135 protein-coding genes, 2 tRNA genes, 1 pseudogene and 5 other annotated features (1 of these 143 cut by a window edge) are annotated in these 106,439 nt (G+C 30.1%); of the genes and pseudogenes, 124 read left to right on the top strand and 14 right to left on the bottom strand.

All coding sequences use genetic code 11. The annotated features are described in order from the left end of the window. The first annotated feature begins 252 nt into the window (after positions 1-252). From ABID14_RS01995 to ABID14_RS01960, 8 genes are all read left to right on the top strand, one after another. On the top strand, positions 253-801 hold the full coding sequence (locus ABID14_RS01995; RefSeq protein ID WP_354366773.1) for a cysteine hydrolase family protein: 549 nt from the start codon (positions 253-255) through the stop codon (positions 799-801). A gap of 33 nt (positions 802-834) precedes the next feature. Further along, the gene (locus tag ABID14_RS01990; RefSeq protein ID WP_354366772.1) at positions 835-1,419 is read left to right on the top strand and encodes a hypothetical protein; all 585 of its coding nucleotides are present in this window, start codon (positions 835-837) and stop codon (positions 1,417-1,419) included. A gap of 160 nt (positions 1,420-1,579) precedes the next feature. Further along, positions 1,580-2,884 (top strand): aspartate kinase, encoded by a 1,305-nt coding sequence (locus ABID14_RS01985; protein WP_354366771.1) that lies wholly within the window; start codon positions 1,580-1,582, stop codon positions 2,882-2,884. An 11-nt stretch (positions 2,885-2,895) separates the two neighbouring features. Further along, positions 2,896-3,870 (top strand): aspartate-semialdehyde dehydrogenase, encoded by a 975-nt coding sequence (locus ABID14_RS01980; RefSeq protein ID WP_354366770.1) that lies wholly within the window; start codon positions 2,896-2,898, stop codon positions 3,868-3,870. Positions 3,871-3,875: 5 nt separating this feature from the next. Beyond that, positions 3,876-5,078: a homoserine dehydrogenase gene (locus ABID14_RS01975; RefSeq protein WP_354366769.1), complete on the top strand. Its 1,203-nt coding sequence runs from the start codon at positions 3,876-3,878 to the stop codon at positions 5,076-5,078. Positions 5,079-5,080: 2 nt separating this feature from the next. Beyond that, complete coding sequence (thrC, locus tag ABID14_RS01970; protein WP_354366768.1) at positions 5,081-6,550, top strand: threonine synthase; 1,470 nt, start codon at positions 5,081-5,083, stop codon at positions 6,548-6,550. Then, positions 6,540-7,418: a homoserine kinase gene (gene thrB / locus ABID14_RS01965; RefSeq protein ID WP_354366767.1), complete on the top strand. Its 879-nt coding sequence runs from the start codon at positions 6,540-6,542 to the stop codon at positions 7,416-7,418. The genes thrC and thrB overlap by 11 nt, the downstream gene beginning before the upstream one ends. A 65-nt stretch (positions 7,419-7,483) precedes the next feature. Further along, positions 7,484-7,570: transfer RNA gene (locus tag ABID14_RS01960), tRNA-Leu, on the top strand. Here ABID14_RS01960 and ABID14_RS01955 read toward each other — a convergent pair. From ABID14_RS01955 to lexA, 3 genes are all read right to left on the bottom strand, one after another. Then, on the bottom strand, positions 7,549-9,057 hold the full coding sequence (locus ABID14_RS01955; protein WP_354366766.1) for a recombinase family protein: 1,509 nt from the start codon (positions 9,055-9,057) through the stop codon (positions 7,549-7,551). The genes ABID14_RS01960 and ABID14_RS01955 overlap by 22 nt on opposite strands. 102 nt (positions 9,058-9,159) lie before the next feature. Beyond that, complete coding sequence (locus ABID14_RS01950) at positions 9,160-10,131, bottom strand: exonuclease domain-containing protein (RefSeq protein WP_354366765.1); 972 nt, start codon at positions 10,129-10,131, stop codon at positions 9,160-9,162. Positions 10,132-10,178: 47 nt separating this feature from the next. Continuing rightward, the gene (lexA, locus tag ABID14_RS01945; RefSeq protein WP_354366764.1) at positions 10,179-10,775 is read right to left on the bottom strand and encodes a transcriptional repressor LexA; all 597 of its coding nucleotides are present in this window, start codon (positions 10,773-10,775) and stop codon (positions 10,179-10,181) included. Positions 10,776-10,947: 172 nt separating this feature from the next. Here lexA and ABID14_RS01940 point away from each other — a divergent pair, with 172 nt between their 5' ends. From ABID14_RS01940 to ABID14_RS01650, 59 genes and pseudogenes are all read left to right on the top strand, one after another. Further along, positions 10,948-11,187: a DUF739 family protein gene (locus tag ABID14_RS01940; protein WP_354366763.1), complete on the top strand. Its 240-nt coding sequence runs from the start codon at positions 10,948-10,950 to the stop codon at positions 11,185-11,187. A gap of 2 nt (positions 11,188-11,189) precedes the next feature. Next, positions 11,190-11,318 carry a hypothetical protein gene (locus ABID14_RS01935; protein WP_354366762.1) on the top strand — a complete coding sequence of 43 codons (129 nt, stop codon included), beginning with the start codon at positions 11,190-11,192 and terminating at the stop codon, positions 11,316-11,318. Then, positions 11,308-11,469, top strand: a complete 162-nt coding sequence (locus ABID14_RS01930; protein ID WP_354366761.1) for a hypothetical protein — start codon at positions 11,308-11,310, stop codon at positions 11,467-11,469. The genes ABID14_RS01935 and ABID14_RS01930 overlap by 11 nt, the downstream gene beginning before the upstream one ends. Before the next feature lie 108 nt (positions 11,470-11,577). Then, positions 11,578-11,784 (top strand): hypothetical protein, encoded by a 207-nt coding sequence (locus ABID14_RS01925; protein ID WP_354366760.1) that lies wholly within the window; start codon positions 11,578-11,580, stop codon positions 11,782-11,784. Continuing rightward, positions 11,771-12,241 carry a siphovirus Gp157 family protein gene (locus ABID14_RS01920; RefSeq protein ID WP_354366759.1) on the top strand — a complete coding sequence of 157 codons (471 nt, stop codon included), beginning with the start codon at positions 11,771-11,773 and terminating at the stop codon, positions 12,239-12,241. The genes ABID14_RS01925 and ABID14_RS01920 overlap by 14 nt, the downstream gene beginning before the upstream one ends. 13 nt (positions 12,242-12,254) lie before the next feature. Continuing rightward, positions 12,255-12,854 carry an ERF family protein gene (locus tag ABID14_RS01915; protein ID WP_354366758.1) on the top strand — a complete coding sequence of 200 codons (600 nt, stop codon included), beginning with the start codon at positions 12,255-12,257 and terminating at the stop codon, positions 12,852-12,854. Between the two features lie 12 nt (positions 12,855-12,866). Continuing rightward, on the top strand, positions 12,867-13,682 hold the full coding sequence (locus ABID14_RS01910; RefSeq protein ID WP_354366757.1) for a helix-turn-helix domain-containing protein: 816 nt from the start codon (positions 12,867-12,869) through the stop codon (positions 13,680-13,682). A 9-nt stretch (positions 13,683-13,691) separates the two neighbouring features. Further along, positions 13,692-14,462 (top strand): DnaA ATPase domain-containing protein, encoded by a 771-nt coding sequence (locus ABID14_RS01905; RefSeq protein WP_354366756.1) that lies wholly within the window; start codon positions 13,692-13,694, stop codon positions 14,460-14,462. Further along, positions 14,459-14,653, top strand: a complete 195-nt coding sequence (locus tag ABID14_RS01900) for a hypothetical protein (protein ID WP_354366755.1) — start codon at positions 14,459-14,461, stop codon at positions 14,651-14,653. The genes ABID14_RS01905 and ABID14_RS01900 overlap by 4 nt, the downstream gene beginning before the upstream one ends. Next, positions 14,650-15,171: a hypothetical protein gene (locus ABID14_RS01895; protein WP_354366754.1), complete on the top strand. Its 522-nt coding sequence runs from the start codon at positions 14,650-14,652 to the stop codon at positions 15,169-15,171. The genes ABID14_RS01900 and ABID14_RS01895 overlap by 4 nt, the downstream gene beginning before the upstream one ends. Beyond that, positions 15,162-15,413 (top strand): DUF968 domain-containing protein, encoded by a 252-nt coding sequence (locus tag ABID14_RS01890; RefSeq protein ID WP_354366753.1) that lies wholly within the window; start codon positions 15,162-15,164, stop codon positions 15,411-15,413. Before ABID14_RS01895 ends, ABID14_RS01890 begins: the two co-directional genes overlap by 10 nt. Further along, positions 15,410-15,751 carry a DUF1064 domain-containing protein gene (locus tag ABID14_RS01885; RefSeq protein WP_354366752.1) on the top strand — a complete coding sequence of 114 codons (342 nt, stop codon included), beginning with the start codon at positions 15,410-15,412 and terminating at the stop codon, positions 15,749-15,751. The genes ABID14_RS01890 and ABID14_RS01885 overlap by 4 nt, the downstream gene beginning before the upstream one ends. Positions 15,752-15,761: 10 nt before the next feature. Further along, positions 15,762-15,980, top strand: coding sequence for a hypothetical protein (locus tag ABID14_RS01880; RefSeq protein ID WP_354366751.1), 219 nt, complete (start codon positions 15,762-15,764; stop codon positions 15,978-15,980). 3 nt (positions 15,981-15,983) lie between these two features. Beyond that, positions 15,984-16,403, top strand: coding sequence for a single-stranded DNA-binding protein (locus tag ABID14_RS01875; protein WP_354366750.1), 420 nt, complete (start codon positions 15,984-15,986; stop codon positions 16,401-16,403). Between the two features lie 17 nt (positions 16,404-16,420). Next, a complete protein-coding gene (locus ABID14_RS01870) occupies positions 16,421-17,254 on the top strand; it encodes a DNA-methyltransferase (RefSeq protein WP_354366749.1) in 834 nt (277 codons plus the stop codon). A 9-nt stretch (positions 17,255-17,263) separates the two neighbouring features. Beyond that, positions 17,264-17,602 carry a hypothetical protein gene (locus ABID14_RS01865; RefSeq protein ID WP_354366748.1) on the top strand — a complete coding sequence of 113 codons (339 nt, stop codon included), beginning with the start codon at positions 17,264-17,266 and terminating at the stop codon, positions 17,600-17,602. Between the two features lie 64 nt (positions 17,603-17,666). Next, positions 17,667-18,098: a hypothetical protein gene (locus ABID14_RS01860; protein ID WP_354366747.1), complete on the top strand. Its 432-nt coding sequence runs from the start codon at positions 17,667-17,669 to the stop codon at positions 18,096-18,098. Between the two features lie 96 nt (positions 18,099-18,194). Further along, positions 18,195-18,362: pseudogene (locus tag ABID14_RS01855) on the top strand (DUF3310 domain-containing protein); the annotation flags it as partial. A 13-nt stretch (positions 18,363-18,375) separates the two neighbouring features. After that, complete coding sequence (locus ABID14_RS01850; protein WP_354366746.1) at positions 18,376-18,876, top strand: nucleoside triphosphate pyrophosphohydrolase family protein; 501 nt, start codon at positions 18,376-18,378, stop codon at positions 18,874-18,876. Between the two features lie 33 nt (positions 18,877-18,909). Beyond that, positions 18,910-19,116: a hypothetical protein gene (locus ABID14_RS01845; protein ID WP_354366745.1), complete on the top strand. Its 207-nt coding sequence runs from the start codon at positions 18,910-18,912 to the stop codon at positions 19,114-19,116. Continuing rightward, on the top strand, positions 19,109-19,771 hold the full coding sequence (locus tag ABID14_RS01840; protein ID WP_354366744.1) for a Rossmann-fold NAD(P)-binding domain-containing protein: 663 nt from the start codon (positions 19,109-19,111) through the stop codon (positions 19,769-19,771). The genes ABID14_RS01845 and ABID14_RS01840 overlap by 8 nt, the downstream gene beginning before the upstream one ends. Before the next feature lie 106 nt (positions 19,772-19,877). Beyond that, complete coding sequence (locus ABID14_RS01835) at positions 19,878-20,291, top strand: hypothetical protein (protein WP_354366743.1); 414 nt, start codon at positions 19,878-19,880, stop codon at positions 20,289-20,291. 222 nt (positions 20,292-20,513) lie between these two features. Then, a tRNA-Ser gene (locus ABID14_RS01830) sits at positions 20,514-20,604 on the top strand. 17 nt (positions 20,605-20,621) lie between these two features. Then, the gene (locus ABID14_RS01825) at positions 20,622-20,828 is read left to right on the top strand and encodes a hypothetical protein (protein ID WP_354366742.1); all 207 of its coding nucleotides are present in this window, start codon (positions 20,622-20,624) and stop codon (positions 20,826-20,828) included. 954 nt (positions 20,829-21,782) lie between these two features. Then, a complete protein-coding gene (locus ABID14_RS01820; RefSeq protein WP_354366741.1) occupies positions 21,783-22,172 on the top strand; it encodes a DNA adenine methylase in 390 nt (129 codons plus the stop codon). A gap of 70 nt (positions 22,173-22,242) precedes the next feature. Then, positions 22,243-22,683, top strand: coding sequence for a DNA adenine methylase (locus ABID14_RS01815; protein ID WP_354366740.1), 441 nt, complete (start codon positions 22,243-22,245; stop codon positions 22,681-22,683). A 19-nt stretch (positions 22,684-22,702) separates the two neighbouring features. After that, positions 22,703-23,170, top strand: a complete 468-nt coding sequence (locus tag ABID14_RS01810; RefSeq protein ID WP_354366739.1) for a phage terminase small subunit P27 family — start codon at positions 22,703-22,705, stop codon at positions 23,168-23,170. Then, entirely contained in the window at positions 23,163-24,884 is a 1,722-nt protein-coding gene (locus ABID14_RS01805; protein WP_354366738.1) for a terminase large subunit, read from the top strand. The genes ABID14_RS01810 and ABID14_RS01805 overlap by 8 nt, the downstream gene beginning before the upstream one ends. Continuing rightward, entirely contained in the window at positions 24,884-26,098 is a 1,215-nt protein-coding gene (locus ABID14_RS01800; RefSeq protein WP_354366737.1) for a phage portal protein, read from the top strand. Before ABID14_RS01805 ends, ABID14_RS01800 begins: the two co-directional genes overlap by 1 nt. Beyond that, entirely contained in the window at positions 26,095-26,769 is a 675-nt protein-coding gene (locus tag ABID14_RS01795) for a head maturation protease, ClpP-related (RefSeq protein ID WP_354366736.1), read from the top strand. The genes ABID14_RS01800 and ABID14_RS01795 overlap by 4 nt, the downstream gene beginning before the upstream one ends. Positions 26,770-26,781: 12 nt before the next feature. Then, positions 26,782-27,915: a phage major capsid protein gene (locus ABID14_RS01790; RefSeq protein ID WP_354366735.1), complete on the top strand. Its 1,134-nt coding sequence runs from the start codon at positions 26,782-26,784 to the stop codon at positions 27,913-27,915. Between the two features lie 15 nt (positions 27,916-27,930). Beyond that, positions 27,931-28,206, top strand: coding sequence for a head-tail connector protein (locus ABID14_RS01785; protein ID WP_354366734.1), 276 nt, complete (start codon positions 27,931-27,933; stop codon positions 28,204-28,206). A 1-nt stretch (position 28,207) separates the two neighbouring features. Continuing rightward, entirely contained in the window at positions 28,208-28,546 is a 339-nt protein-coding gene (locus ABID14_RS01780; RefSeq protein WP_354366733.1) for a phage head completion protein, read from the top strand. Next, on the top strand, positions 28,534-28,974 hold the full coding sequence (locus ABID14_RS01775; protein WP_354366732.1) for an HK97 gp10 family phage protein: 441 nt from the start codon (positions 28,534-28,536) through the stop codon (positions 28,972-28,974). Before ABID14_RS01780 ends, ABID14_RS01775 begins: the two co-directional genes overlap by 13 nt. After that, the gene (locus tag ABID14_RS01770; protein WP_354366784.1) at positions 28,967-29,401 is read left to right on the top strand and encodes a phage tail terminator family protein; all 435 of its coding nucleotides are present in this window, start codon (positions 28,967-28,969) and stop codon (positions 29,399-29,401) included. The genes ABID14_RS01775 and ABID14_RS01770 overlap by 8 nt, the downstream gene beginning before the upstream one ends. Further along, a complete protein-coding gene (locus ABID14_RS01765) occupies positions 29,394-30,503 on the top strand; it encodes a phage tail sheath subtilisin-like domain-containing protein (protein ID WP_354366731.1) in 1,110 nt (369 codons plus the stop codon). The genes ABID14_RS01770 and ABID14_RS01765 overlap by 8 nt, the downstream gene beginning before the upstream one ends. A gap of 12 nt (positions 30,504-30,515) precedes the next feature. Beyond that, on the top strand, positions 30,516-30,950 hold the full coding sequence (locus ABID14_RS01760; protein ID WP_354366730.1) for a phage tail tube protein: 435 nt from the start codon (positions 30,516-30,518) through the stop codon (positions 30,948-30,950). Positions 30,951-30,960: 10 nt separating this feature from the next. Next, entirely contained in the window at positions 30,961-31,365 is a 405-nt protein-coding gene (locus tag ABID14_RS01755) for a phage tail assembly chaperone (protein WP_354366729.1), read from the top strand. A gap of 168 nt (positions 31,366-31,533) precedes the next feature. Next, positions 31,534-33,636 (top strand): phage tail tape measure protein, encoded by a 2,103-nt coding sequence (locus ABID14_RS01750; protein WP_354366728.1) that lies wholly within the window; start codon positions 31,534-31,536, stop codon positions 33,634-33,636. Beyond that, complete coding sequence (locus ABID14_RS01745) at positions 33,636-34,256, top strand: hypothetical protein (RefSeq protein ID WP_354366727.1); 621 nt, start codon at positions 33,636-33,638, stop codon at positions 34,254-34,256. The genes ABID14_RS01750 and ABID14_RS01745 overlap by 1 nt, the downstream gene beginning before the upstream one ends. Further along, positions 34,253-35,635: an XkdQ/YqbQ family protein gene (locus tag ABID14_RS01740; protein ID WP_354366726.1), complete on the top strand. Its 1,383-nt coding sequence runs from the start codon at positions 34,253-34,255 to the stop codon at positions 35,633-35,635. Before ABID14_RS01745 ends, ABID14_RS01740 begins: the two co-directional genes overlap by 4 nt. Positions 35,636-35,639: 4 nt before the next feature. Then, complete coding sequence (locus ABID14_RS01735) at positions 35,640-36,020, top strand: DUF2577 family protein (RefSeq protein WP_354366725.1); 381 nt, start codon at positions 35,640-35,642, stop codon at positions 36,018-36,020. A gap of 1 nt (position 36,021) precedes the next feature. Then, on the top strand, positions 36,022-36,465 hold the full coding sequence (locus ABID14_RS01730; protein WP_354366724.1) for a DUF2634 domain-containing protein: 444 nt from the start codon (positions 36,022-36,024) through the stop codon (positions 36,463-36,465). Positions 36,466-36,469: 4 nt separating this feature from the next. Continuing rightward, complete coding sequence (locus ABID14_RS01725) at positions 36,470-37,528, top strand: baseplate J/gp47 family protein (RefSeq protein WP_354366723.1); 1,059 nt, start codon at positions 36,470-36,472, stop codon at positions 37,526-37,528. A 1-nt stretch (position 37,529) separates the two neighbouring features. Next, positions 37,530-37,865: a phage tail fiber protein gene (locus tag ABID14_RS01720; protein ID WP_435529939.1), complete on the top strand. Its 336-nt coding sequence runs from the start codon at positions 37,530-37,532 to the stop codon at positions 37,863-37,865. 1 nt (position 37,866) lies between these two features. Further along, a complete protein-coding gene (locus ABID14_RS01715) occupies positions 37,867-38,691 on the top strand; it encodes a putative phage tail protein (protein WP_354366721.1) in 825 nt (274 codons plus the stop codon). A gap of 4 nt (positions 38,692-38,695) precedes the next feature. Continuing rightward, positions 38,696-39,241, top strand: coding sequence for a hypothetical protein (locus ABID14_RS01710; RefSeq protein WP_354366720.1), 546 nt, complete (start codon positions 38,696-38,698; stop codon positions 39,239-39,241). A gap of 11 nt (positions 39,242-39,252) precedes the next feature. Beyond that, positions 39,253-39,537: a hypothetical protein gene (locus ABID14_RS01705; RefSeq protein WP_354366719.1), complete on the top strand. Its 285-nt coding sequence runs from the start codon at positions 39,253-39,255 to the stop codon at positions 39,535-39,537. A 122-nt stretch (positions 39,538-39,659) separates the two neighbouring features. After that, positions 39,660-39,884 (top strand): hypothetical protein, encoded by a 225-nt coding sequence (locus ABID14_RS01700; protein ID WP_354366718.1) that lies wholly within the window; start codon positions 39,660-39,662, stop codon positions 39,882-39,884. Next, positions 39,885-40,181, top strand: coding sequence for a hypothetical protein (locus ABID14_RS01695; RefSeq protein WP_354366717.1), 297 nt, complete (start codon positions 39,885-39,887; stop codon positions 40,179-40,181). Between the two features lie 58 nt (positions 40,182-40,239). Next, positions 40,240-40,377 (top strand): hypothetical protein, encoded by a 138-nt coding sequence (locus ABID14_RS01690; protein WP_354366716.1) that lies wholly within the window; start codon positions 40,240-40,242, stop codon positions 40,375-40,377. 44 nt (positions 40,378-40,421) lie between these two features. Next, on the top strand, positions 40,422-40,676 hold the full coding sequence (locus ABID14_RS01685) for a hemolysin XhlA family protein (protein WP_354366715.1): 255 nt from the start codon (positions 40,422-40,424) through the stop codon (positions 40,674-40,676). Positions 40,677-40,686: 10 nt separating this feature from the next. Further along, positions 40,687-41,505 carry an NlpC/P60 family protein gene (locus ABID14_RS01680; RefSeq protein WP_354366714.1) on the top strand — a complete coding sequence of 273 codons (819 nt, stop codon included), beginning with the start codon at positions 40,687-40,689 and terminating at the stop codon, positions 41,503-41,505. Further along, the gene (locus ABID14_RS01675; RefSeq protein WP_354366713.1) at positions 41,472-41,756 is read left to right on the top strand and encodes a hypothetical protein; all 285 of its coding nucleotides are present in this window, start codon (positions 41,472-41,474) and stop codon (positions 41,754-41,756) included. The genes ABID14_RS01680 and ABID14_RS01675 overlap by 34 nt, the downstream gene beginning before the upstream one ends. A gap of 11 nt (positions 41,757-41,767) precedes the next feature. Continuing rightward, on the top strand, positions 41,768-42,127 hold the full coding sequence (locus ABID14_RS01670; protein WP_354366712.1) for a phage holin, LLH family: 360 nt from the start codon (positions 41,768-41,770) through the stop codon (positions 42,125-42,127). Between the two features lie 749 nt (positions 42,128-42,876). Continuing rightward, positions 42,877-43,350: a dihydrofolate reductase gene (locus ABID14_RS01665; protein ID WP_354366711.1), complete on the top strand. Its 474-nt coding sequence runs from the start codon at positions 42,877-42,879 to the stop codon at positions 43,348-43,350. Positions 43,351-43,365: 15 nt separating this feature from the next. Further along, positions 43,366-43,512 carry a CD1871A family CXXC motif-containing protein gene (locus ABID14_RS01660; protein WP_435529938.1) on the top strand — a complete coding sequence of 49 codons (147 nt, stop codon included), beginning with the start codon at positions 43,366-43,368 and terminating at the stop codon, positions 43,510-43,512. Between the two features lie 49 nt (positions 43,513-43,561). Beyond that, positions 43,562-44,356, top strand: a complete 795-nt coding sequence (locus ABID14_RS01655; protein WP_354366709.1) for a 4Fe-4S binding protein — start codon at positions 43,562-43,564, stop codon at positions 44,354-44,356. A gap of 12 nt (positions 44,357-44,368) precedes the next feature. Beyond that, positions 44,369-44,617, top strand: a complete 249-nt coding sequence (locus ABID14_RS01650; RefSeq protein ID WP_354366708.1) for a DUF1294 domain-containing protein — start codon at positions 44,369-44,371, stop codon at positions 44,615-44,617. Between the two features lie 5 nt (positions 44,618-44,622). Here the strand turns inward: ABID14_RS01650 and ABID14_RS01645 are convergent, their stop codons facing one another. Then, a complete protein-coding gene (locus ABID14_RS01645) occupies positions 44,623-45,534 on the bottom strand; it encodes a hypothetical protein (RefSeq protein ID WP_354366707.1) in 912 nt (303 codons plus the stop codon). Positions 45,535-45,638: 104 nt separating this feature from the next. Between ABID14_RS01645 and ABID14_RS01640 the strand changes: the two genes are divergently transcribed. The 3 genes from ABID14_RS01640 (at position 45,639) to ABID14_RS01630 (ending at position 48,571) form a co-directional block, all read left to right on the top strand. After that, a complete protein-coding gene (locus ABID14_RS01640; RefSeq protein WP_354366706.1) occupies positions 45,639-46,325 on the top strand; it encodes a hydrolase in 687 nt (228 codons plus the stop codon). A 62-nt stretch (positions 46,326-46,387) separates the two neighbouring features. Next, on the top strand, positions 46,388-47,890 hold the full coding sequence (locus ABID14_RS01635; RefSeq protein ID WP_354366705.1) for a Na+/H+ antiporter NhaC family protein: 1,503 nt from the start codon (positions 46,388-46,390) through the stop codon (positions 47,888-47,890). A gap of 177 nt (positions 47,891-48,067) precedes the next feature. Next, entirely contained in the window at positions 48,068-48,571 is a 504-nt protein-coding gene (locus ABID14_RS01630) for a macro domain-containing protein (RefSeq protein WP_354366704.1), read from the top strand. A gap of 27 nt (positions 48,572-48,598) precedes the next feature. On the opposite strand, the gene ABID14_RS01625 is transcribed toward ABID14_RS01630, so the two are convergent. Next, positions 48,599-48,775, bottom strand: a complete 177-nt coding sequence (locus tag ABID14_RS01625; RefSeq protein WP_354366703.1) for a hypothetical protein — start codon at positions 48,773-48,775, stop codon at positions 48,599-48,601. A gap of 11 nt (positions 48,776-48,786) precedes the next feature. Then, complete coding sequence (locus tag ABID14_RS01620; RefSeq protein WP_354366702.1) at positions 48,787-51,606, bottom strand: transglycosylase domain-containing protein; 2,820 nt, start codon at positions 51,604-51,606, stop codon at positions 48,787-48,789. A 106-nt stretch (positions 51,607-51,712) separates the two neighbouring features. On the opposite strand from ABID14_RS01620, the gene hflX reads away from it, so the two are divergent. The 7 genes from hflX (at position 51,713) to ABID14_RS01585 (ending at position 58,802) form a co-directional block, all read left to right on the top strand. Then, positions 51,713-53,002 carry a GTPase HflX gene (hflX, locus tag ABID14_RS01615; RefSeq protein WP_354366701.1) on the top strand — a complete coding sequence of 430 codons (1,290 nt, stop codon included), beginning with the start codon at positions 51,713-51,715 and terminating at the stop codon, positions 53,000-53,002. Continuing rightward, on the top strand, positions 52,995-53,633 hold the full coding sequence (locus ABID14_RS01610; protein ID WP_354366700.1) for a YigZ family protein: 639 nt from the start codon (positions 52,995-52,997) through the stop codon (positions 53,631-53,633). Before hflX ends, ABID14_RS01610 begins: the two co-directional genes overlap by 8 nt. 2 nt (positions 53,634-53,635) lie before the next feature. Beyond that, complete coding sequence (gene nadE / locus ABID14_RS01605; RefSeq protein WP_354366699.1) at positions 53,636-54,358, top strand: NAD(+) synthase; 723 nt, start codon at positions 53,636-53,638, stop codon at positions 54,356-54,358. Positions 54,359-54,514: 156 nt separating this feature from the next. After that, positions 54,515-54,751 (top strand) — a binding site (T-box leader). 52 nt (positions 54,752-54,803) lie between these two features. Beyond that, a complete protein-coding gene (locus tag ABID14_RS01600; protein WP_354366698.1) occupies positions 54,804-55,754 on the top strand; it encodes an ABC transporter substrate-binding protein in 951 nt (316 codons plus the stop codon). Positions 55,755-55,873: 119 nt separating this feature from the next. Then, positions 55,874-56,106: a binding site (T-box leader), on the top strand. Positions 56,107-56,142: 36 nt separating this feature from the next. Further along, a complete protein-coding gene (locus ABID14_RS01595) occupies positions 56,143-57,159 on the top strand; it encodes an ABC transporter substrate-binding protein (RefSeq protein WP_354366697.1) in 1,017 nt (338 codons plus the stop codon). Positions 57,160-57,172: 13 nt separating this feature from the next. Next, the gene (locus tag ABID14_RS01590) at positions 57,173-58,063 is read left to right on the top strand and encodes an ABC transporter permease (protein ID WP_354366696.1); all 891 of its coding nucleotides are present in this window, start codon (positions 57,173-57,175) and stop codon (positions 58,061-58,063) included. Continuing rightward, on the top strand, positions 58,047-58,802 hold the full coding sequence (locus ABID14_RS01585; RefSeq protein ID WP_354366695.1) for an ABC transporter ATP-binding protein: 756 nt from the start codon (positions 58,047-58,049) through the stop codon (positions 58,800-58,802). The genes ABID14_RS01590 and ABID14_RS01585 overlap by 17 nt, the downstream gene beginning before the upstream one ends. Before the next feature lie 165 nt (positions 58,803-58,967). Here ABID14_RS01585 and ABID14_RS01580 read toward each other — a convergent pair whose 3' ends face one another. From ABID14_RS01580 to ABID14_RS01565, 4 genes are all read right to left on the bottom strand, one after another. Beyond that, positions 58,968-60,008 (bottom strand): DUF4179 domain-containing protein, encoded by a 1,041-nt coding sequence (locus ABID14_RS01580; RefSeq protein WP_354366694.1) that lies wholly within the window; start codon positions 60,006-60,008, stop codon positions 58,968-58,970. Further along, positions 59,998-60,519 (bottom strand): sigma-70 family RNA polymerase sigma factor, encoded by a 522-nt coding sequence (locus ABID14_RS01575; protein WP_354366693.1) that lies wholly within the window; start codon positions 60,517-60,519, stop codon positions 59,998-60,000. Before ABID14_RS01575 ends, ABID14_RS01580 begins: the two co-directional genes overlap by 11 nt. Positions 60,520-60,689: 170 nt before the next feature. Continuing rightward, entirely contained in the window at positions 60,690-61,529 is an 840-nt protein-coding gene (locus ABID14_RS01570) for an ABC transporter permease subunit (protein WP_354366692.1), read from the bottom strand. Beyond that, positions 61,519-62,889, bottom strand: a complete 1,371-nt coding sequence (locus ABID14_RS01565) for an ATP-binding cassette domain-containing protein (protein ID WP_354366691.1) — start codon at positions 62,887-62,889, stop codon at positions 61,519-61,521. Before ABID14_RS01565 ends, ABID14_RS01570 begins: the two co-directional genes overlap by 11 nt. Before the next feature lie 163 nt (positions 62,890-63,052). Here ABID14_RS01565 and ychF point away from each other — a divergent pair, with 163 nt between their 5' ends. The 46 genes from ychF to ABID14_RS01335 all read left to right on the top strand — a co-directional run bounded on the left by ychF (position 63,053) and on the right by ABID14_RS01335 (position 102,462). After that, positions 63,053-64,147: a redox-regulated ATPase YchF gene (gene ychF, locus ABID14_RS01560; RefSeq protein ID WP_354366690.1), complete on the top strand. Its 1,095-nt coding sequence runs from the start codon at positions 63,053-63,055 to the stop codon at positions 64,145-64,147. Positions 64,148-64,155: 8 nt separating this feature from the next. Further along, entirely contained in the window at positions 64,156-64,977 is an 822-nt protein-coding gene (locus ABID14_RS01555; RefSeq protein ID WP_354366689.1) for an HAD-IIB family hydrolase, read from the top strand. A gap of 4 nt (positions 64,978-64,981) precedes the next feature. Continuing rightward, the gene (gene ylqF / locus ABID14_RS01550) at positions 64,982-65,830 is read left to right on the top strand and encodes a ribosome biogenesis GTPase YlqF (protein ID WP_354366688.1); all 849 of its coding nucleotides are present in this window, start codon (positions 64,982-64,984) and stop codon (positions 65,828-65,830) included. Further along, a complete protein-coding gene (gene rnhB / locus ABID14_RS01545; RefSeq protein ID WP_354366687.1) occupies positions 65,820-66,437 on the top strand; it encodes a ribonuclease HII in 618 nt (205 codons plus the stop codon). The genes ylqF and rnhB overlap by 11 nt, the downstream gene beginning before the upstream one ends. 3 nt (positions 66,438-66,440) lie before the next feature. Further along, positions 66,441-66,794 (top strand): YraN family protein, encoded by a 354-nt coding sequence (locus tag ABID14_RS01540; protein ID WP_354366686.1) that lies wholly within the window; start codon positions 66,441-66,443, stop codon positions 66,792-66,794. Between the two features lie 316 nt (positions 66,795-67,110). After that, positions 67,111-67,857 (top strand): Fe-S cluster assembly ATPase SufC, encoded by a 747-nt coding sequence (gene sufC, locus ABID14_RS01535; RefSeq protein WP_354366685.1) that lies wholly within the window; start codon positions 67,111-67,113, stop codon positions 67,855-67,857. Continuing rightward, positions 67,858-69,270 carry a Fe-S cluster assembly protein SufB gene (gene sufB / locus ABID14_RS01530; protein ID WP_354366684.1) on the top strand — a complete coding sequence of 471 codons (1,413 nt, stop codon included), beginning with the start codon at positions 67,858-67,860 and terminating at the stop codon, positions 69,268-69,270. A 9-nt stretch (positions 69,271-69,279) separates the two neighbouring features. Beyond that, positions 69,280-70,344 carry a SufB/SufD family protein gene (locus ABID14_RS01525; protein WP_354366683.1) on the top strand — a complete coding sequence of 355 codons (1,065 nt, stop codon included), beginning with the start codon at positions 69,280-69,282 and terminating at the stop codon, positions 70,342-70,344. Further along, the gene (locus tag ABID14_RS01520) at positions 70,337-71,578 is read left to right on the top strand and encodes a SufS family cysteine desulfurase (RefSeq protein WP_354366682.1); all 1,242 of its coding nucleotides are present in this window, start codon (positions 70,337-70,339) and stop codon (positions 71,576-71,578) included. The genes ABID14_RS01525 and ABID14_RS01520 overlap by 8 nt, the downstream gene beginning before the upstream one ends. Then, positions 71,568-72,023, top strand: a complete 456-nt coding sequence (sufU, locus tag ABID14_RS01515; RefSeq protein WP_354366681.1) for a Fe-S cluster assembly sulfur transfer protein SufU — start codon at positions 71,568-71,570, stop codon at positions 72,021-72,023. Before ABID14_RS01520 ends, sufU begins: the two co-directional genes overlap by 11 nt. An 8-nt stretch (positions 72,024-72,031) precedes the next feature. Further along, entirely contained in the window at positions 72,032-72,427 is a 396-nt protein-coding gene (locus tag ABID14_RS01510; RefSeq protein ID WP_354366680.1) for an RrF2 family transcriptional regulator, read from the top strand. A 7-nt stretch (positions 72,428-72,434) separates the two neighbouring features. After that, complete coding sequence (locus tag ABID14_RS01505; RefSeq protein ID WP_354366679.1) at positions 72,435-73,559, top strand: cysteine desulfurase family protein; 1,125 nt, start codon at positions 72,435-72,437, stop codon at positions 73,557-73,559. 9 nt (positions 73,560-73,568) lie between these two features. Further along, entirely contained in the window at positions 73,569-74,846 is a 1,278-nt protein-coding gene (locus tag ABID14_RS01500; protein ID WP_354366678.1) for an AI-2E family transporter, read from the top strand. 83 nt (positions 74,847-74,929) lie between these two features. After that, on the top strand, positions 74,930-77,542 hold the full coding sequence (alaS, locus tag ABID14_RS01495; RefSeq protein ID WP_354366677.1) for an alanine--tRNA ligase: 2,613 nt from the start codon (positions 74,930-74,932) through the stop codon (positions 77,540-77,542). A gap of 49 nt (positions 77,543-77,591) precedes the next feature. Beyond that, entirely contained in the window at positions 77,592-77,846 is a 255-nt protein-coding gene (locus tag ABID14_RS01490) for an IreB family regulatory phosphoprotein (protein WP_354366676.1), read from the top strand. Between the two features lie 65 nt (positions 77,847-77,911). Further along, on the top strand, positions 77,912-78,325 hold the full coding sequence (gene ruvX / locus ABID14_RS01485) for a Holliday junction resolvase RuvX (RefSeq protein WP_354366675.1): 414 nt from the start codon (positions 77,912-77,914) through the stop codon (positions 78,323-78,325). A gap of 17 nt (positions 78,326-78,342) precedes the next feature. After that, positions 78,343-78,585, top strand: a complete 243-nt coding sequence (locus ABID14_RS01480) for a DUF1292 domain-containing protein (protein ID WP_354366674.1) — start codon at positions 78,343-78,345, stop codon at positions 78,583-78,585. A gap of 5 nt (positions 78,586-78,590) precedes the next feature. Continuing rightward, complete coding sequence (locus ABID14_RS01475; RefSeq protein ID WP_354366673.1) at positions 78,591-79,064, top strand: Fur family transcriptional regulator; 474 nt, start codon at positions 78,591-78,593, stop codon at positions 79,062-79,064. Further along, positions 79,048-80,709 (top strand): ribonuclease J, encoded by a 1,662-nt coding sequence (locus ABID14_RS01470; RefSeq protein WP_354366672.1) that lies wholly within the window; start codon positions 79,048-79,050, stop codon positions 80,707-80,709. Before ABID14_RS01475 ends, ABID14_RS01470 begins: the two co-directional genes overlap by 17 nt. Before the next feature lie 41 nt (positions 80,710-80,750). Next, a complete protein-coding gene (locus ABID14_RS01465; RefSeq protein WP_354366671.1) occupies positions 80,751-81,407 on the top strand; it encodes an O-methyltransferase in 657 nt (218 codons plus the stop codon). Further along, entirely contained in the window at positions 81,394-82,626 is a 1,233-nt protein-coding gene (locus ABID14_RS01460; RefSeq protein ID WP_354366670.1) for a peptidase U32 family protein, read from the top strand. The genes ABID14_RS01465 and ABID14_RS01460 overlap by 14 nt, the downstream gene beginning before the upstream one ends. Then, positions 82,616-83,245, top strand: coding sequence for a uridine kinase (gene udk / locus ABID14_RS01455; protein ID WP_354366669.1), 630 nt, complete (start codon positions 82,616-82,618; stop codon positions 83,243-83,245). The genes ABID14_RS01460 and udk overlap by 11 nt, the downstream gene beginning before the upstream one ends. A 60-nt stretch (positions 83,246-83,305) precedes the next feature. Further along, positions 83,306-83,416, top strand: a sequence feature (ribosomal protein L20 leader region). Next, positions 83,385-83,957 carry a translation initiation factor IF-3 gene (infC, locus tag ABID14_RS01450; RefSeq protein ID WP_354366783.1) on the top strand — a complete coding sequence of 191 codons (573 nt, stop codon included), beginning with the start codon at positions 83,385-83,387 and terminating at the stop codon, positions 83,955-83,957. (Overlaps the previous feature by 32 nt.) Positions 83,958-83,967: 10 nt before the next feature. Next, positions 83,968-84,159 carry a 50S ribosomal protein L35 gene (gene rpmI / locus ABID14_RS01445; protein WP_354366668.1) on the top strand — a complete coding sequence of 64 codons (192 nt, stop codon included), beginning with the start codon at positions 83,968-83,970 and terminating at the stop codon, positions 84,157-84,159. 13 nt (positions 84,160-84,172) lie between these two features. Beyond that, positions 84,173-84,523: a 50S ribosomal protein L20 gene (gene rplT / locus ABID14_RS01440; protein WP_354366667.1), complete on the top strand. Its 351-nt coding sequence runs from the start codon at positions 84,173-84,175 to the stop codon at positions 84,521-84,523. Positions 84,524-84,567: 44 nt separating this feature from the next. After that, positions 84,568-85,914, top strand: a complete 1,347-nt coding sequence (locus tag ABID14_RS01435; protein ID WP_354366666.1) for a TrkH family potassium uptake protein — start codon at positions 84,568-84,570, stop codon at positions 85,912-85,914. 3 nt (positions 85,915-85,917) lie between these two features. After that, complete coding sequence (locus tag ABID14_RS01430; RefSeq protein WP_354366665.1) at positions 85,918-86,568, top strand: potassium channel family protein; 651 nt, start codon at positions 85,918-85,920, stop codon at positions 86,566-86,568. A 39-nt stretch (positions 86,569-86,607) separates the two neighbouring features. After that, a complete protein-coding gene (locus ABID14_RS01425; protein ID WP_354366664.1) occupies positions 86,608-87,108 on the top strand; it encodes a DUF4342 domain-containing protein in 501 nt (166 codons plus the stop codon). Positions 87,109-87,146: 38 nt separating this feature from the next. Then, positions 87,147-87,893, top strand: a complete 747-nt coding sequence (locus ABID14_RS01420; protein ID WP_354366663.1) for a TrmH family RNA methyltransferase — start codon at positions 87,147-87,149, stop codon at positions 87,891-87,893. Next, the gene (locus tag ABID14_RS01415; RefSeq protein WP_354366662.1) at positions 87,890-88,576 is read left to right on the top strand and encodes a DUF6873 family GME fold protein; all 687 of its coding nucleotides are present in this window, start codon (positions 87,890-87,892) and stop codon (positions 88,574-88,576) included. Before ABID14_RS01420 ends, ABID14_RS01415 begins: the two co-directional genes overlap by 4 nt. Before the next feature lie 304 nt (positions 88,577-88,880). Next, entirely contained in the window at positions 88,881-89,294 is a 414-nt protein-coding gene (locus tag ABID14_RS01410; protein ID WP_354366661.1) for a hypothetical protein, read from the top strand. Between the two features lie 6 nt (positions 89,295-89,300). After that, positions 89,301-90,296, top strand: a complete 996-nt coding sequence (locus ABID14_RS01405) for a hypothetical protein (RefSeq protein ID WP_354366660.1) — start codon at positions 89,301-89,303, stop codon at positions 90,294-90,296. Between the two features lie 100 nt (positions 90,297-90,396). After that, positions 90,397-90,575: a binding site (T-box leader), on the top strand. Positions 90,576-90,619: 44 nt separating this feature from the next. Beyond that, entirely contained in the window at positions 90,620-92,530 is a 1,911-nt protein-coding gene (gene thrS, locus ABID14_RS01400) for a threonine--tRNA ligase (protein WP_354366659.1), read from the top strand. A gap of 275 nt (positions 92,531-92,805) precedes the next feature. Beyond that, positions 92,806-92,873, top strand: a sequence feature (ribosomal protein L21 leader region). Between the two features lie 10 nt (positions 92,874-92,883). Continuing rightward, entirely contained in the window at positions 92,884-93,192 is a 309-nt protein-coding gene (gene rplU / locus ABID14_RS01395; RefSeq protein ID WP_354366658.1) for a 50S ribosomal protein L21, read from the top strand. Then, positions 93,189-93,521 carry a ribosomal-processing cysteine protease Prp gene (locus tag ABID14_RS01390; RefSeq protein WP_354366657.1) on the top strand — a complete coding sequence of 111 codons (333 nt, stop codon included), beginning with the start codon at positions 93,189-93,191 and terminating at the stop codon, positions 93,519-93,521. Before rplU ends, ABID14_RS01390 begins: the two co-directional genes overlap by 4 nt. Position 93,522: 1 nt before the next feature. Next, positions 93,523-93,819 carry a 50S ribosomal protein L27 gene (rpmA, locus tag ABID14_RS01385; protein ID WP_354366656.1) on the top strand — a complete coding sequence of 99 codons (297 nt, stop codon included), beginning with the start codon at positions 93,523-93,525 and terminating at the stop codon, positions 93,817-93,819. 131 nt (positions 93,820-93,950) lie between these two features. Then, a complete protein-coding gene (obgE, locus tag ABID14_RS01380; RefSeq protein WP_354366655.1) occupies positions 93,951-95,222 on the top strand; it encodes a GTPase ObgE in 1,272 nt (423 codons plus the stop codon). Between the two features lie 8 nt (positions 95,223-95,230). Next, positions 95,231-95,518 (top strand): ribosome assembly RNA-binding protein YhbY, encoded by a 288-nt coding sequence (yhbY, locus tag ABID14_RS01375; RefSeq protein ID WP_354366654.1) that lies wholly within the window; start codon positions 95,231-95,233, stop codon positions 95,516-95,518. Beyond that, a complete protein-coding gene (nadD, locus tag ABID14_RS01370) occupies positions 95,518-96,126 on the top strand; it encodes a nicotinate-nucleotide adenylyltransferase (protein WP_354366653.1) in 609 nt (202 codons plus the stop codon). Before yhbY ends, nadD begins: the two co-directional genes overlap by 1 nt. After that, the gene (gene yqeK / locus ABID14_RS01365) at positions 96,116-96,691 is read left to right on the top strand and encodes a bis(5'-nucleosyl)-tetraphosphatase (symmetrical) YqeK (RefSeq protein ID WP_354366652.1); all 576 of its coding nucleotides are present in this window, start codon (positions 96,116-96,118) and stop codon (positions 96,689-96,691) included. The genes nadD and yqeK overlap by 11 nt, the downstream gene beginning before the upstream one ends. Next, a complete protein-coding gene (locus tag ABID14_RS01360) occupies positions 96,688-97,566 on the top strand; it encodes an LCP family protein (RefSeq protein ID WP_354366651.1) in 879 nt (292 codons plus the stop codon). Before yqeK ends, ABID14_RS01360 begins: the two co-directional genes overlap by 4 nt. Positions 97,567-97,577: 11 nt before the next feature. Further along, positions 97,578-97,928 carry a ribosome silencing factor gene (gene rsfS / locus ABID14_RS01355; protein ID WP_354366650.1) on the top strand — a complete coding sequence of 117 codons (351 nt, stop codon included), beginning with the start codon at positions 97,578-97,580 and terminating at the stop codon, positions 97,926-97,928. Beyond that, on the top strand, positions 97,921-98,298 hold the full coding sequence (locus tag ABID14_RS01350; RefSeq protein WP_435529937.1) for a RidA family protein: 378 nt from the start codon (positions 97,921-97,923) through the stop codon (positions 98,296-98,298). Before rsfS ends, ABID14_RS01350 begins: the two co-directional genes overlap by 8 nt. Positions 98,299-98,465: 167 nt before the next feature. Continuing rightward, entirely contained in the window at positions 98,466-101,123 is a 2,658-nt protein-coding gene (polA, locus tag ABID14_RS01345) for a DNA polymerase I (protein ID WP_354366649.1), read from the top strand. Continuing rightward, positions 101,110-101,703 (top strand): dephospho-CoA kinase, encoded by a 594-nt coding sequence (gene coaE / locus ABID14_RS01340; protein ID WP_354366648.1) that lies wholly within the window; start codon positions 101,110-101,112, stop codon positions 101,701-101,703. Before polA ends, coaE begins: the two co-directional genes overlap by 14 nt. 81 nt (positions 101,704-101,784) lie before the next feature. Then, positions 101,785-102,462, top strand: coding sequence for a metallophosphoesterase (locus ABID14_RS01335; RefSeq protein WP_354366647.1), 678 nt, complete (start codon positions 101,785-101,787; stop codon positions 102,460-102,462). A 456-nt stretch (positions 102,463-102,918) separates the two neighbouring features. On the opposite strand, the gene ABID14_RS01330 is transcribed toward ABID14_RS01335, so the two are convergent. The 4 genes from ABID14_RS01330 to ABID14_RS01315 form a co-directional block, all read right to left on the bottom strand. Then, positions 102,919-104,100: a tyrosine-type recombinase/integrase gene (locus ABID14_RS01330; protein WP_354366646.1), complete on the bottom strand. Its 1,182-nt coding sequence runs from the start codon at positions 104,098-104,100 to the stop codon at positions 102,919-102,921. Positions 104,101-104,269: 169 nt separating this feature from the next. Next, positions 104,270-104,839, bottom strand: a complete 570-nt coding sequence (locus ABID14_RS01325; protein WP_354366645.1) for an ImmA/IrrE family metallo-endopeptidase — start codon at positions 104,837-104,839, stop codon at positions 104,270-104,272. A 63-nt stretch (positions 104,840-104,902) separates the two neighbouring features. Further along, positions 104,903-105,580, bottom strand: coding sequence for an NYN domain-containing protein (locus ABID14_RS01320; protein ID WP_354366644.1), 678 nt, complete (start codon positions 105,578-105,580; stop codon positions 104,903-104,905). Between the two features lie 221 nt (positions 105,581-105,801). Continuing rightward, entirely contained in the window at positions 105,802-106,176 is a 375-nt protein-coding gene (locus ABID14_RS01315) for a helix-turn-helix domain-containing protein (RefSeq protein ID WP_354366643.1), read from the bottom strand. 166 nt (positions 106,177-106,342) lie between these two features. Between ABID14_RS01315 and ABID14_RS01310 the strand changes: the two genes are divergently transcribed. Next, positions 106,343-106,439, top strand: the start of a protein-coding gene (locus ABID14_RS01310; protein ID WP_354366642.1) for a helix-turn-helix transcriptional regulator. Its footprint extends 122 nt past the window's final position; the window shows 97 of its 219 coding nt (coding positions 1-97); its start codon is at positions 106,343-106,345; its stop codon lies off the right edge, out of view.

The raw sequence follows: 106,439 nt of genomic DNA, 5'->3' as shown, positions 1-106,439 counted from the left end.
ATCTACTGATTCATTAATTATGTTTTGAATTTCTTCTTGATTAATTGTAAAATGTAATTGGGTCATTTGTTTCCTCCTGGTTGTTTTATTTTTTGGTTAAAAACATTGTACCAGTTTTGGTTTCAAATGACCTATTCTTTTTACACAATTATATGGACTTTATCTTTAGATTTTTTATTATTAATTGTCTTTATAAGTTGAAAATATATGTGTTGATGTTATAATATAAAAAATAATAGTTGGAGGAATAAATTGAAACGAGCTTTAATAAATATTGATTATTCTAATGATTTTGTACATGATGATGGAAAGTTATCTTGCAAAGAATCTGCACAATTATTGGAAGAGAATATTTTAAATCTCACTAAAGAATTTTATTATAATGATGAATATATAGTTTTTGCTATAGATTTACATAATTCAGAAGATAGCTTGCATCCAGAGTCTAAACTTTTCCCAGAGCACAATATTCAAAATAGTTGGGGAAGAAAATTATATGAATCTTTGGAAAATTTTTATCAAGAAGTAAGAAATTCTAAAAACATATATTATATGGATAAAACTAGGTATTCTGCTTTTGCTGGTACAAATCTTTTCATTAAACTTCAAGAAAGAAAAATTGAAGAAATTCATTTAACAGGTGTGTGTACGGATATATGTATTCTCCACACGGCAATAGATGCTTATAATTTAGGTTTTAAAATTGTAATTCATGAGGACTGTGTTGCAAGTTTCGATAAGAATGGACATGAATTTGCTATCAATCATTTTAAAAATATATTAGGAGCTAGTTTATTATAATATTTAAAGTATTTTACGTTTACAGGTGACTTTATGAAATATATAAAAAAATCTATATATTCTGGTTTTATGGGGAATGGTTTTCGTTTTATTTCTTCTAAACAACTGCCTCAAAATGCGTATAATTGTAACTTTTTAATTAAATCCTCAAATATAAATTGGATTACTACTATTGAAACTAACAGGATTGCTAAAAATCATTGTGCTGCTGTAGCTGCTACTAATATCTCTCTATTTATAAGTAATTCTTTTTTAAATGATAATATCAATAAATATTCTTTATTTAAGCTTTTATATTCAGACATTGGTAATGGACCTGTTTTTAGTATCAATAGAGATATTAAGAAATATTTTTTAAGTAGAAATGTATTTCTGAAATCTGAAAAAGTCAAAAACTTTAATGAATTTAAATCTGAAATTGACAAGGGACACGTAGTAGCTTTTTTATTAGCAAGAGGAATTGTCAATTGGCATTGGGTTATTGGTATTGGTTACCGCCAATATATAGATGGGCAATCTTTTATTCAAATTGTCACAGGTTGGAATAACACGACGGATAGGTTTTTTGAAGTTAAAGGAAGAAGACCATGGATAAGTGCAATTTCTTATTTCATATAATCCAAAATATTACCGCATTAATGTATTGACATTATGTAAATTAAGTGTTATCTTTAATCAAAGCTTTATTGATATATTAATTTAAAAATCAGTGGCTTTTATCCTAGAAAGCATTGTACTCGATCCTTTTTGGGTCGAGTTTTTTATAGGGAGGAATATTATGAAAGTTTTAAAATTTGGAGGTAGTTCGTTAGCTGATTCGAAACAATTCATTAAAGTAAAAGATATTGTTACAGAAGACATGGATAGAAAATATATTGTTGTATCAGCTCCAGGTAAAGGGATAAATAATAAACACAAAATAACTGATTTGCTTTTAATGTGTTACGAACTTGCTAGTCATGGTTTAAATTTTAAGGAAATTTTTGAATTAATTGAAAATACTTTTTTACAAATAGTAAAAGATTTAAATTTAGATTTAGATCTTAAAAGTATCTTAAATGAAATTTTTATAGATATTCAAAATGGCGCTTCACGTGATTTTACTGCAAGTAGAGGTGAATATTTAAATGCTATTTTATTATCTAATTACTTAGGATGGAACTTTGTGGATGCTAGTGAAATATTTTTTTTTAGAGACGGAGAAATAGATACTAATAAAACTGAAGAAAAAATTGAAGAAACATTAAAAAATTTAGAATTTAGTGTTATTCCCGGATTTTATGGCACTGATGAGAATAGTAATATAAAAACTTTTTCTAGAGGCGGATCGGATATTACTGGTTCATTATTAGCAAATGCGTTGAAAGCAAAAATATATGAAAATTGGACAGATGTGTCAGGTTTTTTAATTGCTGACCCTAAGATTGTGCCTACTTCAAAGACGATTGATTATATTACTTACAAAGAATTACGTGAGTTATCATATATGGGAGCACCTGTTTTACATGAAGATGCAATTTTTCCAGTAAAAAAACATAAAATTCCTATAAACATAAAAAATACGAATTATCCAAAGGATAAAGGTACTACAATTATACCAAACTATGATAATGAGCATGTAGCAAATAATATAACAGGTATTGCTGGTAAATTAGGCTTTAGTGCCATTACCATTGAAAAAACTTTTATGAATTCTGAACTGGGTTTTTTTAGAAAAATTATGTCTGTACTTGAAACCAATGAGATTCCAATAGAGCATATGCCTTCAAGCATTGATTCGGTATCTTTAATTGTTGATACTGGGAAAATCGCAAATAAAATAAATAAAGTTATTGAAGAAATTAAAATTTATACGAACCCTGATTACATTAATGTAGAACATGGAATTGCACTTATTGCAATAGTGGGAAATGGAATGGTCAACAAGAAGGGTACTTCTGCTAAGGTGTTTTCAGCACTAGGAGATAATAATATTAATATTAGGATGATAAGTCAAGGATCTAGTGAGTTAAATATAATAGTTGGAGTTGCAGAATCAGATTTTGAGAAATCTATTAAATCGATATATGAAATTTTTAATTGAGGTGTTATTTAATGAGAGAGTATAATGTTGCTGTTGTGGGCGCTACTGGTCTTGTAGGTAGAAAAATAATTGATATTTTAGAAGAGCGTAATTTTCCAGTTAAAAATTTTTTCCCTATGAGTTCTTTTAGATCGGCAGGTAGCAAAATTATTTTTAAAGATAAAAGTTATGTCGTTGAGGAATTAAAAAATGATTCTTTTTATAAAGATATAGATATAGCATTATTTGCAGCTGGTGGAAGTGTAAGTGCTAAGTATGCGAAAATTGCTGCAGAAAATGGAGTTGAAGTTGTAGATAATAGTTCTCATTTTAGAATGGATAAAGATGTTCCTTTGATAGTTCCAGAAATTAATCCAAATGATATAAAAAATGGTTATGGAATATATGCTAATCCTAATTGTTCTACTATTCAATCTGTACTTCCGTTAAAGCCAATTCAAGATAAATACGGTATCAAAAGAGTTATTTATTCTACTTATCAATCTGTTTCAGGTTCTGGTATTGGCGGGTTAAAAGACTTAGATAAAGGTACACATGATAAGTATCCCTTTCCAATAGAATATAATGTAATTCCTCATATCGACGATTTTTTAGATAATGGATATACTAAAGAAGAAATGAAAATGATAAATGAAACTAAGAAAATTTTGCATGATGAATCTTTGAGAGTTACTGCTACAACTGCTAGGGTACCGGTAAAATACGCTCATTGTGTTTCGATTAACGTAGAACTCAAAAGAGATTTTGAAATTAGCGATATTAAAAATATTTTAGCAGAATATGAGGGGATACAATTATATGATGATCCAAAAACTTTGACTTATCCAATGCCTATTGTAGCAGAAGGTAAAGACAATGTGTTCATTGGCAGAATTAGACGTGATATATCTACACAAAATGGACTGTCACTTTGGTCTGTGGGTGACAATATTAGAAAAGGTGCTGCCCTTAATGCTGTTCAAATTGCTGAACTTTTAATCAGGTGAATATTATGAAACTTGCAATAATTGGTTTTGGAAATATTGGTTCGGGAATTGAGGAGTTAGTATATATAAATCGTGAGAGATTAAATAATGTTACGGGCAAAAACATTGAAATAAAAACTGTGCTTGTTAAAAACATAGAGAAAGATAGAAAATATTTTGACAAAAATTTAGTTTTTACTGATGACTTTAATGTAATTTTAAATGATTCTGAAATAGATACTATCGTAGAAGTTACAGCCACAGAGGATGAAGCTTACGAATATATAAGTAAAGCTTTTAAAGCTGGTAAAAATGTAGTTACAGCAAATAAGGCAGTGGTTTCTAAATATTATGAAGAACTGAGAGAGCTCTCATTAAAAGAAAATGTGAATTTTTTATATGAAGCTTCTGTTGGTGGAGGTATACACATAATAAAGTCTATTTTAGAAGATTTGCCATTCAATAATATTACAAAGGTTAACGGAATACTAAATGGAACTTGTAATTTTATTTTGACAGAAATGGCTTCTAAAAAAATGAGCTTTGAGAATGCTTTAAAAAAAGCACAAGAATTAGGATATGCTGAACCAGATCCAAGTGCTGATATAAGAGGTATGGATACTCTTAGAAAGATTAGAATATTAGCTACATTAATTTTCAATTCTAAGGTAAATGAGAGTAACATATTTTCTTTTGGTATCGAGAAAGTTATTTCAAAAGATATAAAGTTTTTGTCACAAAATTCGTATTATTTAAAACTTCTAGGAGAAGCAGAATATATAAATAATAAGTATTACTGCTATGTATTACCTGTAGCAGTAGATATAAATTCTAAATTTTTTAATATAGAAAATTCAACAAATATTATTTCTTACCAGGGAAGTACAATTGGAGAAGTTTCATTTGTTGGTGCTGGAGCGGGAAAGAAACCAACAGTGGATGCGATTCTTAGAGATTTACTAGACATTATGAATAAAACAGCTATCAGTAATAATATACTAATTACAGAAAATTTACCTCTTTCAAATATGGATCTGGTTTCAAAGTTTTATTTAAGAATATCTAAAAAGTATTCTTCATTAGTCACTGGCATAGAATCACAGAAAATAGAAGATGAAAATAATTTATATATTTTTACAAAAAATATTAAATTAAAGAAAGTTTTAGATATAATTTCAAATCTTGATGATAAAAATTATTTCTTTGCGAAGTTGGAAAGCGAGGTATAATCATGAAATATCATTCAACTAGAAATTCTAAAATAAAAATTAATTTTAAAGATGCAGTTTTACAAGGTATAGCAAAAGATGGTGGTTTATATGTACCTGAATATTTCCCACAGGTTGATATAAAAAAATTATCTAAGCTATCCTATACAGATTTAGCTTTTAATATTTTAAATATGTATTTAAATGATTATACAAGTGAACAGCTTCAAAATATTATTAACAAAGCCTATAGAGATGAATTTCCAGAAAATCCAGCTCCATTGACAAAAGCTGGAGATTATCATTATTTAGAACTTTATCATGGAAGGACTCATGCATTCAAAGATTTCGCATTAAGTATTTTGCCATTATTTATGGAAGAGGCTATCAAAGATAAAAATATTAAAGAAAAAATTTTGATACTCACAGCTACAAGTGGTGATACTGGCAGTGCAGCATTATATGGGTTTAAGGACTTAGAAAACATTGATATAGCAGTTTTATTTCCTGAAAATGGAGTAAGCTTAATACAAAAATTACAAATGACGACTATAAGTTCTTCCAATACAATAGTTATCGGCATAAATGGTAATTTTGATGATGCTCAAAAATCTGTCAAAGATATTTTTACAAATAAAGAAATTTTGGATAATATTAAAAGAAAAAATTATATTTTATCTTCTGCTAATTCAATAAATATAGGAAGACTATTGCCGCAAATAATTTATTATTTTCATGCCTATAATCAATTATTAAAAAACAAAATAATAGAATTGGGAGAAAAAGTATCGTTTGTGGTACCTACAGGAAATTTTGGCGATATATTAGCAGGGTATTACGCAAAAAATATGGGATTGCCTGTTGAAAAATTAATAGTTGCCTCTAACGAAAATAAAGTTCTTACAGAATTTTTCAACTCTGGAATTTATGATGCTAATAGAGAATTGCATATTACAAACTCTCCATCTATGGATATTATTATTTCAAGTAATTTGGAACGATTATTATATCATAAAACAGAAGATACAGAAATTGTCAATAATTTACAAAATAATTTATTTTTAAATAAGAAGTATGAATTTGAAGATAAATTTGATGAATTTTATGCCAGTTTTTGCAATCAAGAGGATACACTTTCTGAAATAAAAAATGTTTTTGAAAAATATAAGTATTTAATTGATCCTCATACAGCAGTTGCCAAGAAAGTTGCTGATGAATATAAATTAAAGTTTAGACCAAAAGAAACTATTGTAATTTTATCCACTGCCAGCCCATTTAAATTTGCAGACATAATAATGGACCAATTTGAAGATATTGAACGCAATGGATTTATATTAGAAGATTTAAAAATTTTTGAAGAACAGACTAATATTAAAGTACCTTTGGATTTGCTAGATTTGAAGAATAAGACAATAAAGCATAAAAAGTTTATAAATGTCGAAGATATTTTAGATACATTAATGGAATTTATAGGTGAAAGAAATGAAAGTTAAAGTTCCAGCAACTAGTGCAAATATGGGTCCTGGTTTTGATGTATTGGGACTTGCATTAAATTTATATAACACATTTAGATTTTCATTAAGTGATGAATCTAAAATAATTGAAAGAGATGAAATTTTACCAATTCAAGACAATCTAATTTATTTATCTTATAAAAAAACATTTCAAAAATTTAATATGGATTGTATTCCGGCTGAAATCACAGTAGAGTCCAATATACCTAGAGCTCGAGGATTAGGTAGTTCCTCTTCATGTATAGTAGGAGGTATAGTAGGTGCCTATTTAATTATGAACAAAAAAATTGATAAAAATGAAATTTTGCAAATTGCTGCTGAATTTGAAGGACATCCTGATAATGTAGCATCTGCAATTTTTGGAAATGTGACAGCTACTTTAAATAAAGATGGTGTAAATAAATCGTTAAAAATAGTTCCCAAAAATCATTACAAATTTTTAGCTTTAGTACCAGATTTCGAATTATCTACTAAATCTTCTCGTGAAATTCTGTCCAATAGTTTTGAAATGAAAGATATTACTTTTAATTGTTCAAGGGTTGCTTTTTTAATTAGCTCTCTTATTTATGGAGAAGATGATTATTTAAAAATTGGTCTAGAAGATAATATACATCAAAAATATAGAGGTAAATTAATTCCTGATTATACAAGTATTATGACATTTTTAAAATCTAGAACATTAGGTAGTTATTTAAGTGGAGCAGGCCCAACTATTATGGCTATTGTAAAAAATACTTTCCAAATCAAGAAAGAATTATATGATTTTACAAAAGATTTAGAACTAAATTGGGAAGTCTTAGAACTCGAACTTGATAATGTAGGTTTTAAAATAGAGGGAATAGATTGATTATTAAATTTCGATAAAAAACTCGACAATATTGTAAATTTATCTTATAATATTTATTATAACTTGCGGAAGTGCTGGAATTGGCAGACAGGCATGTTTGAGGGGCATGTGCATTAATTTGCGTGGGGGTTCAAATCCCCCTTTCCGCACCATCAATATCCACACTTTCAAGCATTTTAAGTTTTATATTGACTTTGCCCCTTTTAAATTCAATTCTGTCGATAAAAGTTTTTAGAACAATAGTTTGTTCTTGTTGTGTAAAGCTATATATGCTATCATATTCATATAAAAAGTCTCTAATTTTGTTTTCTAACGTTTTTATAACGTTGTTTTCTTTTTGATATTTTAACATTGACAAAGTCAGAGATTCTTTTTTATTTTCTAATTCTTTTAATTTTTGATTTACACTTGTTGATGATATTCCATTTATAATTGCATCTAATATATTGTCAATTTGATTTTGTGTTTCTTTTAGTTCTGATTTTAATTTATCAATTATATTATTTTCTTTTTCTGATTTTTCTAAAAAAACTATCATAGATTTTATTATTTTCTCCTTGTTAAATTCTGTAAAAATTAAATCGTCAAAGCAATCTAGTACTTGTTTTTCAATTTTTTCTGCTCTTGCTGATAGTGATTTACATTTTCTTGTCCTAACTCTATCGTTACATTTATAGTAATGATAAACTTGTTCTGAGTTTTTTCTTATTGTGTTTCCGCACATTGGTGCTCCACATTCTGCACAAAATATTAACCCAGTTAAAATATAATATCTTCCATTTTTGTTTCGTTTTTGTCTATGTTTGTTATTTTTTAGTCTTTCTTGCGACATATTCCAAACCTCTTTTTTTATTATTGCAGGTACTCCATTTTCAACGATTATCATATCTTCTCGATTTTTGTGTTTGTGATAATTTCTTTTTTTTGTAAAACCGTCATAATCTTCTTTCGAGTAAACATAAGTTCCAATATATTTTTCGTTATTTAATATTTCGTAAAAACTATTTCTTGTAAAGTTTTTTCCATTTTTTGTTTTATAACCATTCTCATTTAAATAATCCATTATTTCTTTGTATGTGTGATTTTTACTATACATATCAAAGATTATTTTAATTATTTCCGCCTCATAAGCGTTAATAACATAATTGTTGTCTTTATCTATATTATAACCGAGTGGAGGTGTACCACCGTTAAATTTTGCTTTTAAAGCATTCTCTTTTTTTCCTTTTTTTACCTCGCGTGATAAGTTACGTGAGTAATATTCGTTCATTCCCTCTAAAACCGATTCTAAAATCAAAGATTCGGGCGATCCATCTAAATTTTCTAAAACTGATATTAATTGCACATTACATAGCTTGAGTTTGCGTTTATATATTGCACTGTCATACTTTGACCTACTAAACCTATCTAGTTTATGCACTATTATATAATCAAAAACGCCACTCTCAGCATCAAAAATCATTTTTTGGAACTGGGGTCTATCATCAGTCGTTCCTGATATCCCCTCATCTGCATAAGTTTTTAATAATGTAATATCGTTACGCTCGCAATAATCTCTAATCGCTCTAAATTGAGCGTCTATACTTTCTTCCCTTTGCATATCTGTTGAGTATCTTCCGTAAGCTACTGCTGTTTTCATTTTTTTACCTCCGTAAATTGTGGTATAATACACTTGAGTTTTGTTAAGGTTGTATTATACCTTAGGTAGGGGATGTGTTTTACACGTCCTCTATTTTTTTGTTCAATCATTTTCTGAAATAGTGTTTAAAAATAAACTTTCATTCATAATTATTAAGTCTTGACCTTCAAGTATAAGTTTTTCAGCTTTCTTTAATTTAGTAGATTTATCTTTAATTGTTGCATTATAGTCAAAATTACCTAAAACTAAAATGTTGGTTTTTTTAGTAACATTATTATCACAAATAGCGCCTAAGTTTACACATATTTGAGCCGCATCTTTTCTTTCAAATGTTTCTAATTTTCCTGTAAAACAAATGTGTTTTTCATAAAAATAATTATTAACATCAATATTTTCGACGGTGCATTTTATGTTTTTCATATCTGCATTGTAGATATGAGGCAATGTCAGATAGTCAATATTATTATCATCTGCATAGATTTTTAAAAGTTTCATAATATTAAGTGTAGTTTCGCAGTCGTTTAAGGATCTGTGTCCCTCATAATTGATGTCAAAAAATTCTGCTAAATCTTTCAATCTATGATGCTTTAAATCCCTTAAAATTCTACGAGCAAGTTTCATTGAGTCCCAATAATCATTATTTACTTCTTTAAATCCATTTTCTCTTGCAAAGTCGTATAAAAAATTAATATCGAAATTGATATTATGACCAACGATTACGTCATCGCCAATAAAGTTTTCAATATCTTTAAAAACATTTTTCAATAAAGGTGCTTCTTTAAGCATTTCATTTGTTATACCAGTTAATTCAACTATAAATTCATCAATATAACACTCTTTACCGTCAACAGTAAAAGTGCTTTCAGGCTTAATCAATGATTGATAAGTATCAATAATTTCATTATTCCTTACTTTGATAATTCCTACTTCTATAATTTCATCAAAATATGGATCTAATCCAGTTGTCTCTAAATCTAAAACACAAAAGTCAGTTGGAAATTCGTTTAAAGATTTTCCTTTATTTCTTGGATTGGAAATTCGTTTTCCATTTTCAATTTTAAAAAAATGTTCCATAATTGCTCCTCATTTCAAATAAAAGAGTGCTTACGTACTGCACTCTTTTAATCTTTGTTGCTAAACACGCCCACAAGCTTTCCTAATATAATTATATTACCCGTGGTATAAATACGAGGCCAGTCTTTTAATTCTGAATTTTCAGCTTGTAAAATAACACTACCGTCAGTCCTACTAAACCTTTTTAAAGTTGCCTCGTTATCTAGTAATATTGCTCCGATTTCTCCATTTTCTAGTGATGGTTGTTTCCTGATAAATGCAATATCTCCGTTGTAAATGTCAGCATTTATCATACTATCGCCTTTTATTTTTAGAGCGAAATCAGCACCAATCCTTTTATCAATTATAAAATAATCTTCAATATTTTCCTCCGCTAAAATTGGTGTACCTGCTGCAATTGTACCTATAATTGGTACTCCTTTGTTTTCGTCATCTCCTACCATAGGCACATCAAAACCCATTAACCACGCAGGATTTACATTTAAAGCCTCCGACATAAGATAGGTGTTTTCTTGTTTAGCCTCATATTCGCCCGACAAGTATTGACTTATCGCTGATTTGCCAATCCCAGTTATTTTTGATAATTCGGATTGTTTCATATTTCTAAAGTCTAAAGCATACCTTAAACGGTTTGTAAATTTCATTTTAATCACCCCCTTTGTTATCTATATTATAACACAAAAATACAGAAAACGGAACACTAAAATTAAATTTTATAAAAAAAGTTTAGAAACGTGTTGACATTAATTTCAAAATAGGGTACTATATAGGCAGTTCAGAAATCAAAACTTTAAAAAAGAAAGGAAGTGAATATATATGTTTGATTATTCAAAATTAAAAGGTAGAATTGTAGAAAAATTTGACACATACAAAAATTTTACAAGATATCTAGATATGGGTAGTACCACATTTTATTCAAAAATGCATAACCTATCAGATTTTACTTCGCAAGAAATCTTTCAAATTTGCAACTTGTTAGATATACCTCACAAAGAAATACCAATTTATTTTTTCACAGTAAAAGTTCAGAAAAATGAACAGTACAAAGGAGCGTAATCATGAAAAGAGAATTAATTGTGGAAACAGAACAAACTGAAAACAAGGCAGATTGGGACAGTTTTATTGGATTAATGGTCGATAAATTTTTGGAGTATGTAAAGGAACAAGAAGATGAGATTGAGTTTTAAAAATTTGAATTTAACTATAAGACGTATTGCAGGTCTTATAATACTTGCGACAATAAACTATTTATTAATTGTAACACTAATAAAAATAGCTTGTTTAGCATTGTATAAAGGCACAATGATTATAGATTTATTAATTAAATCTTTGATATGAGGCACAAAAATGACTGGCAATAAAAAAGGTCTTGCACCGACTAAAGTATCAAGACCAAACAAAAATTATTATTATCTTAATTATAACACGAAAAGAGGATAAACAAAAATGAAAATAAATATAAATTTTGAATTAGAAATAAACGAAAAACATTTAAACAAAGTTTCACATTTTAAATCAAAAAGTGAAATATTGATAGATGGCTATACGTATATAATCAACAAATTAATAGACAACTTTATTATTAAAGACGTGCAAAAAATTAACGGTATAAAAATAGATATTTTAGAGGAGGAAACAAATGAAATTATATGAATTAACAGAAATGTATCAAAATTTAATGGATTTAGACATAGAAGATGAAGATTTACACATTGCTTTATCAAATATTGATGATGAGATTGAAGTAAAAGCTGATAATATTGCAAAACTTTTAAGAGATTTTGACAAGGAAATAAACGGAATAAAAGACGAAGAAAAAAGATTATACAACAGAAGAAAAGCTTTAGAAAATAGACAAAAAGATATTAAAGAGTATTTACAATCATCTATGATAGCACTTAACAAAAGAAAGTTTAAGACAAAACTATTTAGCTTTAATATACAAAAAAATGCTCCAAGTTTAAAAATAATTGACGAGACTAAAATACCTGAAGATTATTTCAAAATTGAGAAAAAGTTGTTAAAGAGTGATGTAAAAGAGGCAGTTAAAAATGGTCTTTTAACAGGTGCGGTAGAACTTGTACAAAGCGAAAGTTTAAGAATTAGATAAAGAGGTGCAGAACATGGAAAAAACAACAACTATTTACGAAAAGCTATTGATTATACAAAGTAGATTAAAAGCACCAAAAAATCAATTTAACGAGTTTGGGAACTATAAATACAGAAATTGTGAAGATATTTTAGAGGCGGTTAAACCGTTGCTATTAGAGACACAAACAGTACTTTTAATCAATGATAAGGTTGAATTAATCGGCGATAGATACTATCTCAAATCAACTGCGAGATTGTATGATACACAATCGCAAGGGTGTATAGAAAATCATGCATATGCAAGAGAGGCTTTAGAAAAAAAGAAAATGGACTCGGCACAAATAACTGGGAGTACATCTTCATACGCTCGAAAATATGCTTTAAATGGTTTATTTGCCATAGATGATACAAAGGATAGCGATTATACCAATAAAGATGATTTAGGGGCAAATAAAACGACTACAAAGGAAACTAAACAATACCGACAAGAGATAGCACAAATTTTAGCAACTAAAAAAATTAGTTTTGATACATTTGTAAATTGGCTACAACAAAATTTAAAAGTCGACAATTTGGACGGACTGACAGATGCACAGTTGGAAAAAACTAAAAAAACAATAGCTACTTGGTAAAGGAGTTTGAGTATGGATAGAGGGTACTATGCAATAATACCTGCAAACGTGAGATATGACAAAGATTTAACGGCTAATGCAAAATTGTTATATGCAGAAATAACAGCGTTAGCAAATGAAAAAGGGTATTGTTGGGCTACTAACGGCTATTTTGCCGAACTTTATGGAGTAAGTAACCGCAGTATTATCAACTGGATTAATAATTTAGAAAAACAAGGCTATATTTGCACAAAAAATATTTACGAAGAGGGAACAAAAAATATTAAATGTAGGTATATTTATTTAAATAATAACCCTCAAACTAATGGAAACAATTTTCACGGGGTAGTGAAAAAATCTTCCGAACCTAGTGAAAAAAACTTCACGGGGGTAGTGAAAAAATCTTCCGAACCTAGTGAAAAAAACTTCACAGTTAATAATAAATATAATAATACAGTTAATAATAAATATAATAACCCCCCTATATCCCCCCGAGGGGAAAATGGAGGCGAGGTTTCCAAAAATAAATCTAAAAATAAAAAGGTTGATGACGTTTTAAAAGAATTTGATTTTTTAGAAAGCGATAACGAAATGATAGACGCTTTAAAAGAATTTGAGAAAATGAGAAAACTAGTCAAGAAACCTTTAACTGCTAGAGCAATGAAATTAAATATAAACGCTCTTATGAGATTATCACAAGATAGAGACGAGCGACTGGCGATTATAAATCAGTCTATACAAAACAGTTGGCAGGGTTTTTATGAGTTAAAAAACAAACAATTTAATAAAACGCCTTACAAACAAAAAAATGAAGATGACGACCTTCCACATTGTGGGATATGGCTATAGGTGGTAGCTATGGACAGTTTAAAAGAGCAAAAAAATATTTGGACTGACGAAGAACAAAAAAAGTTAGCAATTTTTGAAATGAACGGCTTTAACTCGGCAATTGGCTCAGAAACTAACTGCACTAAATGTAGAGATAAGGGCTATATTATGCAAATTAAAAAAGAAAATGGAATTTACTATCCATATGTGACAGAATGTTCATGTATTAAAAGCAAAAAAGCCGAAACAAAAGCAGAAAAAAGTGGTACTAAACCTTTATTAAAATTTAGTTTTGACAACTTTTTTGTTACCCATGATTGGCAAAAAAACATAAAAAATTTAGCAGAAGAAAATGCAAAAACTAAAGACTGGTTTTTTATCGGTGGACAAAGTGGAGCAGGCAAAACACATATATGCTCGGCAATTTCAAACTATCAAAGTCGCAAAAACATAAGAGTTAAGCACATTGTTTGGACTGACGAAATAGACAAACTCAAAAATTTTGATGACACAAGTTTAATAGACGAGTTAAAGCGTGTTGAGTGTTTATACATTGATGATATGTTTAAAAAAGCAATAAGCGACAACGGTATAAGTTTAACTAATGCTGATATTACAAAAACGTGGGAATTACTAAACTTTAGAGCAAATAATAAACTAAAAACAATAATATCAACAGAGTTGACACATGATGAGTTAGTAAAAATTGACGAATCTTTAGCAGGCAGGATAAAGGCTAAAGCAGGCAAATTTGTTATAAATTTATATCGTGATAAAGACAAAAATTTGAGGTTGCAATGACTTACAAAGAGGCAGTAAAAGCAATGCGAGAGCGACAAAAAGTAAAACTTGGTGGCATTGTTTATAAACACATAAATGCGATTATTTTTAGAAAAACAAAAACGGCTGAACTTATACAAGTTGAGTTACAGGACGATAGCAATTACAACGCAGTTACGGTCGCAAAAATTGAAAAGGTTGAAAAAATATGAAATTAACTGGAAATTTTAAAAATTTAAGCTTTAACGAATTTGGGAAACCTATCATAAGCTTTGAGGTTAACAGAACACTTGATGTGAATGAGATTGAAAAATTAAATCAAGATGATTTTTACAACATCAAAATATCAAACGTAAAAAGTAGTAGAACTTTAAGACAAAACAATTTGTTGTGGGCGATTATCGGAGATATTGACAAAAAAATAAATGGAGTACCCACGGAAGAAAATAGACTTGCACTGTATATAGACGGTATAGAGGCAGTGGGGGCAGAATATGAGGATATTATCATACCCAAAAAAAGCATAAATATTTTTAAAAGTGCTTTTAGGAGTTACAAAATCTTAGAGGATTTTGGAAACTCGGTGCTTTTGAGGTGTTTTGTCGGCTCTAGTAAGTTTGACAAAAAACAAATGGGCAATTTGATTGACTATTTTTTAAAAATAGCAAGTGAAAATGGAGTGACAATCATAGATTATCGCTCGGAATACGAGGAGCTGTTTTGGAAATAAAAGAATGCGAAATATGTGGTAGATTTAGGAAACTGGAAGAACACCACTTGATTTTTGGTAGAGGGTTAAGACAACTGGCAGATAAATATAAATTGACTATAAAAATTTGTCGTGAGTGTCATACACGACTACACAAAAACAAAAAATTAATGGAGTGGAGTAAAAGGCGAGGACAATTAGAGTTTGAAAAAACACATACTAGAGATGAGTTTATAAAAATATTTGGAAGGAGTTATCTTTGAGGAGAGGCAAGTATAACGCAGTAAAAACTTTAGTTGACGGAATAAAATTTGATAGTAGAAAAGAAGCTGCAAGATACCGAGAATTAAAAATTCTAAGGAGAGCAGGGGAAATTAGAGATTTGGAATTGCAGCCGAGATTCTTATTGCAAGATAAATTTAAATTAGACGGAGCTACCCACAGAAAAATCGAGTATGTAGCAGATTTTAAATACTGGGATAACGAACAGAAAAAATGGATAGTGGAAGATGTAAAAGGGGTAAAGACCCAAGTTTACATGATAAAAAAGAAATTATTTTTGAAAAGATACGGTCAAGATTATAAATTTTATGAAATTTAAAGGAGAAATTATGATTGAGGTTACTTTATATTATCAAGACGAAACACTAGATTATTGTAATCCTCCAAGCAAAGTTGTTTTTGCAGAAAGCGAAGCTAAATTTTGGAGTAGATATTTTAACGGCAACGAATATATAAAATGTGAAGATGAACTTGAGGGGGCATATAGCGTTTATTTAAAAAAAGATAAGATTATAGAAATTTGGGTTGAAAATAGAATGGGAGATTGAAAAATGAATAAGGTTATATTAATAGGACGTTTGACTAAAGATATTGAATTGAGATACACAAATTCACAAATGGCGATAGGTCGATTTACTTTGGCAATAAATAGAAAAATGACAAAAGAAAAAAGACAGGAAGCAGAAAGAAACAATTTACCAACTGCAGATTTTATTGGTTGCATAGCATTTGGTAAAACTGCTGAGACACTTTCTAATTATGTAGGCAAGGGAAATCAGCTTGGAGTAGAAGGACATATACAGACTGGAAGCTATGAAAATAAAGAAGGACAAAGGATTTATATAACAAATGTTATAGTCGATGGATTTACTTTTATAGACTCTAGAGACAAAAATGGTGGAGATAGTGAAGTGCAAGACCAAAACTATGACGGATTTTTCCCAGTAAATAATAATGACATTCCATTTTGAATAGGTAGGTGTATAGAGTGGAAGCAGTAGCAAGAAAGAGTAATCAAGAAATAAAATGTGAACTTTATAGGGATAATTTTCAAAATTATAAAAGGTACAACATACCTAAAGCACAGTTAGTTATTGCAGATATACCTTACAGAATAGGGGTTGATGCTTATGCGAGTAATCCAGTTTGGTATAAAGACGGAGATAATAAAAACGGAGAAAGCAAACTAGCTAAGAAATCATTTTTTAAAACGGATGAAACATTTAGAATTGCAGAGTTTATGCACTTTTGTTCAAAGATGCTTATAAAAGAACCTAAAGAAAGAAATAAAGCACCTGCAATGATTGTATTTTGTAGCTTTGAACAAATACCAACAGTAGTTGAATATGGTAAAAAATATGGATTTATGAAGTCATATCCAATATTTTTTATAAAAAATTATTCAGCACAAGTTTTAAAAGCAAACATGAAAATAGTTGGAGCAACTGAACACGCAGTAGTTTTATATAGGGATAAGCTACCAAAGTTTAACAACGGAAAAAAAGAAACAGGTAAAGGAAAAATGATTTTCAACTGGTTTGAATGGAAAAGAGATAATTCAAAGAAATATCCTAAAGTACACCCGACACAAAAACCTGTAGGAGTGCTTAAAGAACTAATTGAAATATTTACAGATAAAGGCGATGTAGTTATAGATCCAGTAGCAGGAAGCGGAGCAACATTAAGAGCAGCGTTAGAACTAGGTAGGAATTCTTACGGATTTGAAATAGAGAAAGATTTCTATGAGAACGCATTGGAAAAGATGCTAAATAAGAATGATATTTGGGAACTATCTCAATTGACAGTAGATAACTTTAACTAGGAGATAACAATGATTTTTAAAGTAGAGAGAACATCAGAATGGAGCGATGATATCCAACCAATAAAAGAAGCATACCAAGGTAGTTGTATTGAAACTGAATGTTACTTATTGCCAAGCTTTGAAGCGTTTGATGAAAGACATAATTGCAATTTTAAAGCAAAAGGAACTAATCATAGAGTATTGCCAGATAAAACTATAGTTAGAGATGTTGAAGTAAATTGCTATTTAGTTGAAATAAATACACTTGAAGATTTGATGAAATTACAAGAAAAATATGGAGATATCATTATTAGGTATTCAAGTTATGAATATCCAATTTTAGAAATTTATGATACTTGGAGAGAGTGAAAAATAATGAAAACACAAACCTTTATAAAGGAAGTAGAACAGTTAGGATTTTACACATTAACAGATGGCAAAGATATATATATTTGACAAAGAAATTAGTGAAGAGGAACTATATTATGAAGACGATACTTATGCTATAGCGACAATAGGAACAGATGAATATAGAGACTTTGTAATTGAAGGAAAGTTTATTGATAAAGATACAGATGTTACTAAAATATATAATTTATTCAAGTTAATAATGGAATATACAAACACACCAGTAGAAGAAAGAAAAGAAGAAAAGAAATATTGGTTGGAACATAGATTCTTAGAGAGCAAACCATTAAAATATTTGAACTTTAATAGTGAAATTGGTATTTTCAAGCTTAACACTATTACACAGAGTGAAAACTCACAAACTCAATTTACCCAAGTAGAAATAGATGAAATAAAGGAAAGATACAATACAACTCTAGATGATTTTGAACAAATTGAGGTGGAAGATGAGGAATAATCCCGACCATTACAAAATTAATGGCGAGGACACTATAAAAACTATTATTGCAATAGTCGATAACAATCACTTGGAAACGGAAGAAAGTATTTATTTAACGTCCTCAAATATTTAGTTAGATTTAACAATAAAAATAAGGCTGATGACTTGATGAAAGCAAAAGATTATTTAGAGAAATTGATAGAAATTTATAAAAAAGATGATTCTGAAGATAAAAACAATGCTAAGAGAATGTTGGAATTAAAGTTGAGTAAAACGGAGTAGAACGGAGTAAAAAATGAAAATTAAAGAATTAATAAATAAAATTGAGCAATGGGGAAAAGATAGAGAATTAGACAAAAAAGGAACTGTAAAAAGTCAACAAGTAAAGACTTGTGAAGAAATATCAGAACTAATTATTGGAATTTCCAAAAACAAAATTGATGTTATTAAAGATTCAATAGGAGATATTTTTGTGACATTAGTTATAGGAAATATGCTTGATATGAAATTAGATGTTTTTGAAGATTATTATAAAGAAATAGAAAAAAACATAAAAACATACTTGGAAGAAGACAAAAAAGAAGAGATTGATTGCTTAGCACAAGGGATAACAGATGTAATCAGAAACGGATATTATGAGGATACTCTATATTATGGATTAGCAAATTTAATGGCAATAGCAGATATTTATGGTTTAGATTTTGTTAAATGTGTTGAAAGTGCATACGAGGAAATCAAAGGTAGAAAGGGCAGAATAATTGACGGAACTTTTGTAAAAGAGGAAGATTTAAAATAAGCTGCACAAGCAGGCTCCTCATTTGGAGGAAAAATGAAAAAGACAGTTTATTTAGCAGTAACACCCGACAAATACCAATTGCCCCTTTATGTTGCTGACAGTGTTGGCGAGATGGCAGAAAGATTTAACACAACAGTAAGTAGTGTATCGACAAGTATCAGCAAAAATAAAAGTGGAAATAGAAAGGGTGTTAAATTTATTAGAATTGAAATTAAAGTAGATGAGGTAACAGATGAGTAGATTAGTAGTAGTGTATGATAGTTTAATAAAAGACAAACAAAGAGATATATATTTAAATAAAATAAAAAAAGAAATAACAAATTTAAAGATTATAGATTTAAGACAAAAGAGGGAAATACCTCAATTTAATAAAACAAAAGATAAAATCTTGTTATTAAAACCTCTAGGGTACAAGCACGCAAGACGATTTAATTATGATTTATTAGCTGACAATAAACAAGTGGACATAGAGGGTGCATATAGTAATCAACTATCAATAACCGCAGAGGCAATAATAAAAACACTAGAGTATGAGCTATTTAACTTAGATAAAAAGATAATAATGGTTATCAATCAATCAAAAACAGTTGGTCAATCGCTCGTGCTAGAATTAATGCGTAAACACTCAAATGTAATTAGCTTTAACAGCAGTGTAACAAAAACGGATTTATCTAAAGTTGTAAATGGTGGTAAAGTAGATGCGATTGTAACTGCGAGCGGAAATAAAGATTTTAAAATATGTAAATCAGTAGCTAAAAATGTAAGATTAATAATTGATTTATCAAATGATGTAGATAGCACCACAGATGCTTATATAATACGCAGTATACCCACAATAGATATCCTTAAAAAAAGACTGGAGGATAAAAATTGGGGTTACAAAAATGTTTATTAATACCCTATAAAAACTTTAAACAAAAAATCAAAATAGTAAAGTATTATACAAAAAAAGGATATCATGTAGAGGTGTGGGAAGGTTGGATATATTGTTGGAGGGGCAAATGACAAAAGAGACTCTATCACAGTATTTATTTTTAAAAAAAGAGATTGACGATTTAAACTTTCAGATTGCGAAATGTCAAGATATAGTTGTTACTGATATAACAAAAGGCTCAAATACAGAGTTCCCTTATCAAGAGATACACATTCCGATTACAGGCGTTGTAGAAAACAAACAAAAAAGGAAACTTTATAAGATCTTAAATAAGAGACTACAAAAAGCTAGAGATATAAGACTAGAGATAGAGGACTTTATAAGCGGTATAGATGACAGTTTAACTAGATACATTTTTGAAAAAAGATATGTAGATGGTTGGGACTGGAAACGCATAAGTAAAGAGTGTGGCAGTAAGCATGAGAGCTATGCACGCAAAGTACACGACAGATACTTAAAAGATACTAAAGCGGATATATAAAAATTGGGCGTTGGGGGCGTTAGACCCGTGGTATAATAATAGTGTAGGAGTATATCCTAATTTATAATATATTTTAAATATAATCACACTATTAAAAGGAGTATCTAGGCAAAGTGTTTAGGTACTCTTTTTATATTAAAAAATGGTAGCCTTTTAAAAAAGGTGGGGAGTGCTACAAGCTGACATATAAGGCACGCAGGGGTGGGACATAAAGCTTGTACTGGAGGTATGGCAGAGTATGGTTTAATGCAACGGATTGCTAATCCGTCACACTTAAAAGGTGTCAGAGGTTCAAATCCTCTTGCCTCCACCAAAAAACAGGAGGACAAATTGAAACTAACAATAAAGTATTTGCATAATCTAGATAGACCCTGGTTATTAAAAAGAGAGCATGGCAAGTATAGACAACACGCACATATGAGGACCAAAAAAGATGCTATTAAAGTAAGACAACTAATAGACTTAAACAAGTATCCATTGTGTCGTGATTATAAAATAGCTATGCAAAGACTATTGACTGAGGAGGAATTTAAATGACTAGATAAAAAGCAAAGATACTTTAATGTTAACAAAGGTATAAGGCGTTGATAATATTCTAAAAAAGTTATGTAAATGTGGTAAGGTCATACCCATTACACAAAAACAATGTGATGATTGCAAAAATAAATATCAAAAAAACTATGATAAATACAAGAGGACTAATCACGATATATATACAAGCAAAGCATGGTCATCTATAAGGACGCAATGTAAAAGCAGAGTACATGGAGTTGACTTATACCACTACCACAAAACTGGTAAGATAGTAGCAGGTACTCTTGCTCATCATATAGTAGAGGTGAGCGAGGATATAAGTAAGGCGTATGATATCGACAATCTATTTTGGTTATCAGATAAAAGCCATAAGGCTATACACGCTTTATATAGCCGAGATACCGACACAAAGATATCTACCCAAGCATTGCTATTAGATTTAAATAAAAAAGTATGTGGGGGTGGGTTAAAATGTTTTAGGTGATGATATAGGGACCAGCGCGGGACAATTGGTGCGAGAAAATGCCAAAAACAAAAATTTCTAAACTGGTTAAAAATAAAGATAGTTTATAGATGCAAAAAATAATAACTAGTTATAAGTGTAAAAAATTAATCACGAGTTATAAGTGTAGGTTAACAATAAAATATTTATATTATAACTGTAAGATAAAAAATAAAGTAAAAATTATAAGTGTAGGTTAAAAATAAAGTATTAATGTTATAAACACAAAAATACAAAAAGTAAGTGTAAAAATGTACGAACGAAATATAAGAGTTAAAATAAAATATTGATATTATAAGTGCAAATGTTAAAGATAAAATATTAATATTATAAACACAAGACAAGAAATATAAAAATAAAATATTGATATTATAAGTGCAAATGTTAAAAATGGAATATTAATATTATAAGTGCAAAGACACCGCATATTGTTGCGGTGCTTTTTTATTGTGTAGGTGAGAGAGATTTTAAAACTCGATGAAAATAAAATCAGAAAAGGCAGGGCGGTAGGTCTACCTTATATCGGGAACAAAAAGAAGATATCTAAAAAGTTGATACAAATTATAATCCAAAATTTTGGTACTGATAAAACTATATACGATTTATTTGGTGGTGGCGGTGCGGTCACCATGGAATGTTTAATAAATGGGTTATCGGTTGTTTATAATGATTTGGACTCTACGCCTGCTCAAATTATAAATAAAATTTTAAAAGAGGATAGAGAATATCTAAAAACACTTATAGTGAGTCGTGATGAGTTTTTTAAAATCAAAGAAAAGATGAATAAAACTGAAACGGACAACTTAAAACTTTTGGTCAACTCTTTTGGTTATAAAAAAAAATAGTTATCTGTATAGTAAAAAATACTCGGATATAAAGTATAAATTAGCTAAAGCGATTATTAAAAATCATGACGTGTTTAGCGGATATAAACAAACAGAAACTTATAAAGATGCTATGCAAAAAATGAGAAACACAAAACAATTACAAAGATTACAACAATTACAACAATTACAACAGTTAGAGAGGTTGCAAGATTTAAAGGCATTTACAAAAACAAATAAATTAAAAGTTTTTAATAAAGATTATAAATATTTTACTGACGTTAAACACTCAATTATTTATCTTGATCCGCCTTACAAAAATACAACAAAAGGACTTTATAAAAAAGAACAACTTGATTATGATGAATTTTATAATTGGTGTATTTATATGAGTAAAAACAACATTGTTTTAATCAGCGAATACGATATGACAAATAAATTTGAGCGTGTATATGAATTTAAAAAAGCAAAATCATCATTGCAAGGTGGACAACACAAAACAAAATACGAAAAGTTATTTATGGTGAAATGAAAAGAAAGGTGGTGGTAGTATGGCAAGACCAAGAAAAACTATGGCGGTTGCGACTGGCAAGATTGGCAAAGATAAAATTGAACAAAGACGAAAACAAGAGCAACAGTTAAAACTTGATAGGGACGGACTAACTCCACCACCTTTTTTAAATTTGGTCGGTAGTGCTGAATTTATAAGAGTAGTGGACGAGGCAGGCAAAGTTGATTTACTAGATAACTTGGACTTATCAGTGTTGGCAATTTACTGTAATGCTTACTCTCAATATACAGAAATTACAAAACAATTGCAGGAGTCGGAATTTGAATACAGATATATGACAGATAACGGGAAAGTATCGCCTTTGATAAATGCACAAGATAAAATTGTCAAACAAATTATGTCGTGCTCAACAAAACTTGGACTGGCAACAACTGACAGATTAAAGCTGATAGTGCCTACAAAAGAAGAAAGTACGACAAATAAATATCTAAAGTATTTAAATGGATAGGACAACTGAGTACGCTAAACTTGTTGTTAGCAAAAAAGTATTAAAAGGCGAAACTGAAATAAAGTGTTGTAAAAGACATTTAGACGACTTAAAAAGAAAAGACTTTGAATATATTTGGGACGCTGAACTTGCAGAAAAAGCAATAGATATAGCAAATGAACTGACAATTTTGGAAGGAGAGAAACCTCAAAAATTAAAGACGAGAGGTTTCCAAGATTTTATAATAGGCTCACTGCACGGGTGGCGGAAAAAACGCAGTAAAAAATTAAGGTTTAGAGAAGCTTATATACAAATGGCTAGGCAAAACGGGAAGAGTTTTTTGTCGGGTACTGAAATAAATACTCGTGCAACCTTTAGTGGCTACAATAAAGGTAAAATCTATTGTGCGGCGACTAAACAGGAGCAAGCCAATATTGTTTGGGACGAGGTGGAGAAATTTATACTCGCTGACAAAGAACTGGCTGAACTTTATAAAATTAAAAAGCATGAGAGAAATATAATATCAAAGGTAACGGGTACGGAAATTAAATCAGTCGGTAGAGATACAAAGTCGGCTGATGGCTTCCGTTCGATACTATCCGTTATTGATGAGTACCACGCTCACCCGACTAATCAAATGTATAAATTATTGCTTGATGGACAAATAAGTGTTGGTAATGCTTTAACTCTTGCGATAACAACCGCAGGCTTTAACATCAACAGTCCTTGTTATGAGCAATACGAGTTGGCAAAAAAGGTTGTAACTGGACTTGTAGAAAAAGAGTCGCTTTTTGTCTACATTGCAGAAATGGACGAGGGCGACGATATTTGGGATTATAAAAACTGGGCAAAAGCTAATCCGCTTTTATTGTGGAATGATGACAACACTTATAGCAAAGAAAAAATCAAAGACTTGTCAGAAAAAGCGATAGATGCAAAAGAAAAACAAGGTCAAGAACTTATTAACTTTTTGACTAAATCGTTAAATAAATGGGTTAAATACTCGGGGGCAGGCTTTGTTGATTTAGATAAATTTAAGGAATGCGAAAGTGATTTAACTCTTGATGACTTTAAAGGTCAAGAGTGCGTGCTTGGTATAGACTTATCAAGCGGTGGCGACTTAACGAGTATTGCTCTAGTTTTTAAATACGGGGAACAATACTATATTTACTCACATAGTTTTATGCCACTTTTAAGGCTTGAGGAACACGAAAAGACAGATGATGTGCCTTATAGGCTTTGGGCAAAACAAGGACTTTTAACTTTGACAGAGGGTGTTTTTGGACTAAAAACAGACTATAAGTTTATAATTGCTCACTTAAAAAGTTTGATTGAAAAGTACGATTTGAAAATAATATCATGCGGATATGACGGACACAACGCAAGTGCATTTTTAGCAGATTTAGAATTTTTAAATTGTGATTTAGTTGAGATAGTGCAAAGTGCAAAATCTTTAAATGATGCGACAGTAGATTTGCAACTATCAGTACAAGCAAAACAAGTGCAGTATGACAAAAACAACGCATTAATGATTTGGTCATTTATAAATGCTAAAACTACTCAAAACAGTTTTGGGGAAATAAAAATTATGAAAGAAACACAAACAGATAGAATAGACGTTGTGGATTCGGTTATAAATGCTTGGAAACTTGCAATGGCTACAGAAAGTACAATGTCATATGATGCAGAACAAGATGTGTCAGAGTGGTTAGACATTATGAAAGGGGGTGCGTGATGGGAATAATTAAGAGTATAAAAAACTATTTTGAGTGGGGGACACCTAACGAGGACTGGGAGTTTATAAATGTATCAAATGGTGGTGGTTATAAAAATAATATTGTCGCTGATACTGAGATAACATATTTTATTTGCTTAAAAGTTTTGAGTGAGTCGCTCGGAAAACTATCAATACATTTAAAAGACGGACATGGGGTTAAAATCACTGATAGTGATATCAACTATCTTTTAAAAGTGAGACCCAATCCATATATGAGTCCATCAGATTTTAAAATTTTGATGGAGTTAAACAGAAATCATTACGGAAATGCTTATGCATTGATAGAAACAAAAGGTGGTAAAAGAGTTGCTTTACACCCACTTGACCCAAGTAAAGTTAAGATTTTAATTGATGATGCAAAAATATTAAAATCAGATGCAACTTATATATACAAGTACAAAGCTAAAAACAAAACTTATTATTTTAAAGACAAAGAAATAATACATTTAAAAGGCGGTTTATCTAGAGATGGAATCGTGGGAAAAAGTATTGCGGAAGAACTTGCAAGCACTATAAAAGGTGCTAAAGAGTCTCAAAAATATCTAAATGATTTGTATGCGAGAGGACTTACTGCAAATGCGATACTGGAGTACACGGGCGAGTTAAATAAGGCTAAAAAGACAGAACTTGTGAGGACTATTACAGATTTTGTGAGAGATAAAGATAATGGAAATATTGTGCCGATACCACTCGGCATGAAGTTAACACCTCTTGACATAAAACTTACAGATGCACAATTTTTTGATTTAAAAAAATTTACATCATTACAAATCGCAGCTGCTTTTGGTATCAAACCTAATCATCTAAATAACTATGATAAATCTAGTTATAATAATTCAGAAATGCAAAACTTAACTTTTTTGATTGATACACTTTTAGTAATTTTGAAAAAATACGAAGAAGAATTTGATTATAAGTTGTTATTTGATGCCGAGTTAAAAAGCGGAGTGCATACTGAGTTTAATGTGGCAACAATACTGCGAGGTGATTTAAAATCACAAGCAGAGGCTTTACAAAAATATGTGTCGGGCGGTATATATACACCTAACGAGGCAAGAAACTACTCGGGCATGCCATTTATTGATGGTGGTGATGTCCTTATGGTAAATGGAACGTTTGTTCCAATCGAGGACATCGGAAAAGCTTATGAGAAAGGTGGTGAGAAAGATTGATAGAGGTAAAAAACAAAGGTGATGTAACACAAATATATGTTACTGGAGATATTGTAGATGACCGTTGGAAAGGTTGGTCATGGGGAGATACGGTTGAAACATATCCTGAAGATATCAGAAATCTTTTAAAAGATGCGAACAAAAACGTTGAGGTCTATATATCAAGTGGTGGCGGTGATTTATTTGCAGGTGTCGCAATTTGTAATTTATTACAAAGATTTGATGGACATACAAAAGCTATTATAGATGGCTTGGCGGCGAGTGCCGCATCTATTATCGCATTTGGTTGTGACGAAATAGAGATACCCTCTAATGCCTATCTTATGATACACAAACCGAGCGTGGGTATTTTTGGAAATGCTGACGAACTATTAAAATGGGCAGATACGCTCGACGAGTTGCAAAAAGGTCTTGTGGAAACTTACATGACAAAAGCAGTTGAGGGCAAGACGGAAGATGAAATAAATAGCTTAATAAACAAAGAAACATGGCTCACTGGCAAATCGGCAAGTGAGTTTTTTGATGTAAAAGTTACTGGTGCAACGACAGTTAAAAATGATTTTGGAAAATGTGTTATGAATTATCAACATACACCAAAACAATTTTTAAAAGATTACAAAAAAGAAAATGATAGAAAACAAAAAGAACTAGAAATAGCATTAAATTTATAAGGAGATGGGAAAATGTTAAAAAGCGTAAATATTAAAAACAAAATCGAAAAAATCAAAAATGAAATGAAAGAACTGCAAGCACAAGGAAAAATTGATGAAGCACACGAAAAAATCGAACTTTTAAATCAAGCTAGAAAAGAACTTGATTTAGCACTGGAAGAAGAAAAAGAAGAATTTAGCAATATTGTTGAAAATGCTACAGAAATTGACAACGCAAAAGATATTGATGTAAATAAAGTATTTAATAAGCTTATAATGGGAAAACCAGTTACCGAAAAAGAATACGAGGTTTACAATGTAGGAACGCCAGGTCAAGTAGAACATACGGACGAAAAGGGTGGATATCTAGTACCTGAAGAACAAGCAAACACAATCAAAGAGTTTAGACGACACAAAATCGCTCTTAAAGATTATTGTAATATAGTTGAAGTAAATACTTTGTCGGGTAAATTCCCAGTTGCAAAAGACCAAAAAGGCACTCTTACTAATTTTGAGGAGTTAACAGAAATTGGGCAATCTGAAATTACATTTGCTCAACAAAATTGGGAAGTAAAAGATTATGGGGACATTATACCAGTATCAAACACTTTATTAGAGGATACAAATTTACCACTTATAAGCGTGATTGGTAATAACTTTACTCAAAAAGCGGTAAATACAGAAAATGCTGAAATCTTAAAACTATTAAAAACTGCAAAAATTAAAGTGACTGGGAAAGATTATAAAGATATAATTACTGCTTTAAATGTTAAGTTAGACCCTGCGATTGCAAATAATGCAGTTATAATCACAAATCAATCAGGCTTTGACTATCTCGATAAATTAGAAGATGAAAATAAAAGACCTCTTTTAACTATAGATTTAACTGACACTACTAAAAAATTATTTAAAGGTAAAAAAGTGCTAGTTTTAACAGACGAGATGTTGCCACTAGATGCTAAAAAATATCCGTTTTATGTTGGGGATATTGCAGAATTTGTCAATTTTTATGACAGAAAAGGCGTTGAAATTGCACGCTCAACAGAGGCAGGTTTTACTAAAAACGCAACACTATTAAGAGTGATTGAGAGATTTGATGCTAAAACAGTTGATACTGAGGCTATGGCTTATGTAACTATATCAGAGGCTACTGCGACAGAGGCTTAATAAGGGGGTAAAAAAATGACCCTCGAAGAAGTAAAAAGCTATCTTAGAGTAACTTATGATGATGACGACAGCTATATTGATAGATTAATCGGTATAGCTGACGGCTATCTCGAAGATGGTATCACAAATTATAAAGAGAGAGCAAAAAAGAAAAAGTTTAGAGAAAAAGCTGAAATGGTACAACTGGCTATCATACAAGCGTTATATGACGAAAGATATATGTTAGGACAAAAACATGAAATGAACTATATTGTCAGAAGTATGATACATCAGCTTGAATATGGTGATTGACATGTACAACGCAGGAAGAAATAAAACAAAAGTGTTTTTTTATGACAGAGAAGAACTGGAAGAAGTTGTAAACGAAGTCGGCGAATACGAACAAAAGCCCAAACTTATTTGTGTAGATTGGGTAGAGTTGTTGCCACAGACTGGCAGAGAGTTTATCAAAAACAGAAAAGATGAACACGAAATGACCTATAGGTTTAAAATGCGAAGTCGTAAAGATATTGAGGTAAATGACTATGTAGTTTTTAATGACATCAAAGCTGAGATAATCTATATTGGTGCATACATGGACTATGTAACCCAAGGGCGATACATGGAGGTTGTTGTGTTATGGCAGAGTTAACTGACTTAAAAAGTTTGGATAAGTTTAGTGATAAGTTAAAACTTATCGAAAAAAAAGCACCTGGAAAAATCATCGAGAGATACGACAAACTTGGCAATAAAATCAAAAAAGAACTAAAATCAGTAACGCCAGTAAGTAACAGGAAAAAACCTCGAAACAAAAGGTTGAGCACAGGTTGGATTGCTGAAAAAACAACCAAAGAATACGGGGTTTATGTTAAAAGAATACGCAACAAAAGACCCCATTTTCACCTTATGGAAAGAGGACACAGAGTAGGTAGACGTGGCGATGTTGAAAATCCAAAGGGCAAAGATTTTGTTGAGGGCAAATTTTTTGCTGAAAAGAAATTAAAGGCTATGGAGTCGGATATCATAAACGAACAAGAAAAAATGATAGATGATTTATTAGGGGAACTGTTTGATGATTAAATCAAAAGATGTAAGAAAATCGATAGTAAAAAAAATACATGAAAATTTTGAGGATAAGGTTTTGAATAGTGAGGCAACAAGCGACTTAAAAAAATCTTATTTTTTTGTTTATATGGAAAACTTTGAAAGGGAGTCATACAGCAACAGTAATGATTATGTAACCTACACTGCGATAGTGCAGTACAGAAAAGGCGACAAAATAAAGCTTGCGGAAATCGGAGACAAATTATCGGAAATATTTAATTACAAAATTGATATAGATGGTTTGTCAATTTTGATTACAAACAACGCATGGAGTATTAAAGATGACTCTTTGTTTTTCGGTTTCCAAATTAGTTTTTATGTAAACAAAATCAAAAATGAAGTAAACAGAGAAATGATGAAAAAATTATTTATTAATTACGAAAGGGGAGATTTAATTGGCTAAAAAAGGACTACCTTACTTGCATATACGTTTTGAAGAACAAGGTATTGCAAGAATTGGCAGAAGTGAAAGAGGTATTGTAGCTTTAGTGTTGCAAGATACTAAATTAAATGGAACTTACAATATCTACACATTATCAGATATACCCGAGGGGTTATCGGAAAAAAATAGAGAACAGATTGAACTTGCAATGATTGGATATGTACAAACACCGAGAAAGATTATTTTAGTTGTAGAGCAGTCGGAAACTGCGACAAAACCAAAATTTGATGTGACTACAGAGGCTTTTAAAAAGCTTGAGACTTTGAGATGGGACTATTTGGCAGTGCCATTTGCTGATGAGGTCGATAGCGGGAAAATAGCGACTTGGGTTAAAACACTTAACGACAACAAAGACAAGCGTTGTAAGTTTGTATCGGCAAATATTAAAGGTGATAGCGAAAAAATCATCAACTTTACAATGCCGAGCGTGACGACGATAGAAAAAGAATACAAAACAAGCGAGTATACGGCAAGAATTGCAGGTCTTATAGCAGGGACACCAATGCAAATTGCTTGTACATTTGCACCGCTACCAGAGCTAACTGCTTGTACACACTATACAAACGAGGAGTTATCAGACAAAATCGGTCAAGGTGAGCTTGTACTACTAAATGACGGGGAGAAAATCAAGGTTGCAAGAGGTGTCAACTCCTTGACGACTACAAGTCAGATAAAGGGCGAGTCGTTTAGAAAAATAAAAATAGTCGATATCATGGATGCAATGGCTGATGACATACAGTGGGCGGCTCAAGATAGCTATATAGGTAAGTATGCTAACTCTTACGACAATAAATGTTTGCTGATGAGTGCAATACTAGGTTATATGCAAGTGCTTGAAAGAGATGGACTTATCGCAAAAGGCTCATCACATGTAGAAATTGATATGGAGGCACAAAAGGCATTCTTGCGTTCAATGGGTTACAAAACGATTGACGGTAGAACAGTTGACGAAATGGAACCTAAGGAAATTAGAGAGGCTGACACTAAAGACAAAGTATTTATTAAAGCATATTGCAAAATACTTGACGCCATCGAAGAAATCGAAGTTGCGGTTGTTATTTAAAGAGGTGATTTTGTGAAAGATATATTAGACGAACAGATAATCAACGGAACATACGGGGAAGTATGGATTGATGATGAATATTTAGCTACACTTAAAAAGTTTGAGTGTAAAGTCGCAATGTCTTATGCTGATGTTGTGAGACCTCGAGACTTGTGGAAAGGTAAAAAACTTTTAGAGTTAGAGGGGACTGGAAGTGTAGTTGTAGGCAAGTACTCTAGTTTGGGTTTGAGACTTATGCATGATAAATTGATGGCAGGGAGAACACCCGTTGTAAAAATAATGGGAAAACTTGATGACCCAACAGCACTTGGTGCTGAGCGTATTATAATCAAAAATGTAACTTTTACGGAACTTACACTTTTTGATTTTGAGCATGCAAAAGACACGGAAGAAAGCTTACCTTTTAACTTTAGACACTATGAGTTATATGATTTAATCGAAGAATAATGGAGGAAATATGGACACTTTACAAAAATTAATGCAATTTGACGAGGGAAAACTAGAACTGCCGACTGGCGAGGTAAAAATCAGACTTAAAAAACTTGGTGGGGAAGAATTTATTTTCCCCATACAAGCTTTGACACCTGCGCAAGAGGGCGAAATCATAAAAGATATGATGGATATTAAAATGGGCAAAACTGCTCATAAGGTCAATATTGAAAAATATCATGCACAACTTAGGACTATTGTAGAGGGTTGCTCTACAATCTTTAAAAATAAAGACCTAATGGCTAAATTTAGAGCAAATACGCCGAGTGAACTTGTAGAAAAGTTGATGCTTTCAGGGGAAATGGATATTTTATCGGGAGCAATTGAAAATTTATCGGGGTATGAAGATGAGGTTAGTGAGATAAAAAACTAATAGACTCCAATCCTGATGTACAGACGGCTTATTGGCTATATCGTAAAAAGGGTTGGAGTCCTTATAAATACCTAAAAATGCAGTATGGTGAGAAAAAAATCACTAGAGCGTTTTTTTTAAGGGAAATCGAAGATATAGAGGAAGAAATAAAGGAAATGGAGGCTCAGTATGGCAAAAAGTAAAATCTATGATGCGACTTTAAGGCTTGTGGACAAGTTTTCTGAGCCTTTAAAAACGGTGGACAAACACCTCTCAGGTTTTAAAGAACACTATAAAAGAGTGGGTCAAAGTTTGTGGCATACTGGTAAAAACATAAAAGGATTGGGTGAGGTGCTAACAAAAAATGTCACCGCCCCAATACTGGCTATCGGTGCTTTAAGTACTAAAGCTTGGCATGATGTGGATGATGCACTGGACACAATTGTGACAAAAACTGGTGCGACTGGCGATGCCATGAAAGGCTTTGAGGATAGCTTTAAAAAAGTAAGTAAAAATGTACCAGTTGACATGCAAAAAGTCGGTGATGCAATTGGCGAGGTCAACACCCAATTTGGACTCACGGGAAAAGAGCTCGAAGATGCGTCAGAATATATGATTAAATTTGCAGATATAAACGGTCAAGACGTGTCACAAGCTAGTATACAAGCTAAACAGGCAATGTCGGCGTATGGACTTGAGGGAGATAAGTTGACACAAGTTTTAGATGCGGTGACAAAAACTGCACAAGATACTGGACAAGGCACTGATAAGCTATTTGATATAGTGACAAGAGGTGCTCCTCAAATTAAATCGCTAGGACTGGAATTTGAGCAAGCAACGGCTCTACTTGGTAATTTTGAACAGTCGGGTATTGACTCGTCAAAGGCTATGTCTTATATGTCTAAAGCACAAGTGACATTTGCAAAAGATGGTAAAGACTTGAGTAAAGGACTAACTGATTTACAAAAAGAGTTAAATAGTGCGACAAGTGATGCGGATAAGTTAAGTTTGGCGAGCAAGTATTTTGGTACAAAAGGTGCAACTTTTATGCTTGATGCAATTGAGCGAGGTGCATTAAACTTTGAGGATTTTGCAGATGCATCTAAACTCGCAAGCGGTGCAGTGGGAAAAACTTTTGAAGAGGCATTAGACCCAATCGACAAACTACAACAGTTGATAAACAATGCAAAACTAGTCGGATATGATTTATTTGAGGCAACATCAGATATTTGGGCACCAATATTAGATAATGTTATTGACAAAATACAAAGGCTAACAGACTGGTTTGGTGGACTATCAGATGAGCAAAAACAAAACATTGTAAAATGGGCAGGTATAATTGCATCAGTCGGACCAATTTTAGTTGTTTTTGGTAACCTAATAATGCTTGGTGGTAAGTTAAATTTTAAATTATTTGATTTATCAGACGCGGTTGGAAAAGTAGGAGGTATGCTTAAATTTATAAAAGGACCTGGGTTTATTGCGATTGGCGTGCTTATGGCAATTATTGCGGTAGCGGTACTGCTGATTAAAAATTGGGATAAAATAAGAGATAAGGCTGAGCAAATATTTCCAGGTATAGGTAAAACTATATCCAATATCTTTAAAAATATAAAAATTATCGGCGGAGCAGTTTTAAAGGAATTGGGTCAGATGATAGTAGAGTTTAAAGGTGTTTGGGTAAATGTTTGGTCGGCACTTAGTCCTATTACTGAGGTAGTTGTTGGCGTAATTAAAGCGGTAATAAAAGGCTTGATTGGTGCGCTTGATGGTATAATCGAGTTTTTTGCAGGTGTTTTTACTGGCAACTGGCGTAAGGCTTTAAAAGGATTTGTAAATGTGTTTAAATCTATACTTGGTATTATTCCGAATGTCGCAAAAAGTTTGATGAATGGAGTTATTAGCTTTATTAACAAAGGTATATCGGGTCTTAATAAAATACAAATACCCGAGTGGGTACCGGGTATTGGCGGTAAAGGTATTAAGATACCTTTAATACCACAACTTGCCCAGGGTACTGATTTTTGGAAAGGTGGTATTGTACAGATACACGAGCGTGGCGGAGAGATTGTAGACTTGCCACGTGGCAGTAGAGTTTTGCCACACGACAAGTCGGTTAAAGAGGCTTATAAAATGGGCAAAACTGACAATAGTAGCAATGTTACAATCACGATACCAAAGCTTGCTGACCAAATAATCGTGCGAAAGAAAGCCGATATCGATAAGATTATGAACAGTTTAGCTAACGAGTTAAAAATTGCAAAATTGAACAGAATAGGGGGTAACGCTTGATGGAAATTTGGCTAACGCATGAGGGGGAGCGAATAAGACTCCCTATAACCCCCTTTTATCAAGTAGAAGAGCCTCAAAACAATAGTACAGAGCTATTAAACGAGGTCGGGAGCATAAATTTAAAAGGCAAAAAAGGACTTAGGACTGTTACAATTGACAGTTTTTTTCCGTCAAAAAAATACGATTTTTTGGAATCGAGCGATGTCAAGCTTGACCCTTTTTATTATGATGACAAAATCAGAGCGTGGGCAAATAGTGACGAGCCTATAAGGCTCATAATCACCGAAACACCACATAATTTTGAGGTATTAATCGACAATTACTCGACTGGAGAGCAAGATGGGACTGGAGATGTATACTACAGTTTGTCAATGTCAGAATATGTGAGAGTTAACGCAACTAAAACTGAACCCCCTGTGATAAACGGCAACATAAAGGCTGAGGATATAAAAAAATATGCTACAAACTCGGCTTTGGCTTTGCCACTTTTGACTATTGGTAAATACGACACGATATGGACTATTGGTAAAAGGATAACTGGCAATGGCAAAAATGGTCGTCAACTGCTAAAACAAAGTGGTTATAAAAAACTAAAAGGAGGGGGTGTCATCAAATTGTGAAATTAATTGCAAATGGTTTAGATATCTCAAAGTTTTATGACTCTATAAGTTGGAGTGGCGATAAAGGTCAAGCGGCTAGACAACTGGACTTTGGCGTTGTTGTCAGTGGTACTGATAAAAATTTACCAAAAATAAGTATACCGACTGGCTCGAGTGTACAAGTTATAAATGATGACGGTACTACAATTTTTGATGGTCTAGTTTTTGGGCGTGATAAATCGATAGATAGTAACTTTATGCGTATTACTTGTTTGGATAAATTGATACTTGCTAACAAAAGTAAAGGTACTTTTAATTTTGAGCAAAAAACACCACAGGCTATTGCACAAGAGGCATTAGGCAGTATTGGTTTAAGCGTCGGAAATGCCGAAAGTGGCAGTCCGATTGACAGAAAATTTGATATTGAAACTATATATAATATTGTTTTTACTGCATATAAAATTGAAAATGAAAAGACTGGTAAGCCTTATATGATACGCATGCGTGACGGTCAAGTGGATATTGTGGAGCAAGGTAAAATTGTTGCTAAATATGTGCTTGATGGTAAAAGCAATTTATACAATGCAAATTATGGGGAAAATGCTGAAAATGTAGTGAGCAAAGTAAAAATGTTTGACACAGACGGAAAAGAAATTGGCGAGGTAACAAATGACACGATAGTCGGGATTATCGAAATTTATCGTCAAGAAAAAGACGAGGACGCACAAGCAAGAGCAAAGGGTATGCTTAAAGATATTGATAGGACTGCGAGCGTGCGTTGTAAAGGTGATTTTGATTTAATCACGGGTAATGCCGTGACAATAAAAGAGCCTTTTACTGGCTTAAATGGTAAGTTTTATATAGTAAGTGATAAACATACATTTGCTAACAACTATCATGTTGTGGACTTAGAGCTGGCGTTTGAAAATATGATGGAGGATATTGATACATCAGTGCAAGAGGAGCAATCAAGCGACACTGTATCGGTTGATAACACTATATCTAGTAGTGGTGGCAGTTTAGCAACAAAGGTACTACAAATAGGTGAGACTGCTAAAGGTGCTAGATATAAATGGGGCGGTGTCAATCCAAAAACTGGTATTGACTGCTCGGGGTTTGTTACTTGGGCGTATAAACAAGCAGGTGCAAACACACGTGGCAGGATAACAAGTCACTCAATGCGTAGTAATCCAAAGGCACATGGTTTTGTAGAGATACCTTTTAAGGATAGGAGACCTGGTGATGTATTGTGGCAACAAGGACATTTGGCTATGCAATATGATGCTACAAGGATAATCGAGTCGGGCGGTGTTAGTAAAAGGATAATGGGATATAGTGGAGTGGCTATATCAAACCAAAGTGGCAGGTCTTTTAAAAAGGCTTATAGATATGTGGGGTGATTAATTGCAACAAAAAAATAATGGAGCACAAGAGATAGTTGATTTGTTTGACCCATCGCCCGAGTTTGAGTCGCTCCCATATTGCGAGACGGGCGAGGTTATAAGTCCACTGCCCGATCTGGAAATTAAAGTCCGTGATATTAATTATAAGAAAAAGAATATCAAACTTGATGAGTACTGGGTAAAGGGTCACGAAAGAGAGATAGAGATACCGAGTGCACCTTTTATTGGTGCAGATAGTAAGGGCGATAGTCATATAGCAGGTGGATATCCAAAGGCAAAAATTATTTTTAAAGATGAGTTAAAAGCAGGTGATTTGGTCGCTTGTTTGCAATCTAAAGATAAACAGACTATATATGTGATTTTTAAGATAGCGAGGTGGTAATATGGCAGATTTTTATCCTTTTATTGACCCTCACTTGGTGGGGGAAAACTTAAAAGAACCGCCTCTTGCTTGTGAGTATGCTTATGACATGGATACGGCTAACTTTAAATATAAAGACGGCAAAATGTATAAGGTTTATAAAAATGATGCTTTAAAAATAAAAATTTGGAAACTTTTTATGTCAGAAAGGTATAGATGGGTTGTATTTCCGTGGTCGTATGGGCACGAGTTAGAGACATTGATAGGTCAAGCTTATACACAAGGTTATGTAAACTCAGAGGCTGAAAGATATTGTAAAGAGGCAATAGAGAGAGCCTTAGAGGACTATATCATAAGGCTTGAGGAATTTAAAGTAAATTTTGACGAGGGTATTTTGTACATTAGCTTTAAAGCTATCACGATATATGGACAAATGATTGTCGATAACTTAATTGTGAGGGGGTGACGAAATGAAAGAAAGAACGCAAGAGGAATTTTTAAAGGTAATGCTTAACAATTTGAGCAATACCGAGGATAAGTCACCTAATAGCTTTAGTTATGATATTTTGTCGGCAACTGCTATAATTTTTGAGGAAGGACAAAGGGTAATACTAGAGTTATTTAAAAAATTTAATGTCGACAATTTGGAAGATGAGGAGTTAGAGACTAGGGTCTTACAAATAGCAGGACTTATGCGTAAACAAGCTACACAGTCAAGTGGATATATAACTGTAACTGGAGTACCAAAAACTTTAATACCTCGTGATACAATTTTTTATGCAGGTGATGTTGAATTTACTATAAGTAAAGATTATGAGATACCTGAAAGTGGAAATATTAAAGTAAAAGTTACATCAAAAGATTTTGGTGGTGATGCTAATGTATTACCAAGGGCGATAGACAAGGCAAAACCTTATATACAAGGTATCAGCGACATAAGCAATGAGCAAGAAATTATAAATGGTTATGACGAAGAATCAGATGACGATTTAAGGGAAAGATATTACGAAAAGTTACTCAATCCACCAAAGGCAGGTAATCCTGCTCATTATAAATTGTGGGCAACAGAGGTTGACGGAATTTGGAATGCTAAAGTGTTTAGGACTTGGGCAGGCGGTGGAACTGTTAAAGTGGTAGTAATCGGCTTAAATCGTAAAGCGGTTGGCAAAGATTTACTTGACAAAGTTAAAAATCATATTTTAAAAGAGGCACCAATCCGTTATGAGAGTTTAACTGTCGAGAGTGCGACTACTAAAAAGATAAGTGTTGATGTTGATGTAAGATTGACGCAAAACGCTAATTTAATTGATGTAAAAGCAGATATAAAAAAACGTATAGGGCAATATCTATATGATATATCTTTTAAACAAAACTTTGTGTCATATGCTAAAATTGGTGCTGAGATTTTAAAAGTTAATGGAGTGGCAGATTATAGCGATTTAAAGTTAAATAAAACAATGAAAAATGTGAAGATGGCTGAAACAGAAGTACCCGAATTAGAAATTGTGGAGGTGAATATTATTGAATAATATGCAAGTATACGAAAAAAACCGTATATTAAAAGAAAGTTTGATAAACAGAAAAGTTTATTGTGCTTTAGAAAACACGGAGGAATTAAAAGCAGGCAGTTATAAAAGGGTGCTTGTAAATTTTACTGAGCCGAGCAACGGGCAGGTGCAAAATATTTTGGATATTGAATTTCCCATTGCTAAAGAGGAGTGGGGAGCAGTAACTAAAATAAGTCTTTATGATGCAATTAAAGGCGGTCATAAAATTTGGGAAGGTACACCTGAGGTTGTAAAGACAATAGGTGTTGCATCTCAATACAAAATACCACGTGGCTACATGATAGTGAGACTTAGATAGTATGGGCAATTTAATTTTTGAGTCTAGTTATAACACGGTCAATAAGAGGACTTGGCAGAGTTTAAATAGTCATCAATGGCAAGACTTTGCACTGGTGTTACTGGAGCAAGACAATGATTTAAGCGTAAAAGGCATAAAAGTAGATAGGGGTAAAGTAGATTTAGAGACGGACACAGAAAAAGAGGTTTCTTTTTTATTGTCCGAAATTTTAAATAAATCACTTATCTTACAAAACGACACGGAGATGAGTGTAGCTATTTTTGTATCGGCTATCAATTTTTATGAGATGCTAATATACTTTTTGCCTTGGTATGACAAAATAAATCCAACTTTTGACAATTTATGTAAAGTTTTAGATACGAGTTTTAGATACCTGGAGGAGCAAGTATCTAGAGTCGACAGAAATTTAAATCTTGATACTGCAATTGAGTTATTGCCTTATTTTGAAAGTAGGCTTGGACTTGTAACTAATAAAGATTTGAGTTACAAGCAAAGACGCAGACAGATACAAACAGTGCTTAGCTTGATGCACAAACAAATTGACGAGCAAGCTATAAAAGACTTATGTAGTGCTTTTAGTAATAATGATGCAGGAGTTGAGGTAACAAGGACTGATGAGCCTTATATATTTGAGATAAAGTTTGTCGCAAATGGGTTACCTAATAACTTGGAGGACTTTGAGCGAGTGCTTGAGCGTAATATGCCAGCTGATTTAAATTGGTGTTTTACCTACACGCAAAACACGTGGGAAAAAGCGACAAAAGACGTGAGATGGCGTGATTTAGAGCCTATTACATGGTTAAAATTTAATGAGTACAAGGGGTGATTAAATGCAAAAAACAAAAAACTATAATTTGAATTTGCCTGAACCAGAAGACTATGTTATAGTCGGCGATTTAAATTATAATACAGATAAGATTGATGAGCTTTTAAAATCTATAAATGATGCTTTAAAGATTTTGAGTACAGACGGTGAGTCTTTAAAAGATTTGTTAGCTAAAAAAGCTGATTTAGATGACCACAAAAAAGTTATTATAGACCAGTTGCCTGACCTTGATATATATAAAGACGTGCTTATGTATGAGAAAAAGGGCAATTTTCCTGAAAAAGGTGATGTTAAAAAGCTTTATATTGATAAAACTGAGGGCAAGATATATCGCTACACGGGTTATGTCTATGTTGAGTTATCTAAGCAATTAGAAATCGGAGAGGTTAAAAATACAGCATTTGACGGTGCAAGAGGTAAAGCGTTGGAAGATGCTATGCGTGATAGATATACAAAACAAGAGATTGATGATTTTTTAAAAAAAATAAAGCAAGAGATTAAAACAGAAATAAGTAGCGATATCATAGAGCAAATTCTTGCTTATAGTTAAGGAGTGATAATATGGCAAAATTAAAATTTGATAGAAGTTTAAATATAAACATAAAATTAAGAGAAAAGATAACTGTTCCATATAATGAAGTTTGGAAAGGAACGATAACTTATTCGGAGGGTCTTTATATAAATGGTAATTATATGAGGAGTTCATCATCTACATTGGCTGATAGTAAATACGTAGCTAACCCGATATTACTCAATATTATATTGGGGGGAGGTGCAACTTTTCACGGAATAATCGATGACATTGGAGTGACTTTTACAGGGCTTGCATTTAAGGTTATCGGCTAATATCCTTGCTAAGGAGGTGTCCTTAGCATGAAACTAAAAAGAACAATTGCAGCATTATTAAAAAAAATGAAAAAATACAAGTACCAGACGGAGAATTATGGGTTGGTTATATTGATAACAACATGGTAGTAAATATTGTAGGGGCAGGAACACCGAAAGTTGCTCATTTAGGATATGGTTTTACGATAGCAACACATGATTATACCAAGGCGACAAGTGTTGACACTGGTAGGACCAGAAGGTTTTATGCAACTCCAGGGTCTCAAATTGCTGTAAAATTTAGTGATTCATTTACGGCAACTTTTGCCTTTACTTGCTTGGTATTTGATATTTCTGAGGAGGTATAAATGTATAAATATATACAAAGTGGTTGCGAGATAATTTGGCAACCTAGAGATAAAAATTTAGGGTTTGAAATAGTAAAAGAAGTAACGGGAATAAAAGGAGACGAAGAACATTTAACTGTTGTTGATAACGAGCAACGAGACAAAATACAAAAACTTTACGCTGAAAGGAATCACGATATCGTGGAAGAGACAGAAGAAATAACAGAAGAAAAAGCTGGTATTGCTGAAACTTTAACAAAGGAAATATCAACTCTAAAGATTGAAAGAATGAAAGATGATAAAATAAAAAACAATTAGGACAAGAGGTTACGAACTTAAAAATCGAGGTAATGAAACTGCAAGGGGGTAACAATTAATGGACTTTTGGGCAATGGCATATGGCTACAGATGGATAAGTATTGATGTTTTAAGACAAGCGGTGATTACAGAGGATAACCCATTCGGGGATATTACACCCGAAGAGTTTAAAGAGATATCGGGAGTAGAATTTTAATGGAGGCTTTTTAGCCTCCTATTTTTTTACAAAGTAGGTGACATATGGACGAAAGAGAATGCGACTTATATAGACAACATTTAAAAGAAAAAATCGAACGAAACGAAACACGAATCAATAATCATAGTACACGCATTGACAAACTGGAGCAATATAGGAGTGGTACTGAGCAACAAATAAAAAATCTTGTAGACCAAGTTCAAAATTTGGTTACAACTATGAGGTGGTTTATTGGCTTGTTAATCGGCTCTTTTGTAAGTTTCTTTTTTTATGCGGTACAAAACGGTGTTATAAAGTAAAGGAGAGCAAATGTTAAATAAAAATTTAGTAGAGCAATTTATAAAAGCAGTATTATTTTATGACGGTAATAGATACTCCCAAAGATACCGCATGACGGACAAAGCAGGTAGGGCAGGCTATAGCGATTGCTCTAGTTTGGTACAAAAGGGTTTAAATAAAATCGGCTTAAATACTAGACCAAATGTGGCAGTAACAACCCACAGAATGGGCGTTGAGGGTGATAGCAGATTTAGACAAATTGATATCAAAAATATACAACGTGGCGACCTTGTGTGGTATCGCAACGACAAAAATGGAAAGTATTTTGGTCATGTGGGTATTTATTTAGGCAATGGGAAAGTGTTTGAGGCTATCTATGCAGGTATCGGCACTTATAGCATTAATCGCATTAAGTGGCAACGTGGATATAGGATAGTAGCTTTGGAGCAAGCAAATGTTAAAGTTGATATAAAGCCTTTTAAATCAAAAGGTAAGGTAAGCACTAATGTTTTAAATGTTAGAGCGAGAAATCACGTTAACTCAATCCGACTTGGTCAGTTAAAAAGAGGTGCAGAGGTGCAAATAACGGGTAAGGCTGACAATTGGTTTGAGATAGATTTTAATGGGCGTAAAGCTTTTGTATCGGGAGCATATATTGATTTAATCAATAAAAAACCCGTGGAAAATGTGCCAGTTTTGATAAATGGAAAAGAGTTTAAAAGAGGCTATATTTTAAATGGTATAACTTATATACACGTAAACGGGCAAGATAGACCCGTGAGAAAACTTTTTGAAAGTATAGGTGCTGATGTGGCATGGCAAGACAAAAAGGTAAAAATAAGTATGTAAAAAGGCAAGATGGATTATTTAGTAAAAAAATAGTCCGTCAAGTGCTTTTTGTTGTTAATCTTTTTACTATAACGATACTTTTTGTGTCTTTTAAAACTGGTGGTATTGGCTTAGATACGCTGATTACTAATTGGTTTAGTTTTTTTAAAACCGAAGTTTTGGCGTTAGCAGGTATAAGGGTTAGTAAAGAGACTTTAGAGGTTGTGAGGCTTATTAGAGGCGACAAAGATGAGCCGTGCGATTTTGGATAAGGGGGTAACATATGAGTATAAATAATATTTTTTATGTAATTTTAAGTATTGTATCAATATTGGTAACTGGAGTACTAATACCACTTTTAAAACAAAAATATGGACAAGATAAAGTTAAAAGTGTAATGGATAGCGTGACAATTGCAGTAAGAGCGGCGGAACAAATTTATACAAAAAGCGGTCAAGGTAATCTAAAAAAACAATATGTATTGCAGTATTTAAACGATAAAAATATAAAAATCAGTGATGCAGAATTAGATACAATGATTGAGTCAGCAGTCTTAGAGTTAAACAGATGGAAAGACGAAATTGAAAAAGACCCTCCAGTGGTAAATCTAATTGAGACAAAGGAATATGTTGAGAAAAAATAATAAAGCTATGTATAAAGGGGTAGAATACAAAATCTACCCTTATTTTTTTGTTTATTTTAGAACATATGTATTTTGAGTTGTAAATATGTTAAAAATGTTTGTGAGGATTGGTTATATAGCGTTTAAATAAGTTGTTAATGAATTGTATTACTAAACTTAAAGTACAAAAAAAGAGCCGATTAAGGCTCTCTAATGCATTTTAGTATTTATTTATATTTTTTACCTGAAAATACTCAAATAATTTCAATCCACAAGCTTTAAAGGCTTGATAAAATACTAAAGCCATCTTTATGATGTATCTATATCTTAGTACGTAAATTAATATTTTTCAAGGTATATTTTATAAAAAATAAATTTGGAAAGGTGTTGACTTTGGTTACACATAAGTTACAATATAATTAAGTTAAAACAATACATTAAACGTAACAAAAATAAAAAAAGTTAAAAGAATCAAAAATAAAAGCAAGTTTAGTTTTATGCAATTTTTAAAGTAATTGTTTTTTGTATGTATGTTGTTGGGTTCGCACTTTCCGCACCAAGTTATCAATAAATGGCTATTTTATAACATTTAGGGAATTATATTTTTTAAAAGTTGCCTATTATTAATAATATGCTTAATTCAATATATTTATATATTTCCGTACTACATTAAAAGATATATTTCAAAAATAGTTTTGAGATATATCTTTTATTTTTATTTAAATTCTTTATTTGGTACAATTATAGTGTAAATTAAATGGAGGTATTTTATGAAATTACTTATTTTAGCTGACAACAAAAATGCTATTGCTTGTAATGGAGAACAGATTGTTTTTATCGATAATGATTTAGAAATGTTTAAAAATTATACAACTAATAATATTGTTATAATGGGTAGACTAACTTTTGATGCTATTGGCAAGCAATTACCTGATAGGATTTCTGTCGTATTTACAAGACAAAAAAGAGAAAATAAGAAAGATTTATTTTATGTTAATTCAGTAGAAGAACTAGATGAATTGCTTAAGAAATTTCCAGAAAAAGAAGCTTATCTAGTAGGTGGTGCTGAGATTATAAAACTCTTGTGGGATAGATTAGACACATTACTTATTACTAGAGTAGATATGGTTGCAGAAAAGGCAGATACTTTTATTCCAAGCTTTGAGGGCTTTAAATTGGTAGAAAAAACAAGAATTGAAGATCCAAAATACAATGTTTACCACGAAATATGGAAAAGAAAATAAGATTGGTGTAGCTATATGAATGAAAAATATAGTAAGTATATGCCTTATATTTTTTTGTTTCTATCAATATTATTTATTTCATACGGTTCATATCGAGGAGAGTCACAATCTGTGATTTCTAAGGCTATTAGAATATGTCTGGAGTGTATTGGAATTGGTTGAAAAGATATATAAATTTTTCATTAATTCTAAAAGGCATTTTATCCAACTAATGGTCACTTTTTTTACAAATTTTAAGATACAGAATTTTTTTAGAGGTAATATTTATTCTGGGAATTTTAAAAAATTTTGTGTACCAGGTTTAAATTGTTATTCTTGTCCTGCAGCTATAGGAGCTTGTCCTATAGGGGCTTTTCAAGCAGTAGTAGGAGGTATTAAATATAATTTTTCCTACTATGTTGCTGGAATGATAATGTTTTTTGGAACTTTGATTGGAAGATTTGTGTGTGGATATTTATGCCCTTTTGGATTTTTTCAAGATATTATTTTTAAAATTAAGACTAGAAAGTATTCTACTGAAAAATTACAGTTTTTAAAGAGTTTTAAATTTATCGTTCTTATATTTGTTGTTTGGATTATGCCTGTGTTTTTTGCAAATGAGTTTGGTGCCACTATTCCATATTTTTGCAAATACATTTGTCCTCAAGGTATATTAGAAGGAGGAATTCCACTTGCTATATCGAGTAAACCAATTCGAGCTAGCTTGGGTAATTTATTTATAGTGAAATTTTTGGTATTATTTTCAATTACAGCACTATCAGTGATTATTTACAGACCATTTTGTAAATTTATTTGTCCCTTGGGAGCTTTTTATGCTCCTCTTAATAAAGTTTCATTTTTGAAATATAGTTATTTAGTAGAGAAGTGTATTAATTGTGGTAAATGTAAAAGTATATGTGATATGGATGTGGATATGAGACTTAAACAAAACAGTTTAGAATGTATTAGATGTGACAAATGCAGGAAGGCTTGTCCAACTAATGCTATAAACAGAAATTTTAAATAAGAAAGGTGTTTCATGACATTAGCTTTAATTTTACTTAATTTAATCACATTCCTTTTATACGGGATTGACAAATTCAAATCAAAATTTAATTTTTGGAGAATTTCCGAAAAAACCCTCCTACTTTTTTCTATTTTGGGAGGGGGAATGGGTGGATTTCTTGCTATGACACTTCTAAGACACAAGACTTTAAAAAATAAGTTTTATATTGCAAATTTTATAGGTATCTTTGTGTTTATATTTATTGTTTATAAAAGTAGATGACTTAATCATTCTAAGTCATCTATCTCTTTTAATATATCTCTATTTTTCAACATTTTATTGATGTTTTTTACATCTAATATTATTACTTTTTCATTTTTAAGTTTTGTCTTAGTTTCTTCTCGCAGAAGAGAAGTATCAATAAACAGTACTGGAGTAATATTATTGTATAAACAACTAAAACTTTTTACTAATTTTTCGGCTTCATAATTTGGCAAGATTTCATATTCTTCATATTTTTTGATTTCCAAGGCATATTTTTTATCGCCTTTAGTTACAAATAAATCGAAGTCTGGTCCTATATCATTTCTTTTAAATCTCTCAACCTTATAACCTGTTCGCTGTAGAGCCACTTGTGCTAACATCTCAGATGTAATTTCATTTTTCAGACTAAAGAGAGCATCTAGTAGATTTTTTGGAAATATTTTAAAAATAGCCGTGCACTTTTTTTCGTCATTTTTACTATCATTATAATCAAAACCAACCAATAAGTTATCAACAATATTAAAATTGCCATGTGCCAAACAGTTTCGTATATGACGCAACAATGAATCTGTGAGTGACTCGTTAGATTGTTTTGTAAGTATAAGCTTTTGACTATGAGTGCATATCTTATGCGAATAAAACCTTACTATTTTAGGATCGATATAATCTAGAAAAACAACATCTTTATTTCGTAAATTCATATAATTTTTTATAATTCCAAAAACAAAATTTTCAAAATTAAGGGAGGAAGTTAATTCATTTTTTTTAGATTGTATTGAATTAATATTTGGAACATACCAAAGTAAATATTCTAATATTTTTGTCATTTCTTCAGATAACTCTAGAGGAATTTCTTTATGATAAATTGAATATTCTTTTTTATTTTGACATTTCTCAAATTCAAAACCAAATTGTGATAAGTTAGGTAACTCCATATTTTCCTCCTATATTCCTATTATACTGTATATAATAACATAAATAATTCTATTAATAAATTGAATTATAGTTTAAAATATAATAGGTGAGGGGGAAAATAATAATGGAAAATAAATTAAAAAAATTTGTGCCAAGTATCGAGACAGAACTTAGAAAAAGACAAGTAAGTGTGCCAGAAGTTACTTATAGAGCTAGCGGAATTAACTTTATGGGTAAGAGGATAAAATCTTTAATTTTTACTAACGATATTCCTGTGATATGTAATAATAACGCTCAGGCTATAATGTCGGTTTATCCGTTTACTCCGCAATTAAAAATAGTAAGTGCAGTAGTCGAAACTGCTTCAGTACCTGTATTTGTTGGAGTTGGCGGCGGAACTACTAAAGGACTTCGTTCTTTGAATATTGCTCTTCAAGCAGAGCTATTGGGTGCGATGGGTGTAGTAGTTAATGCACCTATGAAGAATGATAATATTAAACTTTTATCTAAATCATTAGATATTCCCGTTCTAGCTACTGTTATTTCATTAAATGACGATATTTTAGGAAAAGTTAATGCAGGGGCTAGGGTTTTAAATGTAGCTGGTGGCTTAAAGACTTCAGAATTAGTTCGAAAATGTAGGGAAATATTAGGTTCTGAATTTCCAATTATAGCTACTGGAGGTCATACTGATGATCATATCATGGAAACAATTCAGACTGGTGCCAATGCTATAACTTATACTCCACCATCAAGTTCAGAGATATTTTCTGAAGTAATGGCTAAATATAGAGACAATATGAGAGATTAAATCTTGAAAAATTTTTGTTTTTATCATACAATGATATTTAAATTAGAAAAAGGGGAGAAAAGATGGAATTTGGTATATTATCAATAGTACCACCAATTATGGCAATCGCACTTGCCTTAATTACAAAAGAAGTTATTACATCACTTTTGATTGGAATAATTTCTGGTGGACTTATTTACGCACATGGCGACATTATCACAGCTCTTGAAACAGTATTTCAGCTGATGGGTACAAAACTTGGTGATAATGCATTAATGATTGTGTTTTTAGCCTTATTAGGCTCTTTAGTTATGGTTATGAATATGGCTGGTGGATCTTTTGCTTATGGTAAATGGGCAAGCTCTAAAATAAAAAATAAAACTTCGGCAAAATTAGCCACTACTTTTTTAGGAATGCTTATTTTTATAGATGACTATTTTAATTGTTTGACAGTGGGTGCTGTTATGAAACCTATTATAGATGAAAATAAAGTTTCTAGGGCTAAATTAGCTCATTTAATAGACTCTACTGCTGCTCCAGTTTGTATAATAGCACCAGTATCAAGCTGGGCTGCATCAGTTATTGCTGTTATTGGTGATACTGGTGTTGCGAATCCAATGAATGTATTTTTGAGTACAATTCCTATAAATGCCTATGTATTGTTGACACTTATTACTGTTATTTATTTTGCTTTTTCAAAAGATGAGATTGGTATCATGCAAAAATACGAACTTAATGACACATCAAGAATTATTGAAAAAGAAAATGTTGGTTACAAGTATTCAAAAGATGGAAGGGTTTTTGATTTAATACTGCCTATTGTAACGTTAATTGCTATAACAATATTAATGATGCTAAGAACAGGAGGTTTATTCGAGGGCAAAAATGACCTTGCTACTGCTTTTGGTAACGCAGATGTTAATTTAGCATTAGTTATAGGTTCTTTTAGTGCACTTATAGTTGCTTTTTTATTATATATTCCAAGAAAACTTTTAACTTTTAATGGATTCATGGATGGTTTAGTTGATGGTATGAAGACTATGATTTCTGCAATTGTAATACTTAGTTTGGCATGGACTATTGGAGGTATAACGAGCGATGATTATTTAAATACAGGCTCTTATATTGCTTCTATTATAACCAATTCTACAATGCCTATGTGGATTTTGCCTGTAATTATTTTTATTGTTGGAGCATTTTTGTCTTTCTCTACAGGTACTGCTTGGGGGACTTTCGGAATATTGATTCCTATAATGGTTCCTATCTTAAATCATACTAATCATATGCATTATTTAACAGTAATTTTGGCTGCAATTTTTTCTGGTTCAGTATTTGGAGATCATTGTTCACCAATTTCGGACACTACAATACTTTCGTCAGCTGGAGCGGGTTGTGATCATATAGCTCATGTTTCCAGTCAATTACCATATGCATTGTCAGTTGGAATGGCTTCAGCAATTGGATTTTTAGTTTCAGGATTTTTAGATAAGCCACTTTTAACAGTGCCTGTGGGTTTTATGGCACTTGTGATAATTCTATTAATTTTGAAGAACTTAACTGTTAAAAAATATGGTAGTCGTGCATAAATTTTAAATGATGATTAATATAAAACTATCTCTTTATTAGTTATGATAAGAGATAGTTTTTATATTTTTATTATTAAATATATTTGCAAAAGTGGTATAAAAAGTATTATCATTAATATAAGATTATAAAGTATATTTTTATTTTGTACATAAGAGTTAATGATTATGGGGTGCATTATGACTCTTAAAATTGAGAAAAAAAGTATTATTGACTTTAATGTTGATGCAATTGTAAATGCTGCCAATGCAAATTTACAAAGAGGTAGTGGAGTTTGTGGTGTAATTTTTGAGGCTGCAAATTCTGATGATTTGCAAAAAGAATGTGACAAGCTTGCTCCAATTGAACCAGGAGAAGCTGTGATTACAAAAGGTTATAATTTACAAGCAAAATATATTATTCATGCTGTAGGACCTGTTTATTTTGATGGAAATAGAAATGAAGATGAAATTTTGAAAAAAGCTTATTTATCTTCTCTTCATTTGGCAAAAAAAGAAGGTTTAAAGTCTATAGTTTTTCCACTTATTTCATCAGGGATTTATGGTTATCCTAAAAGAGAAGCTGCCCTAATTGCAGTTAATACAATAAAAGAATTTTTAACAAATAATGATATGGATATAACTATAGCAACATTAGATCAAAATATATTTGATATTTTAAATGAAATAAATAGTAACTATTAAAAAAGCTCCCTTGGGAGCTTTTACATTTTACTTTAAGAATTTATTTCTAAATTTGATTCTAGATGCGCGATAAAGGATTTTTGAACTCGATAGCGGATGTTTCAAGGCTCTTTTTCGCATTGTTCTTTTAAATCTTCTCTTTTTTTTATTTTTTAATAATTTTTTCGCTACTACAAATTTTATAACTTTAGGCAATATTTTCATAAAATCCTCCTTTAATTGTTGTTGTTCATATTATTATCCTCATTATCTTCTTCTTGCTCTTTACTCCATTCTCGTGTATGGATATTACAGAAAGATTTTGGGATTTCCATATAATCATCTGGATATATTCCATAATGCTCTTTCGGGTTATATTTTTCTTTCCTTTCAAAACGGACAGTGTATAATACTGATTCGCTTGGGCAAAACTGTGTTGCAATTTTATTTGAGTCTTTGCATATTAAATATTTTTTAAACATATCGTCATCTTCTGTGGGTTCAGTTCCAGCTATATATTTTTCTGTATACCCTGAATTTGCATATTCAGTCAATTTATTCCCTAATTTTCCACTTTTTGTGGAAATATATCTTTTTACAATATAGTGAGGATCATCTGCAAAAACCGCATTGTCTTCAATATCTTGAGTCATAATGTTAAAAAGCTTTACTATTGATGATGGATTAGAAGTTAATGATATTTTTTGAGTATCAGCACCAAGCCACAATGAAACTGTTTTATTATTTGTAAATCCACTTATCCAATAGTCTGAATTGAATTTATTTTGTCCAACATATGCAGCAGTTTCACTATTTCCTATGCGAGCATTTTTTGCATTACCGTATTTTGTGTTTCTAATAAATGAATCTTTTAATAGATAAGATATTTTATCTTCAAATAATCTAGTTGATTTATTAGAATTGTCAATTATTATATTTCCACTAGCATCTTCGATTCTAATTATTGATGTTTGTTCCTTTTTTATTCCATCGTTTGCAATAGTAGAATACATATTAGAAATTTCAGCTAAAGTAGTACCAATTTGCATATTTCCAAGAGCTAGAGATTCTAAATTGTCGTCGTGTTTTTTTGGGTTTTCTGATTGTGTAACGAAGAAGTCATCACCATCTTCTTTTATTATTCTAAATTTTTCTAGTATTTCTTTTGATTTATCTTGTCCTATTTCTTGCAAAATTAGTACATTAATCACATTTGATGAATTTTCAATGGCTTGTCTAACTGTCATTAAACCTTTAAATGAATCATAGTAGTTATGAGGCCAAAACATTTCATCAATAGTTAGGGGGATGTCATCGTAAACATCTCCCAGTGTTTTTCCGTTTAATAAAGCAGGTAGATATACAGTAAAAGGAGTTATTATACTTCCTGGCTGTCTATGTGAACTTGTAGCTCTATTTAAAATTTTTGCGTTCTTAGAGTTTATATCTAGGCCACCTATAATTGCTTCTACAAATCCAGAAGAATTATCAGTTACAATCATCGAAGATTCAGGCTGGATAATTGGTTCTGGATTAAAAGTATAGTAATTATTTGAGATTATTAAATTATGATTATCATCTATTCTATAGAAATTATCTAATTCTTTAATATATGAACCGTCAATTATTAAATAGTCATTTTTCAAATCATAAGAATGTTCATCTATCTGCAAATCACCAATTTCATATGTTTGTAAAATTTTCTTGTCATTTATTATATATAAATCGATAATATCTAATTTATCGCCAGTTTTTTTAAAATATGAACTATTTATTTTCAAATCTCCGTGACTAGAGATATTGTAGGAATCTTTTGGAATTATAAAGTTAAAGTTTTCATCAAAATGAGAATTTCTGTTAAAATATAATATTTCGTCATTAAAAATAATGTTATTGTCAGCGTCAAACTTTAAATCTAACATTCTTGCACCTTTAGATGAACTAAAATCTAGAAGATATTCTTGAAAAAGAGAATATTTTTCTTCTAAATTATTTTGCAAATCCTCATCTATAGAAGAGTATACTTTATATCCACCAGTAAAGAGTTTATGTTCTCCCTCATTTAAACTTATTTTATAGTAATCGGCAAGATATTTAGAAGCCTCATTTTTAATATAATCTGTTGAGTAGGAGCTCATGGTGTGATTTTTAAAGTTTTTTGGTTTTAAATCTGCTATTATATCAAAATTTTTGGCCCTCTCATATTGGATATCATCTATATAACCAAGTTCTTTCATTCTATTTAGAACTATTTTTTGTCTGTTAAAAGCTTCTTCGTTTAATATAAGATAATATTTTTGTCCATCTACAATCCTAGTTCCAACAATATTAGAATCATCTTGTAGAAATTCTTGAGGAATAGATTTAAAAGGAGAATAGTTTGTAGGAGATTTTGGTATTCCTGCAAGTAGAGCGGCTTCAGCGATATTAAGTTCATTTACATTTTTTGAGAAATATGTTTGGGCGGCAGCTTCAATTCCGTATGCTCCTTGTCCTAAATTTATTCTATTTAGATACGCTTCTAGTATTTCGTCTTTTGTTAGCATATTCTCAACTCTCAGTGATAAATAAGCTTCCTGAATTTTTCTATCCATAGTTTTGGCATTTGAGAGATAAACTGAACGAACGAGTTGTTGGGTTATAGTTGAACCTCCACGAACTAAGGCACCACTCTTTATATTTGTGAGTACAGAAGAAGCAATTCCTATTGGATCAAGTCCTTTATGTGTGTAGAAACGGTGATCTTCAATTGCTATAAAAGAATTCTGAACATACTTGGGCATTTCATCAAGACCAATCAAAGTCCTATATTCTAGTGATTCAACTTTTTCTAGCAAAGTATTGTCTTTGGAATAAATATAGGAGGTTTGGTTAAATGAATTTGTAAGATTTTCTAAATTTGTCGCAGGAGTTTTTGTAACAATTGAAATAATTATTGTAATTAAGAGTGAAAATATAATCATTAATATTAATAAAAGTGTCAATAAAATTACTTTTATTTTATCTCTTTTATGTAGTTTCTTAAAATTTATTGATAAATGTGTCAATTTTTTCATACAGTCCTCCTATTTTTAATTATACCATTTTATATATTTAAATACTATTTTAAAGGATAAAAGGCATAAAGTTTTTAATTTCCGATTTTATTGGTATAATTAGAGTATGGATAATGTTTTTTTAGAAAATTTAAATTCACAAAAGAAAATTGAAAAGGTAATAACTGTTGGAACAAATTTGGGAGCTTTTCCTCATTCTCTAAAAACTTCAATGGAAGAACTAAGTGAGCTAGTTAAAGCTGATGGTGCTGAAGTTGTTGGGGAAGTTACTCAAAATATAGAAAAATTTAATCCTAAGTATTTAATAGGTTCTGGTAAAGTTTTTGAAATAAAAGACATGGCAGAAAAACTAGAAGTAGATGCTATTGTATTTAACGATGAACTTTCAGGAATCCAAGTGAGAAATCTAGAGAAAAAAATAAAAAAGAAAGTTGTAGATAGAACAAATCTAATTTTAGATATTTTTGGGTTAAGAGCAACAACATATGAAGCTAAATTACAAGTTGAACTTGCAAGGCTAGAGTATCAAATGCCTAGACTTTTAGGCATAGATGGATGGTCGAGAACAGGTGGAGGTATAGGGACAAGAGGTCCTGGGGAACAAATAATTGAAACAGATAGAAGAAGACTTCAAAGAGAGATAGATAAAATAAAGGATAAGCTTGAGAAAGCAAAAAAGACTCGAGATACTACTAGAAATAAAAGAATTAATAGTAAAATGGCAGTAGTATCCTTAGTGGGGTATACTAATGCGGGAAAATCTACAATTTTAAATAGATTAAAGCTTGAGGATTCTAGGGAAGTTTCTGTAAAAAATATGCTTTTTGAAACTCTTGATCCTAGCTCAAGAAGAGCAAGACTTATTTCTGGCAGAGAATTTATTATATCTGACACTGTTGGTTTTGTATCTAAACTCCCAACTAAAATAGTTGAAGCCTTTAAATCGACACTTGAAGAAATTAAATATTCGGACTTGATTTTGCATGTTATTGATGCTTCTAGTGAAGATATTGAAATCCAATATAAGACTACTATGTCAATTCTTAAGGATATTGGAGTTTTAGATAAGAATATTATAACAGTATTTAATAAATCTGATAAAGTTAATATTGAAAATGTAAATTTGCCGAGATATATAGCTCCAGACAAGAAAATTTTTATCTCAGCAAAAAAAGATAAAAATATGGATAAAATTTTAAAGGTTATTGAAGAAAATTTAATTGATGAGTACAAAGATGTAAAATTAAAATTTCCATACGATGATACCGACCAGCTTTTTAAATTAGTAGATGAATTTGAAGTTAGACCAATGTATCTTGATGATGGGATATACATTGATCTATCACTAAAAGAAGACGAGATTGAAATGTTAAAGGATTATGTTGTTTATGTATAATTCGGTTCTAAAAGAAGCTGAATCTACAATTGAAATAAAGAAATCTATTTTTATTGGTCATACTTTTTTTGTAAAAAATGAAGATGAAGCTTTACAAATAATATCAAATATTACGAGCGAATATAAAGACGCAACACATAATTGTTATGCGTATATAATTGGCGAAGATGCATTAATACAGAGATATTCCGATGATGGAGAACCTAGTGGCACTGCGGGTATACCAATGCTTGAAGTCTTAAAAAAAGAGAATTTGAGAAATGTTCTTGTAATTGTGACAAGGTATTTTGGTGGAACAAAACTTGGGGCAGGAGGACTAGTTAGAGCTTATACAAATGCCGTCACAACTGCTTTAGATATGGCTAAAAGGACTGTTCGGAAATTATTTAATAGAACTGCAATAAGCTATGACTATACTTCACATGGAAAGATAATTAATTTTCTAACTAATAATGAAGTTAGAGTTTTAAAAGAAAAATACTCAGATTTAGTAGAAATTGTAATTGACATAGAAGATGATAGTTTTGTAATAGGAGAACTGACTGATTTAACAAGTGGAAATATTGAATTTAAAGTTATAGAGCAAATTGAATTGCCTACTATAAAGAACAAAATAATATATGAGGAGTAAATATGGATTATAAAAAAGTTACACAAGAATTAATAAATTGGCTACAAAAAAAAGCTGAACAAACATGTGCTAAAGGTTTTATATTTGGACTCTCAGGTGGGATAGATTCTGCTGTAGTAGCAGCTCTTTCAAAAAAAGTATTCCCAAAAAATTCACTCGGCCTAATTATGCCATGTGAGAGTATTGAAAAGGATAAAGAAGATGCATTAAAAGTTGCAGAAGAACTAAATCTCGAAACTAAAGTTATTGACTTATCCGAAACTTACAGACAGTTAATTAAGTCATCATTTAGTTCTAATAATATTATGGCTAAGGCGAATATTAAACCGAGACTTAGAATGACAACTCTTTATTACTATGGACAAGACCTTGGCTATTTAGTATTAGGACCGTCAAATGCAAGTGAATGGTATTTAGGTTACTCAACTAAGTATGGCGACTCGGGCGCTGATATAATGCCAATTGTTAATTTTTTAAAGACAGATATATATGAAATAGCAAAAGAATTGGGAGTACCTAGCGATGTAATAAACAAAAAGCCTTCTGCTGGACTTTGGGTGGGTCAAAGTGATGAAGATGAGATGGGTTTTACTTATGATATTTTAGATTCATATATTAAAGGTGAAAAAGAACCAGAGGAAAATATAAAAAATAGAATTGATAAAATGCATAAAAATTCTGCTCATAAGAGAAGTATGGCTCCGCAATTTAAAATATCAGACTAAATAAATTAAGTTAATTTGAAAATTATACTTACTCATGATTTGGAATTAACTAAATATTTTACAAGAAATAATGTTTTAAATAAAATCAATGTATAAAAATATTGAAAAAGTTATTGACAAATTATTCTCGTGCTAGTACAATAACAACAATAAATAATAAAAGCGTCGATGGAGAAAAAGATGTCGTTGGTCTTTTAAAGAGAGCGGGGATGGTGAGAAACCGTGGAGATACAGATATTATTATTCACTCCATAGCTTAAAGGTTGAATTATTAATTATAGTAGATCTTTACGGCAGTCACCGTTATCAGAGACTAGAGATTGTTAGATCTTCAATTGAGATAATCTATGTGATTATAAAATTAGGTGGTACCGCGAATCCTTCGCCCTATATGGGTGGAGGATTTTTTTATTATTTAAATTTATTTTATTTATTGGAGGAAAAAATGAAAATGTTAAAAGATGTATTAAAAAATATAGCTATAATGATTTTAGCGATTATGATGGTAGGTTGTAATAATAAAAGTGCGGAAACACAATATGCAAAAAACAAAGAAAAAATTAAGATTGGAGCTATTCAATATGTTGAACATATATCTTTAGATAATGCACTTAAAGGTTTTGAAGACGGTTTAAGAGAAGAAGGTTTAGATGTTGAAATAGATAAAGTTAATTTACAAGGAGATCTTGCTTTGACCACTACAATGCCAAAGAAATATGAAGGGGAAGAATATTTTTTAGTTTATGCTATTTCAACTCCAGTGGCACAGGGAGTAAAGCAAGCACTACCAAATAAAAATATAGTATTTGCTGCAGTTACTGATCCAATTAAATCAGGAATTGTTAAATCAAAAGATGAAATTAAAAATATCACAGGAGTAACTGATGCAGTTTCGTCTAAGGAACAATTAGTTTCATTTTTAGAATATTTTCCTGATGTAAAAACTATAGGAACAATTTATTCGACATCAGAATCTAACTCAGAAGTACAAATTAAAGAATTAGAAGAGTCATGTAAAGAGCTAGGATTAAGTTTAAAAGTTGTTGGAATAAATAATATAAATGATATAGGTCAGGCAATTTCTTCTATGAAAGATGAAATAGACGCATATTATGCAATAACAGATAATACTGTAGCTTCTTCTATACCAGTAATATCAGAAACACTAATAAAAAATAAAATACCATCCCTTTCAGCTGAAGAAGGACAAGTAGAAAAAGGCCTTTTAATGAGTGAAGGCGTAAATTATTATGAGCATGGTAAACAAGCAGCATCGTTGGCAGTACGACTATTAAAAGGAGAAGATATTACTAAAATTTCAGTTGAAGAAAATAAACAAAAATCGAAAAAAATAAATCAAGAAACTGCTAAAAAATTAGGCGTAGAAATAAAATAATTTAATAAAGTATTTAAAAGGGAACAAAGATTTAAACCATAGCAATTTAAATTAATAAAGAATTTTTTGTATAAACACTTGACATTTATAAAAACTCTAGTTATAATGATTTCAATTTAATAGAAGCTGTGAAAGAGAAAAAAGAATTTGAAATGATTTAAGAGAGTTGTCGTTTGGTGCGAGACAATACATTTAGATTTAATATACACTCTTAAGCTTATTTGTTGAAATTAGTAGGCAAGTACGGATGCCACCGTTAACTTAGGCTAGAGGTTGTTAGACCTTAAATTGAGATAATCTATTTAGATTTAAATCGGGTGGTACCGCGTGAGTTTTGTCTTTCGTCCCAGTGTGGATGAAAGACTTTTTTTATTATATGGAGGTTTTTATGAAAATTAAGAAAATTGTAGTTTTGTTAGTTTTAAGTATGTTATTTGTTTCTTGCAGTAATGGAAAAATAGATAATAAGAATTTAGAAAATAGGCAAACAAAAGAGGAAGAATTAAAAGAAAGTAACACGAATTCTGATAAAAAGAAAATAGGTATAATTCAATTAGCAGATCACATTGCGTTAGAAAGATCGAGAACAAGTTTTGAAAAAGAAATTAAAAAACTTGAACCTGATACTGAAATTATTACAAAAAATGCCAACGGAGATCTAACAGTGGTTCCTTCTATAATCCAAAACTTTGTAGATGAAGATGTTGATTTAATATACGCTGTTGCGACTCCTGCAGCTCAGGGAGCTAAAAATGGAACTAAAGATATACCCATAATATTTTCGGCTGTTACTGATCCTATAAGTTCAGATTTAGTTAAAAATATAGAAGAGCCTGAAGCTAATGTGACAGGGGTAAGCGATTATTTTTCAATTAAAGCACAATTAGAAGAAGCGATTGAAGTTTTTCCAGAAACTAAAAATGTAGGAGTTTTGTTTTCTACCAATGAAGCAAATTCTAAGTTTCAACTTGAAGAATTAAAAAAAGCATCTCAAGAATTAGGGCTTGAGGTAATGGAAGTTGGTATTAATAATATCAATGATGTCTCAACAGCAATGAAATCAATTGAGACAAAAATTGATTTATTTATAGGAATTCAAGATAACACCGTTTCTTCTTCTTCATCTATAATTGCAGAAACACTTAAAAATTCAAAAGTCCCTTCAATTGCTTCTGAACAAGGACCGGTTGAAAATGGAATTTTAATGAGTACTGGTGTTGATTATGAAAATTTAGGCAAAAAAGCAGCTCAAATGGCTAGTGACGCTCTAAATGGGAAAAAAATTAAAGAAATCCCAGTTGAATATTCAACAGATGTAAAAAAGATAGTAAATAAGAATACAGCTAAATCTCTTAATCTACTTGATAATAAAAAATTGATGGATAATGCTGATTTAGCAGAATAATGGAGGTAAAAAATTGAGTTCAGTATTAGTAGAGTCAATAGTAATGGGACTGATTTTTTCGGTTTTGACTATTGGGGTTTTCATAACATTTAAAATTTTAGATTTTCCAGATATGTCAGTTGAAGGTACATTCCCATTAGGAGCTTTTGTATTTTCAAAAGCTTTGTCTATGGGAATGAACTCAATTAATGGCATGGTTTTTGCTTTTTTAGCTGGTGCAATTGGTGGATTAATTACCTACGTTTTATATAGAAAATTTAAAATTCAATCAATTTTATCCGGAATTTTAACCATGACTTTTTTATATTCAGTTAATTTAAGAATAACAGGTACATCGAATATTACTTTTTTTGAATATAAAACGGTTTTTCAAATTTTTGAAAGTATGCCAAAGATACTAATTCTTTTGATAATTGTTTTTGTAATAAAAATTTTGATGGACACATTCTTAAAAACGGAAAAGGGATACTTGTTGCTTGCAACAGGAGATAATGAAAGTCTAGTAAAATCTCTTGGCAAAAACCCAGATAAATATATATGTCTAGGACTCATGATTTCAAATGCATTAGCTGCATTATCTGGAACATTAATGGCACAATCAAATGGATATGCAGATATTACAATGGGGCAGACGATAATTGTCTCAGCACTTGCTTCAATAACAATTGGAGATGCATTTTTAAAAAACTCGAGATTTATAAAAAGAACGACAAGAGCAATTTTTGGGGCAATCATTTATAGAATAATTTACGGAGTTGCTATTCACATAGGATTAGCACCGAGTGACTTAAAAGCAATTACGGCAATAATTGTAGTAATATTTATTTTGTATAATAATGCTTCATCTTTAGGAATGAATATTTTAAAAGAGAAAAAGAGGGAACAAAGTGTTAAGAATAAATAATTTATCTAAAACTTTTTACAAAGGAACGCCCGAAGAAAACCAAATATTTGATAATTTTTCACTAGAAATAGAAGAAAACACTTCTGTGGCATTTTTAGGACCAAATGGTTGTGGAAAGTCTACATTATTTAATTTAATTAGTGGTTCACTCGATTGCGACTATGGAACAATTGAAATTGGAAATAAAAATATCACAAAATTGCCAGAACAGCAGAGGGCTCTTCTTATTGGAAAGGTGAACCAAAATCCATCAATGGGAGTAGCACCAAGCTTAAATATCCTAGAAAATATGTCCATGGCATATAAAAAAGGGCAAAAATTCACTTTAAAAAAACTAATAGATATTAAAAATAATGATAAAATAATACAAAAATTGAAAGTAATAGGCCTTGGACTGGAAAACAAACTGAATACTCAGGTGAAATTTTTATCAGGAGGGCAGAGACAATGTCTATCTTTATTGATGGCAACAATTAGAACACCTCAACTATTATTACTAGATGAGCATACAGCAGCACTTGATCCAAAAACTTCTTCTATAATTATGAATAAAACGAATGAGCTAATTAAAGAAGAAAAGATTACTACTTTAATGATTACTCATAACTTGAGGCATGCATTGGAATATGCAGATAGAATTATTATGTTAAATCATGGGAAAGTAGTTTTGGATATATCACCGGATACAATAACAGAAAATGAGTTAAACGAGATATACCATGAGAAAGTTCTGATGTAATAACGTAAAATCCAGCACGGTACAATATAAATTATTAAATTTTATTAATTTATATGGGCAAGAAATACAGTTATAAATTTACCAAATTATATGTTAATATTATTGAGAAAACAAATAATGATAAAAGTCTGTCGGAGTACGAATATACTCAAACAGACTCTTATTTTATCTTATATTTATTATAAATTCATCACCAATTTTCTCTTCAGTTGTATTAATCTTTCCAGACTCTTCTGGGAATTTTCGTCTATAAAGTTGACATTTTATTTTTTTTGTTTTATTTAACATTTCATTCGCAGATATTTCGCTTATAACTGGGGAGAAATATAAGTTAGCACCGTTTTTATCACTGTCTAAGGTTTCAAAATAAATAAGTTTATTTTGGGAATCTGTCGCTTTAATGGAATATATATAATTAGATTCTGGCTTTGGGAATTTTAATGTTATTTTTTGAGCTACGGGACTTATAATAAATTTATCTATTATGATTGAATTTGTGTTAGGAATATTAAAATTCTGTAGTACAAGTTTTTTTGGTAGTTTAATTTTTTCGGTGTCAAGTTGTACTATTAGAGATACCTTTTTATTACTATAAAAATATTCACTAAAAATGAATTCTAATTCTGCCGTTCCGTCATTTTTAATTGCATCTTTCAATCTATGTTTTAAGGAAAGAACATTTATACTTCTATCTCCAGGTAAAGTATATTGTGTACCACTAGAACCAAGTATTTTATTTGTTTTTCCATTGACTTTAAACTCACTCAAGGCAACTTCTATCCTAGAATTATTTTCAGTATTATTATTTAAACTTGCTATAACCACGTATAAATCTTTATTATCAATTAGTATATCATTTAAAATATATTGTTTGTCCTCAATTTTAAAAGGTCGGCTTAATTTTACGCTATATTTTTCTACTTCGTCAGACATTCCCATTGCATCTTTTATACTAACTTCAATTGTATTTACAATTTCTTTTGTTTTTGCTAATACTAATTCACCGGAGTTAGAATTTGCAAGGGTAAATAAAAATATAAAAGTTGCTACTGCTGTAACGATAAATTTTTTAAAACTTTTATTTTTATTTTGTAATTTTATATTTTTAATTGTTTCTTTAAGCTTTTGTTTTTCTAAATCATTCAGTGGAACTTCTTCATAATTAATTTTTATATCATTAAATTTGTCATATATATTATTTTTCATACATACCTCCATACCAATTTCTCAAAAATTTTCTTGTTCTGCTTACTCTCTTATACGCGTTATTAACTGTAATGCCTTGGTTTTTTGCAGCTTCTTCATAAGATAACGATTTAAGAAAAATATCTTTAAAGAGGTTTTTATTTTCCTCGTCAAGTAGAGAAAACACTTCTTCTATTTCTAGTTTTGAAAGAAAATCTGTATTATCATCTGCTAAACTTTCATTTATACTAGTAAATTTATACTTAGACTCCTTTCTAAGTAAATCTATGGAATTATATTTTGAAATAACAGCACACCAATTTTTAAAAGAACTTCGACTTGAATCAAAATACTCAATATTATTCCAAATATTTAATAGTGTATCGTTCATAGCCTCGTCCCATAAATGCGGATATTTCGAAAGTGTTCGTGAAATTACACCTTTTAATATTGGACCATATTCTTCTACTAAATCATATAGAGCGTCTTCATCTCTTTTTCTTAGTCGTTCTATAATTTTTTCGTTGTCCATTTTGCCCTCCTTCATATATAGATACGTACAAGTGGAGAGTTTTCTGACAATAAATTATTTAAATTTATATTTTTTGATAGGTATATTTAGGTATAAAAGCATAATAAATTTGATTAGTTGTATACGTAAGATAAAAAACTACTTTGTATGTAACAAAGTAGTTTTTTAAATTAATATTTGAGTTCTTTATGAGAATATATTGTGTAAGTAAATACGACAAATAAAACGAAAAGTGCAATGTTAACTCCGACAGCAACTATATTTATATCAGAATTAATAAAAGAATAAGTTGCAAATGCTACGTTAGGGAAGAAAGAAACAATGTTTGCAAATGTAGAACCAATAGTCTTTCCTATGATTGTAACTAAAACTATTAGAAAAACAAATAATGCAGAAATTGCATCTTGATGTTCAGAAGTCTTTGACATTGCAGAAAGTAAAAATCCAAAAGACATAAACACCAAACCACTTCCTAATAAACTTACAAAAATTTTAATTAGAGCTTGAAATACTTCAAAATCTGTAATATCTGGTATAAATTTTGAATTGACACCAGATGCAGCTATTATAAATACGAAACCATAAGTGGCTATTGCCATAATAGCTAAAAATATTAAATATAGTACAATATTTGCACTTAACTTTGCAGTAACTATTTCAGATTTAGAAATAGGGTTTGAATAAATATATTCAATATTACCAGTGTTTTGTTCCTTAGATAGAGAATTAGCACCTAATTGCATTGCAAATATAAATATTAACACTGCTAGGTAGTGATATACGACAGATAAATAATCTCCAATATTTGTGATATCTGTAGATTTTGTGAAACCTAAAATCTCTTTTGTTGAATCATTAAAAGCATTTAGCATAGAACCAAATAATGAATTCATTTGAGGTTCGGCAAGGAATGGATAGAAAGCCATTAACAAACCAAGTAATACTATTAACACAATAGCCCAAGCAATTGTTTTGCCGAAATTAGATTTAAATTCCATATTAAAAATCATTCTGGTCCTCCTTTATTTCATCATGAGGAGTTGATTCTACATTTTCACTAGAGTTTTTCTGAGCATAATCAACATTTTTACTACTTAAAATGTCAGTGTAATTCTTAGTTGATCCGATATCTTCAACTTTATCAGTTAAATCATTTTTAATAATTACTGTCTCATCAACCTCTGGCTCTTTATGGTAGTCAGTTGTATCAATTTTTTGAGGATTTTCATACTCAGTCATGTCCCCATTTATTATATTGTCTTTATATTCATCTTCGTCAGCAAATAGATTAGTCTTAGTGTTATGGATATTATCTCTTTTATCATCATCTAAGGTAATCTTTTCAGTTTTTGAATTGACTTTTAAATTATCCTCACTAGATTCTTCTTTAATTACTGTATTTGTAGAAGTAATTGGATTTTTTATTAGACTTTCTTCTTTCAAAGTATCTTCTATTTTATTTAAATTCTTAGAATCTGTTCTTGTACTCATATTATTTCCAGAATAATAAGCAGAAATTTTATCTTCTAAATTAGCATCTTCTAAAATATAATTTTCCAATCCTTCTTCATAAATAACTTTAGACAATTCTGGAAGTTCTTGATCATAGTAAAGTATTGTCTCATCGTCGGCATCTTTTATTACCTTAGCACCGATAGATGTGAAATAATTTAGATTTCCACGATAAGAATTTATCTTTAGAACTTTATCTCCACAATTATTGATGTTATTGTATTCAGTTTCTGCTACTTTTCCATCATGAAGATAAGCAATTCTTGTAGAATACTTCCTTGCTTCTTTAAGAGAATTAGTAAGTATTAAAACCGTAAGATTCTCACGTTCATTTAAGCCTTTGATATAAGAAAAGACTTTATCAATATCGCTTTGATTTAAATTAGTTGCAGGATTATCTAATATAAGAAGTCTAGGCTTTATTATTAGTGCATTGATAATTGAAAAAATTTTTGATTCACGTTTGTCTAAATCTGAAATCCTCAATTTATCATTAAAATTAAAATAATCACATATTGCATCAATATCCTCTGTATTTTGAAGATTATGAGAATTAAGTGTTTTCTTTAAAATAGAAGATGATCTCATATTAGTTTGTAATAAAGATTCTTCTGGTACAAAGCTAGTACTTTCTTTGATTTCTCTTGATTCTTTAAATGAATCCATGTTGTAAATGTTAACAGTTCCTTTATTTGGTTTTAAAAATCCCATAATAATTCTTGCAAGAGTTGTCTTGCCTGAATTTTCCATTCCAAGTAAACTAAAAATTTCGCCATCTAAGACTTCTAAATTAAAATTCGATAATACTTCAATCTTGCCTTGACGTTTAGATAGGTTATTTATAACGATGGCACTCATATTATTCACCTCTTTTATATTTCTTTAATCTATTATACAATAGAAACACTACAATTTAAAGAAAAGATAGAAAACCAACCTATTTTATTGAATTTCTTTTGAATCGAAATAATAATTTGTGTGGTTTTTATGATATAATTTTTATTCGAATGGGGGTTATTTAATGAAACTCGGAATTGTTGGACTGCCAAATGTTGGTAAATCCACTTTATTTAATGCTCTAACAAGTGCAGGAGCCGAAGCAGCTAATTATCCTTTTGCAACTATCGAACCAAATGTGGGAGTTGTAAATGTTCCAGATGAAAGACTTGAAGCACTTGCGAAGCTAAGCAATTCAGAAAAAATTGTATATACTAATATTGAATTTTATGATATAGCTGGACTTGTAAAAGGAGCCAGCAAAGGTGAAGGATTAGGGAATCAATTCTTATCAAATATTCGTGAAGTTGATGCTATTGTTCATGTAGTTAGATGTTTTGATGATGAAAATATAATTCATGTTGATGGTTCTATTGATCCTATCAGAGATATAGATAATATTAATTTAGAATTAATTTTTTCTGATTTAGAACAAGTTGAAAACAGATATTCAAAAATTGTAAAAAAAGCTAAAGGAGATAAATCTTTAATAAAAGAAAGAGATTTATTAGAACGAATTAAGAAAGCACTTGAAGAAGGCAACTCTGCAAGAGAAGTAGAACTAGATGATGAAGAAGAAAAGTTAATTAAAAATTATGCTCTTTTGAGTGCAAAACCTGTTATTTACGTTTGTAATGTTGAAGAAAAAGAAATCTCTACTGATGGTAAAAATAACGAGTTTGTAAAGAAAGTAAGAGATTTTGCTAAAGAAAAGGGCGATAATGTTGTAGTTATTTCGGCTGAAATAGAAGCTGAAATTGCTGAGCTTTCACCTGAAGAAAAAGAATTATTTTTAGAAGAACTTGGTTTAAATTCTTCTGGTTTAGATAAACTGATAAAATCAAGTTATAATCTTTTGGGTTTAATTTCGTTTTTGACAACAGGTGAAATGGAATCAAGAGCTTGGACTATAAAAAAAGGATCCAAAGCACCACAAGCTGCCGGTAAAATTCATTCTGATATGGAAAGAGGCTTTATTAAAGCTGATACTATTTCTTATGAAGATTTAATTAATTCTGGATCAGTTGCTGTAGCACGTGAAAAGGGATTGATTAGAAGTGAAGGTAAAGATTATGTGGTAAAAGATGGCGATGTAATTGTATTTAAATTTAATGTATAAGGTGATGTATGGTTAAGCTTGTTTCAATGGATTTAGATGAAACCTTGCTAAGTTCTAATAAAGTAATGACAACTAGTTTTAAATCTTTTGTAGAAAAACTGAGAAGTCATGGTATTATTCCTGTAATTGCTACTGGAAGAGAGTTTTTTATGGCAAATAAATTTGTGGGTGATGTGGATATAGATTTAATTTGTAATAATGGAAATGTTATAAGAAATAACTTAAGTGGAAAAACGACTTATGTTAATCCAATTGAAAAGAAAGATTTGCTAGATATTATGAGTTTTGATAAATCTGACGAAATATATGCTTCTATTCATGTATTAAGAGATGATGGGATTGATCTTCTTTATAGATTAAAAGCCCCACAAAAATATGAAAATACGTATGTTGATGTATTTAGAGATAGAAATTTAGGCATAAAGAATTTCGATAATTTTGATGGAGAACCTCTGTCAATTGTATTTGCTGGACAATATGATGTTTTAAAAGAGTTTAAAGATATATTAGACAAAAATTTTTCTAATAGATTTAATATACATTTGATGAAAATTAAAAACAAACCATATTGGATGTTAGAAGTCTTGCAGAAAAATGGCGATAAATTATATGGTGTTGAAAAATATGCTTTAAGTAAAAATATCAATATGGACAGTGTTATAGCTATTGGTGATGATTCTAATGATAAATTGTTAATTGAAAATTCTTCAATTGGTATAGCCATGAAAAATGGAGTAGAAGAGTTAAAAAAAGTTGCAGATATAATTTCAGATTTCGATAATGATAATGATGGTGCTGTTAAAATATTGAATAAGGTGATTTTTGGGTGATAGTATGAATATAAATTGGTATCCAGGTCATATGAAAAAGACCATTGAAGATATAGAAAAAAAATTGAAACTTGTAGACTTTTGTATTGAAATTATTGATTCAAGAATACCTTATTCAAGTAGAAATCCAATTTTTACTAATCTTCTAAAAAATAAAAAAAAGCTTCTCATTTTTAATAAGGAAGATCTTTCTAATCCAATTTTAAACAAAAAATGGAAAGAGAAATATTCTGACATCAATAATTCAGTTCTGTTTTATAATGCATTAAAACCTAATGTTAATGCTGTTGTTCAAAAATCTCATGAACTGATGAAAGACGAAATAAAAAAATATGAAGACAAGGGGTTAAAAAGAGGACCATTAAAGGCTATGATTGTGGGCATTCCTAATTCTGGGAAATCTACATTTATAAATTCTATATCAGGAACCAAGTCTACTAAAACAGGTAACCGACCTGGAGTAACAAGGACAAATCAATGGATAAAAATTAATCCTAAACTTCATCTTCTTGATACTCCTGGAGTTTTATGGCCAAAGTTAGATGAAAATGTAGGTTTGAATTTAGCTTTTACTGGAGCCATCAAAGATGAAATTATGGACACAGAAACTCTCGCTTTGAAATTAATAGAAAAATTAATGTCAATAGATAAAAATATCTTAATTAAGAGATATAGTATTGAAATAAATCCACAAGATAGTCCTTTGACAATTATGGAATTAATTGGAACAAGAAGAGGAGCTTTAATGAGAGGTGGAATAGTTGACTACACTAAAGTTTCAAATATTATTTTAGATGAATTTCGGAAGGGTATTTTAGGGAAAATAACTTTGGAGGCGCAAGATGCCATTTGAAAATTATGAAGAGCAATTTAATTCTGAAGGTTATGAAACAATTGCTGGTATAGATGAAGTAGGCAGAGGATGTTTATTTGGTGATGTTGTAGCTTGTGCAATTATAATGCCTACTGGAAATCTAATTGAAGGGGTCAATGATTCAAAAAAACTTACCCCCAAAAAAAGAGAACTCTTATATGATAAAATTCTAGATACAGCTCTTGCAGTCGGGATTGGAAGAGCAAATTCTGAAAAAATTGATTCAGTGAATATTAAAGTGGCAACTCATATAGCGATGCAAACAGCTATTGAAAATTTGCGTGATAAAGAAGGTAAAAAGATTTCTCCTGATTTAGTTTTAATAGATGCTGAAAGGATTAAAACAAAAATTTTTCAACAATCTATTATAAAAGGAGATGAAAATTGTTATTCAATTGCATGCGCCTCAATTGTTGCTAAAGTTTATAGAGATAATTTATGCAAAAGATGGGCACAAGAATTTCCGGAATATGGTATTGACAAACATAAAGGTTATGCAACTAAATATCATAGAGAAGCTCTTAAATGTTATGGCCCTTCAGAAATGCATCGCATGACTTTTTTGAAAAATATAAAGAAGTGGTAATAAATGGATAATCTTTTTTATGGAAATCTTGGTGAAGATATAGCTACTAAATTTTTAATAAAAAGAAATTATAAAATATTAGACAGAAATTATACTGCATTAGGTACTGAGATAGATATTATAGCTAGAGATAAAGATGAAATTGTATTTGTTGAAGTTAAAACAAGAAATTCTCACAAATACGGAGATGCTTATGAAGCAGTGGATGAATTTAAAATGAAAAATATTATCAAAACTGCAAGGGCTTATATAGAGAGATATTCTTTATACGATATTATGATACGATTTGATATAATTGAAGTCTATTTACGTGAAAGAAAACTTAATCATATTATCGCAGCATTTGATATCATTTAATATAAAAATCTATTTGAAAATAGACTTGAGTGATGAGTATCCTATGAAAAATGATTAAAGTAAAATTATACAATAGAAGTAAAAATAGAATTAGAATGTTTATGGTCTTTTGGTCAAATAATATTTTGATTTTTAATTTTGAATTTTATATTACAATTATAAATAGCTGTCAGTAAAAACTAGGTCGTAACCTAGTTTTTTTTTAATCAAATAAATTTAAATAATATTTTTAATTTTGCATAATTTGTGTTATTATTAATTACAGATAAAACATAGTAATTTTGTATGAATTATTTTTAGATAAATGGAGGATAAAATGACAGAACTTTTAAGGATTGAAAATCTTAGCGCTGGGGTTGGCGAAAAAGAGATATTAAAGAATATTAATTTAAATATCAATTATGGAGAAGTACATGTAATTATGGGGCCAAACGGTTCAGGTAAGTCCACTCTTGCTAATGTAATTATGAATAATCCAGTTTACGATGTTTACGGTGGTAAAATTTTTTTGGACGGAGAAGATATAACTGAACTATCAACAGATAAGAGAGCTAACAAAGGTTTATTTATGTCTTTTCAAACCCCTGAAGAGGTGCCAGGAATTTCAGTTGAAAATTTTATTAGAACTGCTAAATCAGCAAAAGAAGATAAAACTTTATCTATTTTAAAATTTAAGAAACAAATTCAAAAAGAAATGGAAGAATTACAAATGAATTCTTCATATGCAGATAGATATTTAAATGTGGGCTTTTCTGGTGGAGAAAAGAAAAAGAACGAAATTCTTCAAATGTTAATGCTTGAACCAAAACTTGCAATATTGGATGAAACTGACTCTGGGTTAGATGTTGATGCTACAAGAATAGTATCTCAAGGTATAGAAAAATTTTTGAATGATAATAATTCAGTTTTAATTATTACTCACCATAAAGAGCTTATTAGAAATATAAAACCTGACTTTGTCCATGTAATTCTTAACGGTGAAATTGTAAAACAAGGAGATGCATCTCTTGTTGATAAAATTGAACAAGAAGGATTTAATTGGATCAGAGAGGAGGTAAAATAATTGAGTAAAAAAGAAAAAACTCAAGTGCAGGAGATGGATCGTGGAGTATATGATATTAAAAATGAATTTACTTTTAGATCTAAAACTGAAAAAGGTTTAACAGAAGAAATCATTAGACAAATTTCTGCTGAAAAAGAAGAGCCTGAATGGATGCTTGATTATAGATTAAAAGCTCTTGATATTTTTAATAAAAAATCAAATCCAACTTGGGGTCCTGATTTATCTGAAGTAAATATTGATGAAATTACAACATATATTAGACCAGATGCAGATTTATCTGATGATTGGAATAAAGTTCCCGATGAAATCAGAGATACATTTGACAAACTTGGTATACCTGAGGCAGAAAAAGAATCACTTCTTTCAGGTGTGGGAGCTCAATACGATTCAGAAGTTGTCTATCACAATATCCAAAAACATCTTCTCGACCAAGGAGTTATATATACTGATTTTGAAACGGGGCTTAAAAAATATCCTGAAATCGTGAATAAATATTTCCAAAAATGTATAACACCAAACCTTCATAAATATGCTGCCCTTCACTATGCTGTTTGGTCTGGAGGATCATTTGTATATGTTCCAAAAGGGGTTAAAGTTGATATACCTTTGCAGTCTTATTTTAGATTAAATGCACCTGGAGCGGGCCAATTTGAGCATACCTTGATTATAATAGAAGATGACTCTTATTGCCATTTTATAGAAGGGTGTTCTGCACCGAAATATAATGTTGTAAACTTACATGCTGGTGCTGTCGAGTTATTTGTTGGGAAAAATTCAACTCTAAGATATTCTACAATAGAAAATTGGTCTAGAAATATGTATAACCTAAATACTAAGCGTGCGATTGTAGAAGAAAATGGAAGAATTGAGTGGGTATCAGGTTCATTTGGTTCTAAAGTTTCAATGCTTTATCCAGCGTCAATTCTTATGGGTGAAAATGCTTCAAGTGAATTTACAGGTATTTCATTTGCTGGTGAGGGCCAAAATTTAGATACTGGAGCACAAGTTGTACACGCTGCACCAAATACAAAATCAACTATAAATACAAAATCTATATCTAAAAGTGGAGGAGTTGCTATATACAGAGGTCTTGTTGATATTAGAGAAAATGCATATGGATCTAAGAACTCAACTTCCTGTGAATCTTTGATGTTAGATTCTATGTCAAGATCTGATACTATTCCATCCATTAATATAAAAAACAATGACATAGATATGGGACATGAAGCAAAAATTGGTAGAATTAGCGATTCAGTGATATTTTATTTAATGACTAGAGGTATTTCAGAGGAAGAAGCAAAGCAAATGGTGGTAAGAGGTTTTGCTGAACCGATTGCTAAAGAATTACCATTAGAATATGCAGTTGAAATGAATAATCTGATTAATCTCGAACTTGTTGGATCTATAGGGTAAGGAGATAAGATGAAGGCTAGTATAATAGGAAATGAGATTGCTTTTAAGACATTTAACTTTTTAAAAGTAAATGATACAGAAATTAGTATTCCGAATTTAGTTCAAAAAGAATTTAAATTAAAGGGCAATAATGAATATGTTAAAATAGATGAATTCGATAAGATAAAATATGGAATTAGCAAAGAAGCTTTGGACTTAAATATAAAATATTTAAACTATTATAATTCTTATATTGCAGGAAAAGATGATAAAAAAGACTTTGGTCTTTATTTATTCGAGCTAGATGATGACTATGATACTTTATCTGATATGCACGATATTGTAGCTGAAAAAAATTCTAAAATAAGGCTTGTATTGGACTACACTTCTAGTGGAGATTTAAATAAATTTAGAAATAGTGTTATTAGAATTTTAGCTAAAGAAAAATCTGTAGTTGATTTATTTATTATTCAAAGAGACTCTTTAGATACTCTGGCATTAGAATCTATAGGCATATATGCTTGTGAAGGAGCAATAGTAAATGTCTATCAATACGAAGTGGGAGCAGGTAAGTTATACACAAATTACAAGTGTGAGCTTATTGGAGATTCTTCCCAAGGTAATCTAAATTCCATATATTTTGGACAAAAAGATGAATATTTAAATATGAATTATGACATGATTCATAGTGGTAAAAAAACTATATCTAACATCATGGTAAATGGAGCTTTAAAAGATAAATCTATTAAAAATTTCAAGTCTAATTTACAATTTATAGAAGGTGCTAGTGGAGCGGTTGGTTCAGAAGAAGAATATACTATTTTGCTTGACGATAGTGTTCATTCAACTTCAGTGCCATTAATGCTTGCTCATGAAGATGATGTTGTTGGTAATCACGCATCAAGTGCTGGGAAATTAGATAAGAATCAACTTTTTTATCTAATGACTCGAGGTATTAGTCTTGAAGAGGCAGAAGCACTTATAGTTGAATCAAAATTTTCTTCTGCAATTGACATGATTAATGATGACAAATTAGAAGATGAAGTATGGCACTCAGTTAGAAAAATTATTAAGGAAGGCGGACTAAATGTTTAATAAAAAAGAGATAGAACAAATTAGATCAGAATTTCCGTTCCTAGATTTAAAACCAAATAATAAAAATATAGTTTATTTAGATAATGGAGCTACTACACAAAAACCGATTGAGGTATTAAAAAACATAGAAAACTTTTATAATACCGAAAATGGTAATCCTCATAGAGGAGCTCACTATCTTGCAATGGTTTCAACTGAAGTATATGAAAATGCAAGAAAAAAAGTAGGTGAATTTATAGGAGCTAAATCTTCTAATGAGATTGTATTTTTACGAAATTCAACAGAGGCATTAAATCTTATTGCCTACTCTTATGCAATGAATAATTTAACTGAAGATGATGAAATAGTAATATCTATTATGGAACATCATTCGAATTTAGTCCCTTGGCAACGAATAGCACAAAAGACTGGTGCTAAATTAAAATATCTATACTTAGATAAAGATATGCAAATTCCTTTTTCTGAAGTAACTGATAAGATAAGCAATAAGACAAAAATATTATCAATAACTGGAGCCTCAAATGTCGTTGGTACAATGCCAGACTTAGATAAAATTTTTAAATATACACGTGAAAATTCTAATGCTAAAATTATTTTAGATGGTGCTCAATTAGTTCCACACAAAAAAGTTAACGTAGTTGATATGGACGTAGATTTTCTTGTATTCTCCGGACATAAAATGTATTCTGCAATGGGAATTGGTGTATTATATGGAAAAGAGGATTTGCTTAATTCTATGGAACCATTTTTATCAGGTGGAGATATGATTGAGTATGTGTATGAGGATAAAACTACTTTTTTACCATCACCCCAAAGGTTTGAAGCGGGAACAGCAAATGTTGAAGGTGCGGTTAATTTAGCTTCAGCCATTGATTTTATAGAAAGAATAGGTATGGAGAGAATTGATGAATATGAAACATATTTATCAGATTATTGTTATGATAAGCTCAAAAAACTAGATTATCTTGAAGTCTATACTACGCCAAAAACTCCTAGGGCCCCCGTAATATCTTTTAATTTCAAAGAAGCTCATCCTCATGATGTAGCATCGATACTAGATACTTATGGAATTGCTATCAGATCTGGGCATCACTGTGCACAACCATTGCATAGATATTTGGGCTCTAATTTTTCTTGTAGAGCTAGCTTTGCGGTTTATAATACTATTGAAGAAATAGATTATTTTGTTAGACATCTAGAAGATGTTAGGAGGTTATTAGGAATTGAATCTTGAAAATATTTATACTGAATTAATTTTAGAACATTCTAGAAATAAAAATAATAGAAGAGATTTAGAAGAATATACACACAAGGAATTAGGGCACAATCCTAGTTGTGGCGATGAAATAACTTTACAATTAAATGTTGTAGATGGAATAATTAAAGATATTTCTTATAATGGACATGGTTGTGCAATTTCACAAGCGTCTACTTCAATTATGTGCGATATAGTTAAAGGCATGAAAGTAGAAGAAGCTATTTCAATGGCAGATAAATTTATAGGAATGGTTAAAGGTGAGATTACCGATCCTGATGAACTTGAAGATTTAGATGATGCTATAGCTTTTGAATCAATTAAAAATCTGCCAGCAAGAGTTAAATGTGCTGTATTGTCTTGGTATACTCTAAAAGATATATTAATCAATAATAAAAGTGAAGGATCTTTTAATCCTAATTGAGGTGAAAAATGAAACTTTCTACTAAAGGTAGATATGGTCTAATGGCCATGTATAATTTAAAAGAGAATATAGGTAAAGGACCTATTGCTTTAAAGGATATCGCTAAAGAAGAACACCTATCTGAGTCATATTTAGAACAATTATTTTCATTGCTGAAAAAGAACGGTCTTGTAAAATCTGTTAGAGGTGCAGGTGGTGGATATATTTTAGCACGAGAGCCAAAAGAGATAGCAATAGGAGAGATTATTAACGCTCTAGAAGGAGATATATCTCTTTCTTGTTGCGATTCAGGGAAAAATACAAGCTGTGATAGACTTGAAGCCTGTGCTACAAGAGATATTCTTTATAAATTACAAAACAGGATTGAAGATGTCATGGAATCTATGACATTAGAAGATATGTGAGGTAAATATGATTTACATGGACAATGCTGCCACTACTAAGGTTTCAGAAAAAGTTTTAAAAAGTATGATGCCTTATTTGACTGATTATTATGGGAATGCTTCGAGCATTTATTCATTAGGTCAAAAATCAAGGTCAGCTGTAGAAAATTCTAGAATTAAAATTGCTGATATCTTAAAAGTTAAGCCTAGTGAAATTTACTTTACTTCATCTGGAACCGAAGCAGATAATTGGGCTATAAAAGAGACAGTTGTAAACAATAAGATAAATCACATTATATCTTCTCAAATTGAACATCCTGCTGTTCTAAACTCTTTAAAATATTTAAAAACTAAAGGGCATAAGATTGATTTGTTAAATGTTGACAAGTATGGTTTTGTCGACTTAGATGAATTAAAAGATAAAATTAATAATGACACTAATTTAGTTTCTATAATGTTTGCTAATAATGAAATAGGTACTATTGAGCCAATAAATGATATTGCTAAAATATGTGATGAAAAAAATGTCATGTTCCATACAGATGCTGTACAAGCCTTTGGGAATGTTAAATTCTTTTTAGATAATCCAAATATCAGTATGTGCTCAATGTCTGGGCATAAAATTGGTGCACCAAAAGGTATAGGATTATTATATATAAAGGATAATGTGAGAATTAATTCTTTAATAAGTGGTGGAGCCCAAGAAAGAGATAAAAGGGCTTCTACAGAAAATGTGGCATCTATTGTGGGCTTGTCTATAGCGTTAGAAGAGTCATATAAAAATATAGATTATAATATAGAATATACGACAAATTTAAGAAATTATATGTTAGATAAGCTTTTAAATATTGATGGTGTTATTTTAAATGGTCCTATAGAAAATCGATTACCAGGAAATATAAACATATCTTTAATAAATGTCAAACCACAAACAATGATACAATTCTTAGATATGTTTGATATATATGTATCTCAAGGTTCTGCATGTGCGGCAGGAAGCATTGAACCGTCATATGTATTGACCTCAATTGGATTAGATAAAGATTTAGCTTTATCTGCAATTAGAATTTCATTAAATCACAATAACACAAAAGAAGAGTGTGATATAGTTGTAGATAAAATAAAAGAGGGAATAAAAAAATTTAGCTTTTAGGAGAATAATATGTTAGAACAGTTTGCAGGAAATACCAATACAGCTAGATTTGTGACATATGCTTTAATAATACTAGCCATTTTATTGATGTTTTTAGCAATTTATTATTTGGTAAATATCGGCAATAGATATATAGATCCAAATAAAAGATTGAAAATGGATTTAAGCATTGTTGTAAAGCTTTTTGTAGGGGTTCTTTCTCTATATTTAATAAGAATAATTTTTGGTAAATATCCAATACTTGGATATACACTATCGTCTGTTATTATAGCTATAATTTTTGCATATATAATGGATCCTCTAGTCAATTTTCTTGAGAGAAAAGGAATTAAAAGAAAATTTGGAGTAATTATAGTATATATTTCTGTGTTGTTATTATTCGGTATATTAATATTTTCTGTCATACCAAAATCTATTCAAGAATTTTCTAATTTATTGTCTAGAATACCAGATATGTTAGATTCTTTAAATAAAATGACCAATAGTTTTTTAACTAGAGTTTTTTCTAAATTTAATATAAAGATGCCAGAAAATTTTCTTAACGTTTATAATGATACTAATCAAATAAATGTTACTCAGGGTAGTGACCCAATAACTGGAATATTAAATTCGATAAATAAAACGGTTAATGAAATTATATCTACTATGCAAAAGTCTGCAGTAGATTCGCTTAGAAATATAGCAACAAAAATATATGCTTTATTTACCAATGCACTTAGAATAATATTAATATTAATCTTCTCATTCTATTTTTCTGTTGATAAAGAAAAATTTAATTTGAAATTGAGAAGATTAATTCCTAATAAGTATAGGAGAGATGTGACTTATTTAGGTAAGAGAATAGATACAGCGTTGCAACAATTTATAAGAGGTAGACTTTTAATGGCTATTTTTGTTGGTGTAGCAACAATGATTTATCTTTTAATACTTAGAGTTGATTTTGCTATTGTTATAGGTTTAATAACTTGTGTGGCAGATATTATTCCATATATTGGACCATTTTTAGGTTATTTACCTGCTGTTTTATTTGCTTTTATGGACTCGCCTGTAAAAGCTTTTTGGGTAACTATAATTTTTGTCACAATACAATGGGCAGAGAATAATATTCTAGCTCCGAAATTAATTGGGAATTCTACAGGGCTCGATCCTCTATTGATTCTAATTTCTATAATAATTGGTGGAGGAATTTTTGGCGTTTGGGGAATGGTTATTTCTGTACCAGTGGTTTCTGTATTTTGTATTTTGATTGATTTTTTAAAAATCAAATACAGTGAAAGACATGAATAATTGACATTTTTTTGTAAAATAACTATAATAACATTAGTATGTCCTCCCAGGGAATGGGAGGTTTTTTAATAATGAGGTGCTTGATGAAATTTTTAGGATTACATGATATTAGAACGGAATATTTAAAATTTTTTGAATCAAAAAAACATTTAATTCTGCCAAGTTTTTCTTTGATTCCAAAAGATGACAAATCACTTTTATTGATAGGTGCAGGAATGGCGCCAATGAAAAAATTCTTTACTGGTGAAGAGGTTCCACCAGCAAAAAGAGTAACAACTTGTCAAAAATGTATAAGAACTGGTGATATTGATAATGTTGGTCTCACAGATAGACATGCGACTTTCTTTGAAATGCTAGGTAATTTTTCATTTGGTGATTATTTTAAACATGAAATTATTCCTTGGGCTTGGGAATTTTTGACAGTTAATTTAGAAATTCCAAAAGAAGATTTATGGGTTACTGTTTTTCATGAAGATGATGAAGCTTATAATATTTGGAAGAATGTAGTAGGAATTCCTGAAGAAAAAATTATTAGATTGGGTAAAGAAGATAATTTTTGGGAGCTTGAAGTTGGTCCTAGTGGTCCTTGCTCAGAAATATATGTTGATAGAGGTTTAGAGCATGGTTCCAAAGATGAACTACCAGGTGGAGAAGGAGATAGATTTATTGAAGTGTGGAATTTAGTTTTTACACAATTCGATAAAGATGAAGAAGGTAATTACAATCCTCTTTCTCATCCAAATATTGACACAGGTATGGGTCTTGAGAGGATAGCTACTGTATTACAAGAAACTGATAATATCTTTGAAATAGATGCTATTAAAGATATAATTCAAAAGATTAGTTCTATTTCATCTTTTAAATATGGTGAAGATGAAAATTTAGATATTTCCTTTAGAGTTATTACAGATCATACAAGAGCTATGACTTTTATGATTTCGGACACAATAGTTCCATCCAATGAAGGTAGAGGATATGTTTTAAGAAGATTAATAAGAAGAGCGGCTCGACATGGGAGAAAACTTGGAATTAAAAAAGCATTCTTATCCGAAGTAGCAGATCTAGTAATTGATTCCTGGGGTACTGAATATAAGGAACTTATTGAGAATAAAGATTCTATAAAAGAAATTATAAGAAGAGAAGAAGAGAAGTTCCTTGAAACAATAGAACAAGGTCTTGTTAAACTAAATGATAAAATCGGTGAGTTAAATAATAATGGACTTGAGACTTTGTCAGGAGAAGATGCATTTAAATTATATGATACTTTTGGTTTCCCTATAGATTTGACGGAAGAAATTTTAAAAGAAAAAGGTCTAAAGGTTGATATTGCTGGTTTTAATAATGAGATGAACTTGCAAAAAGAAAGAGCTAGAAGTGCCAGAGAAGATTCAAATGTAGGTTGGTCTAACCAAAACAATAATAATTTATTTGATGGACTTAAAAATGAATTTGTAGGATATGAACAAAATAAATGTAGTTCACAAATACTTAAAATAATAAAAGAAAATAAAGAAGTCCAATCTGTTACTGAAGGTGATAAAGTCATTGTAATTCTTGACAAAACTCCTTTTTATGGTGAAAGTGGAGGACAAATTGGTGATACTGGATTTATAAGGTCAAATTCTTTTGAAATTAGAGTAAATGATACAAAAAAAACTAAAGATGATATACACTTACACATTGGAGAAGTAACTAGTGGAACAGTTACAAAAAAAGAGGCTATAGCAAATATTGATACAGATAGAAGAAATAATATAAGAAGAAATCACTCCGCGACACATTTACTTCATAAAGCATTAAAAGAAGTATTAGGAACTCATGTAAATCAAGCAGGTTCTTTGGTTATGGATAATAGAATGCGTTTTGATTTTACACATTTTAAACAAGTTACTAAAGATGAATTAATTGAAATCCAAAATATTGTAAATGAAAAAATATTTGAAGCTTTACCTGTATCAACAAGTATAACAAACATTAATGAAGCCAAAGAAATGGGTGCGATTGGTCTATTCGAAAGTAAATATGAAGAAATGGTCAGAGTTGTAAGTATGGGAAATTTTTCTAAAGAACTTTGTGGCGGAACCCATGTATCAAATACTTCTGAAATTTCTATGTTTAAAATCCTCTCCGAAGGTGGTATAAGTAATGGTGTAAGGAGAATCGAAGCTATTACTGGTCCAGAAGTTTATAGTTATTTAGAAAATTTAGACAATATTTATGATAATATATCTACTGAATTAAAAACTAATAAAGAGGATGTTATGTCTAAGATTAGTTCTAATATTAGAGAATTAAAAGAAGCAAATAAAGAAATTGAAAGATTAGAACATTCTTTAGCTAAGGATAAACTTTCTGGTATATCTGATAATGTGAAAGAAAAAAATGGTATCTCTTATGTGACACAAAAGTTTGATAATGTAGATGTCAATACATTGCGTGATTTAGCTGATGAAGTTAGGGATAAAGTAGGCTCTGTCGTTGTATTATTTGCAACAGTTAATGGAGATAAAATTAATTTTGTGTGCGCTGTTTCTAAAGATTTAGTTGAAAAGAATATCTTTGCTGGCAAACTAATAAAGGAAATTGCAAAAGTTGCTGGTGGTGGTGGCGGCGGTAGAAATGACATGGCTACTGCTGGTGCCAAAGATTTAGATAAGGTTCAAGATGCTTTAGATAAGCTTGAAGAGTTGTTATAAAATTTACTAAAAATCATTTTTTGTGATATAATTCATTTGGAGGTATATTATGGATCAAGATAATAATACACAAGTTTTTGAAAAAAAAGCTTTAGAACAGGAAAGAATAAAGGGTGTTTTAAAAGTAGTTTATAATGCTCTAGAAGAAAAAGGTTATAATCCTATAGATCAAATTATTGGATATATATTATCAGGAGATCCAACATACATTACAAGTCATGATAATGCTAGATCCATGATACAAGAAATTGAGCGTGATGAACTTCTCCAAGAGATGCTAAAAGTTTATTTAGAGAAAATATGAGATGGCTGGACCATCTCATATTACATATTATATATGTACCTATATTTTAAGGTTGTGGTTATAAAATGAATAAAATTCTAGGCTTGGATGTTGGTGATGTATGGATAGGAGTTGCTATTAGCGATGCACTTTTAATTACAGCACAGCCTCTTGTTACAATTAAGAGGGAATCTAATAAAATTGCTTATGATAAAATTCATGACATAATAATTGAAAACAATGTAGATAAAGTAGTAGTAGGTCTTCCAAAGAATATGAACAATACTATAGGGCCTCAAAGTGAAAAAGTCATTAAATTTGCTGAAAAATTAAAGAACAAATTTAAAATTGAAGTTATATATATTGATGAGAGGATGACTTCGCTAATGGCTGAGCAAGTATTGATTCAAGGTTCAGTAAGAAGAGAAAATAGAAAAAAGTATATTGATAAAATTGCTGCGACATATATCCTGCAGTCATATCTTGATAGTAGAAACTGATTTTTAAGGGGAAATAGATGGAAAAGTTAAAATTTTATGATGAAAATGGAAAAGAAGTAGAGTTTTTTGTTGATGCAAAATTTACTTTAGATGACACAGATTATGTTGCTCTTTATAAAGATGATGAAGAGCCAGAAATTTATATTCTAAAAATAGAAATAGATGAAACTGGTGAAGAATATCTTGCAGGAATTGATGACAAAGAATTGCAAGAGGCAATCAATGCTTATGAAGAATTGATATCTGATAGTGATAGGTGATTAGAATGGACAGTAGAACTAATCAAGTAAGAAAGATATTAAAAGAAAATGGATATAAATACACTGATCAAAGAGCAAAAGTTTATGAAATCTTTCTAAATAATAGAGATTCCCATTTGACAACTGAAGACATATATAAATTAATTTCTGAAATTGATCCATCTATGGGTATTGCTACAGTGTATAGAACTGTTCAATTATTTACTAAACTAGGTATATTAGATCAAATAATATTTGACGACAATATAGTTAGATATGAACTAAGAATACATGAACAAGGTCATAGACATCATCATTTGATTTGCATCGAATGCGGTAAAGTATCAGAAGTTGATGTTGATGAATTGGAACAGATAGAAGCAAAAATCGAAAAAAATGAAAAGTTTAAAATTATTGATCACACTCTAAAATTTATGGGTTATTGCGAAGACTGCTACCAAAAAATTGAGGAGAAAGGGATAGATGAGAAACACAAATAAGTTAAAAATAATACCACTTGGGGGAATGCACGAAATTGGAAAAAATATGACTCTTATTGAATATCGTGAAGATATTATAATAGTCGATTGTGGAATGACATTTCCGGAAGATGAAATGTTAGGTATTGATGTTGTAATACCTGATATAACTTATTTAATTGAAAATAAACATAAAATAAGGGGCTTGGTATTAACACATGGTCATGAGGATCATATAGGAGCCATACCTTATATCATGAAAAAGTTGGATATTGACATTTATGGTACAGGTCTTACCATTGGTCTATTAGAAAACAAATTAAAAGAGCACCGCTTGAGTAAGAACAGATTAAAAGTTGTCAAGGCAGGCGATATTGTAAAACTTGGAAAAATGGAAGTAGAGTGGATTAGAGTAAACCATTCTATACCTGATGCTTGTTCATTAGCTATAAAAACACCTCTAGGGTATGTATATCATTCTGGAGATTTTAAAGTTGATTTTACACCTATTAGTGGCGAGCCAATAGATTTGACTAGAATAGCTGAAATTGGTACTAAAGGTGTAATAGCAATGATTGGCGAAAGTACAAATGTTTTAAGAGAAGGCTATACAATGAGCGAATCTAAAGTTGGAGAAACATTTAATAGGCTTTTTCAAGAGTTAACAGATCAAAGAATTATAATCGCTACTTTTGCATCTAATGTTCATAGAGTTCAACAGATTATTAATTCTGCCGAAAAATATGGTAGAAAGGTAATTCTATCTGGTAGATCAATGATTAATGTTACTGAAACTGCTAGAAAACTCGGCCAATTTAGAGTAAAAAAAGACACTTTTGTAGATATTCGCAATATGGATAAATATGATGATAGTGAGATTGTATTAATCACCACGGGGTCACAAGGTGAACCTATGTCAGCATTAACAAGGATTGCTTATGGTGAACACAGAAAAATTCAACTAACGCCTAATGATGCTGTCATTCTTTCGGCAACTCCTATACCAGGAAATGAAATGGCTGTTAATAAAGTGATAAATAGACTATTAGAAAGAGGCGCTAAAGTGATTTATGAGACTTTATCTGAAATTCATGTATCAGGACATGCATGCCAAGAAGAATTAAAATTGCTTTTAAGTCTTGTGAAACCAAAGTATTTTGTGCCAGCTCATGGTGAAATAAGACATTTAATGAAACATGCAAAGATAGCCAACAAAATGGGTGTTAAAAAAGAAAATATTTTTATTATGGAAAATGGCAATGTACTTGAAATATCTCAAAGAGATGCAAAATTAATTGGTGATGTTACTTCTGGTAATATTTTAGTAGATGGACTAGGGGTAGGTGACGTTGGTAATATTGTATTAAGAGATAGACGTCATCTTTCAGAAGATGGTCTTATAATTGTTGTTGTAAGTATATCACGTGATGGAAGAGTAGTTTCAGGACCTGATATTATTTCAAGAGGATTTGTTTATGTAAGAGAATCTGGTGATTTAATTGACGATGCTAAAAAAGTTGTCAAAAATATTTTAGACAATAGTTCCAAAGAAAAATTATCAGATTGGACAAGTTTGAAATCTGATATTAGGGATGATTTAAGATCTTTCATATTAAAAAATACAAAAAGAAATCCAATGATTTTACCAATAATTATGGAAGTTTAAATGTAGGGAACTAGAAATGGTTCCCTTTTTTAGAGGGTATTATGACAAATATAAATTATGATTTTATTGAAGAATATATAAGAGACAATATAATATATAAAGATGAAAAACTCCTAGAAATGAGAAATTATGCTGAAAAATTCCATGTTCCAATTGTTGAACCAGAAACTGAAGAGTTTATAAAATTTTTAATATCTTCAACAAAGCCGAAAAATATACTAGAATTAGGAACAGCTATAGGCTATTCATCTATTTCGTTTGCTAAGTTTTCAAAAAACATTGAACTTATTGATACAGTTGAAATAAAAGAAGAGATGGCTCAGATTGCAACTAAAAATATTGAACAAGAAAACCTAAATGATATTATCCATGTTTATATTGATGATGCTTATGAATATTTATTAAATTGTAGTAAAAAATATGATTTGATTTTTATTGATGCGGCAAAAGGACAATATGAGAAATATTTCAATAAGGCTATTAATAATTTAAGTGATTGTGGTATTATTATCTGTGATAATGTACTATTCAAAGGAATGGTTGCAAATGAGGATTTAGTAAAAAGAAGGAAGAAAACTATAGTAAAAAGATTAAGGACTTTTTTAAAGGATATAAAAAGGGAAGAAAATTTAGTAACTTCAATTGTGCCAATTGGTGATGGCGTGTTATTAGTAAGGAGAAAAGATGAAAAAGATTGAATTATTAGCTCCAGCTGGAGATTTAAATAAGTTAAAAACAGCGGTAGAATATGGTGCAGATGCTGTATATCTGGGAGGAGAGAGCTTTGGACTTAGAAAAGCTTCTAAAAACTTTTCTTTAGATGAAATTAAATGGGCGGCTGATTATCTTAATGAACGTGGAAAAACTTTACATGTTACTTTGAATATTATTCCTCATGATAAAGATATGACTGGGGTCGAAAATTATATAAGAAGTTTATATGAAATTGGTGTTGATGCATTAATTGTTGCTGATCCTGGCATGTTTATGAAAGTTAAATCTGTAGCAAAAGATTTTCCAATTCATATTTCAACTCAAGGTTCTGTGACTAATGCTGAAACTGTAAAGTTTTGGAGTGATCAGGGAGCTACAAGGGTAGTTATGGCAAGAGAACTCAGCCTTACTGAAATTAAACATATCATTTCTGAAGTTTCTGGTAAAATTGAAATTGAAACTTTTGCACATGGTGCTATGTGTATGTCTTATTCAGGCAGATGTCTATTATCTAATTATATGACTGGTAGAGATGCAAACATGGGAGACTGTGCGCAACCATGCAGATATAAATATCATTTAGTTGAAGAAAAAAGGCCTGGTGAATACTTTCCAATAGAAGAACATGAAGAAGGAACTTTCATAATGAATTCTAAGGATTTATGCATGATTGAACATATTGATGAAATGATTGAAGCTGGAATATCTAGTTTGAAGATTGAGGGAAGGGTAAAAAGCGAATACTATCTTGCTACAGTAATAAGATCATATAGAATGGCAATAGATTCATATTATGAAGATCCATCTAATTATAAGTATGACCCATATTTATTACAAGAAATAAAAAAAGTTAGTCACAGAGATTTTACAACTGGATTTTTCTATGGTAATGCAGGCAAGGATTCACAAGTTTATGAAACAAACTCCTATATTAGAGGTTATGATTTTGTAGGTATAGTTAAAGATTATGATCCAGAAACTATGATTGCGACAATAGAACAGAGAAATAGAGTCTTCGTTGGAGATGAAGTGGAAATTTTTGGACCTGGAATTAAACATTTTAATCAAAAAATTGATTCAATGGTAGATAAAAATGATAAGCCTATTGAAGTTGCAAATCATGCACAACAAATATTTAGAATTAAGGTTTTCTCTCCTGTTAAGAAAGGATATATGTTGAGGATGAAAAATAATGAAGAGTAAAACATGTATAATTGGAATATGTGGCGGTAGTGGCAGTGGTAAAACGACAGTAACAAGTACATTGGTTAATCTTGTGGGCGAAGAGAATGTTTCAATAATTGAACAAGATTCATATTATAAAGATCAGTCTCATTTAGGTTTTGAAGATAGGGTTAAAACAAATTATGACCATCCTTTCGCTTTTGATAACAAATTGTTAATTCAGCAAATTAAAGATTTAAAAGAAGGAAAGGCAATTGAAAAACCTATATATGATTTTTCTGAACATAACAGGAAGAAAAAAACACTAAAAGTAGAGTCTAAAGAAGTTGTGATTTTGGAAGGGATACTGATTTTTAACGAACAAGAAATTAGAGATTTGATGGATATCAAAGTATTTGTAGATACAGATTCTGATGTTAGAATTATTAGAAGAATACTTCGCGATATAAAAGACAGAGGAAGATCTTTGGATTCTGTAATAATGCAGTACATGACTACTGTAAGACCTGCCCATTTACAGTTTGTAGAACCTTCAAAGAGGTATGCAGATATTATTATACCTGAAGGTGGAAAAAATAAAGTGGCGATAGATTTACTTTATCAAAAAATTAAATCTGAATTAGAAGATAATATTTAATTTTAAATATTTTATGAAATAACTTGACAATATTGAGAGTTTCAATTATAATGATATGCGTGTTTAAAGAAGAAGTCCGCTTCTCACCTTGCAACATGTGTTAGTAAGGTTATTTTAGAATTACGATGATTTTGCGGACATCTTTAGGGATGTCTGCTTTTTTATTTTACGGAGGTGCTTAGAAATTAAAGAACTGCAAATTAATGAAGAGATTCGCGAAAAAGAAGTAAGATTGATTGATGATGAAGGTAACCAAGTGGGTGTTACTAATACCAATCAAGCTATTGACATGGCTGCATCTAAAAAACTAGACCTAGTCAAAGTTGCTCCAAATGCAAAGCCACCAGTATGTCGTATTATGGATTATGGAAAGTATAGATATGACATGGAGAAAAAAGAAAAAGAAGCTAGAAAAAAACAAAAAACTATCAATGTTAAGGAATTAAGATTTACACCTAATATTGAAGATCATGATTTACAAACTAAAGCTAATAAAGCTATTGATTTCTTAAAGAATGGTGACAGAATTAAAGTGTCAGTTAGATTTAGAGGAAGAGAAATGGGCCATACTGATCTTGGTAAGGAAGTTCTTGACAAATTTGTAGATTTAGTTTCTGAGTATGGAGTTGTGGACAAAAAACCAAAAATGGAAGGCAGAAACTTGGTTATGTTCCTTTCAGAAAAAAAAGATAAAGATAAAGAGGATAATTGAGGAGGATTTTATGGGAAAAATGAAAACTCATAGAGGTTCCGCTAAGAGATTCAAAAGAACTGCAAGTGGAAAACTAAGAAGATTTTATGCTTATAAGGGTCATTTGACTGGTAAGAAAACATCAAAAAGATTAAGAAAATTAAGAAAAGGCGCAATTGTGTCTAAAGCTGATCAAAAGAGAATTGATCACATGATTCCTTAAGGGAGGGATATAGATGGCAAGAATAAAAAGAGGCGTTAACGCAAAAAAGAAACATAGAAGTATACTTAAACAAGCTAAAGGATACTTTGGTGCAAAATCTAAATTATTTAGACCAGCTAACCAAGCTGTAATGAAATCTTTAAGCTATGCTTATATTGGAAGAAAACAAAGAAAAAGAGATTTTAGAAAACTTTGGATTACTAGAATCAATGCTGCTGCTAGAATGAATGGAATGAGTTATTCAAAATTCATCAATGGATTGAAAAAGGCTAATATTGACATTAATAGAAAGATGCTTTCTGAGATGGCTATTAATGATCCTAAGGGTTTTGCAAAGCTAGTTGAAGTGGCTAAAGAACAATAATGGGCTCCCTATAGGGGGCTTTATTTATTTTTAAAGAGAATGATATGGAAATTATTGAATTATTTCTTAAAAAAATTAAAAAAAATCCACCTTTAGTAGTTGCAATGTCATTTTTCATTGTAATTTTGATAGGAGCTTTTTTGCTAAATTTACCCATTGCTTCGAATAATGGACAAAGTATTGGTTTTCTAAATGCTTTATTCACAGCAACATCAGCCACGTGTGTTACAGGCTTAATTGTTGTAAACACAGCAGCTCATTGGACGGTTTTTGGCAAATTTGTAATTATAGCACTTATACAAATTGGTGGTTTAGGAACAATGGTGTTTATTTCATTAATCTCTATTGTTTTTAATAAAAAAATTGGTTTAACTCAAAGAATAATGTTAAAAGAACAGATTAGTTTTGATTCTATTACAGGAATAGTAAAACTTGCCAAATATATTATACAATTTTCTGTTGGCTGTGAACTTGTAGGAGCTATTATTTTAGCATTTAAATTTATACCTGACTTTGGAATAAAGAAAGGGATTTTATTTTCTGGTTTTCACTCAATATCTGCTTTCTGTAACGCAGGATTTGATTTAATTGGTAATTCGATTATGAATTATACTAATAATATTTTGATAAATCTAACTATTGCTTTTTTAATAATAATTGGTGGCTTAGGTTTTACAGTTTGCTTAGATGTTTTTGAAAAGAAAAATTTCAACAATTTATTTTTGCATTCAAAAGTAGCTATAACTATTTCTGCTGTTTTGATATTTTTGGGAATGTTTGGTTTCTTAGTTTTAGAATACAATAAAGATGCATATGAAGGTTTAAATTTTGGTGGAAAGGCTCTGGCATCTTTTTTTATGTCAGTTTCTTCAAGAACTGCAGGTTTTAATTCTGTGGATTTATCTAAAATTTCAGATAGTTCTGTAGTATTAACTGTTCTTTTGATGTTTATTGGTGCAAGTCCTGCTTCTACTGGCGGTGGGATAAAAACTACTACATTCGGAGTGCTACTATTTTCGACTATTTCAATAATGAGAGGTAATGAGCACACAGAAATATTTCATAAAACAATTTCAATCGAAACTTTATTAAAAGCATTATGTATATTTTTTATAGCTTCAGGGCTTATTTTGCTTTCATCAATGGGTTTAACTATAATTGAAGATGGTCAATTTGCTTATTTGGATATTCTCTATGAAACAGTCTCTGCATTTGGTACAGTTGGTGTAAGTAGAGGTATAACTTCTAGCTTGCAGAGTTTATCAAAATTAATTATAATAGGTCTTATGTATATTGGTAGAGTAGGTCCAGCTACACTTGCCATTGCTCTAATCAATAGAAAAACTAAAAAACATATCAAATATGCTCATGGAAAAATAATCGTGGGGTGAATTATGAGAACTTTTATTGTATTTGGCTGTGGAAGATTTGGTTCAACCGTGGCAAAAAGACTTTATGAATTAGATAATGAAGTAGTTGCTTGTGATATTAATCCAGAAAAGATAGATAATATTTCTCCTTTTGTCACAGATGCAATAGTTTGTGACGTAGAAGATGAACGTGCACTTAATGAACTTGGTCTTTCAAATTATGATGTTGCTGTAGTTGGTATAGCAGAGAATTTACAAGCTGCAATTATGGCTGTTCTTGCTGCGAAAGAAGCTGGTATCAGGAAAATAATAGCGAAGGCACCATCTTCTAGAGCAGCAAAAATTTTATTAAAGGTTGGAGCTGACAGAATTGTATTCCCAGAAATGGATATTGGCCATAGATTAGCTAATAATTTGTCTAATAAGAATCTTATAGATTCATATGAATTTTCTAATGGATATAAAATATTTGATATTGAAGCTCCAGATAATATTGTTGGTAAAAGTATTTCTGATTTAGATTATAAACAAGAGTATGGATTTTTGGTACTAATGATTAATAGAGATCACGATACATTTGTAAATCCTTCGGCTGATTTTGTAATAGAAGAAGGCGACATTGTTACAATGCTTGGAACTGATGAAGTCATAAATGAATTTACTAAATTAGATTAATTAAATACCAGCTGGGTAGAAATATTCTGAGGTGATACTATGATTAGTATGGAAAAAATTGATTATGTTATTAATTTGACTGGTGCGAGCTATGATATTGTACGAAAGGCTCTTTTAGATGTTGATGGTGATGTAGATTTAGCTATAAAGATTATCGAAGAAGATTTAAACTCTAGCGATACTGAAACTATAGAAGCTGAAGTTATTGAAGAAGAAGGTCAACAAAACTCTCATAGAAAACAAAGTAAAGAATATTTTGATGAATTTTCAAATGCTATGGATGAGATAATAGAAGCAATTAAAGAGATTTGGCGAAAGGGTAATGCAAGAAGACTGTTAGTTGAGAAAGATAATGAAACTGTTCTTTCACTTTCTCTTGCAACTTCAGCTATTGGTCTGGCTTTAGCTCTACCGGCTTCATTATTAGGATTATCTGCAGCATATATTTATGATTATTCTTTTAAGATTATAATGGAAAATGGTGAAGTTATAGATATTAAGGAATATCTAAAAGATAAAAATAAATTCTTTAAGAAATAAATAAAAGCCCGTGTGGGCTTTTTTTAATAGGTGATAGTTTGATAATTACGAGTAAAAATAATGAAACATTTAAATATTTTAAAAAATTAAAAAATAAAAAATATAGACAAGAAGAAAAGTTATTTATGGTTGAAAAACCTGTTGTAATAACTGAAGCAGAAGATTTTATTCCAGAATATATTGTTATCTCAGAAAGTGAGTATATTGAAAATAAATTTGAAGATATACTAAAAAAATACGATAGTAAAAAAATTTATATATTTGCTGATAACTTATTTTTATCTATCAGTGATGCAATAACACCTCCAGGGATTATAGCATATTATAAACACTTAGATAAGAAGTTTAATAAAAAAAATGGTAAATATTTATACCTTGATGATATTCAAGAACCAGGTAATTTGGGAGGAATTATTAGAAGTGCTGATGCTTTAGGTTTGGATGGTATAATACTATCACCAAACTGTTGTGATTTATATAATCCCAAAACTGTTAGGTCCTCAATGTCTTCAATATTTAGATTACCGATTTATATAATGCCTAAGGAAGAATTAATAAATCTTGACTTCAATTTAATCGCTACCTCTATTATAGAGTCGAAAAATATTAGAGACTATGAATTTAAGGATAAAGATATAGTGATAATAGGAAATGAAGCTAAAGGTGTAAGTGATTTTTTAATGAAGAAATCAGAATTCTCAATAAATATACCAATTAGCGATAGAGTTAATTCATTAAATGCAAATGTTGCAGCTTCAATAATAATTTATGAGATGACAAAATGAAATATGTCTTAGTAAGTGAAGATTTACCCAAAGAATCTTTCAATATTTTGAGTAAATATGGAAAAGTAGTAAAAACTAGGGAGAATGATAATTTATTAGAAGGACTAAAATCTCATCCTGACATGTTATTACATCCTTTACCTAATGGAGATATTATTTGTGACAGGGATAATATTAGTTATTATAAGAGTATTTTTGGAGATAGAAATGTTTTGGGTACTTATAAATCTTTAGCTAAAAATTATCCCCAGGATGTTATGTTAAATTGTGTTACTTATGATAAATATTTTATTCATAATATTAAATATACAGATAAATTAGTTTTGGATTATTATAAACAAAATCGCTATGAACTAATTAATGTCAAGCAAGGTTATACTAAATGTTCTATATTAGTAGCTAATGATTTTTTAGTAACGAGTGATGACGGTATTTATAATAACTTAAAGGATATAGTACCGATTTATAAAATAGCTCCTAAGCAAATCAAACTTAAAAATTTTGATTATGGTTTTATAGGTGGAGCTAGTGGAAGTATAGGTAAAGAACTGTTCATAACAGGGGATTTATTACAACATACTTCTAACAAATATCTAAATGAGATAGCCGAAGAGCATGGTTATAATATTAGATTATTATGTGATAGTCTTATTGAAGATTTAGGCTCAATTTTATTTTTCTGATATAGAATATTAATTTTAAAAAAGCTTGTTTTTTATAATTTAAATCCATAATATTGAATCTTGAATAAAAAATCAATTATTATTATTTGATAATATAAGGATAATGTGATAACATGGATTTAAATATTGTAAACAAAGATTTGAGGTAGAGTTTATGATTAATTATAATATTAAAAGGTATAAGAACGGCGACACCTTTCTGCTCATATTTAATGAGCGTCATTATATTAATTTTTAAATTGTAGTGATTTAATAGAAAGGGGTTATATAGTGAAAAAGTTTTTTTAATGTTTTTATTGTTTTAGTGATTACGTTTACTTCAATTAATGTTTTTGCAAAAGCAGATGATATAGAATTACCACGTACTATAAATAGGAACGGTAAAATTTATGAAATTTATGAACCATCTAGGAGAACCAATGTTGCAGAAAAAAGTGAGTTTTCTAATGCTACTCTTTATTCAAACTATAGGGTTTTAGCAAGTGATGTCGCTTTATATGTTGATAATAGTCATGGTCATGGAGGAGATCAATTCGCGTCTGGTTATGTCAGAGCAACAGCTCCTCACTTTACAGCACGTGCAGAAGTATGGAAAAATGGTAGGAGGGAAGCTGGTGGTTATGATACACCTAATAGAGGAGATACTGCCTATGCTACTTCTCATTTGTGTGTTTATATTGACAATAATAGATATCCAAGAATTTTTTACAACTGGTAACTTATTATGAGTCACTTTAAAAATTTTTTGTTTTTAATTCTTGTTTTTTTGGTTGGCTGTTCCAAAATCAATTTTAAGCCAACCTTAGAAGATAATTATCTGAATCAGAAAGAGGTACCTCTTTCTGATTCACAACTCAAAGAAAAAGGAATATTGAGGTTTAAAGATGAAAATGAATACATGGAATACGTTAATAGTATAAAAGACTTTCAACCTCATTATAAAACTGTATTTCTATTTGAAGAATTAAAAGGTTCAACTCATAATGATTGGCAAGACCAAGTTATAAAAATGTATAATTATATTAGCAACAATTCTAAATATTATATTTTTAAACAACAGCCTTTAAATTTTGTAGGAGATTATAATAATGATGATAAATTTTTAGAAGATTTATCGAAAAATTTGAATAGTGCTGATAAAAACATTAAAAATAAAATAATTACCCCTAATCAAGGAGAACCTTATAAATTAACTGTGTTAAAAGGTGCTGTCATGGACAATTCAGTATCTGAAATGTTTGATTATGATATAGAAATTGGAAGAAATTTTGAGAAAAATGATTTTGAACTTAATTCTATTGAAGATACTATAAAAATAATAATGGGGAGTAATTATAAAGATATATATAAAATAGGAGATGTAATTAATTTTGGAGATCCTGATGCAATTTTTAAATATGAGGTCATTGGTTTTTATAAACCTGGAGTGGGTTTAATATCTGATCATGCGGCAGCTATAACGACAGTTTTTGATAATTATATAATAGTTCCTCAATACATACCTAGATATGAACCTAAAGGGGAAGGTTATAAATTTTTTTATGATTTTCAAATAGGAACATTACTCTCTGGTGAATTGAAAGTTGAAGAAAGTATAGAAGATAATGAAAAAACTTTTGAAGAATATAAAACTAAATTTAAAAAAATAGCAAAAAAATATGATTTGGAAGATTTAGTCGACGTTTATATTTTACCAACTGATTTGAGGAAAATAAAATAAGTTTTATGAATTGACTGGATTTGAGGTAGATTTAAAAATTAATATTTATCAATTACCTTGCATCTTTAAAATAAATATGTTATTATAATTATAATTTTATTAAATAACGATGAAGAGAAGAGTAGATTTAATGAAATTTTTAGAGAGAAAATGATTGCTGAAAATTTTTAATTTCGTTATTTTGAAGACTAACTCTGAGTTCTGTAGTAAACTACAGCGTTAGACGCGTTAAGTCAATAGAGTTTAATTAAGGTGGAACCACGGCCTATCGTCCTTTTGGATGGTAGGCTTTTTTTATTGTAATTTATTTTAAGGAGGAAAAAATGATTATTAGATTACCCGATGGCTCAGAAAGAGAATATGAAAAAGGTGTAAAAGTATCAAAAGTTACATCTGATATTTCAATGGGACTCTTAAGAGCTTCTGTTGGAGCTGTTGTTAATGGTGAAATTGTGGGCAATGAAGATACAATAAATGAAGATAGTGACTTTAAAGTAGTTAAATTTGAAGACAAAGAAGGTAAAAAAATATTTTGGCATTCTGCTTCACATTTAATGGCTTACGCTATTCAGGAACTATTCCCAGAAACAGAATTTGCTATAGGACCCGCTATAGAAACAGGTTTTTACTATGATTTAGATTCTTCACATAAATTTGTAGAAGAAGATTTTAAGAAAATAGAAGACAAAATGAAAGAACTTGCAAAAAAGAATTTTGAAATTGAAAGAATAGAAGTTACTAGAGAAGAAGCATTAAAAATATTTGAAGAAAAGAATCAATCATATAAAATTGAACTTATTAATGAACTGCCAGAAGATGAAATAATTACTATTTATAAAATGGGTGATTTTGTTGATCTATGTAAAGGACCTCATTTGACTTCTACAAAATCTATTAAATCTGTAAAACTACTTTCAATAGCTGGAGCATATTGGAAAGGAAACTCTGATAACAAAATGCTTCAAAGAATTTATGGTATTGCTTTTGAGAAACAAAAACAATTAGATGAATTTATTGAAAGAAGACAGGAAGCAGAAAAAAGAGATCATAGAAAAATAGGTAAAGAATTAGACTTATTTACTGTCCATGAGGAAGGTCCTGGTTTTCCTTTTTTCCATCCAAAGGGTATGATACTAAGAAATAATCTCCTAAACTGGTGGAGAAAAGTTTTAGAAGATAATGGTTATGGAGAAATTCAAACACCAATTATTTTAAATGAGGAGTTGTGGCATAGATCAGGACACTGGGATCATTACAAAGAGAACATGTATTTTACAAAAATAGATGGAGAAGATTATGCAGTAAAACCTATGAACTGTCCTGGTTCTGTTTTGGTTTATGGTTCAGAACCACACTCATATAGAGATTTGCCTCTTAGACTTGCAGAATATGGACTTGTTCACAGACATGAGCTTTCAGGTGCTTTACACGGCTTATTTAGAGTAAGAGCATTCACTCAAGATGACGCACATGTGTATTGTTTGTTTGACCAAGTTAAAGATGAAGTATTTAAAATGATTGAACTTGCGGATTATTTATATTCAACTTTTGGTTTTAAATATTCTATTGAGTTATCAACTAGACCGGATGATTATATGGGAGATTTAGAGTCGTGGAATTTAGCAGAATCCTCCCTTAAAGAAGCACTTGAAGAAAAAGGACTACCATATGTTATAAATGAAGGAGACGGAGCTTTTTATGGTCCGAAAATTGATTTCCATTTAGAAGATGCTATTGGAAGAACATGGCAATGTGGTACTATTCAGTTGGATTTCCAATTACCAGAAAATTTTGATTTAACTTATATAAATGAAAATGGTGAAAAAGAAAGACCTGTTATGCTTCATAGAGCATTACTGGGATCTGTCGAAAGATTTATGGGAATTCTAATTGAACATTTTGCTGGAAAATTCCCGTTATGGCTAGCACCAGTTCAAATTGCAATAATTCCTGTTTCTGATAAATTTAATGATTTTTCAGACGAATTGAGAAGTAAACTATCTAAAGAAGGTTTTAGAGTAGAGCTTGATTCAAGGGCTGAAAAAGTTGGCAAGAAAATTCGTGATGCTCAACTTAAAAAGATTAATTATATGTTAGTAATTGGAGAGCAAGAAGTTGACTCTGGTAAACTTTCTATTAGAAAAAGATCCGGAGAAGAGATAAAAGATATCGCTATTAATGATTTCATAAATGATTTACAAAAAGAAATTATTGATAAAGAAATTACTGAATAATAAAATAATTATTTAATATTATTTGTAAATGTATTATTCATAAATATGTAGTTAATAATGAAATTTGCTTACGATTTTTATAACTACATATATCAATAATATGATTTGTAACAGGATTTTATAAAAATTGATTAGTGTTAAAATAATTAGTTTTTAAATGTTTTTTTAGATATTAGTTTAATAAATAAATGCAGATGTGTTATAATAATTCATCTGCTTTTATTTTTTCTATTTTATAAAAAAAGATTGTATTTATGATTTTTTTATGATATTATAATTAACTGTAACCGCACAGATTAGGTTTAAAAGTTTACCACCTATGATGGCGAGTCTTGTTATGAGGAGGTGCTACAATGTACGCAATTATTGAAACTGGTGGAAAGCAATATGTTGCTGAAGCTGGCTCAAAGATTAAAATTGAAAAATTAGACTTAAACGAAGGTGAAACAGTTACTTTCGATAAGGTACTTTTTGTTTCAGGTGATACTCCAAAGGTTGGAGCTCCATATGTAGAAGGTGCTAAAGTAAATGGCAAGGTTTTAGCTCAAGGCAAAAATAAAAAAATTGTTGTTTACAAATATAAATCTAAGAAAAATGAAAGAAAGAAAAAAGGACACCGTCAACCATATACTTTAGTTGAAATTTCTGAAGTAGCAATATGACAAATATTTCTATTTTTAGAAAAGATAACTTTTATAGAGGTTTTATTTTTGAAGGACATGCGTCTGAAGGCGAATTAGAAAATTATGTATGTTCAAGCATTTCTACTTTAAGCCAAACATTATATTTTACTTTAATAGAAAAATTAAATGTTAATAAGAATAAAATTAGAGATGTTCAAAAAGACGGATATCTAGAAATTGATATTCTAGATGCAAATGTATTATATAGAGAAGATGTTCAAACTTGTTTTGAATTTATGATAATGGGAATTGAGCTTATTAAGTCACAATACCCACAGTATTTAACACTAAAGATTGTGGAGGTGTAGAATGATAAAATTTGATTTATTGCTTTTTTCTTCCAAAAAAGGAGTAGGTTCTTCTAAGAACGGTCGTGATTCTAATGCTAAAAGACTTGGCGTTAAAAGAGGCGATGGACAATTTGTTCTAGCTGGAAATATTTTAGTTAGACAAAGAGGAACTAAAATCCACCCAGGTGAAAATGTAATGCGCGGATCTGATGATACACTATTTGCTACTGTTGATGGAATCGTAAGATTTACAACAAAAGGCAAAGGCGGTAAAAAATTCGCTAATGTAATTGAAGAAAAAGCTGAATTAGCATAAGATATTAAAAGCAAGGGTAACCTTGCTTTTTATTTTTCAGTAAATTTCACAGAGATTTTACTTAACTCACAATACTATCAAGTTTTTAATACAAATATATGATATAATTTTAGAAAATATGTGAGGTAAATATGTTTATAGATATTGCAAATATAAAATTAAAAGCAGGCAATGGCGGAGATGGAGCTGTTGCTTGGAGAAGAGAAAAGTTTGAACCAGCTGGTGGACCAGCTGGAGGAGACGGTGGTCGTGGTGGCGACATAATTATGAAAAGTGATAGCGGACTTCATACCTTAATGGATTTTCGTTATAAAAGAGAATATAAAGCACAGAATGGCGAAAATGGTATGAGCAAATTGAAATTTGGTAAAAATGGAAAAGACACTATTTTAAAAGTACCAGTCGGCACTCTAATAAGAGATGAAAAGACTGGAGGCGTGATTTTTGATTTAAAAGAAAATGATATGGAAGTTGTAGTTTGTAAAGGTGGCCGTGGCGGAATGGGAAATGCTAGATTCAAAACTTCCACACGTCAAGCTCCTACTTTTGCTCAAGCTGGTAGTCGAGGAGAAGAAAGAGACATTATTTTAGAACTTAAATTAATTGCAGATGTGGGGCTAGTAGGATTTCCTAATGTTGGTAAATCGACTCTCCTTTCTATTGTGACTAGTGCTAAACCAAAGATTGCGAATTATCATTTTACTACTCTATCTCCTAATTTAGGTGTTGTAAAAGTGGGAGATAATCATTCGTTTGTAATTGCAGATATTCCCGGACTTATTGAAGGAGCTTCTGAAGGTATTGGATTGGGAGATGAGTTTTTAAAACATGTTGAAAGAACAAAAATATTAATTCATGTTATAGACATCTCAGGTTCTGAAGGCAGGGATCCTGTAGAAGATTTCTACAAAATTAATGAGGAATTAATAAATTATAACAAAAGGTTGTCTCATAAGAAACAGATTATTTTTGCAAATAAAATTGATATTCCCGGATCGGAAGATAATTTAAAAAGACTATGTGAAGAGTTAGGCGATAGATATCAAATAATCGAGGGTTCTTGTGCTACTACTAAAAATGTTGATAAATTATTAAATATAACTTATGATAATTTATCACAATATGAAGAAAATGATTATGAGACATATGATGAAGAATATGTTGAAGTAGTTGAAGAAAAAGAAGAAGGAATTAGAGTTTATAAAGAATACAATAGATACTTTGTAGATGGACCTTATATAGATAAGTTACTTCGTTCCACTAATTTTGATGATGTTGACTCTTTGAGATATTTCCAAGAAAATTTACGAAAAAATAATGTAGTTTCAAAATTACAAGACTTGGGAATTAATGAGGGAGAGACTGTATTTATTGGTGGATATGAGTTTGAATTTTTTGAATAGGAGTTAGTATGTTAACAGGAAAACAAAGATCTTTTTTAAAAGGATTGGCTAATACTCGTAATCCTTTATTGCAAGTAGGTAAAGAAGGTATAAACGATGGATTATTAGAACAATTAAATAAATTGTTGGAAGATCATGAATTGGTAAAAATTAAAGTATTACAAAATAGTCCAGTGGAAGTAGATGAGATTGTTGATAAAATTATTGAATCGACTGATTCTGAATTTGTGCAGATGATTGGCAGTAAATTGACTATATATAGAGAGTCAAGAGAAAATAAAAAAATTGAATTATAATGAAAAGATATGGAATTTTTGGTGGAACTTTTAATCCTATACATTCGGGACATTTAATGATTGCTGAATTTTTGAGAGAAGAAAGTAATCTAGATAAAATCTTATTTATACCCACAGGTAGTCCTCCCCATAAAGATTTAAATGTTTCTGCCATTGACAGATTTAATATGGTAAAAAAAGCTACTGAAAATAATGATAAATTTGAGATATCAGATATTGAAACTAAAAGAATAAATTTATCATATACGGTAGATACTATTAAAGAATTAAAAAATATTTTAAAAGATATTAAATTATATTTTTTGATAGGATTAGATACTCTTTTTGAGCTAAAAACATGGAAAAAAATTGATGAGTTATCAAAAGAAATTGAATTTATAGTAGCTTTGAGACCAAATTATATTAATATTGATGAAATTAATAAGGAAATACTTTTTCTTAAAAATAATTATGAAACAGAGATAAAGATAGTTCAAACTCCTCAATTAGAAATTTCTTCTACAAGTTTGAGAAAAAGAATCGTAGAGGGAAAATCTGTGAAATATCTTATTCCTGATGAAGTAATTGAATATATTGAGGAGAATAATTTATATAAATATGATGATTGACGATATTTTGATATATAGTGATGAAATAAAACAAAGAATTGGTGAAAAAAGATTTCTTCACACATTAAGAGTAAAAGATACTTGTGTTAATTTGGCAAAGTATTATTCGGTTGATATAAATAAGGCAGCTGTAGCTGGTTTTCTTCATGATTGTGCAAAGATTAGAGATATTAATCTTTTAAAACAAGAAGCAAAAAAATTTGGATTAAAAATGAATCTTGAATTTGAAAGAGCTCCGCAGATTATACATTCTTATCTTGGGGCAATCTTTGCTGAAAAATTCTATAATATAAAAGATGAAGATATTTTAAATGCTATTAAGTTTCATACTACAGGTAGAGAAAATATGTCAGATTTAGAAAAAATAACTTTTTTGGCAGATAGTATTGAACCTATGCGTAATTTTGATGGAGTAGTAGAGCTAAGGAAACTTTCAAAAAAAGATTTAAATCAAGGGATGTATTTCTCTTTAAATAATACACTGAAAATGTTAATTGAAAAAAATTCATATATTGTGATAGAAACAGTATTAGCTAGAAATTTCTATAGGGAGATGGTTGATTGAGATCTTTTATTAAAGCTTTTTTTACTACTATCCTTGTAATCGTAATTTTAGGATTGGGATTAGTGGCTGCTTATTTTTACTTTTTTGATGATAAAGATATAGAAAAATTAAATACTAATGGAGAAGGTTTACAGTTTTTACTTTTAGGAGTAGATTCATTAGAAGCTAAAAATGCCAATAATGCTAGGTCTGATACCATTATGATTGTAAATGTAAATCCAAAAGACTCTTCAGTTAATTTAATATCTATTCCTAGGGATACTTATGCTACAATAAGAGGATATAAAAATCAAAAAATAAATCATTCTTTTAAATATGGTGGTACAGAACTTACTTTAGATTCAGTCAATAATTTATTAGGAACTAATATTAAACATTATATAACTATAGATTATAGATTTGTAGAGTCTGTAGTCAACAATTTAGGCGGAATTACTGTTGATGTTCCAATGGATATGAAATATGATGATCCAACTGCTAATCCGCCTTTGCATATTGATATAGAAGAAGGTACTCAGACTCTAGATGGTAATCAGGCAGTAGGATTTTTGAGATTTAGAAAAGGTTATGTTAATGCAGATTTAGGTAGAGTAGAAGCTCAACAACAATTTATGGGTGCTTTATTTTCAAAAGCTAAAGAGCCTACAACTCTGCTAAAAGCACCACTTTTGATGGGTTCATATGTTAATTATTCCGAAAATAATATGTCTGTTAAAGAGCTGATAAAATTAGCTGTAAGCATGAAAGACATGTCCACTGACGATATTAAAAAGTACACTTTACCAGGGTATCCGAAATATAAAGGTGGAGTATCATATTATATTATGAATGAGCATGATACAGATGTTATGTTAGTGAATGCTGGTTTTAAATAGGAGGCAAATGAATGTTAAATAAAAAATTAGAAATTATAGTTGACTCATGCGAATCAAAAAAGGGAATTGATATTAAAGTTCTTGATATTAAAGGAATGACTTCAATAGCGGATTATTTTGTAATTGTAAGTGGTAATTCTTCTACACAGGTTTCTGCACTTGCAGATGAAATTACAGATAAAATGGCTAAAGAAGGATATGATATAGAAAATAGTGAAGGTAAGAATTCTAGTAGATGGATTTTGCTAGATTTTGGTGATATAATAGTACATGTATTCCACAAAGATGAAAGGGATTATTATAACCTAGAAAGATTGTGGAAAAAAGATGATTACGAAATCAAGGAGGATATTAATGATTAATTTATTACACACTGACAAAGCTCCTGCAGCTGTAGGACCATATTCACAAGCTATTGAAGTTAATGGACTTATTTTCACTTCAGGCCAAATACCACTTGTACCAGAAACAGGCGAACTTGTAACTGAAAGTATTGAAAAGGCTACTGAAAGATCTTTAGAAAATGTTAAAGCTATTTTAGAAAATGCTGGTTCAAGCTTAGAAAAGGCTGTTAAAGTAAATATTTTCTTAGCTGATATAAATGATTTTGGAAAAGTTAATGAAATTTATGGAAAATATTTTTCTGATCATAAACCAGCTAGATCTTGTGTAGAAGTTGCAAATCTTCCAAAGGGTGCACTTATAGAAATCGAAGCTATAGCTGAAAAATAATTTAATTGAGTCCTACGGGGCTCTTTTTTTATTGGTGTTATTCTTAGGAATTTTTAGATTTATAAAAAATATAGAATTTTCAAGTGAGCTTTTGTATATTTAATCAAAATATTTTGCTTTGTTTTTGTAAAAATTGAAATCTGTTATAATATAAACAGGAGGTTTTCATGGATAAAAGATTTTTAATAATAGATGGAAGTTCACTTTTTTTTAGGGCATTTTATGCATTGCCTCTATTAAAAACAAAGCGTGGTTTATATACAAATGCAATTTATGGATTTGTAATGATGCTTGAGAATTCAATTGATAAAATCAAGCCTACTCACATTGTGGTTTGTTTTGATATGAAGGGAAAAACATTTAGAACAGAGTTATATAAGGATTATAAAGGTACTAGGCAAAAAACTCCCAACGAACTTGAACAACAATTTCCGCTTGTGCGAGATATTTTAAAATATATGAATATTAAAATACTTGAATCTCCAGTTTATGAAGCTGATGATATTGCAGGAACCTTATCAGAGCTTGCTACACAAGAAGGGATCGAATCTTACTTACTAACTGGAGATAAAGATTATTTTCAATTAGTTAATAAAAGCTCCAAAGTTCTTTTAACAAGAAAAGGCATTACTGAAATGGATATAATCACAGAAGAAAGTGTTTTGGAAGACTATGGTATCGAGCCTATTCAATTCATTGATTTAAAGGCACTTATGGGCGATAGTTCAGATAATATACCTGGGGTATATGGCATTGGTGAAAAAACAGGATTAAAATTCATTAGAGAGTACGGAACACTTGAAAATTTATATGATAATTTGGATAAAGTTACAGCTAAAAAAACTAAAGAAAAATTAGAAGATGGTAAAACTTCTGCATTTATGAGTAAAAAGCTTGGAACTATTGTCAAAAATGTACCGATAGAAGAAAATCTAGATGATTTTAAAATACAAGAATATGATTATGAAGCATTATCTAAGATGTATCGTGATTTTGAATTTAATACTATACTAGAAAGGCTTCCAGAACAGTACAGAAAAGCTGAGACTGAAAAAATAGATAAAGAAAAATTAGAATTTAATTATTCTTCTGAAGTTGAGACGATAATAAAACTTATTAATGAAAAAAAATCTTTTGCTTTTAAGTTTATTACGGATGGTAAAATTTACGAAGGAACAGAACCCATTTTTATTGGGATAAAACCCAAAGATGAAAAAGTCTTTTTCTTAAAATATTCATCTGATATTATGGCAAAACTTAAGGAGTATTTTGAAGATAAGAATATCGAAAAAATAGGCTATAATTTAAAAGAAGATATAATTATTTTGCTTGACAATTATATTGAACTAAAAAATTATATACATGATTGTTCCATAGCCGAATATATTCTCGATTCAACACAATCTAATTATGATATAAATAAATTGTCGCACCAATATTTTAATAGAGATTATAAAGATGAAGAAGAGCTTTTGGGTAAAGGAGCTAAGAAAAAAACATATTCAGATTTAGAAGAAGATGATTTATTTAACTACTTTACTTTCACGCTAAATGCTAGTTATAAATTAATGGAAATTCAAATACAAAAAATAAAAGAGCAAGAAATGTTTTCTTTGTATAATGACGTGGAATTACCATTAATTGAAGTTTTAGCTTCCATGGAATTAGTTGGGATTAATACCGATAAATCTGTATTAGATGAAATAGATAATCAAATAAAAGATAAAATAGTTAAATTAGAATCACAAATATATAAAGAAGCGGGAGAGGAATTTAACATAAATTCTCCAAAACAACTAGGTGTTATATTATTTGAAAAGTTGGATTATCCAGTGATAAAAAAGACAAAGACAGGATATTCAACTTCCGCTGATGTACTAGAAAAATTAAAGGGTGATGATGATATAATATCCAACATCCTCGAATATAGAAAATTAGCAAAATTAAAAAGCACTTATATTGATGGGCTTAAAGCAGTTATCAATCCAATGACTAATAGAATTCACTCAAGATTTAATCAAACTGTTACAGCTACAGGAAGAATATCTTCAACTGATCCTAATTTGCAAAATATTCCTATAAGAACTGAAGAAGGTAGATTAATTAGAAAAGCATTTTTGGCTTCACCTAATTGTCAACTGGTAGATGCAGATTATTCACAAATTGAGCTTAGAGTTTTGGCAGCACTTGCAGATGATAAAGAAATGCTTAATGCATTCAAAGAAGGGTTGGATATCCATAGAAAAACTGCATCGGAAGTATTTCATGTTAATTATGATGATGTAAGTACGAATCAAAGATCAGATGCAAAGGCTGTTAACTTTGGTATAATTTATGGGATAAGTGATTATGGGCTTTCACAAAATCTTAATATACCACGAAAAGCTGCTAAAGAATATATAGATAATTATCTACAACATTTTGTAGGTATAAAAAATTATATGGATAGTGGAATAGAATTAGGTAAGAAAGAAGGATATGTAAAAACTATTTTAAATAGAAGAAGATATATTCCAGAGTTAAAAGCTAAGAATTTTAATATAAGATCTTTTGGAGAAAGAATTGCTTTAAATACGCCAATTCAAGGATCTGCAGCTGACATTATAAAAATTGCTATGGTTAAAGTATATCAAGAGCTAAAAAAGCGAAATCTTAAATCTAAATTAATAATACAAATCCATGATGAGCTTGTAGTAGATACATCTTTAGATGAAATAGATGAAGTCAAAAATATCATGAAAGAACTCATGGAGAATGCAGTTGATTTAAATGTTGATATACTTGTAGATATGAATGTAGGAAATAATCTTTATGAATCAAAATAAAAAAATAATAGGACTTACTGGTTCAATAGCAACTGGAAAGTCCCTAGTATCAAAACATCTAATTGATTTAGGATATAATATAATAGATGCTGATAAGATTGCCAAAGATATTGTTAATGAAAAAGAGATTATACGAAAAATAAAATCAAATTTTGGAGATGATATATATTTTAACAACGAACTTAATAGAAGAAAACTTGCAGAAATAATTTTCAAAGACCAAAATAAAAGAAAGATTTTAAACTCTATCATGTTTCCTGCAATATATCATGTAATAAAAGAAAAGATTGAGAACTTATCTGGGATGATATTCATAGATATACCTCTTTTATTTGAAAACAAAGAAATTAACAAAAAGTACGATTTGATATTTGATGAAATTTGGTTAGTTTACACTGATGTTGAAACACAAATTAATAGATTAATGTCAAGAGACAATATATCTCGTAAATATGCTATGAATAAAATATCTTCACAAATATCTGTAGAAGATAAAAAGGAAATGTCCGATATTGTAATTGATAATAGTGGAAAAATTGAAGAAACCCTAAAACAAGTTGACTCTATTCTAGGTAAGTAGATGCCTATGGCTTTGTTAATTGTATTTTTTTTTATAGTATTATATTTTATATATGAAAATAAATACTATAAAATTATAAAGGTGAAAATAAGTTCTAAAAAAATTATTGAGAATACTAAATTTGTTCAAATTTCGGACTATCATTTAAATAGTTTTATTAATTTAAAGAATTTAAAAAGAGATTTAGAACTTATTAATCCAGATTTTTTTGTTTTAACTGGAGATATCATAAATAGAAATAGTAGTGGTAAAGATTTAAAAAAATTGGAAGAATTTTTATCAATATTTGATAAAGAAATATATTTTATAACAGGTAATCATGAATATGAAAATAATTCTTATGCTCAGGTTAATGAAGTTTTGGAAAAGTTTAATATCAAAAGCTTTGAAGATAATTTCTATAATGTTAATGAATCTATAAATATTTATGGTTGTAATTATAAAAAGAGAAATTGTAATTTGAAATTAATGAATAATTACTATAATATTTTTTTAATTCATGATCCATTAACTTACATCTATGGAAATTTTCCTAGTTATGATTTAATATTATCAGGGCATATACATGGAGGCCAGATAAGAATTCCTTTTCTAGGAGCGATAGTTGATCATGATTTTAATTTTTTTCCTGAATTTTCAAAAGGACTTTATAAGAAAAATGATTCACTGTTATATATTAGTTCAGGTTTAGGTTCTAGAAGAATCATAAGAACATTTAACAGAGTTGAGATTATATTATTTGAATTGTCGAGTATCTGAGGAAATTCTAACTTAGAATTTTTTTAAAACATTTAAATTAAAAAATTTTTTAATAATCAAAAAATCGCTAAATATGATAATTTTCTGATAATGAAATTACAATGTTTAGCGACTTTTAATATACCAGTATCTAATAAAAAAAAGTTTAATAAATATTTATCTTAAATAAAATAATAGATTAAATTTAAATATTAGTATGAAATTCATAGGGTATAATTATGTATGACAATGTATTCGAATGAATAAAACAGCATATAACAGAATATAAATTTAAAAAATAAAGTCGCTAATGGCTTAAAATCAACAAACTTTGATAAATAGCCAATCTAGCGACTTTTAATTTAAAATCATTAACTATAGATTTTAATCAATGGCAGGGGTAGCAGGACTCCCTAACTAACCTCTACAACCATTGTAATTTCAACGTTTCATTTTTAAAATATGAAATTCAATTTCCTACTCGCTCATCAATTCTAGTAAATTCACCTTATTTACTGCTGTCTTTTTTTGTTTTAAATTGACGTGAGTGTATATGTTTAATGTCGTTGTTATGTCTTCGTGGCCAGCTAATTCTTGTGCCATTTTTGGATCAATATGAGCCGCATTTAAGTTTGAGATATAGCTATGACGTAACTTGTGGAAAGTTTTATATTCTATATTTAATTCTTTACATAATTTAACAAGTCTTTTTGTTGGCTTTTGCCTGTATAAATAGTCTCCACATTCATTACAGCAAATCAATTGTTCAGGTTTCTGGAGTTTACCAATTTTTAATAATATTTCTGCTTGAGATACTTTATACTTATTCAAGATTTTATTTGTTTCATCATCAAGTGGCACTTCTCTATATGACTTATTAGTTTTCAAAGGTAGTACTTCATATTTGCGTTCTCTTGTTCCATCTGGAAGTATATTTATATTTAAATTATATTGTTTGTTAACATTCAAGGTACCGTCTTTATAATCTTCCCATGTTAAAGCTAGAAGTTCACCAAGTCTTAAACCGCTTTTTAGTCCTAAAAATATAGCAATGTCTACACCACTAGTATAATCTAAGGATTTTAAAATTTGAATTTGTTCCTGAATTGAATAGGCATCATTAAATTCTTTTTCCTTTTTTCTAAATATTTTAACGGATTTTGACGGATTATACCCTAATTTATTATCATCTGTGCAGTATTTAAAAAATGTTTTTATGTGCATTAGACTAGTATATAAAGTCTTTGACGAATATTTATCACTTAAATTATTGAAATGATTTTGAAGCATTGTACTTGTTATTTCGCCAAGTGGTACTTTTGCTATATCAAAATCTTTAAGTCTTAATTCATAGGTGTTAAAATATTTTAAAAATGTTGTGGATGTAACTTGTTCTTTTTTAAATGTAAATATCCAAGTTTTATAAGCTTCACCAAATAAAGCCCCTTTTTCATAAACGATATTTTTATTTCTATATTCTTCTTTAGCTTTTTCCATTTTTTCTAAAACTTCATCATAAGAGTAAGAAGCTCTAGTCTTATAGGTTGGTACTCCATTTACATCCTTGCCAACAATAAATTTTGCTACATAGTATTTTTTGCCATTTCTTTTTTGTACAACAATACTCCCATTTCCATATTTCCTATTTTTTGTTACCATTCTTATTCACCTAAAACCTTTCTTTATTATTGTCAGATTTTAAGCTATAATATAAGTGTACCAGGTTTATTTTAAGCCTAAAACCTTATTTCCTCTATTCTGTTGGAGCAGGATAGGGGAATTTCACATTTATGAGTTGAAAATAAAAATTAATGCACTTGATTTTTATTTATATACTTTGTCCCAATAGTATTGAATGTTTTGTATATTTAATTAAATCTTCAAAAGCTATCATCCTTTCATGCTCTGTTTGCAAGTAAAAATTATACATTTCATTTAGAAATTCCTTTCTTTTTTCATAAGCTGTATAGCTGACTCCATAAAGACTTACAATATAATTTGTTGGGTATTTAGCTGTCAAATACATCATATCTTTTGGCATAAGTAATTCTCCAGCAAATGCATCTGCAGCTTTCTCTTTTATATAGTCATTCAAAAAATTATATTTTGTATGATGTTTTAGAAAAATATGTCCAAGTTCATGGGCGATAGTAAAGCGTTGCCTGGTTAGGTCAAAATTAACATCATCAATAGCTATAACGTATTTATTAGTATTTTTGTTATGAATGCTAAATCCATCTAATCCTAGTAAATCTTCTTTAACTACAGTTATATCTTGTCTGTATTTCAAAATATCTTCTAAATTTATAGGTACTAATTGTTCTTCGTATTTAATTTTGTTGTGGATATAGTTAGCCATGCTAACAGCATAGTTTAAATTGTAATTTAATGTACTCATGTTCTTTTAAAATATATGTTCTTTGTTATTAAAAATATATAAGGCTTAAGCCTAAATATATTTTTAATTATTATTAAACTTGTAATATTTATCGTCCCTTGATTTCAACCCGTCAATATGTTCGAATAAATCATCTTTAACTTTCCTTCCTAACGGATCCAATACAAAGTCGATACCTTCTCGTCTAGCTAATTTTGCTGCTGGGACAAAATCTGAGTCGCCTGCAATTAATACTATTTGGTCAACTTGTTCTTTATAAGCTAGAGATGCAATATCAACCCCTATTTTCATATCAACACCTTTTTGCCTAACATTAAGTTGAAAGTCCGATTCTTGTAAGTCGTCTATTTTAATTTTATTATTTAATAATTTTTTAGTTGTTGAAAACTTTAAATTATAATTTAAATCATAGTCAGATAAGTTTCCTAATCTTAAGGCAACCTTACGTTGTTTTTTCATTTCGATAATAAATTCTGTCATCCATTTATAAATTTCGGTTTTGCCTAAGTTAATATCTTTTTGAAGATAAGGATGAAAAACATTTATCGAAGTAGGGGGGCAGTCGTAATAAAAAATTCTATACAGTTCATTATATGTAGTTTTATCATCTTTTCGTTCAGATAAATGTCTCATACAATATTTGTAGAGCTTATCAACGGTATTTTTGGGATTGCTAGGACCAAAAACTGAATTTGTAATTTTTCTATAGTATGCTCCATCAACTAATATGGCTGTTTTCATATTACCTCCATAATCAAAAATCCTTGGTTTCGCCCATTCCCATATGGTGGGAGAGCTACTTCCAAGGATTGCTTTTTGTATATACAACTATACGTTGTGTATATATAGTATATCCTTTTCAGTAGAAAATCAATCATTTTTATAGATTTAAATAAACTTTTAATTATCGTAAATAGTTTTTATAAAATGTGGATAACTTATATGTATTTTCCTATTTTATATTATTTTTCATTTTCTTCATCTTCAAAAAACGTTGCCTTTATCATCCTAAGCATCATTTCTTTTTGTTCAGGGGTAAGTTTTCGATTTGCTCTGTATAGTACGGATATTCCTTCGGGGAAGTCTTGTTCTAGCTCTTTTGTTTTTGAGGTTTTGTTTTCAAGTGGCTTATGTATATTTGAACGTCCTAACAAATAATCTGACGAAACATTTAGAGCATTTGCTATTTCTGATAACATTGTTGCATTAGGTTCTCTTTTATCATTTATATACCTACCGATAGATACTTCCGTAGTACCTACTATTTTTGCAAGTTCTCTTTGAGTCAAGTTTTTTTCATTTAATAATTTTAAAATTCTTTTACCTAAAGTATCCATTAACAACCCCTCCCAATACAACCTTTGGTAATTAGATTATACACAAAATATACCAATTGGTAAACAAATCTAACCAAATATATAATTAATTTTTAATAATCTCTTGACAATATAACAAACGGTTAGTATAATAGATTTAACAATTGGTTAGCAAAGAGGTGATTAAGTGAATCTAAAATTATTAAGAATTGCTAGAATAGAAAAAGAATTGTCTCAAAAACAATTAGCAAATATTATTGGAGTGCATGAATTGACATATTCAC

It is taken from the genome of Peptoniphilus olsenii (assembly GCF_040545475.1).
Lineage (GTDB): Bacteria > Bacillota > Clostridia > Tissierellales > Peptoniphilaceae > Peptoniphilus_A > Peptoniphilus_A olsenii.
The sequence above is the reverse complement of the archived record's forward strand: the minus strand, read 5'-3'. Positions and strand labels throughout refer to the sequence as shown.

Coding starts and splice junctions, on each gene's coding strand:
- ABID14_RS01600 (WP_354366698.1), top strand. CDS start 54,804: ATGAAAATGTTAAAAGATGTATTAAAAAATATAGCTATAATGATTTTA.
- ABID14_RS01695 (WP_354366717.1), top strand. CDS start 39,885: ATGTATAAATATATACAAAGTGGTTGCGAGATAATTTGGCAACCTAGA.
- ABID14_RS01675 (WP_354366713.1), top strand. CDS start 41,472: ATGGCAAGACAAAAAGGTAAAAATAAGTATGTAAAAAGGCAAGATGGA.
- ABID14_RS01575 (WP_354366693.1), bottom strand. CDS start 60,519: ATGGACAACGAAAAAATTATAGAACGACTAAGAAAAAGAGATGAAGAC.
- ABID14_RS01925 (WP_354366760.1), top strand. CDS start 11,578: ATGAAAATAAATATAAATTTTGAATTAGAAATAAACGAAAAACATTTA.
- ABID14_RS01840 (WP_354366744.1), top strand. CDS start 19,109: ATGAGTAGATTAGTAGTAGTGTATGATAGTTTAATAAAAGACAAACAA.
- ABID14_RS01720 (WP_435529939.1), top strand. CDS start 37,530: ATGCAAGTATACGAAAAAAACCGTATATTAAAAGAAAGTTTGATAAAC.
- ABID14_RS01785 (WP_354366734.1), top strand. CDS start 27,931: ATGACCCTCGAAGAAGTAAAAAGCTATCTTAGAGTAACTTATGATGAT.
- ABID14_RS01940 (WP_354366763.1), top strand. CDS start 10,948: ATGTTTGATTATTCAAAATTAAAAGGTAGAATTGTAGAAAAATTTGAC.
- ABID14_RS01905 (WP_354366756.1), top strand. CDS start 13,692: ATGGACAGTTTAAAAGAGCAAAAAAATATTTGGACTGACGAAGAACAA.
- ABID14_RS01390 (WP_354366657.1), top strand. CDS start 93,189: ATGACAAATATTTCTATTTTTAGAAAAGATAACTTTTATAGAGGTTTT.
- sufC (WP_354366685.1), top strand. CDS start 67,111: ATGACAGAACTTTTAAGGATTGAAAATCTTAGCGCTGGGGTTGGCGAA.
- ABID14_RS01595 (WP_354366697.1), top strand. CDS start 56,143: ATGAAAATTAAGAAAATTGTAGTTTTGTTAGTTTTAAGTATGTTATTT.
- ABID14_RS01315 (WP_354366643.1), bottom strand. CDS start 106,176: ATGGATACTTTAGGTAAAAGAATTTTAAAATTATTAAATGAAAAAAAC.
- ABID14_RS01425 (WP_354366664.1), top strand. CDS start 86,608: ATGATTAGTATGGAAAAAATTGATTATGTTATTAATTTGACTGGTGCG.
- ABID14_RS01540 (WP_354366686.1), top strand. CDS start 66,441: ATGGATAATCTTTTTTATGGAAATCTTGGTGAAGATATAGCTACTAAA.
- ABID14_RS01470 (WP_354366672.1), top strand. CDS start 79,048: ATGAGAAACACAAATAAGTTAAAAATAATACCACTTGGGGGAATGCAC.
- ABID14_RS01730 (WP_354366724.1), top strand. CDS start 36,022: ATGGCAGATTTTTATCCTTTTATTGACCCTCACTTGGTGGGGGAAAAC.
- ABID14_RS01745 (WP_354366727.1), top strand. CDS start 33,636: ATGGAAATTTGGCTAACGCATGAGGGGGAGCGAATAAGACTCCCTATA.
- rplU (WP_354366658.1), top strand. CDS start 92,884: ATGTACGCAATTATTGAAACTGGTGGAAAGCAATATGTTGCTGAAGCT.
- ABID14_RS01900 (WP_354366755.1), top strand. CDS start 14,459: ATGACTTACAAAGAGGCAGTAAAAGCAATGCGAGAGCGACAAAAAGTA.
- ABID14_RS01835 (WP_354366743.1), top strand. CDS start 19,878: ATGACAAAAGAGACTCTATCACAGTATTTATTTTTAAAAAAAGAGATT.
- ABID14_RS01325 (WP_354366645.1), bottom strand. CDS start 104,839: ATGAGTACATTAAATTACAATTTAAACTATGCTGTTAGCATGGCTAAC.
- ychF (WP_354366690.1), top strand. CDS start 63,053: ATGAAACTCGGAATTGTTGGACTGCCAAATGTTGGTAAATCCACTTTA.
- nadD (WP_354366653.1), top strand. CDS start 95,518: ATGAAAAGATATGGAATTTTTGGTGGAACTTTTAATCCTATACATTCG.
- ABID14_RS01490 (WP_354366676.1), top strand. CDS start 77,592: ATGGATCAAGATAATAATACACAAGTTTTTGAAAAAAAAGCTTTAGAA.
- ABID14_RS01435 (WP_354366666.1), top strand. CDS start 84,568: ATGGAAATTATTGAATTATTTCTTAAAAAAATTAAAAAAAATCCACCT.
- rpmA (WP_354366656.1), top strand. CDS start 93,523: ATGATAAAATTTGATTTATTGCTTTTTTCTTCCAAAAAAGGAGTAGGT.
- ABID14_RS01880 (WP_354366751.1), top strand. CDS start 15,762: ATGATTGAGGTTACTTTATATTATCAAGACGAAACACTAGATTATTGT.
- ABID14_RS01525 (WP_354366683.1), top strand. CDS start 69,280: ATGAAGGCTAGTATAATAGGAAATGAGATTGCTTTTAAGACATTTAAC.
- thrS (WP_354366659.1), top strand. CDS start 90,620: ATGATTATTAGATTACCCGATGGCTCAGAAAGAGAATATGAAAAAGGT.
- ABID14_RS01790 (WP_354366735.1), top strand. CDS start 26,782: ATGTTAAAAAGCGTAAATATTAAAAACAAAATCGAAAAAATCAAAAAT.
- ABID14_RS01555 (WP_354366689.1), top strand. CDS start 64,156: ATGGTTAAGCTTGTTTCAATGGATTTAGATGAAACCTTGCTAAGTTCT.
- ABID14_RS01670 (WP_354366712.1), top strand. CDS start 41,768: ATGAGTATAAATAATATTTTTTATGTAATTTTAAGTATTGTATCAATA.
- ABID14_RS01660 (WP_435529938.1), top strand. CDS start 43,366: ATGAATGAAAAATATAGTAAGTATATGCCTTATATTTTTTTGTTTCTA.
- obgE (WP_354366655.1), top strand. CDS start 93,951: ATGTTTATAGATATTGCAAATATAAAATTAAAAGCAGGCAATGGCGGA.
- ABID14_RS01990 (WP_354366772.1), top strand. CDS start 835: ATGAAATATATAAAAAAATCTATATATTCTGGTTTTATGGGGAATGGT.
- ABID14_RS01975 (WP_354366769.1), top strand. CDS start 3,876: ATGAAACTTGCAATAATTGGTTTTGGAAATATTGGTTCGGGAATTGAG.
- ABID14_RS01430 (WP_354366665.1), top strand. CDS start 85,918: ATGAGAACTTTTATTGTATTTGGCTGTGGAAGATTTGGTTCAACCGTG.
- yhbY (WP_354366654.1), top strand. CDS start 95,231: ATGTTAACAGGAAAACAAAGATCTTTTTTAAAAGGATTGGCTAATACT.
- ABID14_RS01320 (WP_354366644.1), bottom strand. CDS start 105,580: ATGAAAACAGCCATATTAGTTGATGGAGCATACTATAGAAAAATTACA.
- rnhB (WP_354366687.1), top strand. CDS start 65,820: ATGCCATTTGAAAATTATGAAGAGCAATTTAATTCTGAAGGTTATGAA.
- ABID14_RS01700 (WP_354366718.1), top strand. CDS start 39,660: ATGGTAGTAAATATTGTAGGGGCAGGAACACCGAAAGTTGCTCATTTA.
- hflX (WP_354366701.1), top strand. CDS start 51,713: ATGGATAATGTTTTTTTAGAAAATTTAAATTCACAAAAGAAAATTGAA.
- ABID14_RS01480 (WP_354366674.1), top strand. CDS start 78,343: ATGGAAAAGTTAAAATTTTATGATGAAAATGGAAAAGAAGTAGAGTTT.
- ruvX (WP_354366675.1), top strand. CDS start 77,912: ATGAATAAAATTCTAGGCTTGGATGTTGGTGATGTATGGATAGGAGTT.
- ABID14_RS01685 (WP_354366715.1), top strand. CDS start 40,422: ATGGACGAAAGAGAATGCGACTTATATAGACAACATTTAAAAGAAAAA.
- ABID14_RS01620 (WP_354366702.1), bottom strand. CDS start 51,606: ATGAAAAAATTGACACATTTATCAATAAATTTTAAGAAACTACATAAA.
- ABID14_RS01665 (WP_354366711.1), top strand. CDS start 42,877: ATGAAATTACTTATTTTAGCTGACAACAAAAATGCTATTGCTTGTAAT.
- alaS (WP_354366677.1), top strand. CDS start 74,930: ATGAAATTTTTAGGATTACATGATATTAGAACGGAATATTTAAAATTT.
- lexA (WP_354366764.1), bottom strand. CDS start 10,775: ATGAAATTTACAAACCGTTTAAGGTATGCTTTAGACTTTAGAAATATG.
- ABID14_RS01755 (WP_354366729.1), top strand. CDS start 30,961: ATGGACACTTTACAAAAATTAATGCAATTTGACGAGGGAAAACTAGAA.
- ABID14_RS01640 (WP_354366706.1), top strand. CDS start 45,639: ATGGAAAATAAATTAAAAAAATTTGTGCCAAGTATCGAGACAGAACTT.
- ABID14_RS01725 (WP_354366723.1), top strand. CDS start 36,470: ATGAAAGAAAGAACGCAAGAGGAATTTTTAAAGGTAATGCTTAACAAT.
- ABID14_RS01630 (WP_354366704.1), top strand. CDS start 48,068: ATGACTCTTAAAATTGAGAAAAAAAGTATTATTGACTTTAATGTTGAT.
- ABID14_RS01865 (WP_354366748.1), top strand. CDS start 17,264: ATGATTTTTAAAGTAGAGAGAACATCAGAATGGAGCGATGATATCCAA.
- ABID14_RS01680 (WP_354366714.1), top strand. CDS start 40,687: ATGTTAAATAAAAATTTAGTAGAGCAATTTATAAAAGCAGTATTATTT.
- ABID14_RS01985 (WP_354366771.1), top strand. CDS start 1,580: ATGAAAGTTTTAAAATTTGGAGGTAGTTCGTTAGCTGATTCGAAACAA.
- ABID14_RS01350 (WP_435529937.1), top strand. CDS start 97,921: ATGATTAATTTATTACACACTGACAAAGCTCCTGCAGCTGTAGGACCA.
- yqeK (WP_354366652.1), top strand. CDS start 96,116: ATGATGATTGACGATATTTTGATATATAGTGATGAAATAAAACAAAGA.
- coaE (WP_354366648.1), top strand. CDS start 101,110: ATGAATCAAAATAAAAAAATAATAGGACTTACTGGTTCAATAGCAACT.
- ABID14_RS01510 (WP_354366680.1), top strand. CDS start 72,032: ATGAAACTTTCTACTAAAGGTAGATATGGTCTAATGGCCATGTATAAT.
- ABID14_RS01460 (WP_354366670.1), top strand. CDS start 81,394: ATGAAAAAGATTGAATTATTAGCTCCAGCTGGAGATTTAAATAAGTTA.
- ABID14_RS01800 (WP_354366737.1), top strand. CDS start 24,884: ATGGGAATAATTAAGAGTATAAAAAACTATTTTGAGTGGGGGACACCT.
- ABID14_RS01405 (WP_354366660.1), top strand. CDS start 89,301: ATGAGTCACTTTAAAAATTTTTTGTTTTTAATTCTTGTTTTTTTGGTT.
- ABID14_RS01850 (WP_354366746.1), top strand. CDS start 18,376: ATGAAAATTAAAGAATTAATAAATAAAATTGAGCAATGGGGAAAAGAT.
- ABID14_RS01415 (WP_354366662.1), top strand. CDS start 87,890: ATGAAATATGTCTTAGTAAGTGAAGATTTACCCAAAGAATCTTTCAAT.
- ABID14_RS01935 (WP_354366762.1), top strand. CDS start 11,190: ATGAAAAGAGAATTAATTGTGGAAACAGAACAAACTGAAAACAAGGCA.
- ABID14_RS01710 (WP_354366720.1), top strand. CDS start 38,696: ATGCAAAAAACAAAAAACTATAATTTGAATTTGCCTGAACCAGAAGAC.
- ABID14_RS01690 (WP_354366716.1), top strand. CDS start 40,240: ATGGACTTTTGGGCAATGGCATATGGCTACAGATGGATAAGTATTGAT.
- rpmI (WP_354366668.1), top strand. CDS start 83,968: ATGGGAAAAATGAAAACTCATAGAGGTTCCGCTAAGAGATTCAAAAGA.
- ABID14_RS01475 (WP_354366673.1), top strand. CDS start 78,591: ATGGACAGTAGAACTAATCAAGTAAGAAAGATATTAAAAGAAAATGGA.
- ABID14_RS01805 (WP_354366738.1), top strand. CDS start 23,163: ATGGATAGGACAACTGAGTACGCTAAACTTGTTGTTAGCAAAAAAGTA.
- udk (WP_354366669.1), top strand. CDS start 82,616: ATGAAGAGTAAAACATGTATAATTGGAATATGTGGCGGTAGTGGCAGT.
- ABID14_RS01465 (WP_354366671.1), top strand. CDS start 80,751: ATGACAAATATAAATTATGATTTTATTGAAGAATATATAAGAGACAAT.
- ylqF (WP_354366688.1), top strand. CDS start 64,982: ATGAATATAAATTGGTATCCAGGTCATATGAAAAAGACCATTGAAGAT.
- ABID14_RS01625 (WP_354366703.1), bottom strand. CDS start 48,775: ATGAAAATATTGCCTAAAGTTATAAAATTTGTAGTAGCGAAAAAATTA.
- ABID14_RS01895 (WP_354366754.1), top strand. CDS start 14,650: ATGAAATTAACTGGAAATTTTAAAAATTTAAGCTTTAACGAATTTGGG.
- ABID14_RS01780 (WP_354366733.1), top strand. CDS start 28,208: ATGTACAACGCAGGAAGAAATAAAACAAAAGTGTTTTTTTATGACAGA.
- ABID14_RS01810 (WP_354366739.1), top strand. CDS start 22,703: ATGGCAAGACCAAGAAAAACTATGGCGGTTGCGACTGGCAAGATTGGC.
- ABID14_RS01705 (WP_354366719.1), top strand. CDS start 39,253: ATGGCAAAATTAAAATTTGATAGAAGTTTAAATATAAACATAAAATTA.
- ABID14_RS01860 (WP_354366747.1), top strand. CDS start 17,667: ATGGCAAAGATATATATATTTGACAAAGAAATTAGTGAAGAGGAACTA.
- ABID14_RS01570 (WP_354366692.1), bottom strand. CDS start 61,529: ATGATTTTTAATATGGAATTTAAATCTAATTTCGGCAAAACAATTGCT.
- ABID14_RS01750 (WP_354366728.1), top strand. CDS start 31,534: ATGGCAAAAAGTAAAATCTATGATGCGACTTTAAGGCTTGTGGACAAG.
- ABID14_RS01635 (WP_354366705.1), top strand. CDS start 46,388: ATGGAATTTGGTATATTATCAATAGTACCACCAATTATGGCAATCGCA.
- rplT (WP_354366667.1), top strand. CDS start 84,173: ATGGCAAGAATAAAAAGAGGCGTTAACGCAAAAAAGAAACATAGAAGT.
- ABID14_RS01580 (WP_354366694.1), bottom strand. CDS start 60,008: ATGAAAAATAATATATATGACAAATTTAATGATATAAAAATTAATTAT.
- ABID14_RS01955 (WP_354366766.1), bottom strand. CDS start 9,057: ATGAAAACAGCAGTAGCTTACGGAAGATACTCAACAGATATGCAAAGG.
- ABID14_RS01715 (WP_354366721.1), top strand. CDS start 37,867: ATGGGCAATTTAATTTTTGAGTCTAGTTATAACACGGTCAATAAGAGG.
- ABID14_RS01910 (WP_354366757.1), top strand. CDS start 12,867: ATGGATAGAGGGTACTATGCAATAATACCTGCAAACGTGAGATATGAC.
- polA (WP_354366649.1), top strand. CDS start 98,466: ATGGATAAAAGATTTTTAATAATAGATGGAAGTTCACTTTTTTTTAGG.
- ABID14_RS01775 (WP_354366732.1), top strand. CDS start 28,534: ATGGCAGAGTTAACTGACTTAAAAAGTTTGGATAAGTTTAGTGATAAG.
- ABID14_RS01845 (WP_354366745.1), top strand. CDS start 18,910: ATGAAAAAGACAGTTTATTTAGCAGTAACACCCGACAAATACCAATTG.
- thrB (WP_354366767.1), top strand. CDS start 6,540: ATGAAAGTTAAAGTTCCAGCAACTAGTGCAAATATGGGTCCTGGTTTT.
- ABID14_RS01500 (WP_354366678.1), top strand. CDS start 73,569: ATGTTAGAACAGTTTGCAGGAAATACCAATACAGCTAGATTTGTGACA.
- thrC (WP_354366768.1), top strand. CDS start 5,081: ATGAAATATCATTCAACTAGAAATTCTAAAATAAAAATTAATTTTAAA.
- ABID14_RS01655 (WP_354366709.1), top strand. CDS start 43,562: ATGGTCACTTTTTTTACAAATTTTAAGATACAGAATTTTTTTAGAGGT.
- ABID14_RS01610 (WP_354366700.1), top strand. CDS start 52,995: ATGTATAATTCGGTTCTAAAAGAAGCTGAATCTACAATTGAAATAAAG.
- ABID14_RS01520 (WP_354366682.1), top strand. CDS start 70,337: ATGTTTAATAAAAAAGAGATAGAACAAATTAGATCAGAATTTCCGTTC.
- ABID14_RS01920 (WP_354366759.1), top strand. CDS start 11,771: ATGAAATTATATGAATTAACAGAAATGTATCAAAATTTAATGGATTTA.
- ABID14_RS01565 (WP_354366691.1), bottom strand. CDS start 62,889: ATGAGTGCCATCGTTATAAATAACCTATCTAAACGTCAAGGCAAGATT.
- nadE (WP_354366699.1), top strand. CDS start 53,636: ATGGATTATAAAAAAGTTACACAAGAATTAATAAATTGGCTACAAAAA.
- ABID14_RS01915 (WP_354366758.1), top strand. CDS start 12,255: ATGGAAAAAACAACAACTATTTACGAAAAGCTATTGATTATACAAAGT.
- ABID14_RS01875 (WP_354366750.1), top strand. CDS start 15,984: ATGAATAAGGTTATATTAATAGGACGTTTGACTAAAGATATTGAATTG.
- ABID14_RS01980 (WP_354366770.1), top strand. CDS start 2,896: ATGAGAGAGTATAATGTTGCTGTTGTGGGCGCTACTGGTCTTGTAGGT.
- ABID14_RS01950 (WP_354366765.1), bottom strand. CDS start 10,131: ATGGAACATTTTTTTAAAATTGAAAATGGAAAACGAATTTCCAATCCA.
- ABID14_RS01645 (WP_354366707.1), bottom strand. CDS start 45,534: ATGGAGTTACCTAACTTATCACAATTTGGTTTTGAATTTGAGAAATGT.
- ABID14_RS01330 (WP_354366646.1), bottom strand. CDS start 104,100: ATGGTAACAAAAAATAGGAAATATGGAAATGGGAGTATTGTTGTACAA.
- ABID14_RS01650 (WP_354366708.1), top strand. CDS start 44,369: ATGACATTAGCTTTAATTTTACTTAATTTAATCACATTCCTTTTATAC.
- ABID14_RS01770 (WP_354366784.1), top strand. CDS start 28,967: ATGATTAAATCAAAAGATGTAAGAAAATCGATAGTAAAAAAAATACAT.
- rsfS (WP_354366650.1), top strand. CDS start 97,578: ATGTTAAATAAAAAATTAGAAATTATAGTTGACTCATGCGAATCAAAA.
- ABID14_RS01505 (WP_354366679.1), top strand. CDS start 72,435: ATGATTTACATGGACAATGCTGCCACTACTAAGGTTTCAGAAAAAGTT.